Annotated in this window: 107 protein-coding genes, 1 other RNA gene and 2 pseudogenes (1 of these 110 running past the window's edge); 77 read left to right on the forward strand and 33 right to left on the reverse strand. The window is 64.8% G+C overall.

What is annotated here, in order from left to right; translation table 11 throughout:
* Positions 1 to 113: 113 nt before the first annotated feature.
* Positions 114 to 1,430, forward strand: a pseudogene (locus tag GTK01_RS21095) (aminomethyltransferase family protein); the annotation flags it as partial.
* Between the two features lie 472 nt (positions 1,431 to 1,902).
* Positions 1,903 to 2,445, forward strand: a complete 543-nt coding sequence (locus tag GTK01_RS13360) for a hypothetical protein (protein ID WP_252926413.1) — start codon at positions 1,903 to 1,905, stop codon at positions 2,443 to 2,445.
* A 46-nt stretch (positions 2,446 to 2,491) separates the two neighbouring features.
* On the opposite strand, the gene GTK01_RS13365 is transcribed toward GTK01_RS13360, so the two are convergent.
* Entirely contained in the window at positions 2,492 to 3,187 is a 696-nt protein-coding gene (locus GTK01_RS13365) for a fumarylacetoacetate hydrolase family protein (RefSeq protein WP_252926415.1), read from the reverse strand.
* 160 nt (positions 3,188 to 3,347) lie between these two features.
* Between GTK01_RS13365 and GTK01_RS13370 the strand changes: the two genes are divergently transcribed.
* The 5 genes and pseudogenes from GTK01_RS13370 (at position 3,348) to GTK01_RS13390 (ending at position 7,652) form a co-directional block, all read left to right on the forward strand.
* Complete coding sequence (locus tag GTK01_RS13370) at positions 3,348 to 4,712, forward strand: NAD(P)-dependent oxidoreductase (RefSeq protein ID WP_252926416.1); 1,365 nt, start codon at positions 3,348 to 3,350, stop codon at positions 4,710 to 4,712.
* Positions 4,713 to 4,714: 2 nt separating this feature from the next.
* Complete coding sequence (preA, locus tag GTK01_RS13375) at positions 4,715 to 6,028, forward strand: NAD-dependent dihydropyrimidine dehydrogenase subunit PreA (RefSeq protein WP_252926418.1); 1,314 nt, start codon at positions 4,715 to 4,717, stop codon at positions 6,026 to 6,028.
* 79 nt (positions 6,029 to 6,107) lie between these two features.
* Positions 6,108 to 7,028, forward strand: a complete 921-nt coding sequence (locus tag GTK01_RS13380; protein WP_252926420.1) for an EamA family transporter — start codon at positions 6,108 to 6,110, stop codon at positions 7,026 to 7,028.
* 40 nt (positions 7,029 to 7,068) lie between these two features.
* Positions 7,069 to 7,350, forward strand: a complete 282-nt coding sequence (locus GTK01_RS13385) for a type II toxin-antitoxin system RelE/ParE family toxin (RefSeq protein ID WP_252926422.1) — start codon at positions 7,069 to 7,071, stop codon at positions 7,348 to 7,350.
* 11 nt (positions 7,351 to 7,361) lie between these two features.
* A pseudogene (locus GTK01_RS13390) lies at positions 7,362 to 7,652 on the forward strand (HigA family addiction module antitoxin).
* Between the two features lie 9 nt (positions 7,653 to 7,661).
* On the opposite strand, the gene rutR reads toward GTK01_RS13390, so the two are convergent.
* Positions 7,662 to 8,300: an HTH-type transcriptional regulator RutR gene (rutR, locus tag GTK01_RS13395; RefSeq protein WP_252926424.1), complete on the reverse strand. Its 639-nt coding sequence runs from the start codon at positions 8,298 to 8,300 to the stop codon at positions 7,662 to 7,664.
* A 208-nt stretch (positions 8,301 to 8,508) separates the two neighbouring features.
* Between rutR and GTK01_RS13400 the strand changes: the two genes are divergently transcribed.
* From GTK01_RS13400 to hydA, 4 genes are all read left to right on the forward strand, one after another.
* A complete protein-coding gene (locus GTK01_RS13400) occupies positions 8,509 to 9,837 on the forward strand; it encodes an aspartate aminotransferase family protein (protein WP_252926426.1) in 1,329 nt (442 codons plus the stop codon).
* Between the two features lie 2 nt (positions 9,838 to 9,839).
* On the forward strand, positions 9,840 to 10,130 hold the full coding sequence (locus tag GTK01_RS13405) for a cupin domain-containing protein (RefSeq protein ID WP_252926428.1): 291 nt from the start codon (positions 9,840 to 9,842) through the stop codon (positions 10,128 to 10,130).
* Positions 10,131 to 10,139: 9 nt separating this feature from the next.
* Entirely contained in the window at positions 10,140 to 11,390 is a 1,251-nt protein-coding gene (locus GTK01_RS13410; RefSeq protein WP_252926430.1) for a Zn-dependent hydrolase, read from the forward strand.
* A gap of 221 nt (positions 11,391 to 11,611) precedes the next feature.
* Positions 11,612 to 13,063 carry a dihydropyrimidinase gene (hydA, locus tag GTK01_RS13415; RefSeq protein ID WP_252926432.1) on the forward strand — a complete coding sequence of 484 codons (1,452 nt, stop codon included), beginning with the start codon at positions 11,612 to 11,614 and terminating at the stop codon, positions 13,061 to 13,063.
* A gap of 54 nt (positions 13,064 to 13,117) precedes the next feature.
* On the opposite strand, the gene GTK01_RS13420 is transcribed toward hydA, so the two are convergent.
* Positions 13,118 to 13,528: a cupin domain-containing protein gene (locus tag GTK01_RS13420; protein ID WP_252926434.1), complete on the reverse strand. Its 411-nt coding sequence runs from the start codon at positions 13,526 to 13,528 to the stop codon at positions 13,118 to 13,120.
* A gap of 118 nt (positions 13,529 to 13,646) precedes the next feature.
* Here GTK01_RS13420 and GTK01_RS13425 point away from each other — a divergent pair, with 118 nt between their 5' ends.
* Genes GTK01_RS13425 through GTK01_RS13440 form a run of 4 tightly spaced genes read left to right on the forward strand, consistent with a single transcriptional unit; the run spans position 13,647 to position 17,254 of the window.
* Positions 13,647 to 14,435, forward strand: coding sequence for an ABC transporter ATP-binding protein (locus GTK01_RS13425; RefSeq protein ID WP_252926715.1), 789 nt, complete (start codon positions 13,647 to 13,649; stop codon positions 14,433 to 14,435).
* Positions 14,436 to 14,444: 9 nt separating this feature from the next.
* Complete coding sequence (locus GTK01_RS13430; RefSeq protein WP_252926437.1) at positions 14,445 to 15,371, forward strand: ABC transporter permease; 927 nt, start codon at positions 14,445 to 14,447, stop codon at positions 15,369 to 15,371.
* Entirely contained in the window at positions 15,368 to 16,234 is an 867-nt protein-coding gene (locus GTK01_RS13435) for an ABC transporter permease (protein ID WP_252926439.1), read from the forward strand. Before GTK01_RS13430 ends, GTK01_RS13435 begins: the two co-directional genes overlap by 4 nt.
* 24 nt (positions 16,235 to 16,258) lie before the next feature.
* Entirely contained in the window at positions 16,259 to 17,254 is a 996-nt protein-coding gene (locus GTK01_RS13440; RefSeq protein ID WP_252926441.1) for an ABC transporter substrate-binding protein, read from the forward strand.
* 52 nt (positions 17,255 to 17,306) lie between these two features.
* Here the strand turns inward: GTK01_RS13440 and GTK01_RS13445 are convergent, their stop codons facing one another.
* Complete coding sequence (locus GTK01_RS13445; RefSeq protein WP_252926442.1) at positions 17,307 to 18,194, reverse strand: helix-turn-helix domain-containing protein; 888 nt, start codon at positions 18,192 to 18,194, stop codon at positions 17,307 to 17,309.
* 92 nt (positions 18,195 to 18,286) lie between these two features.
* Here GTK01_RS13445 and pobA point away from each other — a divergent pair, with 92 nt between their 5' ends.
* The 6 genes from pobA to GTK01_RS13475 are packed head-to-tail and all read left to right on the forward strand — an operon-like array spanning position 18,287 to position 23,477.
* Positions 18,287 to 19,456: a 4-hydroxybenzoate 3-monooxygenase gene (gene pobA / locus GTK01_RS13450; protein ID WP_252926443.1), complete on the forward strand. Its 1,170-nt coding sequence runs from the start codon at positions 18,287 to 18,289 to the stop codon at positions 19,454 to 19,456.
* A 9-nt stretch (positions 19,457 to 19,465) separates the two neighbouring features.
* Positions 19,466 to 19,861: a 4-carboxymuconolactone decarboxylase gene (gene pcaC / locus GTK01_RS13455; protein ID WP_252926445.1), complete on the forward strand. Its 396-nt coding sequence runs from the start codon at positions 19,466 to 19,468 to the stop codon at positions 19,859 to 19,861.
* Positions 19,858 to 20,613: a protocatechuate 3,4-dioxygenase subunit beta gene (pcaH, locus tag GTK01_RS13460; RefSeq protein ID WP_252926447.1), complete on the forward strand. Its 756-nt coding sequence runs from the start codon at positions 19,858 to 19,860 to the stop codon at positions 20,611 to 20,613. The genes pcaC and pcaH overlap by 4 nt, the downstream gene beginning before the upstream one ends.
* Before the next feature lies 1 nt (position 20,614).
* Positions 20,615 to 21,229 (forward strand): protocatechuate 3,4-dioxygenase subunit alpha, encoded by a 615-nt coding sequence (pcaG, locus tag GTK01_RS13465; protein ID WP_252926449.1) that lies wholly within the window; start codon positions 20,615 to 20,617, stop codon positions 21,227 to 21,229.
* An 8-nt stretch (positions 21,230 to 21,237) separates the two neighbouring features.
* Positions 21,238 to 22,305, forward strand: a complete 1,068-nt coding sequence (locus tag GTK01_RS13470; RefSeq protein WP_252926451.1) for a 3-carboxy-cis,cis-muconate cycloisomerase — start codon at positions 21,238 to 21,240, stop codon at positions 22,303 to 22,305.
* Positions 22,302 to 23,477, forward strand: coding sequence for a Bcr/CflA family efflux MFS transporter (locus GTK01_RS13475; RefSeq protein WP_252926453.1), 1,176 nt, complete (start codon positions 22,302 to 22,304; stop codon positions 23,475 to 23,477). Before GTK01_RS13470 ends, GTK01_RS13475 begins: the two co-directional genes overlap by 4 nt.
* A 6-nt stretch (positions 23,478 to 23,483) precedes the next feature.
* Here GTK01_RS13475 and paaZ read toward each other — a convergent pair whose 3' ends face one another.
* Together paaZ and GTK01_RS13485 are read right to left on the reverse strand one after the other, a co-directional pair.
* Positions 23,484 to 25,511 carry a phenylacetic acid degradation bifunctional protein PaaZ gene (gene paaZ / locus GTK01_RS13480; protein WP_252926455.1) on the reverse strand — a complete coding sequence of 676 codons (2,028 nt, stop codon included), beginning with the start codon at positions 25,509 to 25,511 and terminating at the stop codon, positions 23,484 to 23,486.
* A gap of 11 nt (positions 25,512 to 25,522) precedes the next feature.
* A complete protein-coding gene (locus GTK01_RS13485; protein WP_252926457.1) occupies positions 25,523 to 26,767 on the reverse strand; it encodes a cytochrome P450 in 1,245 nt (414 codons plus the stop codon).
* A 102-nt stretch (positions 26,768 to 26,869) separates the two neighbouring features.
* Here GTK01_RS13485 and paaI point away from each other — a divergent pair, with 102 nt between their 5' ends.
* From paaI to GTK01_RS13520, 7 genes are all read left to right on the forward strand, one after another.
* Positions 26,870 to 27,310: a hydroxyphenylacetyl-CoA thioesterase PaaI gene (gene paaI / locus GTK01_RS13490; RefSeq protein ID WP_252926459.1), complete on the forward strand. Its 441-nt coding sequence runs from the start codon at positions 26,870 to 26,872 to the stop codon at positions 27,308 to 27,310.
* On the forward strand, positions 27,307 to 28,617 hold the full coding sequence (paaK, locus tag GTK01_RS13495; RefSeq protein WP_252926461.1) for a phenylacetate--CoA ligase PaaK: 1,311 nt from the start codon (positions 27,307 to 27,309) through the stop codon (positions 28,615 to 28,617). Before paaI ends, paaK begins: the two co-directional genes overlap by 4 nt.
* Entirely contained in the window at positions 28,617 to 29,210 is a 594-nt protein-coding gene (locus GTK01_RS13500) for a TetR/AcrR family transcriptional regulator (RefSeq protein ID WP_252926463.1), read from the forward strand. Before paaK ends, GTK01_RS13500 begins: the two co-directional genes overlap by 1 nt.
* 40 nt (positions 29,211 to 29,250) lie before the next feature.
* Entirely contained in the window at positions 29,251 to 30,153 is a 903-nt protein-coding gene (locus GTK01_RS13505; RefSeq protein ID WP_252926473.1) for a PaaX family transcriptional regulator C-terminal domain-containing protein, read from the forward strand.
* Positions 30,154 to 30,212: 59 nt separating this feature from the next.
* The gene (locus GTK01_RS13510) at positions 30,213 to 31,484 is read left to right on the forward strand and encodes a S8 family serine peptidase (protein ID WP_252926474.1); all 1,272 of its coding nucleotides are present in this window, start codon (positions 30,213 to 30,215) and stop codon (positions 31,482 to 31,484) included.
* 84 nt (positions 31,485 to 31,568) lie between these two features.
* Positions 31,569 to 31,790: a hypothetical protein gene (locus GTK01_RS13515; RefSeq protein WP_252926476.1), complete on the forward strand. Its 222-nt coding sequence runs from the start codon at positions 31,569 to 31,571 to the stop codon at positions 31,788 to 31,790.
* A 50-nt stretch (positions 31,791 to 31,840) separates the two neighbouring features.
* On the forward strand, positions 31,841 to 33,028 hold the full coding sequence (locus GTK01_RS13520) for a PqqD family protein (RefSeq protein ID WP_252926478.1): 1,188 nt from the start codon (positions 31,841 to 31,843) through the stop codon (positions 33,026 to 33,028).
* Here GTK01_RS13520 and GTK01_RS13525 read toward each other — a convergent pair.
* Complete coding sequence (locus tag GTK01_RS13525) at positions 33,013 to 33,432, reverse strand: PaaI family thioesterase (protein ID WP_252926480.1); 420 nt, start codon at positions 33,430 to 33,432, stop codon at positions 33,013 to 33,015. The genes GTK01_RS13520 and GTK01_RS13525 overlap by 16 nt on opposite strands.
* Positions 33,433 to 33,528: 96 nt before the next feature.
* On the opposite strand from GTK01_RS13525, the gene paaA reads away from it, so the two are divergent.
* The 5 genes from paaA to paaE are packed head-to-tail and all read left to right on the forward strand — an operon-like array spanning position 33,529 to position 37,162.
* A complete protein-coding gene (paaA, locus tag GTK01_RS13530; protein ID WP_252926482.1) occupies positions 33,529 to 34,524 on the forward strand; it encodes a 1,2-phenylacetyl-CoA epoxidase subunit PaaA in 996 nt (331 codons plus the stop codon).
* A gap of 5 nt (positions 34,525 to 34,529) precedes the next feature.
* Positions 34,530 to 34,817, forward strand: a complete 288-nt coding sequence (gene paaB, locus GTK01_RS13535) for a 1,2-phenylacetyl-CoA epoxidase subunit PaaB (RefSeq protein WP_252926492.1) — start codon at positions 34,530 to 34,532, stop codon at positions 34,815 to 34,817.
* Positions 34,817 to 35,572 (forward strand): 1,2-phenylacetyl-CoA epoxidase subunit PaaC, encoded by a 756-nt coding sequence (gene paaC / locus GTK01_RS13540; RefSeq protein ID WP_252926494.1) that lies wholly within the window; start codon positions 34,817 to 34,819, stop codon positions 35,570 to 35,572. Before paaB ends, paaC begins: the two co-directional genes overlap by 1 nt.
* A 5-nt stretch (positions 35,573 to 35,577) precedes the next feature.
* A complete protein-coding gene (gene paaD / locus GTK01_RS13545) occupies positions 35,578 to 36,075 on the forward strand; it encodes a 1,2-phenylacetyl-CoA epoxidase subunit PaaD (protein ID WP_252926496.1) in 498 nt (165 codons plus the stop codon).
* Positions 36,076 to 36,082: 7 nt separating this feature from the next.
* Entirely contained in the window at positions 36,083 to 37,162 is a 1,080-nt protein-coding gene (gene paaE, locus GTK01_RS13550) for a 1,2-phenylacetyl-CoA epoxidase subunit PaaE (protein WP_252926498.1), read from the forward strand.
* Here paaE and GTK01_RS13555 read toward each other — a convergent pair.
* From GTK01_RS13555 to GTK01_RS13565, 3 genes are all read right to left on the reverse strand, one after another.
* Positions 37,159 to 38,808 (reverse strand): thiamine pyrophosphate-binding protein, encoded by a 1,650-nt coding sequence (locus GTK01_RS13555; RefSeq protein WP_252926500.1) that lies wholly within the window; start codon positions 38,806 to 38,808, stop codon positions 37,159 to 37,161. The two genes, paaE and GTK01_RS13555, sit on opposite strands and share 4 nt — an antisense overlap.
* Positions 38,805 to 39,980, reverse strand: a complete 1,176-nt coding sequence (locus GTK01_RS13560; RefSeq protein ID WP_252926502.1) for a CaiB/BaiF CoA-transferase family protein — start codon at positions 39,978 to 39,980, stop codon at positions 38,805 to 38,807. The genes GTK01_RS13555 and GTK01_RS13560 overlap by 4 nt, the downstream gene beginning before the upstream one ends.
* Before the next feature lie 73 nt (positions 39,981 to 40,053).
* The gene (locus GTK01_RS13565) at positions 40,054 to 40,983 is read right to left on the reverse strand and encodes an alpha/beta fold hydrolase (RefSeq protein ID WP_252926504.1); all 930 of its coding nucleotides are present in this window, start codon (positions 40,981 to 40,983) and stop codon (positions 40,054 to 40,056) included.
* A gap of 199 nt (positions 40,984 to 41,182) precedes the next feature.
* Here GTK01_RS13565 and GTK01_RS13570 point away from each other — a divergent pair, with 199 nt between their 5' ends.
* From GTK01_RS13570 to GTK01_RS13580, 3 genes are all read left to right on the forward strand, one after another.
* A complete protein-coding gene (locus GTK01_RS13570; RefSeq protein WP_252926506.1) occupies positions 41,183 to 42,211 on the forward strand; it encodes an ABC transporter substrate-binding protein in 1,029 nt (342 codons plus the stop codon).
* Positions 42,212 to 42,283: 72 nt separating this feature from the next.
* Positions 42,284 to 43,075, forward strand: coding sequence for an ABC transporter ATP-binding protein (locus GTK01_RS13575; protein ID WP_252926508.1), 792 nt, complete (start codon positions 42,284 to 42,286; stop codon positions 43,073 to 43,075).
* A 58-nt stretch (positions 43,076 to 43,133) separates the two neighbouring features.
* Entirely contained in the window at positions 43,134 to 43,910 is a 777-nt protein-coding gene (locus tag GTK01_RS13580; protein ID WP_252926510.1) for an ABC transporter permease, read from the forward strand.
* Positions 43,911 to 43,914: 4 nt separating this feature from the next.
* On the opposite strand, the gene GTK01_RS13585 is transcribed toward GTK01_RS13580, so the two are convergent.
* The 7 genes from GTK01_RS13585 to GTK01_RS13615 all read right to left on the reverse strand — a co-directional run bounded on the left by GTK01_RS13585 (position 43,915) and on the right by GTK01_RS13615 (position 49,567).
* Positions 43,915 to 44,316: a curlin gene (locus GTK01_RS13585; RefSeq protein ID WP_252926512.1), complete on the reverse strand. Its 402-nt coding sequence runs from the start codon at positions 44,314 to 44,316 to the stop codon at positions 43,915 to 43,917.
* Positions 44,317 to 44,487: 171 nt separating this feature from the next.
* Positions 44,488 to 44,883, reverse strand: coding sequence for a curli-like amyloid fiber formation chaperone CsgH (csgH, locus tag GTK01_RS13590; protein WP_252926514.1), 396 nt, complete (start codon positions 44,881 to 44,883; stop codon positions 44,488 to 44,490).
* Between the two features lie 86 nt (positions 44,884 to 44,969).
* Positions 44,970 to 45,404 (reverse strand): curlin, encoded by a 435-nt coding sequence (locus tag GTK01_RS13595; protein ID WP_252926515.1) that lies wholly within the window; start codon positions 45,402 to 45,404, stop codon positions 44,970 to 44,972.
* A gap of 100 nt (positions 45,405 to 45,504) precedes the next feature.
* A complete protein-coding gene (locus GTK01_RS13600; RefSeq protein WP_252926518.1) occupies positions 45,505 to 46,740 on the reverse strand; it encodes an MFS transporter in 1,236 nt (411 codons plus the stop codon).
* Positions 46,741 to 46,866: 126 nt separating this feature from the next.
* Complete coding sequence (locus tag GTK01_RS13605; RefSeq protein ID WP_252926520.1) at positions 46,867 to 47,544, reverse strand: hypothetical protein; 678 nt, start codon at positions 47,542 to 47,544, stop codon at positions 46,867 to 46,869.
* A 60-nt stretch (positions 47,545 to 47,604) separates the two neighbouring features.
* Entirely contained in the window at positions 47,605 to 48,255 is a 651-nt protein-coding gene (locus GTK01_RS13610; protein WP_252926522.1) for an AprI/Inh family metalloprotease inhibitor, read from the reverse strand.
* Between the two features lie 40 nt (positions 48,256 to 48,295).
* Positions 48,296 to 49,567 carry an Hsp70 family protein gene (locus GTK01_RS13615; protein WP_252926524.1) on the reverse strand — a complete coding sequence of 424 codons (1,272 nt, stop codon included), beginning with the start codon at positions 49,565 to 49,567 and terminating at the stop codon, positions 48,296 to 48,298.
* A 191-nt stretch (positions 49,568 to 49,758) separates the two neighbouring features.
* Here GTK01_RS13615 and ettA point away from each other — a divergent pair, with 191 nt between their 5' ends.
* The 5 genes from ettA to GTK01_RS13640 all read left to right on the forward strand — a co-directional run bounded on the left by ettA (position 49,759) and on the right by GTK01_RS13640 (position 55,396).
* Entirely contained in the window at positions 49,759 to 51,408 is a 1,650-nt protein-coding gene (gene ettA / locus GTK01_RS13620; RefSeq protein ID WP_252926526.1) for an energy-dependent translational throttle protein EttA, read from the forward strand.
* Between the two features lie 116 nt (positions 51,409 to 51,524).
* Positions 51,525 to 52,994 carry a sensor histidine kinase gene (locus tag GTK01_RS13625; RefSeq protein WP_252926527.1) on the forward strand — a complete coding sequence of 490 codons (1,470 nt, stop codon included), beginning with the start codon at positions 51,525 to 51,527 and terminating at the stop codon, positions 52,992 to 52,994.
* Entirely contained in the window at positions 52,984 to 53,367 is a 384-nt protein-coding gene (locus GTK01_RS13630; RefSeq protein WP_252926529.1) for a response regulator, read from the forward strand. The genes GTK01_RS13625 and GTK01_RS13630 overlap by 11 nt, the downstream gene beginning before the upstream one ends.
* 198 nt (positions 53,368 to 53,565) lie before the next feature.
* The gene (locus tag GTK01_RS13635) at positions 53,566 to 54,687 is read left to right on the forward strand and encodes a beta-ketoacyl-ACP synthase III (protein WP_252926531.1); all 1,122 of its coding nucleotides are present in this window, start codon (positions 53,566 to 53,568) and stop codon (positions 54,685 to 54,687) included.
* A gap of 94 nt (positions 54,688 to 54,781) precedes the next feature.
* Positions 54,782 to 55,396, forward strand: a complete 615-nt coding sequence (locus tag GTK01_RS13640; RefSeq protein ID WP_252926533.1) for an MOSC domain-containing protein — start codon at positions 54,782 to 54,784, stop codon at positions 55,394 to 55,396.
* 62 nt (positions 55,397 to 55,458) lie between these two features.
* On the opposite strand, the gene GTK01_RS13645 is transcribed toward GTK01_RS13640, so the two are convergent.
* Complete coding sequence (locus GTK01_RS13645) at positions 55,459 to 55,773, reverse strand: DUF2293 domain-containing protein (protein ID WP_252926535.1); 315 nt, start codon at positions 55,771 to 55,773, stop codon at positions 55,459 to 55,461.
* A complete protein-coding gene (gene tsaA / locus GTK01_RS13650) occupies positions 55,770 to 56,276 on the reverse strand; it encodes a tRNA (N6-threonylcarbamoyladenosine(37)-N6)-methyltransferase TrmO (RefSeq protein ID WP_252926537.1) in 507 nt (168 codons plus the stop codon). Before tsaA ends, GTK01_RS13645 begins: the two co-directional genes overlap by 4 nt.
* Positions 56,277 to 56,354: 78 nt before the next feature.
* Between tsaA and GTK01_RS13655 the strand changes: the two genes are divergently transcribed.
* A complete protein-coding gene (locus GTK01_RS13655; RefSeq protein ID WP_252926539.1) occupies positions 56,355 to 57,380 on the forward strand; it encodes a metalloregulator ArsR/SmtB family transcription factor in 1,026 nt (341 codons plus the stop codon).
* Positions 57,380 to 58,291: a methylenetetrahydrofolate reductase [NAD(P)H] gene (gene metF, locus GTK01_RS13660; RefSeq protein WP_252926541.1), complete on the forward strand. Its 912-nt coding sequence runs from the start codon at positions 57,380 to 57,382 to the stop codon at positions 58,289 to 58,291. The genes GTK01_RS13655 and metF overlap by 1 nt, the downstream gene beginning before the upstream one ends.
* A gap of 67 nt (positions 58,292 to 58,358) precedes the next feature.
* Here the strand turns inward: metF and GTK01_RS13665 are convergent, their stop codons facing one another.
* Both GTK01_RS13665 and GTK01_RS13670 read right to left on the reverse strand, forming a co-directional pair.
* The gene (locus GTK01_RS13665; RefSeq protein ID WP_252926543.1) at positions 58,359 to 58,577 is read right to left on the reverse strand and encodes a hypothetical protein; all 219 of its coding nucleotides are present in this window, start codon (positions 58,575 to 58,577) and stop codon (positions 58,359 to 58,361) included.
* Positions 58,578 to 58,651: 74 nt separating this feature from the next.
* The gene (locus tag GTK01_RS13670) at positions 58,652 to 59,569 is read right to left on the reverse strand and encodes a DMT family transporter (protein ID WP_252926551.1); all 918 of its coding nucleotides are present in this window, start codon (positions 59,567 to 59,569) and stop codon (positions 58,652 to 58,654) included.
* A 152-nt stretch (positions 59,570 to 59,721) separates the two neighbouring features.
* Between GTK01_RS13670 and GTK01_RS13675 the strand changes: the two genes are divergently transcribed.
* Entirely contained in the window at positions 59,722 to 60,942 is a 1,221-nt protein-coding gene (locus GTK01_RS13675; protein ID WP_252926552.1) for an alanine racemase, read from the forward strand.
* A 104-nt stretch (positions 60,943 to 61,046) separates the two neighbouring features.
* Entirely contained in the window at positions 61,047 to 61,550 is a 504-nt protein-coding gene (locus GTK01_RS13680; RefSeq protein WP_252926554.1) for a hypothetical protein, read from the forward strand.
* A gap of 3 nt (positions 61,551 to 61,553) precedes the next feature.
* On the opposite strand, the gene GTK01_RS13685 is transcribed toward GTK01_RS13680, so the two are convergent.
* Positions 61,554 to 62,387: a glycoside hydrolase family 25 protein gene (locus tag GTK01_RS13685; RefSeq protein WP_252926556.1), complete on the reverse strand. Its 834-nt coding sequence runs from the start codon at positions 62,385 to 62,387 to the stop codon at positions 61,554 to 61,556.
* 179 nt (positions 62,388 to 62,566) lie between these two features.
* Here GTK01_RS13685 and GTK01_RS13690 point away from each other — a divergent pair, with 179 nt between their 5' ends.
* The gene (locus tag GTK01_RS13690; RefSeq protein WP_252926558.1) at positions 62,567 to 63,925 is read left to right on the forward strand and encodes a serine hydrolase; all 1,359 of its coding nucleotides are present in this window, start codon (positions 62,567 to 62,569) and stop codon (positions 63,923 to 63,925) included.
* Positions 63,926 to 63,928: 3 nt separating this feature from the next.
* On the opposite strand, the gene GTK01_RS13695 is transcribed toward GTK01_RS13690, so the two are convergent.
* Complete coding sequence (locus GTK01_RS13695) at positions 63,929 to 67,579, reverse strand: hydantoinase B/oxoprolinase family protein (protein WP_252926560.1); 3,651 nt, start codon at positions 67,577 to 67,579, stop codon at positions 63,929 to 63,931.
* 186 nt (positions 67,580 to 67,765) lie between these two features.
* Here GTK01_RS13695 and GTK01_RS13700 point away from each other — a divergent pair, with 186 nt between their 5' ends.
* The 5 genes from GTK01_RS13700 (at position 67,766) to rnpB (ending at position 70,816) form a co-directional block, all read left to right on the forward strand.
* Positions 67,766 to 67,957, forward strand: a complete 192-nt coding sequence (locus tag GTK01_RS13700; RefSeq protein WP_252926562.1) for a hypothetical protein — start codon at positions 67,766 to 67,768, stop codon at positions 67,955 to 67,957.
* Between the two features lie 167 nt (positions 67,958 to 68,124).
* Positions 68,125 to 68,835, forward strand: a complete 711-nt coding sequence (locus tag GTK01_RS13705; RefSeq protein ID WP_252926564.1) for a DnaJ family molecular chaperone — start codon at positions 68,125 to 68,127, stop codon at positions 68,833 to 68,835.
* Positions 68,832 to 69,602 (forward strand): N-acetylmuramoyl-L-alanine amidase, encoded by a 771-nt coding sequence (locus GTK01_RS13710; RefSeq protein WP_252926566.1) that lies wholly within the window; start codon positions 68,832 to 68,834, stop codon positions 69,600 to 69,602. Before GTK01_RS13705 ends, GTK01_RS13710 begins: the two co-directional genes overlap by 4 nt.
* A gap of 161 nt (positions 69,603 to 69,763) precedes the next feature.
* On the forward strand, positions 69,764 to 70,357 hold the full coding sequence (locus GTK01_RS13715) for a lytic transglycosylase domain-containing protein (RefSeq protein WP_252926568.1): 594 nt from the start codon (positions 69,764 to 69,766) through the stop codon (positions 70,355 to 70,357).
* A gap of 62 nt (positions 70,358 to 70,419) precedes the next feature.
* Positions 70,420 to 70,816: RNase P RNA component class A (rnpB, locus tag GTK01_RS13720), an RNA gene on the forward strand.
* Positions 70,817 to 70,856: 40 nt separating this feature from the next.
* Here the strand turns inward: rnpB and GTK01_RS13725 are convergent.
* Positions 70,857 to 71,972 carry a cystathionine gamma-lyase gene (locus GTK01_RS13725; protein WP_252926570.1) on the reverse strand — a complete coding sequence of 372 codons (1,116 nt, stop codon included), beginning with the start codon at positions 71,970 to 71,972 and terminating at the stop codon, positions 70,857 to 70,859.
* A gap of 388 nt (positions 71,973 to 72,360) precedes the next feature.
* Here GTK01_RS13725 and mraZ point away from each other — a divergent pair, with 388 nt between their 5' ends.
* From mraZ to GTK01_RS13835, 22 genes are all read left to right on the forward strand, one after another.
* Positions 72,361 to 72,825 (forward strand): division/cell wall cluster transcriptional repressor MraZ, encoded by a 465-nt coding sequence (mraZ, locus tag GTK01_RS13730; protein ID WP_252926572.1) that lies wholly within the window; start codon positions 72,361 to 72,363, stop codon positions 72,823 to 72,825.
* Complete coding sequence (rsmH, locus tag GTK01_RS13735) at positions 72,822 to 73,841, forward strand: 16S rRNA (cytosine(1402)-N(4))-methyltransferase RsmH (protein ID WP_252926574.1); 1,020 nt, start codon at positions 72,822 to 72,824, stop codon at positions 73,839 to 73,841. The genes mraZ and rsmH overlap by 4 nt, the downstream gene beginning before the upstream one ends.
* 1 nt (position 73,842) lies before the next feature.
* Positions 73,843 to 74,199, forward strand: coding sequence for a hypothetical protein (locus GTK01_RS13740; protein ID WP_252926576.1), 357 nt, complete (start codon positions 73,843 to 73,845; stop codon positions 74,197 to 74,199).
* Positions 74,196 to 75,920, forward strand: coding sequence for a penicillin-binding protein 2 (locus tag GTK01_RS13745; protein WP_252926577.1), 1,725 nt, complete (start codon positions 74,196 to 74,198; stop codon positions 75,918 to 75,920). Before GTK01_RS13740 ends, GTK01_RS13745 begins: the two co-directional genes overlap by 4 nt.
* A 47-nt stretch (positions 75,921 to 75,967) precedes the next feature.
* Positions 75,968 to 77,419: a UDP-N-acetylmuramoyl-L-alanyl-D-glutamate--2,6-diaminopimelate ligase gene (locus tag GTK01_RS13750; RefSeq protein ID WP_252926580.1), complete on the forward strand. Its 1,452-nt coding sequence runs from the start codon at positions 75,968 to 75,970 to the stop codon at positions 77,417 to 77,419.
* Complete coding sequence (locus GTK01_RS13755) at positions 77,416 to 78,864, forward strand: UDP-N-acetylmuramoylalanyl-D-glutamyl-2,6-diaminopimelate--D-alanyl-D-alanine ligase (protein ID WP_252926582.1); 1,449 nt, start codon at positions 77,416 to 77,418, stop codon at positions 78,862 to 78,864. Before GTK01_RS13750 ends, GTK01_RS13755 begins: the two co-directional genes overlap by 4 nt.
* A gap of 25 nt (positions 78,865 to 78,889) precedes the next feature.
* Entirely contained in the window at positions 78,890 to 79,972 is a 1,083-nt protein-coding gene (gene mraY / locus GTK01_RS13760; protein WP_252926584.1) for a phospho-N-acetylmuramoyl-pentapeptide-transferase, read from the forward strand.
* Positions 79,973 to 79,976: 4 nt separating this feature from the next.
* Positions 79,977 to 81,380 (forward strand): UDP-N-acetylmuramoyl-L-alanine--D-glutamate ligase, encoded by a 1,404-nt coding sequence (gene murD, locus GTK01_RS13765; RefSeq protein ID WP_252926585.1) that lies wholly within the window; start codon positions 79,977 to 79,979, stop codon positions 81,378 to 81,380.
* Entirely contained in the window at positions 81,377 to 82,537 is a 1,161-nt protein-coding gene (gene ftsW, locus GTK01_RS13770; protein WP_252926587.1) for a putative lipid II flippase FtsW, read from the forward strand. The genes murD and ftsW overlap by 4 nt, the downstream gene beginning before the upstream one ends.
* Position 82,538: 1 nt before the next feature.
* Positions 82,539 to 83,657 carry an undecaprenyldiphospho-muramoylpentapeptide beta-N-acetylglucosaminyltransferase gene (gene murG / locus GTK01_RS13775; protein ID WP_252926589.1) on the forward strand — a complete coding sequence of 373 codons (1,119 nt, stop codon included), beginning with the start codon at positions 82,539 to 82,541 and terminating at the stop codon, positions 83,655 to 83,657.
* Positions 83,654 to 85,066, forward strand: coding sequence for a UDP-N-acetylmuramate--L-alanine ligase (gene murC / locus GTK01_RS13780; RefSeq protein ID WP_252926597.1), 1,413 nt, complete (start codon positions 83,654 to 83,656; stop codon positions 85,064 to 85,066). The genes murG and murC overlap by 4 nt, the downstream gene beginning before the upstream one ends.
* A complete protein-coding gene (murB, locus tag GTK01_RS13785) occupies positions 85,063 to 86,031 on the forward strand; it encodes a UDP-N-acetylmuramate dehydrogenase (RefSeq protein WP_252926599.1) in 969 nt (322 codons plus the stop codon). The genes murC and murB overlap by 4 nt, the downstream gene beginning before the upstream one ends.
* A 219-nt stretch (positions 86,032 to 86,250) precedes the next feature.
* Positions 86,251 to 87,177 (forward strand): D-alanine--D-alanine ligase, encoded by a 927-nt coding sequence (locus GTK01_RS13790; protein WP_252926607.1) that lies wholly within the window; start codon positions 86,251 to 86,253, stop codon positions 87,175 to 87,177.
* 59 nt (positions 87,178 to 87,236) lie between these two features.
* On the forward strand, positions 87,237 to 88,073 hold the full coding sequence (locus tag GTK01_RS13795) for a cell division protein FtsQ/DivIB (protein WP_252926611.1): 837 nt from the start codon (positions 87,237 to 87,239) through the stop codon (positions 88,071 to 88,073).
* Positions 88,070 to 89,380, forward strand: a complete 1,311-nt coding sequence (ftsA, locus tag GTK01_RS13800) for a cell division protein FtsA (RefSeq protein ID WP_252926613.1) — start codon at positions 88,070 to 88,072, stop codon at positions 89,378 to 89,380. The genes GTK01_RS13795 and ftsA overlap by 4 nt, the downstream gene beginning before the upstream one ends.
* A gap of 72 nt (positions 89,381 to 89,452) precedes the next feature.
* Positions 89,453 to 91,147, forward strand: a complete 1,695-nt coding sequence (gene ftsZ, locus GTK01_RS13805) for a cell division protein FtsZ (protein WP_252926615.1) — start codon at positions 89,453 to 89,455, stop codon at positions 91,145 to 91,147.
* Between the two features lie 116 nt (positions 91,148 to 91,263).
* Positions 91,264 to 92,118, forward strand: a complete 855-nt coding sequence (lpxC, locus tag GTK01_RS13810) for a UDP-3-O-acyl-N-acetylglucosamine deacetylase (protein ID WP_252926617.1) — start codon at positions 91,264 to 91,266, stop codon at positions 92,116 to 92,118.
* A gap of 128 nt (positions 92,119 to 92,246) precedes the next feature.
* On the forward strand, positions 92,247 to 93,125 hold the full coding sequence (locus tag GTK01_RS13815) for an outer membrane protein assembly factor BamD (RefSeq protein WP_252926619.1): 879 nt from the start codon (positions 92,247 to 92,249) through the stop codon (positions 93,123 to 93,125).
* Positions 93,126 to 93,138: 13 nt separating this feature from the next.
* Positions 93,139 to 94,812 carry a DNA repair protein RecN gene (gene recN / locus GTK01_RS13820; protein WP_252926621.1) on the forward strand — a complete coding sequence of 558 codons (1,674 nt, stop codon included), beginning with the start codon at positions 93,139 to 93,141 and terminating at the stop codon, positions 94,810 to 94,812.
* Between the two features lie 68 nt (positions 94,813 to 94,880).
* On the forward strand, positions 94,881 to 97,025 hold the full coding sequence (ligA, locus tag GTK01_RS13825; RefSeq protein ID WP_252926623.1) for an NAD-dependent DNA ligase LigA: 2,145 nt from the start codon (positions 94,881 to 94,883) through the stop codon (positions 97,023 to 97,025).
* Positions 97,026 to 97,333: 308 nt separating this feature from the next.
* Positions 97,334 to 98,041, forward strand: coding sequence for an AzlC family ABC transporter permease (locus tag GTK01_RS13830; RefSeq protein WP_252926626.1), 708 nt, complete (start codon positions 97,334 to 97,336; stop codon positions 98,039 to 98,041).
* On the forward strand, positions 98,038 to 98,331 hold the full coding sequence (locus tag GTK01_RS13835; RefSeq protein ID WP_252926628.1) for an AzlD family protein: 294 nt from the start codon (positions 98,038 to 98,040) through the stop codon (positions 98,329 to 98,331). Before GTK01_RS13830 ends, GTK01_RS13835 begins: the two co-directional genes overlap by 4 nt.
* Here GTK01_RS13835 and GTK01_RS13840 read toward each other — a convergent pair.
* Complete coding sequence (locus tag GTK01_RS13840; protein WP_252926633.1) at positions 98,323 to 100,155, reverse strand: aminopeptidase P family protein; 1,833 nt, start codon at positions 100,153 to 100,155, stop codon at positions 98,323 to 98,325. The genes GTK01_RS13835 and GTK01_RS13840 overlap by 9 nt on opposite strands.
* 222 nt (positions 100,156 to 100,377) lie before the next feature.
* Here GTK01_RS13840 and GTK01_RS13845 point away from each other — a divergent pair, with 222 nt between their 5' ends.
* The gene (locus GTK01_RS13845) at positions 100,378 to 100,563 is read left to right on the forward strand and encodes a hypothetical protein (protein ID WP_252926635.1); all 186 of its coding nucleotides are present in this window, start codon (positions 100,378 to 100,380) and stop codon (positions 100,561 to 100,563) included.
* A 73-nt stretch (positions 100,564 to 100,636) separates the two neighbouring features.
* On the opposite strand, the gene GTK01_RS13850 is transcribed toward GTK01_RS13845, so the two are convergent.
* The 3 genes from GTK01_RS13850 to GTK01_RS13860 are packed head-to-tail and all read right to left on the reverse strand — an operon-like array spanning position 100,637 to position 102,321.
* On the reverse strand, positions 100,637 to 101,509 hold the full coding sequence (locus GTK01_RS13850; protein ID WP_252926637.1) for a 50S ribosomal protein L11 methyltransferase: 873 nt from the start codon (positions 101,507 to 101,509) through the stop codon (positions 100,637 to 100,639).
* 20 nt (positions 101,510 to 101,529) lie between these two features.
* Positions 101,530 to 102,102 (reverse strand): SCO family protein, encoded by a 573-nt coding sequence (locus GTK01_RS13855; RefSeq protein ID WP_252926638.1) that lies wholly within the window; start codon positions 102,100 to 102,102, stop codon positions 101,530 to 101,532.
* A 36-nt stretch (positions 102,103 to 102,138) separates the two neighbouring features.
* A complete protein-coding gene (locus GTK01_RS13860; RefSeq protein ID WP_252926640.1) occupies positions 102,139 to 102,321 on the reverse strand; it encodes a hypothetical protein in 183 nt (60 codons plus the stop codon).
* Between the two features lie 51 nt (positions 102,322 to 102,372).
* On the opposite strand from GTK01_RS13860, the gene GTK01_RS13865 reads away from it, so the two are divergent.
* On the forward strand, positions 102,373 to 103,005 hold the full coding sequence (locus tag GTK01_RS13865; protein WP_252926642.1) for a DapH/DapD/GlmU-related protein: 633 nt from the start codon (positions 102,373 to 102,375) through the stop codon (positions 103,003 to 103,005).
* A gap of 161 nt (positions 103,006 to 103,166) precedes the next feature.
* The gene (locus GTK01_RS13870; protein WP_252926644.1) at positions 103,167 to 103,511 is read left to right on the forward strand and encodes a hypothetical protein; all 345 of its coding nucleotides are present in this window, start codon (positions 103,167 to 103,169) and stop codon (positions 103,509 to 103,511) included.
* Between the two features lie 49 nt (positions 103,512 to 103,560).
* Here the strand turns inward: GTK01_RS13870 and GTK01_RS13875 are convergent, their stop codons facing one another.
* The 3 genes from GTK01_RS13875 to GTK01_RS13885 form a co-directional block, all read right to left on the reverse strand.
* Entirely contained in the window at positions 103,561 to 104,718 is a 1,158-nt protein-coding gene (locus GTK01_RS13875; protein WP_252926645.1) for a hypothetical protein, read from the reverse strand.
* 186 nt (positions 104,719 to 104,904) lie between these two features.
* Entirely contained in the window at positions 104,905 to 107,433 is a 2,529-nt protein-coding gene (locus tag GTK01_RS13880) for an ATP-dependent helicase (protein ID WP_252926647.1), read from the reverse strand.
* A gap of 59 nt (positions 107,434 to 107,492) precedes the next feature.
* Positions 107,493 to 108,485 carry a sensor histidine kinase gene (locus GTK01_RS13885; RefSeq protein ID WP_252926648.1) on the reverse strand — a complete coding sequence of 331 codons (993 nt, stop codon included), beginning with the start codon at positions 108,483 to 108,485 and terminating at the stop codon, positions 107,493 to 107,495.
* A 162-nt stretch (positions 108,486 to 108,647) separates the two neighbouring features.
* On the opposite strand from GTK01_RS13885, the gene GTK01_RS13890 reads away from it, so the two are divergent.
* Positions 108,648 to 110,786, forward strand: a complete 2,139-nt coding sequence (locus GTK01_RS13890) for a PBP1A family penicillin-binding protein (protein ID WP_252926650.1) — start codon at positions 108,648 to 108,650, stop codon at positions 110,784 to 110,786.
* A 1-nt stretch (position 110,787) separates the two neighbouring features.
* Here GTK01_RS13890 and GTK01_RS13895 read toward each other — a convergent pair whose 3' ends face one another.
* Both GTK01_RS13895 and GTK01_RS13900 read right to left on the reverse strand, forming a co-directional pair.
* Complete coding sequence (locus tag GTK01_RS13895; RefSeq protein WP_252926652.1) at positions 110,788 to 111,228, reverse strand: response regulator; 441 nt, start codon at positions 111,226 to 111,228, stop codon at positions 110,788 to 110,790.
* Between the two features lie 10 nt (positions 111,229 to 111,238).
* Positions 111,239 to 111,707, reverse strand: partial view of a histidine kinase dimerization/phosphoacceptor domain -containing protein gene (locus tag GTK01_RS13900; RefSeq protein ID WP_252926654.1) — the end only. 626 nt of this gene lie beyond the right edge of the window; 469 of the gene's 1,095 nt are visible here — the last part of the coding sequence; its start codon lies beyond the right edge, outside the window; the stop codon is at positions 111,239 to 111,241.

The following is a 111,707-nucleotide window of genomic DNA, read 5'->3' on the forward strand; positions in this document are numbered from 1 at the left end:
CGCTGCAGCTGTTCTTGCCCAGATCAATGCCAAGGATCACTATGCTCATGGTTCGCTCCTTCCTCTCTTGAACACCGGCATCCTACACAGGCTCCGGCGGGAGGGGCGGGCCATCCATAAAGGGGGCGCAGTGGGGCGCGGCCTATGGGCTCGAAGTGCCGCTCTGGTATGCGCCGGCAGGCGTCAAGGACGATTTCTCGTGGCGCCGCTCAACCGATTTCGAACATGTGGCTCGTGAAGTGGCGACGGTGCGCGAACGCGTCGGGCTGTCGGAGATCTCCAGCTTCGCGAAGTATCGTGTGACGGGGGAGGGAGCCGAGGCATTCTTGGACCGGATGCTCGCCTGTCGGTTGCCGAAGCCGGGGCGGATGACGCTGGCGCCGATGCTGAAGGACGATGGCGGGTTGATCGGGGATTTTACGGTTGCTTGTTTGAAGGGGCGGCGCGAGGCCGTACCCCCACCCCTTACCCCGCCCCACAAGGAGGAGGGGGGCGCCGGCGGGGAGCTAACATCTACCCCGTCTAAGCTGGGCGGAAACGAGGAGGCAAAGGCGACGACGACAACGTCTCTCTCCCCCTTGTGGGGAGCGATGCGGGCTGGGGGTATGCCGGGCTCGGACCCCGCAGAATACCTCATCTTCGGCTCCGGCGTCGCCGAGCAGTTTCATATGCGCTGGTTCGAGCGGCATCTCCCAGTGGACGGCTCGGTACGCGTGGAGGCGCTGGGGCTCGGCAAGGTGGGGCTGTCGATCGCGGGACCGGATGCGCGGCGGGTTCTGGAGAAGGTCACGCGCGCCGATGTCGCGAACGCGGCGCTTCCGTTCATGGCAATCAGGACGATGGATGTCGCGATGGCCCCGTGCCTCGTCGGGCGGGTGAGCTATACGGGCGACCTCGGCTACGAGCTTTGGATGGCACCGGAGCATCAGCGGCACGTGCTCGATGCGCTGCTCGGCGCAGGCGAGGAGTTCGGCATGGGGCTCTTCGGCGCGCGGGCGCTGAATGCGCTGCGCCTCGAAAAGGGCTACGGCTCCTGGGCGCGCGAATATCGACCGATCTACGGGCCGCTGGAAGCCGGGCTCGACCGCTTCGTCGCCTATGACAAGGCTACCGACTTCATCGGAAAGAGCGCGGCGCAGGCCGAGAAGCGGGAGGGTGGCAAGCTTCGGCTGCGTTCCTTCGTGGTCGACGCTGTCGATGCCGACGTCATCGGCGACGAGCCGATCTGGCATCGCGGCGAAGTCAAGGGCTGGGTGACGTCGGGCGGCTATGCGCATCACGCGGGCAAGTCCGTCGCGATGGGCTATGTGCTCAAGGAGATCGCCGGCCAGACGGAGGAGTTCGAGATCGAATTCCTCGGGCGGAGGCACCGCGCGCGGATGCTCGACACGGTTCTGTTCGATCCGGATTTTGCGCGAATGCGGGGCTGACCGACGCTCAGGCGCTGAGCTCGATTCCGGCTCGAAGGGCGAGCGCTTCCACGCGGTGCGACTGTGCGCGGCCGCGGGCTTCGGCATGCTCGTCGCTGAGGCCCCAACGTGCGGCGTCGCTAGCGCGACGGCCCCAGGCCGCTGCTTCCTTCTCCTGCAAATCCGCAAGCGAATTCAATACGTTATGCGCGTATGGCTTCACGACGACCCCGTTCCCCCGAATGGTTAACGAAAGCTATCGAAGGTCTTGGCCGATGTCGCCTGCCAATGCGAATAAAGATGGGGAAAAAGGGCAAAAAAATCGTGATGCCGGGTCGTTCCCCATTCCCGAAGAGACGGGTGTTTACTTGACCGGACAAGCGCCGCCAAATCAGCATGTTAACCAGATTTTAACGTTATGGTTGCGCGTCTGAGCTACTCCATGCAATTTCGATTTGAGAGTTGACAAGTCCTAGTTCAAGTGGAGTTCACCGTGGAACAGAGCACAATCAAGACGCTTGATGCAGGTTTGACCGAAGCACTTCGTGTCGATCCTGCCAAGACTGGCGAAGCGGCGCGTCCGCGTCGCGAGATGAACCTGCCGGGCGCGCTCGGCGACCAGGCGCGCGCACCGCGCCGAATCGCTGGCGGCTTTGCAGGCCTGAGCGAAGACCTTGACCGGCGCATGCGCGACTGGCGCAACATGTTGCGCGTTCTCGACCAGCAGCGTCCGCAGCTTGAAGCGGCGGAACTGCAATATGACGCCGCCTACGAGACACTGGCCAAGATCGTGCCCCAGGCACAGGACACCGGCAAAGCTCTCAAGGCGATGATCGCCACCACCAAGGCGGGCGACATTTCGGAAGACCTCGCCGGCCAGTTCTCCCGGAACCTGAAGGCGCTCGAGGAACTCGAAGCGGTTGCCGAGAACCTGACGACGACGATGCTTCACCTGCGCTCGTCCTGGGAGCAGTATGCCCGCTCGATCATCAAGGCGCAGAAGATGCGCGACGTGGTCGGTGGCGACAACGCCTGAAAGGGTGTGAACGACCTGCGGCGCCTGCTGCAGGTCCCGATCGAGTTCAGGGATAGCCGGTGATCGTCACGCTGATCGCGCCGATTCCGTCGATCCCTGCTTCGATGCTATCGCCGGGAACGAGGGCTCCGACACCTGCCGGAGTGCCGGTCATGATCAGGTCGCCGGCCTTCAGTTCGACGGATCGGCTGGCGATTGAGATGATGTCCGCAACCGGCCAGATCTGCTCGGCAAGGTCGCCCTCCTGTCGGGGAGCGCCATTGACCGACAGCCAGACTTTGCCCGATGCCGGATGGCCTATGCCATCGGCCGGGACAAGCGGCGAGATCGGCGCAGACTGATCGAAGGCCTTGGCCCATTCCCAGGGACGGGCGGCTTTCTTGGCTTCTTCCTGAAGGTCGCGACGGGTCAGATCGATTCCGACACCATAGCCCCAGACATGATCCAGCGCGTCATTCGGTGCGATGTCGCGGCCCACTTTCCCGATGGCGACGACGAGTTCGACCTCGTGATGCAAATTGGTCGTCAGCGGCGGATAGGGGATGTCGCCAGCCGCGTCGAACGCCGCATCCGCCGGCTTCATGAAGAAGAAGGGCGGGTCGCGCTCGTCATTTCCCATCTCGCGCACGTGCGCCGCATAGTTGCGGCCGACGCAGAAGATGCGGCGGATGGGAAAGCGCTGGTGGCTGCCGGCAATGGCGAGCGAGGGCTGGGCGGGGGCTGCGAAGACGAACTCTTTCATGCGTCCTGCTTAGCGCGAGACGGGGCATCCGCCAAGGCGGAATAACTGGACAAAATTACTCATATTAATCAGCGACTTGTTTGATTTGCGCCAATTTTTGACCGATTGATAAAAAAAGAATCCGTGTTAGCCTTCGGGAAAACCAATAATGGGGAACCCGATGGCTGAAGGCCTCTATAAAGAGGGGATTGCCGCGCAGCGGCTGGCCCCCGACCAGTATCCGAAGAACTTCGCGGACCTGCATCCGCCGCTCGACCGGCACGAGGCGCTGGTCGAATCCGACCGGTGCTATTTCTGCTACGACGCGCCCTGCATGCAGGCCTGTCCGACCTCGATCGACATTCCGATGTTCATCCGGCAGATCTCGACGGGCAATCCGCTCGGCGCGGCGAAGACGATTTTCGACCAGAACATTCTTGGTGGCATGTGCGCTCGCGTCTGCCCCACCGAGACCTTATGCGAAGAGGTCTGCGTGCGCGAGGTTGCCGAAGGCAAGCCTGTGCAGATCGGCCGGCTGCAACGCTACGCCACCGACACGGCGATGTCGCGGGGCGTCCAGTTCTACCAGCCGGCGGCGTCGACCGGGCGCAAGGTCGCGGTGGTGGGCGCCGGGCCGGCCGGCCTTGCCTGCGCGCATCGCCTCGCCATGCACGGCCATCACGTCACCATCTACGAAGCGCGGCCCAAGCCGGGCGGGCTCAACGAATACGGCATCGCGGCCTACAAGGCGCCCGAGGGCTTCGCGCAGGCGGAAGTCGACTACGTGCTTGGCATCGGCAATATCGAAGTGAAGAACGGTCAGATGATGGGCCGCGACTTCGCGCTCTCCGAGCTTGCCGCGACCCATGATGCGGTCTTCGTCGGCGCAGGCCTGACGGGCGTCAACGCCTTGCAGGCGGATGGCGAGGAGTTCGAAGGCGTGGAAAACGCGGTCGACTTCATCGCCGCCCTTCGCCAGGCGCCCGACCTGTCGCAATTGCAGGTCGGCCGGCGGGTCGTCGTCATTGGCGGCGGCATGACGGCGGTCGATGCCGCGGTCCAGTCCAAGCTTCTCGGCGCCGAGCAGGTGACCATCGCCTATCGCCGCGGCAAGGCGCATATGAACGCCTCGGAATTCGAGCAGGACCTGGCGGCGTCGAAAGGCGTCACCATCCGCCACTGGCTGAAACCGGTGCGTATCCTGGCCGCGAACGGCAAGGTGACGGGAATCGAACTCGAATACACCGAAATCCGCGACGGCCGCGTTGCCGGCACCGGCGAGATGGTGCGGATCGACGCCGACCAGGTGTTCAAGGCGATCGGCCAGACCTTCGATCCGATGCCGCTCAACGGCTCGGGGTCTGCAATCGCGATGGAGGCCGGTCGCATCAAGGTCGACGACGAAGGCCGCACCTCGGCGCCGAAGATCTGGGCCGGCGGCGACTGCATCTTCGGCGGCGACGATCTGACGGTCTCCGCCGTCGCTCATGGCCGCGACGCGGCGGAGAGCATTCATCGGGCGCTTATCTCCAATGGGAGGGCATGAGCATGGCAGACATTCGTTCGAATTTCGTCGGCATCAAGTCGCCCAATCCGTTCTGGCTGGCGTCGGCCCCGCCGACCGACAAGGCGTACAACGTCGTGCGCGCCTTCAAGGCGGGGTGGGGCGGGGTCGTGTGGAAGACCCTGGGCGAGGAAGGCCCGCCCGTCGTCAACGTCAATGGCCCGCGCTATGGCGCGATCTGGGGAGCGGACCGGCGGCTGCTGGGCCTCAACAATATCGAGCTGATCACCGACCGCGACCTGCAGACGAACCTGCGCGAGATCAAGCAGGTCAAGCGCGACTGGCCCGACCGGGCGATGGTCGTCTCGATCATGGTTCCGTGCGAGGAAAATGCATGGAAGTCGATCCTGCCGCTGGTCGAGGAGACCGGGGCGGACGGCATCGAGCTCAATTTCGGCTGTCCGCACGGTATGAGCGAGCGTGGCATGGGGGCGGCCGTCGGGCAGGTTCCCGAATACATCGAAATGGTCGTGCGCTGGTGCAAGCAGTATACGCGCATGCCGGTCATCACCAAGCTGACGCCCAACATCACCGACATCCGCAAGCCCGCGCGGGCCGCCCATGCCGGCGGGACGGATGCGGTGTCGCTGATCAACACGATCAACTCGATCACTGCGGTCAATCTCGACAGCTTCGCGCCCGAGCCGACCATTGACGGCAAGGGCACGCATGGCGGCTATTGCGGGCCGGCGGTCAAGCCAATCGCCATGAACATGGTGGCGGAAATCGCCCGCGATCCCGAAACGCGCGGCCTGCCGATTTCGGCGATTGGCGGCATCACCACCTGGCGCGATGCGGCCGAGTTCCTGGCGCTTGGCGCCGGCACCGCGCAGGTCTGCACGGCGGCGATGACCTATGGCTTCAAGATCGTCGAGGAAATGATTACCGGCCTTTCGGAATGGATGGACGAGAAGGGTCATCGCACTCTCGACGACATCATCGGCCGCGCGACGCCGAACGTGACCGACTGGCAGTATCTCAACCTCAACTACGTCACCAAGGCGCATATCAACCAGGATCTGTGCATCAAGTGCGGTCGCTGCCACATCGCCTGCGAGGATACTTCGCACCAGGCGATCACCAGCATGGTGGACGGCAAGCGGCACTTCGAGGTGATCGAGGCGGAGTGCGTGGGCTGCAATCTGTGCGTCAATGTCTGCCCGGTCGAAAGCTGCATCACCATGGAGGCGCTGGCGGCCGGCGCGCTCGACCAGCGCACCGACAGGACGGTTTCGCCGGTCTATGCCAACTGGACCACGCATCCGAACAATCCTGCCGCAAAGGTTGCAGCCGAGTAGCCTTGCGCGCGCAAAAGTTCTCATGTGAATTGTATCGGGCGCGGGCAACCGCGCCCGATTTGTTTGGCGAGGAGGCCGCGTGGCGGACATTTCAATCAAGCGTGCGCACGCCGAAGGGCGCGACAAGCTCATCGGCCATCTGGCGATGCTCTGTTTTGCCGCGCTCGTCTCGGGCTCCTATTCGATCGGCGCGATGGCCGCGCCTCATATCGGCCCCGGCGCGATCAACGCGGTGCGCTTCGTCTTCGGCATCTGCGTGATGGCGAGCGCCGTGGCTCTTCTGAACAACGGGCGCATCCCGGCACCGCGCGAGGTCTGGCGCTATGCGGTGCTCGGCTTCCTGATGGCGGTGTTCTTCATCACCATGTTCATCGCGCTGCGCCTGACGACGCCCGTGGCGACGGGCGCGGTGTTCACGCTGATGCCGCTGATGGCAGCGGGGTTCGGGCTGCTCTTCCTTGGCGAAAAGCCCCGTGCCATCGTGCTCATCGGCCTCGTCGTGGCAGCCTGCGGGGCGGTCTGGGTCATCTTTCGCGGCGATGTGAGAGCGTTGCTTGCCTTCGATCTCGGGCTCGGCGAACTGATCTTCCTCATCGGCGTCGCCTGCCACGCGGCCTATGCGCCGCTGGTGCGCCGGCTCAATCGGGGAGAGGCGCTGCCGGTCTTCACGCTGTGGACCTTGTTCGCGACGGGAAGCTGGATCGCGCTTTATTCGGTGCCCGAACTTGTCGAGACCGACTGGTCCGCGCTGCCGCCGATCGTCTGGATCGCGGTCGCCTATCTCGCCGTCTTCACCACGGCGGGCACGACGTTCCTCGTCCAGTTCGGCGCCATGCGCCTGCCGGCGGCCAAGGTGATGGCCTACACGTATCTCACGCCGTCCTTCATCATTCTTTACGAAGGGCTGCTCGGCCATGGCTGGGCGAGCGGGGCGGTGGCGGCCGGTGCGTTGGTGACGACGGCGGCGCTCATCGTGTTGGCGATGGCGCCGGATCGCTGACGTTCAAGATGGCGATTGGAGCTGTTATGCTTGGCGTAACATGATCAGAAGCTTCGCCGGCCGGCATAGGGAAGCCCTGTTTCAGGATGGAATCTGCCACCGGAATTGGCGAATGATCGAGAAGCCCGCCCTTCGCAAACTCGATCAACTCAACAACGTCGCGGGCATCTCTGATCTCGCGGTGCCGCCGGGCTATCGGTTGGAACGCTCGCGAGGTGATCGCGATGGGCAATGGAGCATCAGGATCAACGACCAGTATCGCCTGTGCTTTCGATGGGAAGTTGACGACGCCTACGATGTCTGCGTCGTCGACTATCATTGACGGAGTTTGGTATGGCACGGATCATGACTCATCCAGGTGAAATGCTCAACGAGGAATTCCTGCTGCCCATGCAGCTTTCGGCGCGTGCGCTCGCGCGGCAGATGGGCGTGCCAGCCAATCGGATCACGGGCATCGTCAAGGGGTAGCGGTCAGTCACCGCCGACACGGCTATCCGGCTGGAGAAGGTGCTCGGGATGTCCGCGGTCTTCTGGATGCGGCTGCAGGACAGCTACGATCTTTCGAAAGCAATGGCCGACGCAGACTACTCTGCCATCGAGAGGCTCGACATCCACGCTGCCTGAGGTCGCGGGTCACCCCTTCGGCCGCAACCCCTCCAGAAACAACTGCTCCAGATAGCGCGCGGCATCCTCGAAGCGGCCGTCGCCGCCTCTATCCGGGCCGAGGACCGCACGGACCTGAACGTCGAAATCGGCGTAGTGCTGCGTGGTCGCCCAGATCGAGAAGATGAGGTGCCAGGGGTCGGTCTTGGCGATCTTGCCAGCCTTCATCCAACCCTTGATGAGCGCGGCCTTCTCGTCGACGAGGGGCTTCAGTTCGCCCTCGATCAGGTGCTGGATGCGCGGCGCGCCCTGCAGGATCTCGTTTGCAAAGAGGCGGCTTTCGCGCGGATAGTCGCGGGCCATCTCGAGCTTGCGGCGAATGTAGGAGCGCAACTCTCCGATCGGGTCGCCGATGTCGTCGAGTTCGCGCAGCGGCGCGAGCCATGTCTGCAAAAGGCGCTCGATCAGCGTCGTGAACATGGCTTCCTTGGAGCGGAAGTAATAGAGGAGGTTCGGCTTCGACATGCCGGCCGCCTCGGCGATCTGGTCGATGGTCGCGCCACGAAAGCCGTGCTGCGAAAAGACGTCGAGCGCGGCATCGAGGATCAGTTCGCGTTTCTCGGTCTGGATGCGCGTGCGGCGACGGCGGACGGGCGCTTCAGCGTCCATGAGCACAACTCCGCTGGACCAATTGACTGGACCAGTCGCTCATTGCGTGTGGAGCGCGAGGATGCAGCGCCATTTCCCCTACTATGTCCTTGACCGCCATGGTGGCGGTGCTAACGTTTGTCCAATCGGTCAAAAATGCGTAGCACGACTGCGTCCGGTACACCAAGCGTTGGCCGAAAAGGGAACACGAAAAAGGGGAAGCTTGGTCATGTCGAACCGGCTCAACGTGGCGCCGAACGATCTTTCCGCATTCTGGATGCCGTTTACCGCCAACCGGCAGTTCAAGCAGGCGCCGCGCATGCTGGCCTCTGCCAAGGACATGCACTACCGCACGACCGATGGGCGGGAAATCCTCGACGGCACGGCGGGCCTTTGGTGTGTCAATGCCGGTCACTGCCGGCCGAAGATCACGGAGGCCGTGCAGCGTCAGGTCGCCGAACTCGACTACGCGCCGGCCTTCCAGATGGGCCATCCGATCGTTTTCGAACTGGCGAACCGCCTCGTCGACGTCGCGCCCGAGGGCATGAACCATGTCTTCTTCACCAATTCCGGTTCGGAATCGGTCGAGACCGCGCTCAAGATCGCGCTCGCCTATCAGCGCGTGAAGGGGCAGGGGTCGCGCACGCGCCTCATCGGCCGCGAGCGCGGCTATCACGGCGTCAATTTCGGCGGCATCTCGGTCGGCGGCATCGTGACCAACCGCAAGATGTTCGGCACGCTGCTCACTGGCGTCGACCACATGCCGCACACGCATCTGCCGGCAAAGAACGCGTTCACGCGCGGCGTGCCGGAACATGGCGGGGACCTTGCCGACGAACTGGAGCGCATCGTCACGCTGCACGACGCCTCGACCATTGCGGCGGTCATCGTGGAACCTGTGGCCGGCTCGACGGGCGTCCTGATCCCGCCGCAAGGCTACCTCAAGCGCCTGCGCGACATCTGTACCAAGCATGGAATCCTGCTGATTTTCGATGAGGTCATCACCGGCTTCGGCCGTCTCGGCACGCCGTTTGCGGCCGACTATTTCGGCGTGATGCCCGACATCATCACCACCGCCAAGGGCGTGACCAACGGTGTCATTCCGATGGGCGCAGTGTTCGTGACGTCGGAAATCCACGACGCGTTCATGAGCGGCCCCGAGCACATGATCGAGTTCTTCCACGGATATACGTATTCGGGCAATCCGATCGCGTCGGCCGCGGCCATCGCGACGCTGGACACCTACAAGGAAGAGGGACTGCTCACCCGCGGCGCCGAGCTTGCGCCCTATTGGGAGGATGCTCTCCATTCGCTGAAGGATGCGCCAAACGTCATCGATATCCGCAATATCGGCCTCGTCGGCGCGATCGAACTGCAGCCGATCGCGGGCGAGCCGACCAAACGGGCCTTCTCAGCCTTCGTCAAGGCGTTCGAGAAAGGCGTGCTTATCCGCACGACCGGCGACATCATCGCGCTCTCGCCGCCGCTCATCATCGAGAAGGGGCAGATCGACGAGATCGTCGATTGCGTGCGCACAGTTCTCAACGAGGTCGCCTGAGAATGGCCCGCCCGCAGGCGACTCACGCGGTCCTGGTCGACGACGACCAGGTGCGCGTCACGCGGTGGGACTTTGCGCCCGGCGCCGAGACGGGCTGGCACCGGCACGGCATGGACTATGTGATCACCACGATCACGCCATGCGCGATGCTTCTGGAAGAGCCCGGCGGCACCAGCCGCCGGGTCGAATTCAAGGAGGGGGACGCCTATCGCCGCAGCGAGGGCGTCGAGCATAACGTCATCAATGGCGGCGATGCGGCGATGTCCTTCGTCGAAATCGAATTGAAAGCATAAGGGACAAGCATGGCAGCGCCGGGCGAGAATCTGCGAATCAATCCAGACCGTTTGTGGGATTCGCTGATGGAAATGGCGAAGATCGGACCCGGCATTGCCGGCGGCAACAACCGCCAGACGCTGACGGACGAGGATGGCGAGGGCCGGCATCTGTTCAAGCGCTGGTGCGAGGATGCGGGCTTGAGCGTTGCCGTCGACCAGATGGGCACGATGTTCGCGCGCCGCGAGGGCACTGACCCCGACGCTCTGCCGGTCTATGTCGGCAGCCATCTCGACACGCAGCCGACCGGCGGCAAGTTCGACGGTGTGCTCGGCGTCCTCGGCGGGCTCGAGGTGATCCGTTCGATGAACGATCTGGGCATCAAGACCAAGCATCCGATCGTCGTCACCAACTGGACGAACGAGGAAGGCACGCGCTTCGCGCCGGCGATGATCGCGTCGGGCGTCTTTGCCGGCGAGATCGACCTCGACTGGGCCTATGACCGCACGGACGCCAAGGGCAAGCGGTTCGGCGACGAACTGGAACGCATCGGCTGGAAGGGCGAGGAAGAAGTCGGCCAGCGCAAGATGAAGGCGTTCTTCGAACTCCATATCGAGCAGGGACCGATCCTCGAGGACGAGGGCATCGATATCGGCGTCGTCACCCACGGTCAGGGGCTCTGGTGGCTTCAGTTCACGCTGACGGGCAAGGATGCGCACACCGGCTCCACGCCGATGCCAAAGCGGCGCAATGCCGGCCTCGGCATAGCGCGGATCACCGAACTCGTCCACGAAGTCGCAATGGATTTCCAGCCCGATGCCGTCGGCGCCATCGGCCATGTCGAGGTCTATCCGAACTCGCGCAACGTCATTCCCGGCAAGGTCGTCTTCACGGTCGACATCCGCTCGCCCGACCTCGACACGCTGACGCAGATGCGCGAGCGGATCGAGGACGGGGCTGCGACGATCTGCGAAGCGCTCGACATCGCCTGCGACGTTGAGGCGGTGGGGCATTTCGATCCCGTCACCTTCGACGAGGGCTGCGTGAGCGCCATTCGCGATGCGGCCGAACGTCTGGGCTACAGCCACCGCAACATCGTCTCTGGCGCCGGACATGACGCCTGCTGGATCAACCGCGTTGCGCCCACCGCCATGGTGATGTGCCCCTGCGTCGACGGGCTGAGCCACAACGAGGCGGAAGAGATCACCAAGGATTGGGCACGCGCGGGCGCCGACGTGCTTTTTCACGCCGTCGTCGAGACGGCGGAGATCGTGGAGTGAAGGGCCGGGGCTTCAGTACCCCCACCCTTTATCCCTCCCCACAAGGGGGAGGGAGGACGTCAGCGTTGAGCCATGAATTGAGGCCTCGCGCCAAGCTCGAATATTGAGCGCACGTCGGCGACTCCCTCCCCCTTGTGGGGAGGGATAAAGGGTGGGCGTCCCCGCCTGAGCGTTTTGAAATCAGCCTGCTCGCAGAAGCGGGAAATTCAAGGGGAACGAGAATGACGAAAGTCATCAAGAACGGAACCATCGTCACCGCCGACCGCACCTGGAAGGCCGACATCCTGATCGACGGCGAGACGATCGCCGAGATTGGGCAGAACCTTTCCGGCGACGAGGAATTCGACGCTACGGGCTGTTATGTGATGCCCGGCGGCATCGACCCGCACACGCATCTGGAAATGCCCTTCATGGGCACCTATTCGGCTGACGATTTCGAGAGCGGCACCCGCGCGGCGCTGGCCGGCGGCACCACGATGGTGATCGACTTCTGCCTGCCAAGCCCCGAGCAGTCGCTGATGGAGGCGCTGCAGATGTGGGACAACAAGTCGACCAGGGCGGCGTGCGACTATTCCTTCCACATGGCGATCACCTGGTGGGGCGAGAAGGTGTTCGACGAGATGCCGGCCGTCGTCGAGAAGGGCATCACCTCGTTCAAGCATTTCATGGCCTACAAGGGCGCGCTGATGGTGGACGACGACGAGATGTATTCCTCGTTCCAGCGCTGCGCCGAGCTCGGCGCGCTGCCGATGGTCCACGCTGAGAACGGCGATGTGGTCGCGCAGTTGCAGCAGAAGCTGCTGGCGGCTGGCAACAACGGACCTGAGGCGCACAGCTACTCCCGCCCGCCGGAAGTGGAGGGCGAGGCGGCAAACCGCGCCATCATGATCGCCGACATGGCGGGCGTGCCGCTCTATGTCGTGCATGTCTCGTGCGAGCAGAGCCACGAGGCGATCCGCCGCGCGCGCCAGAAGGGCATGCGCGTTTATGGCGAACCGCTGGTGCAACATCTCGTCCTCGACGAGACCGAGTATTTCGACAAGGACTGGGACCACGCCGCGCGGCGCGTCATGAGCCCGCCCTTCCGCTCCAAGCAGCACCAGGATTCGCTCTGGGCGGGCCTTTCGGCCGGCTCGCTGCAGGTGGTCGCGACCGACCATTGCGCCTTCACGACCGAGCAGAAGCGCACCGGCGTCGGCGACTTCACCAAGATTCCGAACGGAACGGGCGGCCTGGAAGACCGGATGCCGGTTCTGTGGACTTTCGGCGTCAACACCGGCCGCCTGACGATGAACGAGTTCGTCGCAGCGACCTCGACCAACACCGCCAAGATTTTCGGCATGTATCCGAAGAAGGGGGCGATCGTAGAAGGCGCAGATGCGGACATCGTCATCTGGGACCCGGAAAAGACCAAGACGATTTCCGCCTCGAGCCAGCAATCGGTGATCGACTACAATGTCTTCGAGGGCATCGAGGTGAAGGGCCTGCCGCGCACCGTCTTCACGCGCGGCGAGGTCGCCATCGAGAACGGCGAGGTGAAGGCGAAGCCGGGCCACGGCAAGTTCGTAGCGCGCGAGGCGAAAACGTCCGTCAGCCAGGCGCTTTCGACATGGAAGCAGGTCGTCGCGCCGCGCAAGATCGAGCGCTCGGGCATTCCAGCCAGCGGGGTTTGATCCATGGGATCGGCTCGGACCATCTACGGTGCCGGGCGTTCCCGGCATCGGGCCTCAGGGCACGAGTGCGTCGAGTTCGGGAAGGAGCCTGACAGCTTCCTGCTCGTTCGCATCGGTGCGCGCGATCACCGCCGTGCAGGGCTCGGCGCCGATGTTGACCGGCAGATGGGGCAGGCCGGCGGGAATGTAGAGCATGTCGCCGGCGCCCATGTCGACCTGGTGCTCAAGCCGCTCGCCATACCAGGTGCGCGCGGTTCCCGCCGTCACGAAGATCGCCGTCTCGTGGCTCTCGTGCAGATGCGCCTTGGCGCGCGCGCCGGGCGGGATCGTGACGAGGTGCATCGACAGGCCGGTTGCGCCGACGCTCTCGGCCGTGATGCCCTCGGCGTAAGTCAGCCCCTGACGGCCGTCGAAATTCGTTCTTGCGCGCACGAGCCGGCAGGCCTTTGCGGATGATGGGGACATCCTTGCTCCTCACTGTTCTTGGCACGGCGCATGGCCTATGCGAATTTCATATCCTTTCCTTCCAGAGCGCGCGCCGTCAATTGCCGACGGTGGCGCGTCAGAGCGGTCATCCATGCTCATGAAACCCATTTCCGACACGGTCATCTCCGCCAACCGCCTTGGCCTCACCTTCGAGACCAATGACGGACCGGTGCATGCGCTGTCCGAGGTCGATCTCGACATCCGCAAGGGCGAGTTCGTGTCGTTCATCGGGCCGTCGGGCTGTGGCAAGACCACGTTCCTGCGCGTCATCGCCGATCTCGAACAGCCGACCGCAGGCACGATCTCGGTCAATGGCATGACGCCCGAGGAGGCGCGGCGCAGCCGGGCCTATGGCTATGTCTTTCAGGCGGCGGCGCTTTATCCGTGGCGCACCATCGAACGCAATGTCGCGCTGCCGCTCGAAATCATGGGCCATTCGCGCGACGAGCGGAAGGCCCGTGTCGCGCGCACGCTCGATCTGGTCAATCTGACCGGCTTCGAGAAAAAGTATCCATGGCAATTGTCGGGCGGCATGCAGCAGCGGGCCTCGATCGCGCGTGCGCTGGCTTTCGATGCCGATTTGCTCCTGATGGACGAGCCCTTCGGCGCGCTCGACGAGATCGTGCGCGATCACCTGAACGAGCAGTTGCTGCAGCTTTGGGCGCGCACGAACAAGACGATCTGCTTCGTCACCCACTCGATCCCGGAGGCTGTCTATCTGTCGACGAAGATCGTCGTGATGTCTCCGCGGCCAGGGCGCGTGACCGATGTGATCGAAAGCACGCTGCCGGCCGAACGCCCGCTCGACATTCGCGAGACGCCGGAGTTCCTGGCGATTGCGGCGCGGGTGCGCGAGGGGCTGCGGACGGGGCACAGCTATGAGTGAGGGCAGGACATGACTGCCATCGCCGTTCCAGGTGGCGGCGTCGGCCGCAGCGGCTTCTGGGCCCGCATCAGCCAGGGCACGGCGGTGCCCGTGCTGATCGTCGTACTCGCGATTCTTGCCGTGTGGTACCTAGCCGCAGTTTGGCTCAATGCAGCGTGGCAGTTGCAAATCTTCTCGCGGGGCGAGGGCGGCTGGACGTGGATCGACTTCCTCGCCGGCACGATGAGCCAGGACCGGCCGCTTCTGCCCGCACCGCATCAGGTCGCCGTGGAACTCTGGAACTCGGTCGTGGGGCAGAACGTGACCTCGCGGCGAAGCCTCGTCTACCATGCCTGGATTACGCTTTCGGCGACACTGCTCGGCTTCCTCATGGGTACGGCACTGGGCATCCTGCTCGCCGTCCTGATCGTGCATAACCGCGCGATGGACCGCTCGCTGATGCCGTGGATCATCGCCTCGCAGACGATCCCGATCCTCGCCATCGCGCCGATGGTCGTCGTTGTGCTCGCCTCGATCGGCATGACCGGGCTTGTGCCGAAGGCGCTGATCTCCACCTACCTGTCCTTCTTCCCCGTCGTCGTCGGCATGGTGAAGGGCTTTCGCAGCCCCGACACGATCCAGCTCGACCTGATGCGCACCTATAACGCGAGCCAAAACCAGACCTTCTGGAAATTGCGCTTTCCGTCCGCCTTGCCCTATCTGTTCACCTCGATGAAGGTGGGCGTCGCGGCAAGCCTCGTCGGTGCGATCGTGGGCGAACTGCCGACCGGGGCGGCGGGAGGGCTCGGCTCGCGGCTTCTCGCGGGCTCCTATTACGGGCAGACGGTGCAGATCTGGTCGGCGCTCCTGATGGCCGCGGCGCTTTCCGCCACGCTCATCCTCGTCATCGGCATTCTCCAGCGCATTGTCCTCGCACGCACGGGGGTGCGGCCATGAACGCGCCGCTTGTCGTTGGAGCCGTCGCCTTCTGGCTGGTCGCCTGGGCGATCAACGAATGGCTGGTGCGCCTGCGTGCGCGAGGTACGGCCGCGCGGGCGATCAATTTCATCGTGCCGCTGCTCTTTGGCGCCGCGTTGATGGTGCTTTGGGAGGGGCTGGCGCGGGGTTTCAATGTCCCGACGGTGCTCCTGCCGCCGCCGAGCGCGATCTGGGCGCGGATCGTTTCCTCGGTACCGACGCTATGGGCGGACTTTCATCAGACCTTCATCCGCTCGGTCCTGCCAGGCTATGCGATCGGGTGCCTGGCCGGCCTCGTCGTCGCAATTCTCATCGACCGCTCGCCGTTCCTGAAACGCGGGCTGCTGCCGGTCGGCAATTTCGTCTCTGCCCTGCCGCTCGTCGGCATCGCACCGATCATGGTGATGTGGTTCGGCTTCGACTGGCAGTCCAAGGCAGCCGTCGTCGTCGTGATGACTTTCTTCCCCATGCTGGTGAACGCCGTGGCCGGGCTCAACGCGTCCAACCAGATGGAGCGCGACCTGATGCGCACCTATGCGGCCGGCCATTGGGCGACGCTCTTCAAGCTGCGTCTGCCCGCGGCCTGGCCCTTCATCTTCAACGCGCTCAAAATCAACTCGACCCTGGCGCTGATCGGCGCGATCGTCGCGGAGTTCTTCGGCACGCCGGTGGTGGGGATGGGATTCCGCATCTCGTCCGCCATCGGACGCTTGAACGTCGACATGGTCTGGGCTGAAATCGCGGTGGCCGCTCTCGCCGGCTCGGTCTTCTATGGTCTCATCGCGCTCATCGAGCGCGGCGTGACCTTCTGGCATCCGTCGATCCGTGGTGGAAAGACGTGAAACTAAGAAAAAAAGGGGAATGACATGATTAAGCTTGCTGCGGGGGTTCTCGCCTCCACCTTCGCGATGGCCGCGCTGCCGGCCATGGCGCAGGATCTCGACCCGATCACCTTCCAGCTGAAGTGGGTCAATCAGGGCCAGTTCGCCGGTTATCTCGTCGCCAAGGACAAGGGCTTCTACGAGGAGGAAGGGCTCGACGTCACGATCAATCCCGGCGGGCCGGACATTGCGCCCGAGCAGGTGATCGCCGGCGGCGGCGCCGATGTGATCACGACCTGGATGGCGGCCGGCCTTGCCGCGCGCGAACGCGGCGTGCCGCTCGTCAACATCGCGCAGCCTTTTGCAAGCCAGGCGCTGCAACTCGTCTGCTCCGAACAGAGCGGCGTCCAGTCGACCGACGACTTCAAGGGCAAGAAGCTCGGTGTCTGGTTCTTCGGCAATGAATATCCGTTCTATGCCTGGATGGCCAAGCTCGACCTGCCGACCGAAGGCGGCGCGGAAGGCGTGGAAGTGTTGCGCCAGGCCTTCAACGTCGACCCGCTGCTGCAGAACCAGGCCGACTGCATCTCCACGATGAAGTACAACGAGTTCAAGCAGCTTCTCGACGCGGGCGTTCCCGAAGACAGCCTCAAGGTCTTCAACTATGCGGACGAAGGCGTCGGCATGCTGGAGGACGGGCTCTACGTCATGGAAGACAGGCTCGAGGATCCCGAATTCGTCGATCAGATGGTCCGCTTCGTGCGTGCCTCCATGCGTGGCTGGGAATACGCCAAGGAAAATGTCGACGAAGCCGCGGGCATCGTCCTCGACAATGATCTTTCCGGTGCGCTCACTGAGGAAAGCCAGGTCTGGCAGGTGGAAGTCGCCGCCGACCTCGTCGGCGAGAGCCCAGCACTCGACCCGGCTTCCTACGAGCAGACCGTGCAGACGCTGCTTTCGGCGGTCTCGCCCGACAATCCGGCCATCACCAAGGAGCCGGAAGGCGCATTCTCGACGGTCGTCACCGATCAACTCGACTAGGTGATTGCAAGGGTGGATTATTGAAAGGGGCGGGCGACCGCCCCTTTTTCGTTCAATCGGAGAGGCGCCGGCGCTCGCGGTCGCGGAAGGCGCCGGGGGTAAGGCCGGTCTGCTTGCGAAAGAAGCGGTTGAAGTAGGCCGGATCGGAAAAGCCGAGCGAATAGGCGATCTTGCTGATGGGGGTCGGGGTGAAGATCAGGTCGCGCCGGGCGGTTTCGAGGGTGCGCCGGTCGATCAGGTTCTGGATCGACACGCCCGTTGCGCTGCGGGCGATGCGGTTGAGATGCGCGGCGGAGACACCGAGCCGGCCCGCGTAGAAGCCGACGGGGTGGCGCTCGCGGAAATGCGTGTCGACGATCGTCAGCAGTTCCTCGATGCGGGCGAGATCGCGGTCCTTTTCCTGCAGCCCGTCACCGGGGCGCGAGGCCCTGGTCAAGGCGACGAGTGCCTGCGTCATCAAGGGCTCGAGTAAGAGAGAGCGGCCGATCGAGCGGCCCGACAGTTCAGCATCGATCCTTTCAATCGCGCTGGCAGCGTGGGTGCCATCTTCGCCGGCGACGGCGACAATGCGCAGTTTTTCGGCAAAGCGCGCGATTTCGCGATCGGCCGCCGTCAAGCTGCGCAGGCGGTCGGCGAGCGCGGTGACCACGAGGCCGTCGATGTCGCGCGTGAAGCGGAAGCCGTGGCCGGCATCGGGCGGGATGAACAGGATGACCGGCGCCGCGAAGGACAGGATACCGTCCTGCGAGACGATCTCGCCCGAACCCTGCGGCAGAAGGAAGAGCTGGAAGAACTGCTCGTGCCGGTGCAGGGCTATCTCCCAATTGTGCAGGTGCGTGCGCTCCGGAATCGGCTCGCAATGGAGCCAGAAATCGGCCGGATCGTCCTGATGTTCACCAAAGAGGCGGTAGGAAGGAATCTTGGAACGCGTGGTCGTCATGTTCGGATTGTGCAATCAGATGCGGCGAATGTCCATTGAGCGGCCCTTCGCCTTGCGGCATTGCTCGTGCCGAGGACAAGGGAGGATTTCGATTGCGCACGCAGGTTGCCATCATAGGCTCTGGCCCGTCGGGGTTGCTGCTTGGCCAACTTCTGACCAATGCGGGCATCGACAATGTCATTCTTGAGCGGCAGACGCGCGACTATGTGCTGGGACGCATCCGGGCCGGCGTGCTTGAGGAAGGCACGACGCACATGCTCGACGAGGCGGGCGCGGGCGAACGCATGCGCCGCCAGGGGCTGCCACATGACGGTTTCGACCTGACCTTCAACGGACGCCGCCACAACATCCACCTGCACGAACTGACGGCCAAGCGCGTCATGGTCTACGGCCAGACCGAGGTCACGCGCGACCTGATGGACAAGCGGCTGGCGACCGACGGCGTCACGATCTACGAGGCCGATCACGTCCAGCTGCACGATTTTGCCGGCTCCAACCCTTACGTCACCTATGAGAAGGACGGTGCAACGCACCGGCTCGACTGCGATTTCATCGCCGGCTGCGACGGCTTTCACGGTCCATCGCGCAAGGCGGTCGAGGGCAAAGGTCTCGAGACGTTCGAGCGGGTCTATCCGTTCGGCTGGCTGGGCATCGTCGCCGACGTGCCGCCGGTCCATCACGAACTCATCTACGCCAACCATCCGCGCGGCTTCGCGCTCTGCTCGATGCGCTCGCACACGCGCAGCCGCTATTACGTCCAGTGCACGCTCGACGATAAGGTCGAAGAATGGTCGGACGACCGCTTCTGGGACGAGTTGCGCCGACGCCTGCCGCCCGAGACCGCCGAGAAGATGACGACCGGACCGTCGATCGAGAAGTCGATCGCGCCGCTGCGTTCCTTCGTCGCCGAACCGATGCGGTTCGGGCGTCTGTTCCTCGTCGGCGACGCCGCGCATATCGTGCCGCCGACGGGCGCGAAGGGGCTGAACCTTGCCGCGAGCGACGTGCGCTATCTCTTCGGCGGGCTGCGCGAGCACTATGGCGAGAAATCGGATACGGGCATCGATGCCTATTCGCAAATGGCGCTGGCGCGCGTTTGGAAGGCGGAGCGCTTTTCGGCCTGGATGACCTCGACCATGCACCGCTTTGACGATACGGGTCCGTTCGGACAGCGTATCCAGGAGGCCGAACTCGACTATCTGGTGCACTCGCAGGCGGCCTCGGCGTCGCTGGCGGAGAACTATGTCGGCCTGCCATACTGAGGAGGTGAAATGAGCGAGAAATCCGAACGCTACCAGCAGGGCATGGCGACGCGCCGCTCGGTGCTCGGCGCATCCTATGTCGATGCCGCCACGAAGAAGGCGAGCGCCTATGACGATCCGTTTCAGACGCTGATCACCGAAGCGGCGTGGGGGCACGTCTGGTCGCGCGACACGATCACGAAGCGCGAGCGCTCGATGATGACGCTGGCATTGCTCGCGGGGCTTGGCAATTTCGAGGAACTGGCGCTGCACACGCGTGCTACCGCCAATACGGGCGCCTCGCGCGACGACATCATGGAAGCGATGCTGCATGTCGCCATCTATGCCGGCGTGCCGCGCGCCAATCATGCAATCAAGATCGTCAAGCAGGTACTTGACGAGATGGACGGAGGGCAAAAGCCGTGAGCGACAGCCAGATTTCCAACCGCAAGCCGGAAACGGGTGCGTTTTTCCAGCGCGACCGCGAATGGCATCCGCAGGCCTATACGCCCTGGTACAAGACATCCGTCCTGCGTTCGCCGCAAAAGGCGCTGCTTTCGCTCGACAACACGCTATCGGAGATCACCGGCCCGGTCTTCGGTCACAACATCCTCGGTGAGCTCGACAACGATCTCATCACCAATTTCGCCAAGCCGGGCGAAATGGCCATCGGCCCGCGCATCATCGTCTATGGCCGCGTGCTCGACGAGCGCGGCAAGGGCGTGCCGGGTGCGCTGCTCGAGTTCTGGCAGGCCAATGCCGGCGGGCGCTACCGCCACCGCAAGGAAGGTTATGTCGCGCCGCTCGACCCGAATTTCGGCGGCTGCGGACGCACCATCACTGACGAGGAGGGCAACTATTCCTTCCGCACCATCCAGCCGGGCCCCTATCCCTGGCCGAACGGCGTCAATGACTGGCGGCCCGCCCATATCCATTTCTCCCTTTTCGGCCACGGCTTTGCCCAGCGGCTGATCACGCAGATGTATTTCGAGGGCGATTCTTTGATCTGGAAATGCCCGATCGTGAAGACGATCAACGACCGCGCGGCGATCGAGGGGCTGACGGCCGCGCTCGACATGAATGCGACGATCCCCATGGACTCGCGCGCCTACAAGTTCGACATGGTGCTGCGCGGACGCCGCTCGACGCTGTTCGAGAACCGCATGGAGGGAAATTGACATGGTCCAGCCACTGAACCAGCTCAAGGAAAGCGCGTCGCAGACGGCAGGGCCTTACGTCCATATCGGCCTGACGCCGAACTTCGCCGAAATCGGCGGCGTCTATCCGCAGGACCTCGGCACCTCGATGGTCAACGACAAGACGAAGGGCGAGCGCATCACGGTCGTCGGGCGCGTGCTCGACGGCACCGGCACGCCGCTCAAGGATGCGCTGATCGAAATCTGGCAGGCCGATGCCGACGGGCTCTACAATTCGCCGTCCGAGATGCGCGGCTCGGCCGATGCCAATTTCACCGGCTGGGGCCGCTGCCCGACCGACATGGACACGGGCGAGTTCCGCTTCGAGACGATCAAGCCCGGTCGCGTGCCGTTCAAGGACGGGCGCAAACAGGCGCCGCACATCACATTCTGGGTGGTGGCGCGCGGTATCAATATAGGCCTCCATACGCGCATGTATTTCGGCGACGAGGAGAAGGCGAACGGGGAAGATCCGGTACTGGCGCGCGTGGAGCACCGCGTGCGGGTGTCCACGCTGATTGCGCCGCGCGAGGGTTCGACCTACAGGTTCGACATCCATCTCCAAGGGGAGAAGGAAACGATCTTCTTCGACATCTGAGGTCCGTATTGTCCGCTTCGCCCTTCGATCATCCGTTTCTGACCGGCCTCCTGGGCGATGTGGAGATCGCCGCACGTTTCAGCGCGGATGCCGACATCGCCGCGATGGTCCGGTTCGAGATCGCGCTCGCGCGGGCGGAGGCGGCCGAGGGCGTGATCGGTTCCGATTCCGTTGATGCCATCGAGCGGGGGCTTTCCAATTTCGAGCCCGACATGAGCGCCCTGCGCGACGGAGTGGCGCGGGACGGCGTGGTGATCCCGGCGCTCGTCAAGGCGATGCGTCAGACCGTCGAGACGCCGCATGGCGAGAAGGTGCATTTCGGCGCGACCAGCCAGGATGCGATCGACACGAGCCTTGCGCTGCGGTTGGGCGACGTGCTGGCGGTCATGGAAACGCGGCTGCGCGACGTCGTGGCGACGCTCCAAAGCCTCGAAGCCACGCAGGGCAGCGCCGAGGTCATGGCGCACACGCGCATGCAGGCGGCGATCCCTGTGACGGCAGCGCGCAAGATCGCAAGTTGGCGGCTGCCGCTCGAACGGCATCTGGAACGGCTCGAAGGCGTGCGTCACGGCATTCGCGTGCTCTCATTCGCCGGGGCTGCCGGGACGCTGGAAAAGCTGGGCGACAAGGGGCCAGCGGTGCGTGCGCGCCTGGCAGAAGAACTCGGTCTTCGCGATGTCGACCATCCGCGTCACTCGGAGCGCGACGGGCAGGCGGCGCTTGCCAGTTGGCTGTCGCTTGTGACCGGCAGCCTTGGCAAGATCGGGCAGGACATCGCCCTGATGGCGCAGAACGAGGTCGGCGAGGTGAAGCTTGCAGGCGGCGGCGGCTCGTCCGCGATGCCGCACAAGCAGAACCCTGTGGGGGCGGAGGTGCTGGTCACGCTGGCGCGTTTCAACGCGACGCTTCTTGCCGGCATGCACCAGTCGCTGGTCCATGAAAACGAACGGTCTGGCGCGGCGTGGACGCTCGAGTGGATGCTGCTGCCGCAGATGAGCGTGGCGGCGGGAGCATCGCTGCGGACGGCAGCGGCGCTTCTTGATGGCCTCCAGTTCCAAGCGCGCGGGACCCGGTGACGCCGCGCGCGATCGTCGTCTATTGCGGCGTGCTGATGTCGATCTCGTCATTTACGGTCGACATCACGCTGCCGTCCTTTCCCGACATCGTTGCCGAGCTCGACACGCGCTACGCGCTCGTCCAGTGGACCATCGCCATTTACATGCTTGCGGCCGGCATCGCGCAGCTCGTCTGGGGGCCGGCGTCGGATCGCTATGGAAGACGCGTCACCCTTGCCTGCGGCCTCGCGGTCTATCTGGCAGGTTGCCTCCTTGGCGCGCTCGCGCCGACCATCGAACTCCTGCTTGCCGCGCGCGCACTCCAGGGGCTCGGTGCGGCGGCGGCGATCGTGCTGGCGCGCACCATCCTGCGGGACCTTTTCTCCGGCCAGGAACTCGGCCGCAATCTTGCGCTCGCCAGTGCGATTTTTGCCGTCGGGCCTATTCTTGCGCCGCTCGTCGGTGCCGCGATCGCGACGCCGTTCGGTTGGCGCGCCATCTATGGATTTCTGGCAATCTTCGGCATCGGCCTCATCGCCGCGCTGTGGCGGATGCCGGAGACGATCGGCGAGAAGGTTCCCGAGGCGACCCGTCCGGCCGTTCTCGCGCGGCGGTTCAAACGGCTTTTCATCCATCCGCAATCGCGGCGGTTCCTGATCGTCTCGGCGGTCATCATGTCGTCCATGCTGATGATCCTGTCTGCGCTCCCGCGCCTCTACGAGGCCAATTTCGCGGTCACCGGTCCTGCCTTCGCGATGTTCTTCGCGCTGCATGGGATCGGCATCATCATCGGGCAAGTGCTCAACCGCCGGATCATTCCCGTGCTCGGCATCGTGCGGGCGATGCTGCTCGCCAACGCGATCCTGATCGTCGCCGCGCTGCTCGTGCTTGTCGTGACGTTTTCTGGGCTCGTGTCCGCACCGCTGCTGACGGCGATCATGATCCTGTTTGCGACGAGCTATCTCGTCGTCTTTTCCAACGGAGCGGCGATGGTCCTCGAGCCACATGGCGACATTGCCGGCTTCGCCGCCTCGCTCTACGGTTTCGTCAGCCAGATCGGCGGGGCGGCGATCACGCTCGTGACGGTGGTTCTCGTCGGCGACAGCCTCGTCGCATTCGGTCTTGCGCTTCTGGCGATCTGCGGCATTTCGGCGATCATGGTGTTCGACTGGCAGCGCCGCGCCGCCGCCTGAGCCCGCTTACATCGCGTTCATGGTCAGGAGTTCGTACGCGGCCACCTGTTCGCCGTCCTGATTGTGGACGCCGACATCCCAGCGCACTTCGCCGTATTCATCGTTGCGCCGCGCTTTCTGCTTGGCGGTAAGCCGCACCTTTAAGCTGTCGCCGGGTGAAACCGGCTTCATGAAGCGCAGATTGTCGAGGCCGTAATTGGCGAGGACCGGTCCCGGCGCGGGCTCGACGAAGAGGCCGGCGGCGAAGCTGAGGATCAGGTAGCCGTGGGCGACGCGGCCGGGGAAGAACGGGTTCGCCTTTGCCGCTTCCTCGTCCATGTGGGCGTAGAAGGTGTCGCCGGTGAACTCGGCGAAGTGCTCGATGTCGGCCAGCGACACCGTACGCGGCTCGGTCCAGATCGTATGTCCGATCTCCAGATCGCCAAAGGTCATGCGGAAGGGGTGCGTGTCCTTTTCGACCGTCTTCGAGCCGGCCGTCCAGTTCTTCGTGATGGCGGTCATCAGGTCCGGATTGGCCTGGATCGCGGTGCGCTGCATGTAGTGCATGACGCCGCGGATGCCGCCCATCTCCTCGCCGCCGCCGGCGCGGCCAGGTCCTCCGTGGACCATGTGGGGCATCGGCGAGCCGTGTCCGGTCGCTTCCTTGCCGGTGTCGCGATTGGCGAAATAGAGCCGGCCGTGGAACGCGCTCGCCGTTTCGACGACCTTGCGCGCCACGTCGCCGTCATGGGTGAAGACCGAGGCGACGAGCGATCCGGCGCCACGATTGGCAATAGCCAGAGCATGGGGAAGATCGCGATAGCCCATCACGGTCGATACGGGGCCGAAGGCCTCGACCTCGTGGACGGTCCTGGCATGATCGGGGTCGGCGCAGTCGAAGAGAAGCGGCGACAGGAACGCGCCTGCGTCGGCGTCGGCGTTCGAGACCTCGACATGGTCAAGCGCGCCGAAGACGAGCCTCGCATCCCGCGCCAGTTGCCCGGCCTTTTCGCGCACGTCGTCGCGCTGGGAGAGACTGGCGAGAGCGCCCATGCGCGTTGCCTCGTCGCGCGGATTGCCGATCGTCGTCCTGGCGAGGCGGTCTGAGAGCGCCTCGATGACCGCTTGGCGGTGCGCGTCGGGCACGATGATGCGGCGGATGGCGGTGCACTTCTGGCCCGCCTTGGCCGTCATTTCACGGTGCACTTCCTTGACGAAGGCATCGAATTCGGGCGTACCGGGCGCGGCGTCGGGGCCGAGAATGGAGGCGTTGAGCGAATCCTGCTCCGCGACGAAGCGGACGGAGTTCTTCATCAGGTTCGGATTGGCGCGCAGCATGGAAGCCGTCGCGGCCGAGCCGGTGAAGGAGACGACGTCCTGGCAGGTCAGCCGGTCGATGAGGTCGCCGGTCGAGCCGGCGATGAACTGCACCGCGCCCTCCGGCAGGATTCCGCTTTCGACGATCATGCGGAAGGCCGCTTCGGCGAGCCACGCCGTGGACGAGGCGGGCTTGACGATGGCCGGGACGCCGGCGAGCAGTGTGGGCGCCAACTTCTCCAGCATCCCCCAGACGGGGAAGTTGAACGCGTTGATGTGCAGCGCGACGCCCTGCAGCGAGGTCGCGACGTGCTGGCCGACGAAGTTTCCGCCGCGCGAAAGCGGTTCAAGCCCACCGTCGATATAGATGGTGTCGTCAGGCAGTTCGCGCCGGCCTTTCGAGGAATAGACGAACATCGTCGCGATGCCGCCGTCGATGTCGATCATCGAATCGGCCTTGGTCGCGCCGGTCTCATAGGAGAGTTCGTAAAGAGCGTCGCGGCGCTCGTTCAGATATTGCGCGACCGCCTTCAGGAGATGGGCGCGCTGGTGGAAGGTGAGCGCGCGCAGCGCCGGTCCACCAACCGTGCGGGCATGCCCCGCCATGGCGGCGAAGTCCAGATTGCCCGAGCCGATCTCGGCGATGGTCTCGCCGGTGACGGCGCTCTTGAGTTGCGCGACCTTGCCGGAGGGGGCGATCCAATGGCCGGCGGCGAAGGATTTGAGGGAGAGGGTCATGGTCGATCCTTTCAGTTCACTTTCGCCGGCAGCGTCGAGAAGCCGCGGAACCTGACGCGCCCAGTTCGCCGGGCCTCGCCGTCGAGACGGTAGCCGGGGAAGCGCTTCAAAAACCGCGCAATCGCAATGCGCCCTTCCATGCGGGCGAGCGAGAAGCCGGCGCACAGATGCGGGCCCTGGGCGAATGCAAGGTGGCGGTTGGGTTTGCGGGAGAGATCGAGCGTATCGGGCCGATCATACTGGCGCGGGTCGCGGTTGGCGGCGCCGATGCACAGATGGATGCGCGTTCCAGCGGCGATCGCTTCGCCGTCGAATTCGACATCCTCAACGGCCAGGCGGTTGCCGAGCTGATTGGGCGACTGGAAGCGCAGGAATTCGTCGATGGCGGTGTCGATCATCGAAGGATCGGCTTCGAGCCGAGCTTTTTCATCAGGCCATTCAAGGAGTTCGTAGAGCGCGTTGCCAATCAGATTTGTCGTGGTTTCATGGCCGGCATTGAGGATGAAGATGCAGTTCTGCAAAAGCTCCGTGTCCGACAATTGCTCGCCTTCATTGCCCGCGATCAGGCGCGTGAGCACGTCGGTTCCCGGATCGCCGGGATTCGCGCGGCGCCGCGCGGCAAGGTCTGCGAGATAGGCCTTGAACTCGGTGACAGAGCGGTTGCCCCAGTCCTGCTGCTGCGCCGTCAGCGTCGGCTCCAGCGCGCCGAGGATCGCCAGCGACCAATCGCGCAGCGGGCCACGCTCCTCGTGAGGCATGACGAAGAGATTGCCGATCACCTCGACGGGAATGGCCGAGGCGAAATCCTCGATCAGGTCGACATTCCCCTTGGCCTCCATCTTGTCGAGCAGGCCGTCCACGAGGGCGATGAGGCCCGGTTCCATCGCGGCGATGGCGCGGAGCGTCAGCGCGCCCATCATGATCTTGCGCACGCGCGTATGGAGCGGGGGATCGTTGAAGACGAGGCTCGTCGTATGGTGCTCGTAGAGCGGGGTATCGCCGAATTTCGGCTTGAACTCGACTTTCTTGTCCGACGAGAACGCCTTGGTGTCGCGGTAGACGCGGTCGAGATCTGCATAGCGCGACAGCATGACCGAGCCATCGGCGAAGCGCTTGACCGGCGCGTGCTCCAGAAGCGCGCGATAGGTGGGGAAGGGGTCGTCGGCAAATGCCTTCGTCACCGCGCCGATGTCGAAATCGCGCGCGAGCTTAGGGTCGACGTCGCGCGCGAGCGCTTGCGAACTCTCAACTGTCAATCAATCCTCCTCACGATGCCTCCCGCATCGACGATGTATTATTGACCGTCCGGCCGGTTTATGCAAGCTTCCGATCGGCTGCGGGAGAGGCCGGGAGGAAAGATGACGTTGAGCGCAGAAGAGATCGCGCGCAAGAGCGCGGAGGCAATGTGGGCGCGTGATGACGCGTCGAAATGGCTCGGCATGAGCCTCGACGCGGTCGGTCCGGGCACGGCGACGACCTCATTCAGGGTCGAGCAGCATCACACCAACGGCCACGACATCTGCCATGGCGGATACATCTTCACGCTGGCCGACAGTGCCTTCGCCTTCGCCTGCAATTCCTACAATCAGCTCGTCGTGGCGCAGCACAATACGATCAGCTTCCTGCGGCCGGGCAAGCTTGGCGCACGGCTGACGGCGACCGCGCGCGAGGTGACGCGATCGGGCCGCAGCGGCCTCTACGACGTCCGCGTTACCGACGAGGCAGGCAAGGTGATCGCCGAGTTCCGCGGTGCCTCGCGCGCCATCGACGGCCGGCATTTCGAGGAGGACACGCAATGAAGGACCTGACGCCACGCCGCGAGGATCTGGACCCGATCGAGGTCGCTTCGCGCGACGAGATCGCGGCGCTGCAGCTCAACCGGCTGAAATGGTCGCTGAAGCACGCCTATGACAACGTGCCGTTCTACAAGACCAGCTTCGATGCGGCGGGCGTGCATCCCTATGATTTGAACGATCTGTCGGACCTCGCAAGATTTCCTTTCACGGTGAAATCCGATCTGCGCGCGAACTACCCGTTCGGCATGTTCGCCGTACCGCGCGAGAAGGTGGCGCGCATCCATGCCTCGTCCGGCACGACAGGGAAGCCGACCGTCGTCGGCTATACGAAGAACGACATCGAGGTCTGGGCCGAATGCGTGGCGCGGTCGATGCGCGCATCGGGCACGCGGCCCGGCGACATCGTCCACATCGCCTATGGCTACGGGCTCTTCACAGGCGGGCTCGGTGCGCATTACGGCGCGGAACGGCTCGGCTGCACGGTTGTGCCGGTTTCGGGCGGGATGACCGCGCGGCAACTGACGTTGATCGAGGATTTCCGGGCCTCGACCATCATGGTGACGCCCTCCTACATGCTGTCGATCCTCGACGAATACCGTGCACAGGGGCTTGATCCGCGTCAAAGCCCGCTGCAGGTCGGCATCTTCGGCGCCGAGCCCTGGACGAACGCGATGCGCGCGGAGATCGAAGAGGCGTTCGACATGCACGCCGTCGACATCTATGGCCTGTCCGAAGTGATGGGACCGGGCGTCGCCAACGAGTGCGTGGAGACCAAGGACGGGCTGCACATCTGGGAGGATCATTTCTATCCCGAGATCATCAACCCCGAGACCGGCCAGCCGGTCGCCGACGGCGAGAAGGGCGAACTGGTCTTCACCTCGCTGACCAAGGAGGCCTTCCCGATCATCCGCTACCGCACGCGCGACCTGACACGGCTTCTGCCCGGAACGGCGCGCGCGATGCGGCGCATGGAAAAGATCACCGGCCGCTCCGACGACATGATGATCCTGCGCGGGGTCAACGTGTTTCCCACGCAGATCGAGGAGCAGATCCTCAAGGTGCCGGGCCTCAGCCCGCATTTCCAGGTCGAGCTGGTGCGCGAGGGGCGGATGGACGAGATGGTCGTCCATGTCGAGGCGTCAGCGTCGCAGGCCTCAGACGAGGCGCGCAAGACGAATGCCGCGAGCTTGCGCGATCTCATCAAGGACATCGTCGGCGTGACGGTGCGCGTCGACGTCGGCGCGCCGGAGACGATTGCGCGCAGCCAGGGCAAGGCGCAGCGCATTGTCGACAGCCGGCCGAAGAGCTGATGGCCCGCACCCGCGCCAAGGACTATGACGACAAGCGCCAGGCGATGCTGCACCAGGCGGCGATCGTCTTTGCGCGCGATGGCTACGACCGCGCGTCGATGGCGCAGCTTGCCACCGAATGCGGGGTCTCCAAGGCGCTGCTCTACCACTATTATGCTTCGAAGGAGGCGCTGCTCTTCGACATCATCGAGAGCCATCTGCAGGATCTGGTCGCGGCCGTCGGCGAGGCGGACGATGCCAGCCTTGCTCCCGAGGCCCGGCTGGAGGTGCTGGTGGCCGCCCTCCTGGAGGCCTATCGGGACGCGGATGCGGAGCACAAGGTGCAGATTGCCGGCCTGCGGCTGCTGCCCGCCGGCGACCAGGAAAAGCTGAAGGCCCTCGAGCGCGATCTCGTCGCGTTGTTCGCCGAGGCGATCCGCGCGCTTCACCCCACTATCTTTGCGGACCGGCCACTGATCAAGCCGGTGACGATGAGCCTCTTTGGCATGCTGAACTGGTTCTACATGTGGTTCCGGGAGGGCGGGCCGGTCAGCCGCGCGGCCTATGCACGGCTCGCCACGCAAATTCTCGTCGGTGGCGTCAAGTCGCTCTGAAATCCTTGCGGACGGCGCCTTGCCGTGCGAATGCGGAAAAATGGGCGTGCATCACAATCCCGCGCAACGAGCTCTCGAAGGCCTGATCGACCGGCTTCATGCCAAGGGCCGGATCAGGGTCTGGTCGCTCGTCATCACCATGTTCGGCGACGCGGTGGTGCCGCGCGGCGGGCAGGTACCGCTCGGCGTGCTGCAGGACGTGATGGGCCGCCTGCGGATCGAGGCCGGCGCCCTACGCACTGCAATGTCGCGCCTGGCTTCCGACCACTGGGTGATCCGCGCGCGGGTAGGGCGCAATTCGCACTACCGCCTCGCGGAAGAAGGGCGGCACGCCTTCGACCTTGCGACCAGGCGAATCTATTCCGAAGGCCCGCCGGCCTGGAATGGCGCATGGACTGTGGCCATCGCGCCGCCGAACGGCGATACCGACATCCTCGCCGACGCGACCGGGCTCGGCTTCGTGCGGATCAACGGAGGCGTCTATCTGCGGCCCGAAACCGAGGGCGCAATCCGGCTCGACGATGCACTCGCCGGGGCGCTGATCGTCCATGGCGAAAGCGCCGAGCATCCAGAAGCTTTTCATGAGCTTTGGCCCTCGCGCGATGTCGCGGAGGCATACCGCACGCTGATCGCGACGCTCACGCCGCTGCAATCGGCGCTGCAGGCCGGGTCGGGGCTCTCGGGGCTCGACGCAATGGCGGCGCGAATTCTTCTCATCCACGACTGGCGGCGCATCGTCTTGCGCGATCCGGGGCTGCCGATCGAGCTTCTGCCCGTCAACTGGCCGGGCGAAGACGCGCGAGAACTGGTGCGTTTGCTCTACGGTGCACTTTACGACGCGAGCGAAGACTGGCTCGACGATGCCGGTTTGCCGTCACCGCACGCGCCGCAGCGCTTTGCCGGCGAGGCGACGGCGCGGGGAGCTCAAGACCTCGTGTCCTGACGGTGGAATAAAGCTGCGCTATATCCGTTTTCGGGCCGTGAACATCGGGAGCGCAGACCATGTCCGACAATGAATTCGACCCGATCCGCCGCCGCATGCTGATGCGGCTCGGCCTTGCGGCCGGCGCGGTCTACTCGGCGCCGGTGCTGATGTCGCTCGGGACGGCGCGCGCGTCGTCGGCCTCCTTCAGCGGGTCGGTCCGACGGGCTCGGCCCGTCCGCCGTGCAGCGCCACCTCCGCCGCGCCCCGAGATCGTCGTCAGCGCGCCCGATGCCGCCATCGACGCGATCAGCGCGGAGGGCTACGAACTCCTGTCGCGCGCGCGCATCGCGGCCAGCGCATCCGAATTGGCGCGCTTCATCGTGCCGGCAAACCTGACGATCGATGAGGCGAGGGCGCAGATCGCCGGCCTCGTGCCAGCCGCGATCTTCGACATCAACGCGATCTACCGGCCGGAGGAGATGCCGTGTGGAGAGGACACGTGCGCCGCGTTCGACCTGATCGGCTGGAAGAGCGCGGCCCATGGCTGCCCGGCCGACACGGTCATCGGAATGATCGATACGACCGTCAATAGCGACCATGCGGCGCTTGCCGATGTTCCGATCGAGACCTTCCCAGTCATTGCCGAAGGCCGTCAGGCGGCCGGCGCGCTTCACGGCACGGCGGTCGCAATCTTGATGGCGGGGCGGCCCGACACGCGCACGCCGGGGCTTCTCGCGAGCGCACGGATCGTCGCGGCGGAGGCGTTCCACAAGGATGCGAGCGGCAACGACGCAGCCGATACGTTCGACGTCGTGCGCGCGCTCGACGAAATGATCACGCGCGACATTGGGGTCGTCAATCTGAGCTTCACCGGACCGGACAATGCAGTTCTGAAGGCCATCGTCGACGTGGCGCTCGCCAGGGACATGATCCTGGTCGCGGCAGCCGGCAATGCCGGGCCGAATGCCGATCCGCTCTTCCCCGCAGCCTATCCGGGCGTGGTCGCGGTGACGGCCGTCGACAGCCAGAGCCGTGTCTATCGCCGCGCCAATGCCGGCGACCATGTCGATTTTTCCGCGCCGGGTGTCCAGCTCTGGACCGCGGCGTCCGTCAGCGGGGGGCGGTATCGTTCCGGCACGTCCTATGCCGCGCCCTTCGTCTCGGCCGCGCTGGCGGCGGCGCGCGCCTCCGCGCCAGACGCGCCGTCCGGCGAGCTCGTCGAAGCGCTTGCAGAAGGCGCGGTGGACCTCGGTGAACCGGGCCGGGACGCGACCTTCGGCTGGGGTCTGGTGCAGGCACCGGCGGTCTGCAACGCCGATGCGGCGCTCGTCACGCCGGCCGGCCGATAACGCCCGACGAAGTTTTTATGGAATAGGTCTCGACATGGCCCGTTCTCCCCATTTCGAAGGGACATCAGACGCGAGGAGATCGTCATGGACGACACGAAGACCAAGATTTCACGCCGCGCGATGCTGGCCAAGCTCGGATTGGCCGCAGGCGCCATCTACGCCGCTCCGGTCCTGCTGCAGATCGGCGAGGCGAAGGCCTCGAGCTTCAGCGGACGCGGGCGTCGCGATGGCTGGCGCCGACCAATCCGCGGCGAGCGCCGCAGCTTTTCGCGGCGCAGTTTCTCGCGCCGCTCGTTCAGCCGATAGCCCCTTGTGGACGGGACCGGCCCTGCCGGTCCCGTCCACAAGGGGGGATCATGTTTCTGCGTTTCGAAGAGACGAATGTCGTCGTCGACGTTCCCGAGGATGCCGCGTTCGCAAAGGTGCTGCAGGCAGCCGCGTTCGATTGGGCAGTCGTGAAGACGGCGGAGGCCGAGCCTGCCAGCCGCGTGACGCGGCGCGGGGAGCGCTACGTGCTCCAATCGCCCGGCCGCGAGCCGGTGGAAGCGAGCGCGGTGGAAGCGGTGTGCGGCCTTCTCGTCGACGTGGTCGACGCGATGATCGAAGAGACGCCGTCGGTGCTTTGCCTTCACGGCGCGGCAATCGAATTCGCGAACCGGCTCGTCGTCTTTCCAAGCCGCTCGCATGCCGGCAAAAGTACTTTGGCCGCCAGGCTCGCCAGCGGCGGGCACACGGTCCTCGGCGACGACATTCTGCCGCTAACGCCCGATGACCAAAGCGGCGTTGCGCTCGGCATCGCGCCGCGTCTGCGCCTACCGCTGCCGCCTGCTGCCACGGAAGCCTTCCGGCGGTTCGTCGCCGACAATGCGGCGGTCGATGACGGCCGCTACCTCTATCTCGATGCCGATTGCGGCGCGCTCGCACCACGGGGGACAGTGCGCGAGATCGGCGCGATCGTGCTTCTCGAGCGGCATGCAGAGGGGCCGGCGCAGTTGTCGCGCGCGGGCGAGAGCGAGGCACTCCAAACGCTGATTCGCCAGAACTTCACCAGCGGTGCCGACGCTGCGGCGCTGATGGACAGGTTGTATGCGCTCGTCGGCCGACTGCCATGCTTAAAGCTCATCTACAGCGACCTCGAGGATGCGACCGCACTGCTCGAAGAGCGGTTTCGCCGCTGGCCGGTCTCGACGGAGGGACTGGCACGGGCTCCTGATGCGGTGTCCGACATCCCTGCAGCGGCGGGGCAGGATTCAGGGTCTGATGGGCAGCGTTTCCGCCAGATCGCCGGAATCGAATTGCGGCAGGTCGAGGGGGATCTCTTCCTGGCCGATCGCGACGGCGTCGCGATCTATCATCTGAATGCCATCGGTACTGGAATCTGGAAACTGCTTGCCGAGCCCACATCGGCGAACGAGGCCGTCGAAATTCTCGCGGCCGCTTTTCCGGATGCCGATCCCGTGCGTGTCGAGCAGGACGCGCGGGCGCTCTTCGCCGACCTCGATGCAGCGGGCTTCATCGAGCGTGTCGATCAGTCCTCCATATAGGCAAAGGCACCGGAGGCGGTGACGGCGATGCGATTGTCGCCGCTGGCTCTCATCTCGATGCGGACATAGGCCATGCGCTTGCCGTTTGAAATGATATCGACGCGGATGTCGACGTCGCCCGGCTTCAGCGGCCGGACGAAATGCGTGGTCAAGTCCACCGTCGTGCACATCCGAAACCTGCCGTTCAGCGCCGAAAGCGCCATGACCGCCACCGTATCGGCGGCCGAGACTGTCGCCTGACCGCAGATGACTCCGCCGCCATGGACGATGCGCGGGTTGGCGGGGAGCAGAAAAGTGCCGCCCCCTTCGTCGAAGGCGACGGCCTTCAGGTTCAGTTCGCCCACCCATGGCGCGAACATCGTGCGCATCAGATGTTCTGCCTCGTCGGTTCCAAAAGCCCTCATCATCCCTCCGGAAAATGTGTTACGAAAACTTGCCGTCGTGTCGATTTTTTGTTACATATCGAAAATCGGATCGCATCCGATCACGGAGGATTTGCCATGTACAGCCAGGGCCTGATCGGCGCAAAAACCGAGACGACCGAGGACGAAGCCTTCCTCGCCGCCTTCCAGGCGCGCATCGACGCGGAAGAAAAGATCGAACCCAACGATCCGATGCCCGAGGGCTATCGCCGCACGCTGATCCGCCAGATCGGCCAGCATGCGCATTCCGAGATCGTCGGCATGCTTCCCGAAGGCAACTGGATCACCCGCGCGCCCTCCTTGAAGCGCAAGGCGGCGCTTCTCGCCAAGGTGCAGGACGAGGGCGGCCATGGGCTCTATCTCTACTCGGCTGCCGAGACGTTGGGCGTTTCCCGCGAGCAGATGACCGAGGAGCTTTTGTCGGGCAAGGCGAAGTATTCCTCGATCTTCAACTACCCGACGCTGACCTGGGCCGATATCGGCGCGATCGGCTGGCTGGTCGACGGCGCGGCGATCATGAACCAGATTCCGCTTTGTCGCTGCTCTTACGGCCCCTATGCGCGCGCAATGATCCGCGTCTGCAAGGAAGAAAGCTTCCACCAGCGCCAGGGCTACGAAATCATGATGACGCTCGCGCAGGGCACCCCCGAGCAGAAGGACCTGGCGCAGGATGCGCTGAACCGCTGGTGGTGGCCGTCGCTGATGATGTTCGGTCCGCATGATGGCGAAAGCCAGCATGGCGACCAGTCGATGGCCTGGAAGATCAAGCGCTTCACCAATGACGAACTGCGCCAGCAATTCGTCGATTCGACCGTTCCGCAGACGGAGTTTATCGGCCTGACGCTGCCCGACCCGGACCTCAAATGGAACGAGGAGCGGGGGCACTACGATTTCGGCGCGATCGACTGGGACGAGTTCTGGCGCGTGGTCAAGGGCGGCGGACCGATGAACAAGGAGCGCATCGAGGCGCGGCGCAAGGCCTGGGACGAGGGCGCATGGGTGCGCGAAGCCGCGCTTGCTCACGCCGAAAAGCGCAAGGCCCGCCGTGACGCGGCAAAGATCGCAGCGGAGTGAGGGACATGGCGAAAAACGAAATCCCCCTTTGGGAAGTCTTCATCCGGCCGCGCAACGGTCTGTCGCACAAGCATTGCGGCTCGGTCCATGCGGCCGATGAGGTGATGGCGCTGCAGGCGGCGCGCGACGTCTATACGCGGCGCGGCGAGGGCGTTTCCATCTGGGTCGTCCCGTCGGCGGCGATCACCGCCTCCGATCCCGAGCACAAGGACGAAAATTTCGAGCCGGCGGCCTCCAAGGTCTATCGCCACCCGACCTTCTACAAGATCCCCGACGAAGTGGGGCATATGTGATGGCGAACGACGCGCTTCTCGCCTTCGTCGTCCGCCTCGCCGACGATCATCTGATCCTCGGCCATCGGCTCTCGGAATGGTGCGGCCATGCGCCGATGCTCGAAGAGGACCTCGCCATGCCGAACATGGCGCTGGACCTCATCGGGCAGGCGCGGGCGCTCTACCAGTATGCAGCCGAGATCGAGGGCAAGGGCCGCACGGAAGACGACTTCGCGTATCTGCGGCGCGAGCGCGAATACACCAACTGCCTGATGGTGGAGCGGCCCAACGGCGACTTCGCGCACACCATGCTGCGCCAGCTTTATTTCGCCGCCTTCATGGAACCGATGTTGCGCGCGATGGCGGTGTCAAAGGATGAGACGCTGGCCGGCATCGCCGCCAAGGCCGTCAAGGAAGTCGCCTACCACATCCGCCATGCGGGCGAGTGGGTGATCCGGCTCGGCGACGGCACTGAGGAAAGCGCTGCACGGATGAAGCAGGCGGTGCAAGACCTTGCCCCTTATGTCGACGAATTGTTCGATGCCGACGCGGTGACGCGGGCGGTGGTAGCCGCAGGGGTCGCGCCGGACCCGGCTGCGCTACGCCATTCCTTCGACCGGACAATCACGACGATCTTCTCCGAGGCCTTCCTCGACATGCCGGCCGCACCGTTCGTTCAGCGTGGCGGACGTGATGGACGGCATGGCGAGGCGATGGGGTATCTCCTCGCCGACCTGCAGCACATGCAGCGGACGTTTCCCGGGGCGGTGTGGTAGGCGCGATGCTTGCTGTCGACACCACCCTCGACCAGCGCCGCGCTTACGCAGCGGCGGCCGCCGTGCCAGATCCGGAAGTGCCCTGCGTGACGGTGGCCGATCTTGGCATCCTGCGCTCCGTCGAAATCGTCGACGGGGTGGCTGTTGCGAAGGTCACGCCGACCTATTCGGGCTGCCCGGCCGTGCTTGCGATCGAACTTGCGGTTGAGGCCGCGCTTCTCGACGCCGGCTTCGATGCCCGCGTCGAGCGCGTGATCTCGCCGGCCTGGACGACGGACTGGATCACCGACGAAGGCCGCGAAAAGCTCAATGCCTATGGCATCGCGCCGCCCGTCAAAAGCTCCAATTCGATCCGCTCGCTCTTTGGTGAGACGGTCGTCGCTTGCCCGCAATGCGGGTCCTTCGAGACCGAGCGCGTTTCGCAGTTCGGCTCGACGGCCTGCAAGGCGCTTTATCGCTGCACGTCATGCCGCGAACCGTTCGACTATTTCAAATGCATCTGAGGTCCCGATGGCGCCGCGTTTCCACGAACTGAAGGTCTCAGGCATCGAGCGGCAGACGCCCGATTCCGTCGCCGTCGCCTTCGATGTACCCGAGGACCTGCGCGAGACCTTTACCTTCAGGCCGGGCCAGTACCTGACGCTCTCGGCCGAGATCGACGGCAAGGAAGCGCGGCGGTCCTATTCGATCTGTTCGGCTCCCGGGGACCCGCATTTGCGTGTCGGGGTCAAGCGCGTTGCGGACGGGCGGTTTTCTTCGTTCGTCAACGAGACGCTTTCCATCGGCGACGTCATTCGCGTCATGCCACCTGAAGGGCGTTTCACCTCGCTCATCGGCGAGCGGCACGACTATATCCTGATCGCTGCGGGGTCGGGCATCACGCCGATGCTGTCCATCGCGCGCACCGTTCTCGCGCATGAACGCGACAGCACCGTCACGCTGATCTACGGCAACCGGGCCTCCGACCAGATCATGTTCCTGGAGGAACTGGAGGACCTGAAGGACAGGCACATGCGCCGCTTCAGCCTGATCCACGTCCTGTCGCGCGAGACGCAGGATGTCGAACTCTTGAACGGCCGCATCGACGGCGCGCGCATTCGCGAGCTTGCCGCGCGCGGGGCGATCGATCCGCTGGCGGCGGACGGCATCTTCCTTTGTGGGCCGGGCGAGATGATCGACAGCGTCTCGGCGGAACTGACGGCACTCCGCGTCGATGCCGACAAGGTGCGCTTCGAGCGATTCACGCCCTCGGGCGACGCGCCCAAGCCATGCCCGCGCTCGGCCGAGGCCGAAAAGGCCGCGCAGGAAGGCGTCGCCATCGAAGTGGTCGTCGACGGGGTGCGCCGGTCATTCGACATGATCGACCAGGACGCGACCGTGCTCGATGCGGCGCATCGCAAGGGGCTCGAACTTCCCTATTCCTGCGCCAACGGCATGTGCTGCACCTGCCGTTGCCGGGTTGTGGAAGGCGAGGCGGAGATGGCGGTCAACTACTCGTTGCAGCCATGGGAAATCGAGGCCGGCTTCACGCTCGCCTGCCAGACGCGGCCGACCTCGAAGAAGCTGGTGCTGGATTTCGACGCCGCCTAGCGCCCCTCCCTGATCTGGGTCAGCGTCTTCGTTGGCGTGATCGCTTCGGGATCGAGCCGGACCTCGATGATCGCGGCTTTGCCGCTCGTCCGTGCCCGCAGGAAGGCATCGGCGAATTCGTCCGTCTTCGCGACGATCTCGCCGTGGCCGCCATAGGCGCGGGCGAGGGCGGCGAAGTCCGGGTTCTTCATTGTCGTGCCGGAGATGCGGCCCGGATAGTCGCGTTCCTGGTGCATGCGGATCGTGCCGTAGATGCCGTTGTTCAAGATGACGACGATGATCGGCCGGTCGTACTGGATCGCGGTGGCGAATTCCTGTCCGTGCATCTGGAAGTCGCCGTCGCCGGCCCACACGACCACCTCGCGCTCGGGGAACAGCCCCTTGGCGGCGACGCCGGCCGGCACGCCGTAGCCCATCGAGCCCGAAGTCGGCGCGGCCTGGCCGTTGAAGCGGCGATAGCGGTGGAAGCGGTGCATCCACGTGGCGAAATTTCCTGCGCCATTGGCCACGATCACGTCTTCGGGCAGATTTTCTTCCAGCCACGCCATGACTGGACCCATCTTGACGGCGCCCGGCCCGTCGGTTGGCGGGGTCGACCAGTCGAGATAGCTCTGGTGAAGTTCTTCCGTGCGGTTCGCCCAACGGGGCGTGGCTTCGGGTCCCGTGCGCGAGAAAGTTTCGGCGAAGGCGGTGTTCGAGGCGTTGATCGCCAGTTCCGGGCGGAAGACACGGCCGAGTTCTTCCGGGTCGGGGAAGATGTGGACCAGCTTCTGGTCGGGGTAGGGGCTCTTCAGCAGCGTGTAGTCGGCCGAAGGCATTTCGCCGAAGCGGCAGCCGACGAGAACGACGACGTCGGCCTCCTTGATGTAGCTGGCGAGCTTCGGGTTCGCGCCGATGCCGATGTCACCGGCATAGCATTCGTGCAGCTGATCGCAGAGCGTCTGGCGGCGGAAGGAGCAGCCGACTGGCAGCTTCCATTTGGAGATTCCGGCGCAGACCTGTTTGACCGCTTCCTCGGTCCAGCGTGTGCCGCCGAGGACGAGGAATGGCCTTTCCGCGCCGTTGAGAAGTTCGACGAGTCGGTCCATTTCGGGTTGGCCGGGACGCGTCTCGACCGGCGTGAAGGGGAGCGGCATTGGCGCTTCCACCTCGTCGGTCAGCATGTCCTCCGGCAGCGAAACGACGACGGGACCGGGCCGGCCCGAGGTCGCGACCGCGAACGCACGCGTGACGAGTTCGGGAATGCGGCGGGCATCATCGATCTCGACGACCCATTTCGCCATCGAGCCGTAGAACGCCTTGTAGTCGACCTCCTGGAACGCCTCGCGCTCCTTGATGCCGCGGGCGATCTGGCCGACGAACAGGATCATCGGGTTGGAATCCTGCGCGGCGATGTGGACACCGGCCGACGCGTTGGTGGCGCCGGGGCCGCGCGTAACGAAGCAGATGCCCGGCTTGCCGGTCAGCCGGCCTTCGCAATCAGCCATCATCGCCGCGCCGCCTTCCTGGCGGCCAACGATGTTCTCGATGTTCGAATCGTGCAGCGCGTCGAGGACGGCGAGATAGCTTTCGCCCGGAACCGAATAGACGCGTTCGACGCCATTGGCCTCGAGCGCATCCACGATCAATTGTCCACCAGTCCTCATCGCGCGTTCTCCTCGATTTCCTTCAGCACTTCTTCGGTATGCTCGCCAAGGCGCGGTGAGGGACGTTCATAGACGCAAGGCGTGGCCGACATCACCATCGGCGCGCGCACGGAAGGCAGCATGTTGCCGTAGCCGTCGTCGAGGTCCATGCGCATGCCGCGCGCAATCGTCTGCGGATCGGCGAAGCTTTCCGCAATGTTGTTGATGGGGCTGGCCGGCACGGCGGAGGCGTCGAGCTTCGGCAAGAGGTCGGCGCGCATCCACGACGCCAGCGTTTCGATCATGGTGGCGCGCAGGCGGTCGCGATTGACGACGCGCGCCGGATTGGTGGCGAAGTCCGGATCGGTCGCCAGATGCTCCAGCCCGACGACCTTGCAGAAGCGCTGGAACTGGCCGTCATTGCCGGCGGCGAGGATGAAGTGTCCATCCTTGCAGGGCAGCACCTCATAGGGCGCGATGTTCATATGGGCGTTGCCCATCTGCTTTGGCGGATTGCCGGAGACGAGATAGTTCAGGTTCTGGTTGCCGAGCACGGAGACCTGCGTGTCGAGCAGCGCCATGTCGATTTGCTGGCCTTCGCCGGTCGCTTCCGCGTGGCGCAGGGCGGCTTGAATGGCGATGGTGGAATAGAGCCCCGTGAAGATGTCCGAGATCGCGACGCCCGCCTTTTGCGGCTCGCGGCCCGGCTCGCCGGTGATCGACATCATGCCGGACATGCCCTGGATGATGAAGTCGTACCCCGCGCGCGGAGCATAGGGCCCGTCCTGGCCGAAGCCGGTGATCGAGCAGTAGACGAGCCGCGGATTGATCGCCTTCAGACTCTCATAGTCGAGCCCGTATTTTTTCAGGCCCCCGACCTTGAAATTCTCGATCATCACGTCAGCGGTCGCGACCAGCTTGCGCACCTGCTCGGCGCCCTCCGGCGTCGAAAAATCGATGGCGACCGACCGCTTGCCGCGATTGGTGGAGTGATAGTAGGCGGCCGACAGGTTGGTGCCGTCATGGCCCATCACGAAGGGCGGGCCCCATTTGCGTGTGTCGTCGCCGCCGTCGGGGTTCTCGATCTTGATGACGTCGGCGCCGAGATCGGCAAGCACCTGGCCGGCCCACGGTCCGGCGAGAATACGGGCGAGTTCGATGACGCGAACACCCTTGAGCGGCGGCTGGGACATGAATTTTTGCGCTGGGCTCCCTCTTGTCCTGCCTGCCTAGCAGACCGGGCCGCGCCACGGAACCCGGCTTGGATCAGGCCACAGCGCTGCGCGCCCATTCGGCAAGATCGGCCGTGACGATGTCCCGGTTCAACTCGTTCAGGGATTCGTGACGGGTGTCGGCGTAAATCGTTGATCGCAGATTCGAAAAGCCCATCGCGCGCATGCGGCTGGCGAGCTTTTCGACCGCCTTGCCGCCATCGGTCGCCGGGTCCTTTTCGCCGCCGACGAGAAGGACGGGCAGGTCGCGAGGAATGATGGTGAAGTTGCGATCCTCGGCGCCGCGAAAGACGAAGTCGAACACCGTGCGCCACGTTGCGACGGACACGTCGAAACCGCACAGCGGATCGGCGACATATTTCGCGACCTCGACCTCGTCGCGCGACAGCCAGTCGAAGGCGGTCCTCGCATCCGGCACCTGCCTGCCCCAGGCCTGGAAGGTGAGCTTCGGCAGCATGTGCGAAGGCACGTCCGAGCCGAGGCGGAACCGTTCCCAGGCGAGGATCGCCTGCGCCAGGCGGCCAGCCAGACCGGCTGCGAAATTGGCGTTGAAGATCGCTGCGGCAGCGACACGCGAGGAATGTCCCATCAGATAGTTCAGCGCGATCAGCCCTCCCATAGAATGGCCGAAGAGGATGACAGGCAGGCCGGGATGGTTGCGCGCGATCAGGTCGTGCACCGCGTCGACGTCGCCCAGCACCTTGCTATGTGCCGGTTCGGTCCCGAAATGGCCGAGCGGAGCGTCGGGCGCGGTGGTCCGCCCATGACCGCGATGGTCGTGCGCATAGACGTGGAAGCCTTCTGCCGCCATCGCGCTTGCGAAACGCGCATAGCGGGCGGCGCGCTCGGCCATGCCGTGATTGACCTGAATGACGCCACGCTGCTCGCCCTCGGCCTGCCGAAAATGGATATTCAGCGTGGCGCCGGTCGGCGAGGGGTGAGCGTAGATTGCGGTGAAGGCCATGCGGCGTGCTCCGGTTTGCACGATTACGCTAGCGAGCCCTCCTCGACTTGAGAAGCGGAGAGCGGATTGTCATCGATATGCGCAGAGCATGTGCAATGCACAATTTTGGTGAAGTCTTGGGCAAAAGCTGCTTGCAAAGGGTTTGTCCGGGGGCTTTTATGACGTCATCAAAGGCAAGGATGCCAGAGGGGTTCCGACAATGATAACAAGACGTTTGTTCACGCTGATGGCTGCAACGGCGATCAGCGGTTTCGCCACCGCCCTGCCAGCAGCGGCGCAGACCACCGACATCAATTTCACGCTTGACTGGAAATTCGAGGGGCCGGCGGCCGGCTTCTTCCTCGCGCAGGACAATGGCCACTTCGAAGCCGAAGGACTGAACGTGACGATCGATTCGGGCAACGGATCGGTCGAGGCGATCCCGCGCGTTGCGACCGGCACCTACCAGATGGGGTTCGGCGACATCAATTCGCTGATCAAGTTCCTCGACGAGGACCCTGCGCAGAAGGTCAAGGCGGTGATGGTCGTCTATGAGCGCCCGCCCTTCGCCATTATCGGGCGCAAGAGTCAGGGCATCACGGAAGACCCCAAATCGGTCGAGGGCAAGAAGCTCGGCGCGCCGCCTCCGGACGGCGCCTTCGCGCAGTGGCCTGCCTTCGTCGAGGCCGCCGGCATTGACGAGAGCACGGTGACGATCGAGAGCGTCGGCTTCCCGGTGCGCGAGCCGATGCTGGCGCAAGGTCAGGTCGACGGCATCTTCGGCTTCGCTTTCTCCTCGGTGCTCAACCTCAAGGCGCAGGGTGTCGAAGAGGATGACATCTCGATGATCCTGATGGCCGAGCACGGCCTTGACCTTTACGGCAACTCGATCCTCGTCAACACGGATTTCGCCGCTGAGAATCCGGACGCCGTCAAGGGCTTCCTGCGTGCGCTCGCCAAGGGCTTCGCCGATGCCGTCGCCGATCCGGAAGCGGGCGTCGAAGCCGTGATGGAGCGCAACGAGATCCTGACCAAGGAGATCGAGCTGGAACGCCTCGAAATGGCGAACGAGCTCAACATCAACACGGCCTATGTGCAGGAAAACGGGTTCGGTGGAGTCGACGACGACAAGCTCGCGCAGTCGATCGAATACCTCAAGGTCTCGATGGGACTGAAGGGCAATGTGGACGGCGCGGCGGTGTTCGACGCCTCGTTCCTGCCCGCCAAGGAAGAACGGATGCTGCCGTAGCGGCATCCCACCTTTCCATCTGAACCGGCGCCCCCTATCGAGAGGGGGCGCCCCTACTGGCGCGGCGCTCCCATGAACCAACCACTCGTTACCATCAAGGACGTCGACATGCGCTATGGCGGCGCCGGCGGCCTGCTTGCCGTCGAAGGGCTGACGCTCGACATCGCCAAGGGCGAATTCGCAGCCGTCGTCGGGCCCTCCGGCTGCGGCAAGTCCACGCTGATGAAGCTCGTCACCGGCCTCTACATCCCGCAAGCCGGTCAGGTGACGGTCGCCGGCGAGCGGGTGACGAAGCCGGTCTCGATCGTCGGCATGGCGTTCCAGAACCCGACCATGCTGCCCTGGCGCACCACGCTCGACAATATCCTCCTGCCGCTGGAAGTGGTCGACCGCCACCGCAAGCGCCTGCGCCGCAACAAGGCCGAGTATGTCGCCAAGGCGGAAAAGCTGCTCGAGACTGTCGGCCTCAAGGGTTTCGGCGAAAAATTCCCCTGGCAGTTGTCGGGCGGCATGCAGCAGCGCGCAAACCTCTGCCGCGCGCTGATCCACGAGCCGGACCTCTTGATGCTGGACGAGCCGTTCGGCGCGCTCGACAGTTTCACGCGCGAGGAATTGTGGTGCGTCATCCGCGACCTCCACGCCGCCCAAGGCGTAACCATCGTGCTCGTCACCCACGATTTGCGCGAGGCGGTATTCCTTGCCGACCGCATCTTCGTCATGAGTTCGCGGCCCGGGCGGATAACCAAGGAACGGACTGTTCCATTTGCACGTCCGCGTGACCTCGAACTGCTCTACCAGGCGGATTTCAACGACGTCGTTCATGAATTGCGCGGCAATATTGCCGATGCGCGGAAGGCGGCGTGATGGAGAGGCCTGTGCTCTACGAGGGAGCCCCACCAGCATACAAGCCGAGGAGCGCGGCATGACGACGTCCAAGATCAACTGGATCAAGATCGCGCCGTGGCTTTATACCGCCGGGCTGTTCATCGTGTGGGAAATCATCGTCCGCGCCTTCGCGATCCCGCAATTCATCCTGCCAGCTCCCACGCGCATCCTGGAAGCCATCATCCAGTTCTGGCCGGCGATCTGGAAGAATTCGCTGCAGACGCTCTATACGACGACCGTCGGCTTCATCCTCGCCGTGGTCTTCGGCCTCGGGCTCGGCATCGCCATCGGCTGGTCGCGCTTCATCTATGCGGGGCTTTACCCGCTGATGATCGGCTTCAACGCCATCCCGAAAGTCGCGGTGGTGCCGATCCTCGTCATCTGGTTCGGCATTGGCACGATCCCGGCGGTGCTGACCGCGTTCCTGATCGCCTTCTTCCCGATCGTGGTGAACGTTGCGACGGGCCTCGCCACCATCGAACCGGAGATGGAGGACGTGTTGCGCGCGCTCGGCGCCAAGAAGATGGACATCATGCTCAAGGTCGGCATTCCGCGCTCGATGCCCTACTTCTTCGGTTCCTTGAAGATTGCGATCACGCTGGCTTTCGTCGGTTCGGTGATCGCGGAGACGGTGGCGGCGAATTCGGGCCTCGGCCACATGATGCTGGCGGCGCAGTCGCAGTTCAACGTGCCGCTGGTCTGGGCCGGGCTCATCATGCTCGCTGTCGAGGGCATCGCGATGTACGCCGTCATGGCCTGGATCGAGATGCGGATGACCGGATGGGCGCACCGCAGCCAACTCGCGCAGGCCTGAGCGATCACCAGCCCCACTGGAAGGTGGCGCCGGTGCGGCCATTGCCGTTCTGGATGATTTGGCCGCTCGTGCCGCGTCCGAACTGGAACAGTCCGTAGCGGTTGTCGTTGCCGGCCTGGGTGATCGTCCCGTTGTGGCCGCTGCCACGCTGGCTGACGACGCCGAGATTTCCGCGACCGTCCTGCGCGACGCCCGCCGAGTTGTTGCGGCCCTTCTGGATGATCGAGGCGCCGCCGCGGACGTCGCTATACATCTGGTAGAGCGCGAGGCCGGTACGCATCGCCCGGTCTTCCTGGCTGTTGGTCGGAGCGACGTGAATCGAAAGCTGGCCGTTCGCGGCCGCCGGGACCGTCGTGACTGGCAGGGCGATGGCGAGGGCGAGGGCAGCGGCGGCGAGACGGGTCATGCTGGTTTTCCTTCGATCTGCGAAGCAATGTGTGAGGCTGACGCGATCATGGCGCGTCCCGGCTGAACCGACCGCGAATGACCCATTCAGAAGCCGTTCATCGCTGCCGTCCGCCCAAACGCAAGCGCCCCGGACAGACCGGGGCGCAAGAACAGAAAGGCGGCGGACAGATCAGGCGCGGATGTTGCAGGGTATCGTCTTGCCGCCGGCTTCGACCGTGAGGTCGATTGCGTAGGCCCGCGCATTGCCGCCAAGCGATACCTGGCCGAGCATGGTCTTCTCGCCAGCCGCGGCAGCAAAGTCGCCGCCCTGGCGGATGTTGGTCCCGCTGCCGCTGACGCGCAGCGTGTAGGAGCCGGAAAGTGCGCTCGGGCTCGTCACCACGCCTTCGATGATGGTCATGCCGCCCGAGCTTCGAGTGAGAATCTCGCAGACCGGCGACGAGGCTGTCGCGGCTGGCTGGCCGGTGCCCGTCGCGCCCGCTGTGCACGCCATGAGCACGGCGGAGCCGAGGACGGCGAGCGGGGCGGCCATGCGGGAAAGGCCGGATCGTGCATTCAGGGTCATCGCTGTTGCCTTTCGTTTTGAGAATACTGTCACGAGGTGTCGCAGAACAGTCGGGCGGCCTGGGATGGCCGGCCGCCCTTGCTTGATTAGCGGCAGGTCTGGACGAAAGCCGCGATGTTGCCAGAGCCGGTCTGCTGGGTCGAGGCGTCGCAGTTGCGGCCGACCTGAACGCCAGCCGAGATGTTGCCGCGACCGTCCTGGATGACGACGGCGTTGTGGCCGGAGCCGAACTGTCCGACGCCGCCGGAATTGCGGCTGCCGCGCTGCTCGACCACCGAGCGGTTGCGCCAGCCGTTCTGGCCGATCGCGACCGTGTTGCGCCAGCCGTTCTGGTAGCCGGCAGCGTTGTTGCTGCGACCTTCCTGGTAGATGCCGGTCGAGTTGCGGGCACCCTGCTGGGAACCGCCGGCTTCGTTGCGGGCGCCGTACTGGTCGATCCAGATGGAGTTGGCGGAAGCGGGCATCGACGAGGCGCCCATCAGGGCAGCAAGGGCGGCGGCGAGGACGAGCTTGGCGTTCATGGCGAGTGCACTCCTGGTGTTCGGTTCCGGTCCCGGCGGGACTTCGTTTGGACGCTTGGATATTTGTCCACCGGAACCGAACGCAGGCTGAAGCGTGCGTTCACCAGTCGTTCAGCGGCCGGTCAGCGGCACGCCTCGCATCGCGCCAGGCGTAAAGCCAGATCGCAAGGCCGAGCAGCGCCAGCACCGTGCCGACGAAACCGGCGGACGGGAACCCGTAACCCATCGTGATGACGATGCCGGCGAGGAAGGGCCCGAGCGCATTGGCGGCGTTGAACGCACTGTGATTGAGCGCGGCGGCCAGCGTCTGCGCGTCCTGCGCGACATCCATCAAACGGGTCTGCAGGACGGCGCCAAGGCTGCCGAAGAAACCGATCAGCAGGATCACGGCGCTGATGGTCCAGACATTGCCGGCGGCAAGAGGGAACAGCGTCAAAGATGCGGCGCTTGCCAGCATGAACCAGACCGGCGTCGCCATCAGATTGCGGTCGGCGGCCCGCCCGGCGGCGATCGTTCCGAGCGTCATGCCGACGCCGTAGATGGCGATGACGACCGGTACCACCCAAGCGTCGACGCGGGTGACTTCGAGCAGCGTGGAGGCGGTGAAGGAGTAGACCGCGAAGAAACCTCCGAAGCCGACCGCGCCCGTGGCAAGCGTCAGCCAGACCTGCTTGTTCTGCAGGGCTGAAAGTTCGCGCATCGGGCTCGCCGCAGCATCAGGCCGGTCGAAGGGCGCGAATGCGGCGATCATCGCCATCGTTGCCAGCGCCAGAAGGCCAGGCAGGGCGAAGCCCCAGCGCCAGCCAGCGTGCTGGCCGATGAAGGTTGCAAGCGCGACGCCGAAGATCATCGCGATCGTCAGTCCGAGCATGATCGAGGAGACGGCCTGCGCGCGCTTGTTGGGGGGCACCAGCGAGGCGGCGAGAAGGGCAGCGATGCCGAAATAGGCGCCATGCGGCAGACCGCTCAGGAAGCGGAAGCCGATCAGCCAGCCATAGGAGGGCGAAATCGCGCTCAGGCAGTTGGCGATGCCGAACACCGCCATCAGCGCGATCAGCAGGAACTTGCGCGACAGACGCGCCGACAAGACCGCGATGATCGGCGCGCCGACGACGACACCGAGCGCGTAGGCGCTGATCGCGTGCGCGGCCATTGGCTCGGAGACGTGAAGCCCGGCGGCGAAGTAGGGCAGGAGGCTCATCGCGGCGAATTCGGTCGTGCCGATCGCGAAGCCGCCCATGGCGAGCGCGAGGATCGTCAGCGGCACGTTGGTCACGGCCAGTTCGCTGGCCGGGATATCGGCGGGCGCGGCGATGGTCGCAGAGGCGTCTTGCATGGGAGGGGTCCATCTGAAGCATGAAAGCGGGGTGCGGCTCCTCCCGACGCACGCCGCCGAAGCTAGTGCCGCTGGCTCGCAGCGACAATGCGTGCGGGCGCAGGCGCACCATGCACAAATGGAGGGTCAGGTCGCCTTCTTCGCTAGCCAGATGACGTGGCGGGCGCCGCGCTTCGAGCGGCTGGCGCGTACGCGCATTTCCTCGATCGCGAAGCCGGATTGGCGCAGCCGCGCCGCAAAGCGCGCGTCCGGCCCCTGCGACCAGACGGCAAGCATGCCTCCCGGCTTGAGTGCTGCGCGGGCGGCGGCGAGACCGCGATGGGCGTAGAGCGCGTCATTGGCCTCGATCGTCAGGCCTTCCGGGCCGTTGTCGACGTCGAGCAGAACCGCATCGTAGACGGCGTTCGCCTTGCCGACGACCTTGGCGACGTCGCTCTCGATGATCGTCACGCGCGGATCTTCGAGGCTACCGGCATGGAGTTCTGCCATCTGGCCGCGCGCCCAGCGCACGACCGCAGGCACCAGTTCCACCACTTCGATCCGAGCTTCAGCCGGGAAGGCGGCAAGCGCGGCGCGCAAGGTGAAGCCCATGCCGAGCCCGCCGATCAGGATCGACGGCTTCAATGTGTCGGCGAGACGTTCCTGCGTCAGGGTCGCCAGCGCCTCTTCCGAGCCGGAAAGGCGGCTGTTCATCAGTTCGTTCGCGCCGAGCATGATCGAGAATTCGGTGCCGCGCTGCTTGAGGCGCAGGCGCTCCCTGCCGCCGGGCGCTTGCGCGGAATCGAGTTCAACCCAAGGGATCATGTCAGGCCTCGCATCTGGTCGTCCCGCCTGTAGGGCCTGACGGCGGTGGGGTCCAGAGCGTTATCGCTGACGCCAGAGAGTGACCGGAGTGCCGTTGGCGAGCTGGCCGGAATAGTAGTCGGGCCCGTCGCGCTTCAGCACCGCGATGCGGTTGCCGTTCGAGGCATAGAGCAGGAACTCCGCCTCGAGCCCGGTCATCGTCTCGTCGAGCCGCCAATCATTGGCATTGGCAAGTTGCGAGTTTCGGCAGCCGGAGGGTTGCGCGGTGCCGCGCGGCGGGTTTGTCCCGCTCCAGCTCGATTGTGATTGAATGGCAATGGTGCAGCCGCAATTCGGGGCGCCGTCGGTCGCCTGCCATGTGCCGCGAATATCGAATTCGGAAGGCAAAGCGCGCGCCGCCACCGTGCCCGCGACCGCGCCGCCGACAGGGCCTGCGACCATGGTTCCCGCGCTGGTGATCGCGCCACGACCGACATTCTTGCCGACATTCCAGGCCGTCGCGGTGCCGAAGGCGGTCATCCGGTCCGGCTTGGCCGGCGGTCCGGACGGCAGACGCGTCGTGCATTGCATCGGGCCGATGAAGCCCGGCGTAGCCGCCGTCTCGGTGCCGGCACCCGCGACATCGCCCGACTGGCAGGCGGCGACCAGCATGGCTGTTGCGACCAGCGCGCAAAGAGTGATGGATCGGTGATTCAATGTGTGTCCCCGCATCCACATCTCCTGCGGAAGGACCATGGCGAGAGTTTGATCGTCAGCTGAAACGGCGCGCGGCGTCGATGGCGAGCCCGAGACCGACCGCGCCGAACTGGTCGGCGGCGGTGAAGCGCGCGCCGGGCAGGCGGGTTTCCGCCGCCGCGCGAACGGCCGGCACCAGCGCGCCGCCGCCAGTCAGGATGACCGTGGACATGTCGCCGGCGCGGACGCCGGCCTTCGCCAGCGCATCCTCGATCGACGCGCCGATGCGCGAGACCAGGTCGGCCGTCGCCTCGTCGAACTCGGCGCGACTTACGGCGACGTCGAGGCTGAGGCCGGGCTCGGTGAGCGCGATGCGCGTCGTGTCCTCGTCGGTCAGCGCGATCTTCGCTTTCTCCACCTCGGCGGCCAGTCGATGGCCGGAGCGATACTTCAGGAGATGGGCGTAGCGGTCGAGTTTTTCGGGTTCGGCCGCCTCGCGCGTCAGCGCCTGGATGTCGCGCGCGTTCTTGGGCGTATAAAGCGTGTTGATGCGGTGCCAGGTCGCCATGTCGTTGAAATACCAGACCGGCAGTTGCCGCTTGCCGTCCTTCGTGCCCGAGCCGAGCCCGAAATGCGGCATCGCCTTGGCGATGTTCAGCTGGCGGTCGAAATCCGTTCCGCCGACATGGACGCCGGCCGTGCTCAATATGTCGCTCGACCGGTCGAGATCGCGGGCGCGGTCAGGGGACAAACGAAGCACGGAAAAGTCCGACGTGCCGCCGCCGATGTCGACCACCAGCGCGAGTTCCTCGCCATTGATCAAACGCTCGTAGTGGAGCGCTGCGGCGACCGGCTCGAACTGGAATTCGATATGGGAAAAGCCTTCCGCCCGGGCCGCCGCCTCGAGTTGGCCCTGCGCCTGCGCGTCCGCCGCATCGTCCTCATCGATGAAGCGGACGGGACGACCGAGCACAACCGCCTCCGGCACGCCACCTTCCTGCCCCTCGATCTGCTCGCGCAGATGGCGCAAATAGCGCCCGATCAGTCCCTCGAAGGTCATGCGGTCGCGCCCGACCTGCGTCGTCTCCTTCATCAGCGAGGTGCCGAGGATGGACTTCAGTGCCCGCATGAAGCGCCCTTCCGCGCCGTCCATGTATTCGAAGACGGCGGCGCGGCCGAAATAGGTGCCGCCATCCTCGAGGCTGAAGAACAGCGCGGACGGGATCGTCAGATGATGGCCTTCGAGCGGGATCAGCCGTGGCTCGGCGCCGCGCACGCACAGCCCCACGGTCGAGTTGGTGGTGCCGAAATCGATGCCGCAGGCGGTGGTGGACATGGGTCTGCTCATGAAATGCGCCGCACCGGCGCGTAGGGCGCAATCCGGGGCGGTTAAGGGAAGGGCGCTCCCTCTAGCCGATCACGGAGCAGATGGAAAGGGCGGTCGAAGGCCATCCCCCGCATTGCTCCCGGCGCTCGTTTCACCTACATACGGCGCGACGAAATTCCCCCGACCCAGAAGAACGGAGTTCGACGCGCGCCATGGCACGCCAGTTCATCTATCACATGTCCGGCCTGACGAAGGCCTACGGCGCCAAGAAGGTGCTCGAAAATCTTCACCTGTCCTTCTACCCCGATGCCAAGATCGGCATTCTCGGACCGAACGGCGCCGGCAAGTCGACCGTGCTCAAGATCATGGCCGGGCTCGACAAGGACTGGTCGGGCGAAGCCTGGCTCGCCGAAGGCGCGACGGTCGGCTATCTGGCGCAGGAGCCGGAACTCGACAATTCCAAGACGGTGTTCGAGAACGTCATGGACGGCGTTGCCAAGAAGACGGCCATCATCGATCGCTACAACGAACTGATGATGGAATATTCCGACGAGACGGCGGACGAGGCGGCCAAGCTTCAGGACGACATGGATCGGCTCAATCTGTGGGACCTGGAACAGCAGGTCGAGATGGCGATGGAGGCTCTGGGTTGCCCGCCCAAGGATGCCAATGTCGTCAATCTGTCGGGCGGTGAACGCCGCCGCGTCGCGCTGTGCAAGCTGCTCCTGTCCGAGCCGGACCTCCTGCTGCTCGACGAGCCGACCAACCATCTCGACGCCGAGACGACCGCCTGGCTCGAAAAGCATCTGCGCGCCTACAAGGGCGCCGTGATGCTGATCACCCACGATCGCTACTTCCTCGACAACGTCACCGGCTGGATTCTCGAGCTCGACCGCGGCAAGGGCATTCCCTACGAGGGCAACTACACCGCTTATCTCGACGCCAAGGCCAAGCGCATGAAGCAGGAGGGCCGCGAGGACGATGCGCGCCAGCGTGCGATCAGCCGCGAGCGCGAATGGATTCAATCGAGCCCCAAGGCCCGGCAGACGAAGTCCAAGGCGCGCATCCAGGCGTTCCAGGACCTGCTCGAGGCAGCGGACAATCGCCGTCCGTCGGACACGCAGATCGTCATTCCGCATGGCGAGCGGCTGGGCAATGTCGTCATCGAGGTCGAAAACCTCAGCAAGGGGTTCGGCGACCAGCTCCTGATCGAGGGTCTCCAGTTCCGCCTCCCGCCGGGCGGCATTGTCGGCATCATCGGCCCGAACGGCGCCGGCAAGACGACCCTGTTCAAGATGATCACCGGCCAGGAAAAGCCCGACGAAGGCACGATCCGGGTCGGCGAGACGGTCAAGCTCGGCTATGTCGACCAGAGCCGCGACGCGCTTGATCCCTCCAAGACCGTTTGGGAGGAGATTTCGGGCGGGGCGGAGGTCGTCAAGCTTGGCAAGCACGAAGCCAACACGCGCGCCTATTGCTCGTCGTTCAACTTCCGCGGCGGCGATCAGCAGCAGAAAGTCGGCAACCTGTCGGGCGGCCAGCGCAATCGCGTCCATCTGGCCAAGATGCTGAAGACCGGCGGCAACGTCCTGCTCCTCGACGAGCCGACCAACGACCTCGACACCGAGACGCTGGCCGCGCTCGAAGACGCGCTCGAAAACTTTGCCGGATGCGCCGTGGTCATCAGCCACGACCGCATGTTCCTCGATCGCCTCGCCACGCATATTTTGGCATTCGAAGGCGACAGCCACGTCGAATGGTTCGAAGGCAATTTCGAGGAATACGAAAAGGACAAGGTACGCCGCCTCGGTCCGGATGCCCTCAATCCGCACCGGATGACCTACAAGCGCCTGACGCGCTGATGCACGCAATCGCGTTCCGGCCGCAAACAATTGTTATGGCGGCCGGAACCAATTGTCGGCAGAAGTGTTTCCGGGCTTAATGAGGGGCTGGTGGCGCAGGGCGCCGTTCAGGGAACATGCCGAATATCGATTTCAAGCAACTCTTTCATCGGCTTACCAGCCCCTACATGATCGTCGACAGGCAGTATCGCTATGTCGCGGTCAATCCCGCCTATGAGAAGGCGGTGATGCGATCTCAAGGCGAGGTCGAAGGCCGGTCGCTGTTCGAGATATTTCCGAATGACGGCGAGAGTGGTCGTGCGCTGCGCGCGTCGTTTGAACGCGTGTTCGTCACCGGCGAGACCGACACCATCGCGTATATTCCATACGACATCCCGCGTCCGGCCTCCCAGGGCGGTGGCATGGAGAAGCGCTACTGGACGGCGGTTCACGTGCCGCTGACCGACAATGAGGGCAACGTGGCCTACCTCCTGCAGAACACGGTCGACGTCACCGACATCGTGCGCTTGCGCGAGGCCGCTTCGCTGCCCTACCGGAGCTACTCGCCCGAGACGCAGCTCGTGGAGCGCGCGCGCGAGGCGGAGAACGCCCATCGCAGCCTCCTTGCGGAAAGCGCCGAATTCCGCCGCATGTTCGAGCAGGCACCGGGCTTCATTGCGGTGCTGACAGGCAGGGAACACGTCTTTACCTTTGCCAACGAGGCCTATACGCGCCTGGTCGGCGGACGGCAGGTGATCGGCAAGCCCGTCTCCGATGCGTTGCCGGAGGTGGCGGGGCAGGGCTTTATCGAGATGCTCGACCATGTCTACACGACAGGCGAGACGCGGGGCGGGGAGGGCATGCGTATCCTGCTGCAATCCCCCAGCGGCGAATTGCAGGAGCGCTATCTCGACTTTTCCTACGATGCGGTGCGCAATCTGGAAGGCGAGATCACCGGCGTCTTCGTGCAGGGCATGGACCGCACCGAAGCGGTGAAGACGCTGAAGCACCAGCGCCTGCTGCTTGACGAGCTCAACCACCGCGTCAAGAACACGCTGGCGACGGTGCAGTCCATCGCTGCCCAGACCCTGCGTGCTGCACCTGACCTGGCGACCGCGCGAAAGGATTTTGAGGGGCGCATCGTGGCGCTTTCCAAGGCGCACAATCTTTTGTCGCAGACCGCGTGGGACTCGACCACGATGGCGGCCCTTATCGCGCACGAGCTCGGGCATTATGATCGCGACCGGATATCGAGCCAGGGCCCGGACGTTACACTCAATCCGAAGGCATCGATTGCGGTCGCGATGGTGTTGCACGAGCTTTCCACCAACGCCGCCAAATACGGCGCGTTGAGCGGCGAGGCGGGCCGTCTCGATCTTGCCTGGTGGGTCGACGATGCCAATGGCGAGTTGCGGATCGACTGGAACGAGACCGGCGGCCCCCCGGTTTCGGCGCCGTCACGCACCGGCTTCGGCTCGCGGATGATGAACCTCGTCATGCGAGGCGAGTTGAACGGCGCCGTCGATGCACGCTATGAACCGCAGGGTTTCGCCTGTGCCTTGCAGATACCTTATTCATCCTATGGCAGGACCACGCATGTCGACTGACGCTGCGAGCAAACTGGAAGGGCTGAGCGTGTTCGTCGTCGAGGACGAAGCGCTCGTCGCGCTCAACCTCGAAGACATGCTGGCCGATTTGGGCTGCACCATCGTCGGGCCGGCGATGCGGGTTGCCAAGGCGCAGGAGATGCTGGCGCAGGCGCTTCAGGCCGACGTCGCCATCCTCGATGTCAACGTCGCCGGCGAACTGGTCTTCCCCGTCGCGGAGGAACTGGCCTCCAAGGGCATTCCGATCATATTCGCCACCGGTTACGGGCAGGCTGGCCTTCCCGAAGCCTGGCACGGGAATACGATCCTGCAGAAGCCCTATACGATGGAAGACGTCTCGGGCAGCCTGTCAAAGGCGGTTCGGCGGAGCTGACTTCGCCGATCTGTGGAGAACGTCGCGTTTCGCAGTCGCATCTGCGATTGTTCGATACGCTTTGACCAAAATGCTGTTTGCCTTAATCGGGCATAAAGGTTGCTTGCGCGACCTTGCATGATCGGCCGGCGGGGAAAAGAGGCGTGCGGCTTTGTCTTGGCCATGTGCTGTGGCCCTCGTACCGGCGAATGAGCGAGAATGAAACGCGTCATCATCAGTGGCATCGGAGCCGAGATTCCGACCGAGTCCATCACCAACGACGAACTGGTCCAAAGCTTCAATGACTGGGTCGATCTGGAGAACCCGCGGCGGGCCGAGCGGGGCGAGGCGCCGCTGGCAAAGTCCGACAGCGAGTTCATCGTCTACGCGTCGGGCGTGAAGAACCGGCACGTCCATACCCGCGACGGCATTCTCGACCCCCACCGGATGACGCCGCGAATCCCCGAGCGCAACGACGACGCGCTCTCGGTGATGGCAGAGTTCGGGGTCAAATCGGCCCGCAAGGCGATCGCCGATGCCGGCATCGATCCGGCCGATATCGACATGGTCATCTGCGCCGCCTCGCACCAGCAGCGGCCTTATCCGGCGCAGGCGATCGAGATCCAGAAGGAACTCGGAACGTCGGGCGCGGCCTTCGACATGAGCCTGGGCTGTTCCTCGGCGGCCGCGGGTCTTCATGTGGCATTCAACCTCGTCAGGACCGGGGCGCAGCGCCGGGTCCTGGTCGTCACGCCTGAGATCATCACGGGTCACCTGAATTTCCGCGACCGGCAGACGCACTTCATCTTTGGCGACGCCTCGACGGCGATAATCCTGGAAGGCGTGGACGGGCCGGAGGAGCGCCGCGGCCGCTTCGAGATCGTCGACACGCGAAGCTGGACGCAGTTCTCCAACAACATCCGTACCAATTTCGGCTTCCTCAACCGGGCCGGCCTCGAAGATCCGTCCGCCGTTCCGATGGAAGGCAACATGATCAAGCAGGTCGGCAACAAGGTCTTCAAGGAAGTGACCGTGGCCGGCCATCGCTTCATCGTCGATTTCCTGAAGGAGCATGGTCACACGCCGCAGGATATCCGCCGCTTCTGGCTGCATCAGGCCAATGCCCGGATGAACGCGATGATCCTGAAACTTTCATTCGGCCACGAGGTCGGTCACGACCGCGCGCCGATGGTGCTGGAAGAACTCGGCAACACGGCCGCGGCTGGCGCCATCATTGCACTGGAGCAGAACCATCGCGACATGCAGCCGGGCGATATCGGCCTGCTGTGCGCGTTCGGTGCCGGTTACTCGATCGGCGGCGTCCTTCTGCGGATGATGTGACGCATCGCTGACGTGAATGCGAACATCGCTCCAATTCACTGGATTTGGCGGATGAACTGCGTCACCTAGCCGTTTCCAGACGGAGACAGACAGCATGGCCGAATTGTTCGAGCGTCGCGACGACGAACCCGAGATACAACCCTCGCGCAAGCTCGCCGCCACGGCCTCCATAGTCTTGAAAGCGACGGGGCGAGATTTCGTGACGCAGCAGGTCGACAGTCTCGCGCTCGACTTTCGCGGGGTTGTCGGCGATTTCCACTATGGCGAGACGCGGCGGTCCGGCGGACGCGAGCCCTGGTATGCGCGCGGCACCGAAATGTGCAACGAGCGCCAATTGTCCATCGTCGCCACCGACGAATTGGTGGCCATCGCAAAGGCCATGGAAATCGAACGCATCGCGCCCGAATGGATCGGCGCCAATCTCGTCCTCGACGGTGTCCCGCGTCTTTCGATGCTGCCGCCCGGAACGATGCTGTTCTTCAAGGGCGGCGTTACGCTGAAGATCGACGGACAGAACGTGCCCTGCCGGCTCGCTGGCCGTTCCGTGGCCGAGCATGCCCAGATGGCGGACGCACAAGCTGGCGAACTGGCCTTCCCGAAGTACGGCCGACGCCTGCGGGGCCTTGTCGCCTGGGTCGAGAAGCCGGGCGTCATCGAGACGGGCGAGGCGGTCTCGGTGCGGGTGCCCGAGCAGTGGTTATACAGGTGAGGGGCGTGAGGCAGCAGGTCAGGGAAATCCCGGTGATCTTCGCCGACCGGCGGTAATCTCGCCTAATCCCCTTCCTCATCCGCCTCCACCAGCCTCGTCGCCCGCCACGTCGTCAGCACTGCGTTCATCTGGTCGATGACGAAATGCCGGGCGGAGTCGCGGTCGTAGCCTTCGTCGAGAAGCGCGTCGTAGTCGCTGTGTTCGTGGCGGACATGTGCGACTGTCGCGATCCAGACCGCGATCGAGGGCGGCAGTTCGCGCATCTTTCGTTGGCCAGCGGCGTCGCGGATCGCCTCGGCGTCGGAGAACGGCGCCAGCGGGATCAGAGCGGTCAGCGCCTTGGCCAGCGCCTTCTGGCGTCCGGTAGAGGGCTTCACGCGCCGTCCCTCCTGGCGACGACGGCATCCGGCACCGCATCGGTCGAGGCGATGTAGGGCTTGATGTCGAGTAGCGGCGTGCCGTCGAGGACGTCGATCGCTTCGAGATCGAGAATGCCATTCGCCTCGTCGACACCCAGAAGCCGCACCACATGAACGCCGATCGGATTCGGCCGCACCGGCGAGCGGAGCGCAAAGGTTCCCGTCGCATCGGGCCGGTGGCGCGGGCGCTGAAGGATGAGATTGCGTCCTGCATCGGCGAGCCAGGTCAGGAAGATGACATGGCTCGCGCCGTCCAGCCCCTTGAGGCCACGGCGGTATCGCTCATCGACCACCGCGCGCGCAGGCCGGCCGGTCTCGCGCGCAGCCGCCATGTTCCTGGGGCACTCGGCCCGGTTCGACCAAGGCGAAACGATGTGCCCGATGAAGACGATATGGCCGTCCGCTTCCATCTCGGCCGGGTCGAAGGGCAGGGCTTCCTCGCCTTCGCGTATGCCACTCATGCAAAAAGCCTCGTTCGCACTCTTGCCAAATCAACCAAAATACATAAACATATCTTTATGTCTTTTTCGGAGCCGTCGATGATTGCCTCCCCGTCCGCGCCTGCCATCAATCTGGCCTCGCTCGTTGATAGCTTGAAGGCTGCGGCCGAATCCAGCCGCATGCGCATTCTCGTCCTGCTTTCGCGGGGCGACCTGACCGTTTCGGACCTCACCGAGATCCTTGGCCAGTCGCAGCCGCGCGTCTCTCGCCATCTCAAGCTCCTGCTCGAATCCGACCTCATCGTGCGCTACCAGGAGGGCTCCTGGGCCTATTTCGGCCTGTCGGACAGCGACTGGGTGCGCGATTTCCTCTCGGCGATGATCGCGCGACTCGACGCCGCCGACCCGACCATCGAGCGTGACCAGGAACGGCTCGACGCCGTCAAGCAGCGCCGGCAGGCGCGCGCCAGCGACTATTTCAGCGCCAACGCGGCCGAATGGGATCGCCTGCGCTCGCTGCACGCGCCGGACAAGGCGGTCGAGGCTTCGCTTGCGCGCCTGATCGGCAAGAAGCCGTTCCAGTCGATGCTCGACCTTGGAACCGGCACCGCCCGCATGCTGGAGCTCTTTGCGCCGCTCTATCGCCGGGCCACCGGCATCGATCTTTCGCGCGAGATGCTGTCGGTCGCGCGCGCCAATCTCGACAAGGCCGGCATTACCCAGGCGCAGGTGCGCCTTGGCGACCTTTACGCTCCACCCGTCGAGCGTGACAGTTTCGACCTGATCGCCATGCATCAGGTGCTGCATTATCTCGAGGAGCCGGCGCTGGCGGTGCGCGAGGCAGCGCGTCTCCTGCGTCCGGGCGGCCGGCTCGCGATCGTTGATTTCGCACCGCATGCGCTGGATTTCCTGCGCGAGGAACATGCCCATGTCCGCCTCGGCGTCTCGGATGCGCAGATAAGCGACTGGCTCGGCGAGGCCGGCCTCGACCTGGAGGCGAGCGAAACCGTCCCGCATGGCGAGGCCGGCGACCAGCGCCTGACAGTCAGGATCTGGATCGCGCGCGATCCGCGCATAGAAATCGCCTCTCCCTTTCAATCCCCATCGCAAAAGGCGCTCGTCTGATGAAGGATATCCAGTTTTCCCGCCGCTCCGACCTCGGCAGCCGCATCAACGTTTCGTTCGAATTCTTCCCGCCGAAGAACGACGTGATGGAAGCGCGCCTGTGGGAGACGATCCAGCGCCTCGAGCCCCTTGCGCCCGATTTCGTCTCGGTGACCTATGGCGCCGGCGGCTCGACAAAGGAGCGGACCACGCGGGCCCTGGCGCGGCTTTCGAAGGAAAGTGCATTGGCGCCCGCCGCGCACCTGACCTGCGTCGATGCGAGCCGCGACGAGGTCGACGTCGTGATCCGTGAATTCGCCGAGCTTGGGGTCCGCCGATTCGTGGCGCTGCGCGGTGATCCGGCCGAAGGTGTCGGCGCGGCCTACCGCCCGCATCCCGACGGCTACCAGACCACAGCGGAGCTCGTGGCGGCGCTGCGCCGCATCGGAGAGTTCGACGTCTCCGTCTCCGCCTATCCTGAAAAGCATCCCGAAAGCGCCGATTTCGCCACCGATATCGACGTGTTGAAGCGCAAGGTCGATGCCGGGGCCACCCGCGCCATCACCCAGTTCTTCTTCGACAACGACGTCTATGAACGCTATGTCGAACGCGTGCGCCGGGCGGGCATCTACATCCCGATCGTGCCGGGCATCCTGCCGATCCACAATTTCGCACAGGTCGCTGGCTTTGCCGGCCGCTGCGGCGCGCATGTGCCGGCCTGGCTGGCCGACCGTTTCGCCGGTCTCGACAACGACCCGCAGACCCATGCGCTGATCGCCTCTGCGGTGGCTGCCGAGCAGGTGTTGGACCTGATCGAACGCGGCGTCGACGATTTCCATTTCTACACGATGAACCGCGCCGACCTCGTTTTCGCGATCTGCCATCTGATCGGTATCCGCCCGCGGGTCGAGCAGGCAAGCATCGCTGCCTGAAAATGCAGAAAGGCCGGGCGAACCCGGCCTTTCCTCTTCGTCTGATCGGTCTTTACAGGCTTCGTCGTCAGACGACGATGCCCATGACCAAGGCGCCGATGAACGCAAACGCAGCACAAATCATCAATGCATTGATAGGCCGGGCCAGTCCCATATGCGGTGCCTCCTCTACAGACTTCGCAATGACGGAATCTAGGCGAGTTCCTTTTTCAAGCAAGAAGAAATATTGCTGCAATGCGACACGTTTGTAGAAAATGCGACCCAACGGACCTTCCATCCCTTTCATTTTGCTGGACAATCCGAACTTAACGTCCTGTTCATAAATGAGACGGGCATGCGTCGAGATTGTGCCGTTTCGACCTATGCCCGCGGCCGGAGCAGGCGCCCGTCGATGACGACGAGGCCCGAACCGATGAGCGCCATGCCCGCCAGTTCGAAAAGGGCGAGCCGTTCGGACAGGAAGAGCGCGCCGAGCAGGATTGCGAAGACGGGCACGATCAGCGTCACCAGCGAGGCGTTGGTCGCGCCGGCGGAGGCGATCAGGGAGAAGAAGAGGATGTAGGCAATCGCGGTCGATACGAGCGCCAGGGCGATCACGGACGCCCATGCGTCGATCGATACGTCGCCAAGCATGCCGAGGCCTCCCGTCACGAGCACGACCGGAACCATGATGATCGTCGACGCGGTCAACTGGCCGGTCGCGACGACCGGCGGGGGGAGGGCCCGGAATCGGCGCGCAAAGATAGCCGCGCATCCGTATGACATCGCGGTCCCGACGAGCGCGAATTTTGCCCAGACCGGTCCGCCGAGCCCTGCGAGGAGGCCAGGACCGATCATCACCGCCGTTCCCGCGATGCCAAGGCCGATCCCGGCGAGTTTGCGGCTCGTCAGCTTCTCGTCATCGGTGAAGGCATTGGCCAGAATAACGGTCCAGAACGGTGTCGTCGCGTTCAGAACCGAGGCAAGGCCGGCTCCCAGTTCCGTCTGGCCGAGGAACATCAGCGAGAAGGGGATGACGTTGTTGAGCATGGCGAGCCCGAAGAAGGCGCCCGCCATCGGCAATGCGGCTGCGAAGGAGGGGCCGCGCGCCGCCAGATAGACATGCAGCGCCGCTGCCGCGATCGCAACGCGCAGCAGCACCAGGACGAGCGGGGAAATCTCCTGCACGGCGATGCGGGCGAAAAAAAACGAGCCGCCCCACAACAGGCCAAGCAGGACCAGCATTACCCAGTCTCGCATGGACATGTAGGTCGGGGCGGGAATCGCGGCGGTGGTCATTGCGGAAATCCTTTCGCTCCGCTCCCTACGCCCCGCCGCGAAGGCTCGCCACCCGAAAACGGTGGGCCAGCTTATCAACCGCTTTGCCTCGGCTTTCGGTACTATCTGTCATTCTCGTGCGTTAGTGTCGCGCCCAGTCCGCAGGAGATTCCATGCAGAAGTTCGACAATGCGCGTGAAGCCGCGCTCTCCCTTCGTCCTGACGATCCGGTCTATTGCTTCCGCCCCGAGGTGCTGAAGGCCGATGCGCGCGAGTTCATGGGCATGTTTCCCGGCAAGACCGCCTATGCCGTCAAGACCAATGGCGAGCCGATGGTGCTGAAGGCGCTCTCGGAAATCGGCGTCGACGCCTTCGACGTGGCCTCTCCGGCCGAATTCGCCGCCGTGCGCGGCGTCGCGCCGAATGCGGAGATGCTCTACATGCACCCGGTCAAGGCGCAGTCCGATATCCGGCTGGCGCTCGAGACGTACGGCATCCGCGTCATCTCGCTCGATCATGAGGACGAGATCACCAAGGTGACGCGCGTCGTGCGGGCGCTCGACATTGATCCCGGCCAGATCACCGTCTTCGTGCGCATCCAGACCAAGGGCAGCGCGGCCTATGAACTGTCGAAAAAGTTCGGCGCCTGGCCGGCCGCGGCGGTGGAGCTGATGCAGCGCCTGCACCGGCAGGGCTACAAGGTCGGCATCTGCTTCCATGTAGGCAGCCAGATCGAGGACCCCGATACCTACGAGCGCGCGCTCGCCTCGGCCGACTGGGTGCGCAATCGATGCGGCGTGCCGATCGCCGGTCTCGACGTCGGCGGTGGGTTTCCCGCCGAATACGGCCACGACCCCAACCGCAAGAAGCCGGTCATGCCCTCGCTGGGGCAATTGATGTCGCGGCTTCGCGGCGACCTGAACGAATGGGGCTTTTCCGATGTGCCGCTCGTCGCCGAGCCCGGCCGCGTGATCGTCGCGCGCGCCTTTTCGCTGATCGTCCGCGTTCTGCTTCGCAAGGGTCGCCGGCTCTACATCAACGATGGCATCTGGGCCTCGCTGTCGGATTCGTGGACCGGCAAGATCACGCTTCCGGCCCGGTTCATCCCCGATCCCGCCATTCGCTCGCGGAATGGCAAGGCGGAGAACATCGTCCCGTTCAAGGTGTGCGGCGCGACCTGCGATTCGGTCGACATCCTGTCACGGCCCTTCTGGCTACCCGAAACGGTCGATACCGGCGACTGGATCGAGATCGGCCATATCGGCGCCTATTCGCTGTCGCTGCGAACGCGTTTCAACGGCTTTTATCCCGACACGTTCGTGGAGGTGAAGACGCCGTTCGACGAGGGCAGCGAGCCGGAAGGCTTTGCCAGCCTCGAGACGATGGCGGACTGACGATCACATTTCGTTCAACTAGATAAAAGTTAATTGGAGAAATCCGCTCTCCATGTCGTGATGGTGCCGTAGGGACATGTGCTTGACCAATTGCGGGGTCTTTCATGCAGCTATCACTGGCGATTGCGGCCGCCATCGTCGCTCTCTTGGCGACGAGTTCCATATCTCACGCGCAATCGCGCGGTTCAGCCTATGAGTCCGTCTTCGGCAAGTGCCGGGGCGAAACCTGCATCATCCGCGACAATCCGGGCGGCGACGTGCGCAAGTTCCTTGCGGCCGCCAAGGAAATCCGCCGCAGCGGCAAGCGCGTCGTGATCGATGGACAATGCGCTTCGGCCTGCGCCATCTTCGCGGACGTGGCGCGCGAGCGGGTCTGCATCACCAAGCGCGCCACGTTCGGCTTTCACAAGGCGAGCGTCTTTCGGGCCCAGGTCACCGGCAATGTGCGCAAATGGGAGCGAATCCGTCGCCACGATCCCGAACATTCGAGCGACATCGCCAACTGGGTCTACCGGAATGGCGGGTTCCCTGTGAAAGGGCTCAACGTCATGCCAGCGAGCGAGGGCGCGAAGTTCTGGCGCCGATGCGAATTGCGCACGCGCCGCTGATCGTCAGCTCGTCGACGTGTTCTTCGCGACCCAGTCGCGCCACTGGCGCACCGAGCCGTTGAAGACGTTGATGTCGGCGTCGCCATTCTTTCCGGGCACGATGCCGGTGCCCGTATACTGCCAGAACAGGAAATTCTCGCCCTCGTAGCGGTCGTGGGGGTGCGCGGCGACCGAGCGCAGCCACCAGTGGTAGCCCTTGAACGTGTCGAGCCTGTTGTCCTCGTAGAAATCGACCGAGGTGTAGATGATCGGCCGCTGGCCGTAATGGCGCTCGATCGCGTCTAGGAACACCTTCATCTCGCGATGGACGATCTGCCAGTTCGGCCGCAGCTTGCAAGAGGGGGAGAGATGGTTCCACTCCATGTCGAGCACGTGGGGCAGGGTGCCCGCTTCCTTAGGCACGTTGCGGATGAACCATTGTGCCTGCTCGATCGCGGGCCGGCAGAAATAGAAGAAGTGGTAAGCCGAGCGCGGAATGCCGTTCGCGCGCGTGGCGGCCCAGTTCTGGTGGAACCGGTCGTCGACCCTGTCGCCGCCTTCCGTCGCCTTGATGAAGGCGAAGGAAATGCCTGCCGATTTCGCCTTCGGCCAGTCGATCTCGCTTTGGTATTTCGAAACGTCCGTGCCGTGAACCGCATAGGCCCAGGGCGCCTTGCCCTTCCAGTCGGTGGGCTTGCGGTCGCCGAAGCGCGGATGGGTGACCATCACCGGCGCATCGACCGCCATCGCCGCGGGGGAGGCGTTGGCAGCGGTCGGCGCGATCGCGGCAAGGTCCAGTCCTGTCGAGGAGCAGCCGGCGAGCGTTGCGGCGAGAAGGGCTGCGATGAGTGCGCGCATGGGAAATCCGGGTGCTGGCCGGTCTGTGCCGGTGATTCGTTCACGTCGAAGATCGGGTTCACATGGTTGAGGGCACGTTAACAACGGGCCGATCCGCGCGCGATGACCTTGCGGCAACACTTGCTTTCCAATCGCTAACGCGATGAATTCACCGCGCAATGCCTGCGGGGAGGTTTCGAATGCGGCTATTGGTCAAGCTTCTGAAGGGCGCGCTCGTCGTTCTTCTCGTGGCGGTCGCGGCATTGGCCGGCTGGCTCTATTTGGCGCCGCCGGACCTGATCCGCGTCGGCACCGGCTATACGGCGAAGATTGTCTGCTCGAACGTGTTCATCGCCGGACGTGACCCGCAGGAAGTTCTGGCTGTCGACGTGCAGGCGCCGGGGCATCCGCTGCTCGGGTTCATCGACATCGATGTCGACCGCGAACGCGAGGTCGTCTCCGCTGCGCTTCTCGGCCTTTTCGGGCGCAACCAGGCCGTCCATCGCGAGGGTCTTGGCTGCGCCAGCGTCCCCGTAGGCGAAATCGAGCGCGTTCCCGCGGTCGGGGCTGCGGCGCACGTGGAGCCGGTCGAGCGGGACGCCGCCGCGCCGTGGCCGGAAGGCGAAGGGGTTGCCGATGCGGACCCGGCCGTCGCAGCGATCCTCGACGACGCCGAAATGGTCGGTCCCGGCATGCGCGCCGTCGTCGTCGTGCGCGACGGGCGCATCGTCGGCGAGCGCTATGGCGAGGGTTTTTCGGCGAACACGCCGCTTCTGGGCTGGTCGATGACCAAGACCGTCACCGCCGCCATTCTGGGCACGCTCGATGATCGGCTGCCGCGCGATGCCGCCTCGCTGCGTCCCGGCTGGTCAGACGCGCGCAGCATGATTACGGTTGCCGATCTGATGGCGATGTCGAGCGGGCTCGAATTCAACGAAGATTACGGCGCGGTCGCGGACGTCACCCGCATGCTCTATCTTGAGTCCGACATGGCGGGCTTTGCGGCCGACAATCCGCTCCTTTACCCGCATGGCACCGAGTTCAGCTATTCGAGCGGCACGAGCGTGATCCTGTCGCGTCTTTGGCAGGACAGGTTCGACGATCAGCAGCAGGCGCTGAGCTGGCCGCGCCGCGCGCTCTTTGCGCCGCTGGGTATGGAAAGCGCCGTTCTGGAAACCGACGCGGCCGGCACCTTCGTCGGCTCGTCCTATCTCTACGCCACCGCGCGCGACTGGGCGCGCTTCGGCCAGTTCCTGCTTCAGGGCGGAGAATGGGACGGCACCCGGATCCTGCCCGCCGGCTACGTCGACTGGATGCGCGAGCCGGCCCCGGCGTCCGGCGGAACCTATGGTCGTGGGCAGCTTTGGCTCGCCGGCCCCGAACGCGGGCGCCAGGCCGAATTGCCCGACGACACCTACTGGCTACGCGGCCATGACGGCCAGTCCATGGCCATCGTGCCGTCGAGCAGGCTGATCGTGCTCAGGCTCGGCCTCACGCCTTCCAGCCTCGACTATTCGCCAGCGCCGATGATTGCGGCGCTGGTTGCGGCCGGGGAGTAGGGCCTACCGCCCAAATCCGCCTGGCGTGGGCGTCGTGACGATCACCGCCTCGCCGGCTTCGAGCACGGTCTGGTCGCAGGCCTTGAGGGTTTCGACCTCGCCCGAGAGCCGGCGCACCTCGGTCTTTCCGACCTTGCCGTCGCCGCCGCCTTCGACGCCGCGAGGCGGGTGGGAGCGGTGGGACGACAGGATTGCGCAGTCCATCTGTTCCAGGAACCGGATGGTGCGCCGCGTGCCATTGCCGGCGTTCCACTTGCCCGTGCCGCCGGACCCGTCGCGGATGTGGAAATCCTCGAGCAGGACCGGGAAGCGCAGTTCCAGCACTTCGGGATCCGTGAGACGCGAGTTCGTCATGTGGGTGTGGACGCCCGACGTTCCGGCGAAGCCCCGCCCGTCATTCATGCGCCCGGCCGGCGAGCCAGAGCAGATCGTCTCGTAGTACTGGTACTGTGCGTTGCCGAAGGTCAGGTTGTTCATCGTGCCCTGCGCATTGGCGAGCGCGCCCATTGCGCCGAACATCGCGTTTGTCACGTGCTGCGAGGTCTCGACATTGCCGGCGACGACCGCGGCCGGATAGCTTGGCCGCAGCATGCAGCCATCGGGGATGATGATGTTGATCGGCCGCAGGCAGCCCGCATTCATCGGGATGTTGTTCTCGACCATGACCCGGAATGCATAGAGCACGGCCGCGCGCGCGACCGGTTCGGGCGCGTTGAAATTGTTCTTCATCACGGGCGAGGTGCCGGTGAAGTCGACCGTCGCCTCGCGCATGTCGCGGTCGATGGTGATTTTCACCTTGATCACCTGGCCCGTGTCGGTCGGATACTCATATTCCGACACGTCGGGCAGACGTTCGAGGACGCGGGCGACGCTTTCGGCCGCATTGTCCTGCACATGGCCCATATAGGCCTCGACCACGTCGAGCCCGAAATGGGTCACCATCTTGCGCAGTTCCGCGACGCCCTTCTCGTTGGCGGCGATCTGCGCCTTGAGGTCGGCGACGTTCTGGTGGGGATTGCGGGCCGGGTAGGGGTGGTCGGTCAGGAGATCGTGCAGTTCGGTCTCACGGAACCGCCCCCGTTCGACGATGCGGAAATTGTCGAACAACACGCCTTCCTCATCGACCGTGGTCGCCAGCGGGGTCATCGAGCCGGGCGCCGTGCCGCCGACATCGGCATGGTGGCCGCGCGAGGCCGAGTAGAACAGGATTTCCTCGCCTGCATCGTCGAACACCGGCGTCACCACCGTGATGTCCGGCAGGTGCGTCCCGCCATTATAGGGGGCGTTCAGCGCGAACACGTCGCCCGGGTGGATGTCGCCCTCGTTCAGGCGAATGATCGTTTCGACAGAGCGGTCCATCGAGCCCAGATGAACGGGCATGTGCGGTGCGTTGGCGACGAGCGCGCCGGTACGGTCGAAGACGGCGCAGGAGAAATCAAGTCGCTCCTTGATGTTGACCGAGTAGGCCGTGTTCTGGAGCGTCACGCCCATCTGCTCCGCGATCGACATGAAGAGGTTGTTGAAGACCTCCAGCATGACCGGATCAGCCTCCGTGCCGAGCGCGGCCTGCCGCCGCTTCTTTTCCACACGGCGCATCAGTACATGGTCCTTGGCGGTGATCTGCGCCTCCCAGCCCGGCTCGACGACGATGGTCTGGTGGCTCTCGATGATCAGCGCCGGCCCGGCGACCCGGTTGCCGGGCGCAAGCCCCTCGCGGCGATAGACGCCCGCCTCGTGCCAGGCGCCCTCGCAGAACATGCGCCGGCGCTCGTCGGTCGAGGCATCGGCATCATGCGTCGCCACGTCCGCCTCGTCGCGGCCAGCCGCGCGGGCATCCTGCCCCTCGACGCTGATCGCCTCGACCACCATCGGCTTGTTGTCGTAGACGAAGCCGAACTGCGCCTTGTGCGCGGCCTCGAAATCCTTGCGCGCCGTCTCGAGCGATCCGTCGAAGGGAACGGGAAGCGCGGTGTCTGTCCCGTCATAGCGGATCTGGAGGATCGGACGCCAGGACAGGTCGGCCTCGCCTATGCCCTGTTCGGAAAGCTCGGCGAAGACGGCCTTGAGCAGATCCTCGATCGTGGCATCGATGTCACCGCGCGAGGCGTCATCGAGCGGCTTGACCAGCGCCTGCTGGCGCGAAGCGAAGACGGACGAGAGGCCAATGCCATAGGCCGAGAGCAGGCCGGAGAAGGGATGGACGAGGACCGCCTCCATCCCGAGCGCGTCGGCGACGAGGCAGGCGTGCTGGCCGCCAGCGCCGCCGAAGCAGTTGAGCAGGTATTCCGTAACGTCGTAGCCGCGCTGCACGGAAATCTTCTTGATCGCGTTCGCCATGTTCTCGACGGCGATGGTCACGAAACCTTCTGCAACAGCCTCGGGCGTGCGACCGTCGCCAGCCTGCGCGGCCATCTCTGCGAAGCGGTTCCGCACGACCTTCGTGTCGAGCGGCTCATCTTGTCCGGGGCCGAAGATCGCCGGGAAATAGTCCGGCACCAGCTTGCCCAGCATCACGTTCGCGTCGGTGACGGCGAGCGGGCCGCCGCGCCGGTAGCAGGCCGGGCCAGGATTGGCGCCAGCCGAATCCGGGCCGACCTGGAAGCGTCCGGCCTCGAAATGCAGGATCGAGCCTCCGCCGGCAGCAACCGTGTGAATGCGCATCATCGGTGCGCGCACGCGCACGCCTGCGACCTCCGTATCGAAGGCGCGTTCATATTCCCCGTCATAATGTGCGACGTCGGTGGAGGTGCCACCCATGTCGAAGCCGATGACCTTGTCGAAACCTGCGAGCTTCGCCGTCTCGACCATGCCGACGACGCCGCCGGCGGGGCCGGACAAGAGCGCGTCCTTGCCCTGGAACTTGTCGGCGGCGGTCAGTCCACCCGACGACATCATGAACATCAATCTGGGACTTGCGGCTGCGGCGTGGTTCTGCGCCGACTGTCCCGCTCCAAGTTCTGCTGCCACTTGCGCCACGTAGCGCGCCAGAATCGGCGAGAGATATGCGTCGACGACGGTCGTGTCACCGCGACCGACGAGCTTCATCAACGGCGAGACGCGGTTCGAGACCGAGATCTGCCCGAAGCCGGCCTTTTCGCAGAGGCCCGCGACGGCTTCCTCGTGCGCGGGGAACTTCCACGAATGCATGAAGACGACGGCGACAGCGTCGAAGCCGTCCGCGCGAGCCTTCGTCAGTTCCGCTTCGACCGCGCCGAGATCGGGTTTTGCCTCCACCGTTCCGTCCGCGCGAACGCGTTCTTCCACTTCCACCACCCGCTCATAAAGCTGTTCGGGAAGGATGATCTCCTTGGCGAAGATTTCCGGCCGCGCCTGGTAGGCGATGCGCAGCGCGTCGCGGAAGCCCTTCGTGATGAGAAGCAGCACCCGGTCGCCCTTGCGCTCGAGAAGAGCATTGGTCGCGACGGTGGTTCCCATCTTTATGTCGCCGATGCGCCCGGCCGGGATCGGCGCGCCTTTCTCGATGCCGATCAGGTCGCGGATGCCCTGGATGGCAGCATCGCGGTAGGCTTCCGGGTTTTCGGAGAGGAGCTTGCGCGGGTGCAGATTGCCGTCGGGGTCGCGGCCGATGACGTCTGTGAACGTGCCGCCACGATCGATCCAGAAATCCCAGCGTCCCGACTTCTCACCCTGCATGGCCGTCTCCTCTTGGTTCCGTGTCCGGTGGTAGTCGGCTTTCGGCTTTGGAGCAACGGCGAGCGGCGTGGATCAACAGTGCTGTAATATGGAGTCACCCAACGTTACGAAACGAACTCAATGGCCGAGCATTTCTATTCCGAACGCCTGCTACGGCGGGCGCCACTGAGAGAAGGAGAAATCCAAATGAAGAAGATCATTCTTGCTTCCGTTTCCGGTCTTGCCCTGATGGGTCTTGCTGCCTGCACCGACGCCGAGGATCCGGCGGCCGTTGACACGGGCGCACCGGTGACCACCGAGAATCCGGCTGCGGCTCCGGCCGACACGACCACGCCGCCCGCTTCCACGGACGGCATGGCTCCGGCACCGGCTGAATAAGTAGCCCGCTCGGAAGATTCCAAAGGGGGTCGGCATTAGCCGGCCCCTTTTTCGTCGGGGAAACCGGGAGGGTGATGCCCGCTTCTTTCTCCCCGTTTCCGCTCAGCCGAATATCCCTTCCAATCTGGGGTCGCCAAGTCGCGCCAATCTTCGTAGAACCGGAATCAATGTCGATCTGGTTCCGCCTCGGAGATTTCGTTTCACGCGTGTCGTCGAACGCGCTGGTGTCGCTTGCCGACGCCATCCGTTCCCTTGTCACGACCGACCCGGAACTGCGCCGACGCGTCTCGTTCTCGATCGCGATGATCGCGCTTTCGGCAAAGATGGCCAAGGCCGACGGCGTCGTCAGTGCGCGCGAAGTCAACGCCTTTCAGGAAATCTTCGAAATTCCCGAAGAGGAAGCGCGAAACGTCGCGCGGCTTTATGATCTTGCAAAGCAGGACGTTGCAGGGTTCGACGCCTATGCCCGCCAGATGGCGGGGCTTTGCGGTTCGGGCCAGCCGAACTGCGCCATGCTGGAAGACATCCTCGACGGGCTGTTCCACATCGCAAAGGCCGATGGATACATCCATGAGCGCGAACTCGCCTTCCTCGCCGCCGTGGCCGAAATCTTTGAAATCGATGAGCCTCATTTCGAACGAATCCTGGCGCGGCACACATTCGGGGCGGACAGCGATCCATACCTGGTGCTCGGATTGGCGCCGGACCTGCCCTTCGAGGAGGTTCGCAGGGCCTATCGCAAACTCGTTGCCGAAAACCATCCCGACCGGCTGATTGGGCGCGGCGTGCCGGAAGAGTTTGTGGCGATCGCGACGGCGCGGCTTGCAGCCATCAATGCCGCATTCGAGATGATCGAGCGGCAGCGGATGCACGCATGACGGGCTTCGTGGTGGATTACGCCCTGGCCGAGCCGCGGGTCTCCCCCAATTTCGGACCACGCCGCGAAAACCTGACGATCGACAGCCTGATCCTTCACTATACCGGCATGCCCACAGGCGAGGGCGCCGAGGCGTGGTTGTGCGACACGGCGAGTTCCGTCTCCTCGCACTACATCGTCCATGAGGATGGCCGCGTGGTGCAGATGGTGCGCGAGGCGGACCGCGCATGGCATGCGGGCCAGTCCTTCTGGCGCGGTTGTCGCGACATGAACTCCTGCTCGATCGGCATCGAGATCGTCAATCCGGGCCATGACGGCGGCCTGCCGCCCTTCGCCGATGACCAGATCGAGGCCGTGATCGCACTTTCGAGGGACATCATCGCGCGCAACGAGATCGCGCCCGAGCGCGTGCTCGGCCATTCCGACATCGCGCCGGGGCGCAAGGTCGATCCGGGCGAACGTTTTCCCTGGGGGCCGCTCGCCGAAGCCGGGGTTGGTCATTTCGTCGCGCCGGCACCCGTCCAGGGCGGGCGGTTTCTGTCCGCAGGCGACCTGGGTGAGCCGGTCGAAGCATTGCAGTCAATGCTCGCTCTGTACGGCTATGAGGTCGAGATCAATGCGGTCTTCGACGACCGGACGAAGCAGGTTGTCGAGGCGTTTCAGCGCCATTTTCGGCAGGACCGCGTCGACGGCGTCGCGGACCGTTCGACGATCGAAACGCTGCACCGGTTGCTCTCGGCCCTGCCGGCAGGGCTTGCCACGCGCTGAACTCTTTCATGACGTCCTGAAATCCTTTGTGATTGGTCGGGTCATCTTTGCGACCGGTTCGGCCCGCAAGTCGCGGGTGCAGACGCCGGGGCAGCATTCGCCGGCCCCACCCCGACCACCAGTCGTGCAACCGGCACGGCGCTGACCATCGACAGGAACTTATGACGAAGCTGACCCTTGCGGCGGCGGCCTTTGCCGCCGGAATGATTTCCTTTGCCAATTTTTCGCATGCGGATACTGACCTCCACGCCATGAAGGCCCACGCCGGCCTCAGCCAGAACGACCAGACTGCCGAGAACGGCCTGCCGGGCGTCGATCCCCAGACCACCGGGTCGATCGCGGCCAGCGAAGCCGGCAAGGCAAAGGCCGAGGCGATCACCGACGCCAGGTTCGCCAGCATCGTCGCCAAATATGCCGCCGAGACCGGCGTGCCGCCGGCGCTCGCCCATGCGGTCATTCGAGTGGAAAGCAACTATCGGCCCAACGTGACCGGCCGCGCAGGCGAGGTCGGGCTGATGCAGATCAAGCCGGCCACCGCGCGCATGATGGGCTATTCGGGAAGCGCCAAGGGGCTCTACGACCCGGAGACCAACATACGCTTCGGCATGAAGTATCTCGCTAAGGCACAGTCGGTCGGCGATGGCACGACCTGCGGCACGATCCTCAAATACAATGCCGGCCACGGCGCCAAGCGCATGAACCCGATCTCGGCGAACTACTGCGCCAAGGTCCAGCGGATCATGGCGGGCGCCTGAAGAATGCGCGGCGGCGCCGAATTCGGTTGAATTTCGAGCGCCGCCATCCTTTATACGCCCGGTCAGTCGGCCGGGCGGCCGCTTCGCAGGGCCTTGCCTTGCGGGGAGGAAAGTCCGGGCTCCACGGAAAAACGGTGCCGGCTAACTGCCGGCGGGGGCGACCCCAGGGAAAGTGCAACAGAGAGCAGACCGCCGGACCCTTCGGGGTTCGGCAAGGGTGAAAGGGTGGGGTAAGAGCCCACCGCGCTGCCGGCAACGGGAGCGGCATGGCAAACCCCACCGGGAGCAAAACCGAATAGGGACGGCGCGAGGGGCAACCCTCAGGGCATTCCGGCCCGGCCGTCCGGGTTGGTTGCTTGAGGCGCGTCGCAAGACGCGTCCCAGAAGAATGGCCGCCACGTTTCGGCGCCCTCGGGCGTCGGGGCCATACAGAACCCGGCTTACAGGCCGACTGACGCTTTTCCATCAATGAGTTGCGGGCATTGCCTGCGAAAGCGAGTCAGTTTCTCCGGGCGTCGAGCGACACTTCGATCGCGCGCCAGAGTTCGCTCGCGGGCTCGCAGCCGACCGACAGGCGGATGAAGCCCGGATCGACCGCGTCGCCCCAGCGCGCACGCCGTTCGGCCGACGAATGTACGCCGCCGAACGACGTCGCCGGCTGAAGCAGAGCGCAACCGTCGATGAAGTCCTCTGCCTTTGTTTCGCTTTCGAGGATCAGCCCGATCAGGAAGCCGAAGCGCAGCATTTGCGCGCGGGCAAGATTGTGCGACGGGTCGCCGGCCAGGCCCGGATAGCGCAGCGCCTTGACGTCATCTCGGTCCTTGAGCTTTTCCGCCAGGAACTCGGCCGTGTCGCACATGCGCTGAAAACGCACATCGAGCGTCTCCAGCCCGCGATGGACCTGCCAGGCCTCGAACGGGCCGGGAATGCCGCCGGCAAGCTTGCGCCAGTCGGAGACGGCCTGCATGATTTCGGCATCGCGGCTCGACACATGTCCGAACAGCGCGTCCGAATGCCCGTTCGGCGCCTTGGTGTCGGAGGCGACGACGATGTCGACCCCGAGGTCGAGCGGGCGCTGGCCGAGCGGCGTCATGGTCGTGTTGTCGGCGACCACGATCGCGCCGGCCGCATGGGCGGCGTCGGCCACCGCCTTGATGTCGCAAAGGTCGAGGCCGGGATTTGCCGGCGTCTCGAGAAAGACCAGCCGGAACCCATCGAACCCTCCATCGAGGAACGTCGCCGTCGGCCGCGTCTCATAGGTTACGCCGAGGCGTGTCAGGAAGCGTTCGGTCAGGATCCGCGTGGTGTAATAGCCGTCGGACGGTAGCAGAATCCTGTCGCCGGCCTTCAGCGTCGCGAACAAGGCCGCTGCGATGGCCGCCATGCCGGATGGAAAGCCGAGCGCCGGCGCATCCTCCAGGTGGCCGAGCATCTCCTCGACCGCTTCCCAGGTGTCGTTCGAGAACCGCCCATATTGCGCGAACCCCGCAGGCGCGCCGGGCAGGTGGAACATGGACGCCATCGTCAGCGGCAGCGCGACCGGATCGCCTTTTTCCAGCTTCGCGCGGCGAAGATGCGAGAGTGCGGCTGCGCGGTGGGAATTTTCGTCGGTCATCATCGGTCCTTGGCTGCGGGCGTGGGCGGGACGCTAGAGCCGACAGAGGGGATTCGCAAGGCTCGCCAAGGTTGCGCGTCTCTTAGCGGTAAACGTTTCATTAGGCTTAATGGAGCATAAACGACGGTGGCCCGAATCCCTTCGAAACAGGGGCGGCGGGTACTCGTGAAGACCTCATCCCGTTGACGCCCATAACAGCCCATGATATCCCTGAAAGCCAATCCTGCGGTCGTTTCAGTTCCAGTTCGAGCGTTCTCCAAGTCCGTCGCATCCGCTCGGACTTGCGCTCGTTTCCTGGCATGCGACGCGCGGACGGGGGCGACAGGGGAGACTGCGAATTGGGCCATCGAGCGCGATATGAGCGCGCCTCTTTTCGGCGAGCCGGCTGATGGACCGCTTTCTTTCCAGTGCGATCAACCGAATCGATTCGAAGGGTCGGGTTTCCGTGCCGGCGCATTTCCGGGCGGTCGTGCAGAAGCGTGGCTATGCCGATCTCTATGCCTTGCGGGCGCTCGACGTGCCTGCGCTCGACGTGGGCGGGCTCGATCTCCTCGACCGCTACGAGGAACGCATCGCGCTGGAGGACCCGTTTCTCCAGACGGCGGACGACATGTCATTCTTCTGCCATGGCGATGGCGCGTTCCTGAAGCTCGACCAGGACGGGCGGATCACGGTCACGGATTTCCTGCGCGAACATACCGGCATCGAGGCGGAAGTTGCCTTTGTCGGCCGGGGAACCTTTTTCCAGATGTGGGAGCCGTCGCGGCTGAAGGCGCATGGCGAAGCCGTCCGTGCGCGGCTCTCGAAGCTCAGGCAGGCGGCTGCGGCCAGCAGGCACGGAGAATCGGAATGATGGCGGGCGCCGGCGACGAGGGTGCCGGTGGCGGACCGGCCCGCCACATTCCGGTCCTCCTGGCCGAGGTGCTGGGCGCGTTGGCGCCGCAAGCCGGGCAGACGATCATCGACGGCACGTTCGGCGCAGGCGGCTATACGCGTGCGATCCTTGAGGCCGGCGCCAATGTCGTCGCCATCGACCGCGATCCGACGGCCATCGCGGCGGGCCGCGCGATGGAGGAAGAATTTTCCGGCCGCCTGCGGCTCGTCGAGGGTCCGTTCTCGCGGCTCGACGAATATGCCGATGGAACGGTCGACGGCGTCGTGCTCGATATCGGCGTTTCCTCCATGCAGATCGATGAGGCGGAACGCGGCTTTTCCTTCCGCCATGACGGCCCGCTGGACATGCGCATGTCCAGCAAGGGCCCGAGCGCGGCGGACGTCGTCAACACCTACAAGCTCGGCGATCTTGCCCGCCTCTTCGGTTTCCTCGGCGAGGAACGCCAGGCTGGCCGCATCGCCCGCATGATCGAGGACAAGCGCGCGCGCAGGCCCTTTTCCCGCACAGCCGAACTCGCCGATGCGATCCAGACGCTTGTCGGGCGCGGACCGAAGGACAAGATCCATCCGGCGACGCGCGTCTTCCAGGCGCTGCGCATCCACGTCAACGACGAGCTGGGCGAGCTCGCCCGCGCGCTGTTCGCCGCCGAACGCGCGCTGAAACCGGGCGGGCGTCTCGTCGTCGTCACCTTCCATTCCCTCGAAGACCGCATCGTCAAGCGCTTCATCGCCGACCGCGCCGGCAAGGCATCCGGCTCGCGGCACCTGCCCGAAGCGCACTTCATCACGCCGACCTTCACCGACGCCAGCAAGGCCATCGCCACCAGCGAAGCGGAGGCCGAGGCCAATCCGCGTGCGCGCTCGGCCAAGCTGCGCGCCGCGACGCGTACCGAAGCCGCCCCGCGCGCTGCGGATTTCTCGATTTTCGGATTGCCCAAATTGCCAGCCATCGGCGACGCCGAGGAGACGAACTGACATGTTCCGTACCACCGACATCGTTCTCATCGTGGTCATGGTTTCGGCGGCAGCCTTTACCTACAAGACCAAGCACGACGCGGAAAACCAGCTTGCCGAAGTGCGTCGGCTGCAAAGCCAGATCGCCTTCGAGAAGGACTCCATCGACGTGCTCCACGCCGACTGGAGCCTGCTGAATCAGCCCTCGCGCCTGCAGCGGCTGAAGGAAAACTTCAAGGACGAACTACAGCTCAACCCCGTCCAGCCCTACCAGTTCGCCACCATTTCCGAACTGCCCCGCCGCCCGCTCGCGATCGAGGACCTGATCGCCGGCGACGGGCTGATCGACGAAACCTCCACCGGGAGCATCATGCAATGAGGATCGTCAGCCGGATCACCTCGCTCCTGAAGCGTTCGACGCGGCGCGCGGACGACGCGGCCATCGTCGTAGACGGGGCGCGCAAGCGTTCGGGCGGTTCCACGCGCTCGCGCATGGCCATCACCTTCGCGCTGTTCATGGGCGTCTATGCGGTCATCGGCGGGCGCATCGTCTATCTGGGCATCGAGGACCTGCCGGCGGGCGGGCCGCCACCCTCGCGCGTGACCGCCAACCGCCCAGACATCGTCGACCGCAACGGGCTGGTGCTGGCGACGGACATCAAGTCGGCCTCGCTTTTCGCCGAGCCGCGTCGCATCGTCGATCCAAACGAGGCGATCGAGAAGCTGCGCACGGTGTTGCCGGACCTCGACTATAACCAGACCTACCAGCGGCTTTCGACCGATGCTGGCTTCGTTTGGCTGCGCCGGCAATTGTCGCCGCGCCAGCAGGCCGACATCATGGCGCTCGGCATTCCGGGCGTCGGCTTCCGCACGGAGAAGAAGCGGTTCTATCCTGGCGGTGCCACCGCCTCGCATGTCCTCGGCCTCGTCAATGTCGACAATCGCGGCACGGCGGGCATGGAGAAATACATCGACGACCAGGGCCTGGCCGACCTTCAGGCTTCGGGTCTGGCGATCGCGGGCGACCTTGCGCCGGTCAAGCTTTCGATCGACCTGCGCGTTCAGCACATCGTTCATGACGAACTCGTGCAGGCGATGGAGAAATATCAGGCGATCGCCGCCGGCGCCGTCGTTCTCAATGCCAAGACCGGCGAAGTCGTCGCCATGGCCTCGCTGCCGGATTACGACCCCAACAACCCGTTCAACGCGCTCGAGAAGGACCGGCTCAACCGCATGTCGGCGGGCGTCTTCGAGATGGGCTCGACGTTCAAGGGCTTCACCACCGCGATGGCGCTCGATTCGGGCCTCGTGAAGCTCTCCGACCGGTTCGACGCCACCGCGCCGATCCGCATCGGTGGCCACACGATCCGCGACTTCCACGGCAAGGGCCGCGTTCTGACCGTGCCCGAGGTCTTCATCTACTCGTCGAACATCGGCACCGCCCGCATGGTCGACGTGCTCGGCATCGAAGGCCACCGCAACTATCTGAAGCGGCTCGGTCTTCTCGACCGCATGACGACCGAACTGCCCGAGGTCGCGCGGCCGACGGAGCCGGCAGTGTGGAAGAAGATCAACTCGATCACGATCTCCTTCGGCCATGGTGTCGCAACGACGCCGTTGCAGACCGCGGTCGCCGCCGCCGCCGTCCTGAACGGCGGCCGGCTGATCAACCCGACCTTCCTGCCGCGCACGGAGGAACAGGCGATGGGCTCGGCGCTCCAGGTGCTCAACCCGTCGACCAGCGACGCCATGCGCTATCTCTTCCGCTACAATGCCGAGGCCGGATCGGGACGCCGCGCTGACGTTCCCGGCTATTTTGTCGGGGGCAAGACCGGCACGGCCGAAAAGGTCGTCAACGGACGCTATGTCAGCGGCATTCGTTTCAACGCCTTCATCGCCGGTTTTCCGCTCAACGACCCCGAATACATCGTCCTGACGATCGTTGACGAGCCGAAGCCGGAAAAGCCGGGCGTCGGCGCGACGGCTGGCCTCAACGCGGCTCCCATGGCGGGCAACATTGTGCGTCGTTCAGCCTCGCTTCTTGGCGTGAAGCCAGATTTCAGCCATGAAAGTGAGGCTCTGCTCGCCGCCTATCAGTGATTCCCGTCTGCGGCGCGTGCCGCCGGCGCCCATCCGAATGGAAACGCATGAAACTTGCCGACCTCGCTACCGCCCAAACCATCGTTCCCCCGGAAGCCGGCGCGATCGAGGTGAAGGGCTTTGCGCTCGATTCGCGCAAGGTCGAGCCCGGCTACGTCTTCGCCGCCTTTGACGGCGCCAAGACCAGTGGCGCGAAATTCGTCTCCGATGCGGTGGCGCGGGGCGCGACGGCAATCCTCGCAGCGCGCGGCACGGACGTTCCCGCCGGCGTACCGCTGATCGAAACCGGCGATCCGCGCCGCAGCCTGTCGCTCGCGCTCGCCGCATTCTACGGCGCACAACCACAGACCATGGTTGCCGTTACGGGCACGGCCGGCAAGACCTCGGTCGCCAGCTTCGCGCGCCAGATCTGGGTACATGAGGGCCATGCGGCCGCCAGCATAGGCACGACCGGCGTCATCTCGCCGAAATTCACCGAATATGGCTCGCTGACGACGCCCGATCCGGTCGCACTCCACCAGCTTTTGAAGAAACTCACCGGCGAGGGTGTGACCCATGCGGCGATGGAGGCATCCAGCCACGGCCTCGACCAGCGCCGCCTCGACGGCGTGCGACTTGCCGCAGCCGGCTTCACCAATCTTGGCCGCGATCACATGGACTACCACGCGACGCTGGACGAGTATTTCGACGCCAAGATGCGGCTCTTCGATACGCTGATGCCGAAATCCGCCCCGGCAGTGATCTTCGCCGACGATCCCTGGTCGCAGAAGGCAATCGATGCCTGCAAGGCGGCAGGCCTTGACGTCCTGACCGTCGGCCGCGCCGGCAACTTCCTCGAGCTCAAGCGCGTCGAGCATGGCCGACACCGCCAGCGCACCGAAATCTGCCACGAAGGTACGATCTACGAGGTCGACCTGCCGCTCGCTGGCGAGTTCCAGGTGTCGAACGCGCTCGTCGCGGCCGGCCTTTGCATCGCCACCGGCACGCCGACGGCAACCGCGATGGCCGCACTGCGCAAGCTTGAGGGTGCATCCGGCAGGCTCGAACTCGTTGGCACGACCAAGGCCGGCGCGCCGGTCTATGTCGATTACGCGCACAAGCCCGAGGCGCTGGAAAACGTGCTTTCGGCCGTCCGCCCGTTCACGACCGGCAAGGTCGTCGTGGTGTTCGGCTGCGGCGGCGACCGGGACAAGGGCAAGCGGCCGATCATGGGCGAGATCGCGGCGCGGCTTGCCGATCGCGTGATCGTTACCGACGACAATCCGCGCTCGGAGGAGCCCGCATCAATCCGCGCCGCGATCATGGAAGCGGCGCCCGGCGCCACCGAAATCGGCGACCGGCGCAAGGCGATCCGCGACGCGGTTGCTTCGCTCGGGCAGGGCGACACGCTGATCGTTGCAGGCAAGGGACATGAGGAAGGGCAGACGGTCGGCGACGTCACGCTGCCCTTTTCCGATCATGAAGAGGTGCGGGCGGCGTTGAGGGAGAGCGCAGCATGAACCTGCTTTGGACCACATCCGATCTCGTCGCCGCGATGGCGGGCCGTCCCGTCGGCACCATGCCGGACGGCATTACAGGGATTTCGATCGACAGCCGGACGCTGCAGCCCGGCGACGCCTTCTTCGCCATCAAGGGCGATCAGTTCGACGGTCATGATTTCGCCACCGCCGCCATCAAGGCCGGCGCGGGCCTGCTCGTGGTTTCGGAAAGCAAGCTGCCGGCGCTCGGGCGCCTGCACGGGCCGATGATCGTCGTTCCGGACGTGCTCGAAGCTCTGTCGAAGACGGGCGTGGCGGCACGGGCGCGCACCAAGGCGCGCATCATCGCCGTCACCGGCTCGGCCGGCAAGACCAGCACCAAGGAAGCGCTCCGCAAGGCGCTCTTGGCGGTCGGGAACGTCCACGCTTCCGACAAGTCGTTCAACAATCACTGGGGCGTCCCGCTGACGCTCGCGCGCATGCCGGCCGAGACGGACTATGCCGTCTTCGAGATCGGCATGAACCATCCGGGCGAAATCCGCCCGCTGGTCAAGCTCGTGCGCCCGCACATCGCCATCGTCACCATGATCGCCGCTGCGCATCTCGGTTTCTTCCGCGACCTGGAGGAGATTGCGACGGCCAAGGCAGAGATATTCGAGGGCGTCGAATCCGGTGGGCATGCGCTCATCAACCGCGACGACGCCCGCTTCAAGCAACTCGAAAAGGCGGCGCGTGAAGCCGGCATCGAGAATGTCTGGGGCTTTGGCGAACATTCGCGTGCCACCTTCAAACTGGTCAAGACCAAGCTTCTGCCGGAAGGCTCCACCTTCACCGCGCAGATGGCTGGCGAGGAACTCGTCGCCAAGATCGGAGCGCCCGGACGTCACATGGTGCAGAACGCCGTCGCCGTTCTCGCTTCCTCCTATCTTGCCGGCGCCGACATGGCGAAGGTGGCACATGCGCTGGCCGATCTTTCGGCGGAGGAGGGGCGCGGCGCGCGCCATCGCCTGTGCCACGGCCGAGGCGAGTTCCTGCTGATCGACGAGAGTTACAACGCCAACCCGGCTTCCGTGCGCGCGGCGATGGACGTGTTGCAGGCCGCGCCGGTCAACGGCCACGGCCGGCGCATCGCCGTTCTCGGCGACATGCTGGAACTTGGCGACCACTCACGCGAGCTGCATGCCGGCCTTGCCGAGACGATCGACCCGCAGGCGACCGGCGTCGTCCTTCTGGCCGGCCCCGAGATGAAGGCGCTTGCCGAAGCATTGCCCGACAGCCTGCGCGTCGAACATCGCGACAGCGTCGCCGACCTGCAGCCGGTCCTGATGGGCCTCGTGCGCGCCGGCGACGTCGTCATGATCAAATCGTCGAAGAGCGTCGGCTCCTCAAGGCTCGTGACAGCCTTGCGCGATAGTTTCCCCGCTGCCGAGACGGGCGCGGCGGAAGACATTCACCAGGACGCCTAGGCGCCACGCGGAGACAAGAACAAAAATGCTCATGCTTCTCGTAGCGCTGGCGGATCAGGTTTCGGCCTTCAACGTCTTCCGCTACATCACCTTCCGCACCGGTGGCGCGCTGATCACCTCGGCGCTGATCGTGTTCATCTTCGGGCCGATGATCATCGATTCGCTGCGCATCCGTCAGGGCCGCGGCCAGCCGATCCGCGCCGACGGGCCGCAGACCCATTTCAAGAAGGCGGGCACGCCCACGATGGGCGGGCTGATGATGCTGACCGGCATCGTCGGCGCCTCGCTCCTGTGGGGTAACCTCTCCAGCATCTATGTGTGGACGGTTCTCCTCGTCACGCTCGGCTTCGGCGCGATCGGCTTTTACGACGACTATCTGAAGGTCACCAAACAATCCCATATGGGCTTTTCGGGCAAGGCGCGTCTTGCGGTCGAATTCCTCATCGCCGGCACCGCGACCTTCGTCATCATGACTGCAGGCGAGGAGCCGTTCTCCTCCTCGCTGACCTTTCCCTTCGTGAAGGACCTCCTCCTCAATCTCGGCTGGTTCTTCGTCCCCTTCGCGGCCTTCGTCATCGTCGGTGCGGGCAACGCGGTTAACCTGACCGACGGCCTCGACGGCCTTGCCATCGTCCCGGTGATGGTGGCCGCCGGCGCCTTCGGCGTCATCGCCTATCTTTCGGGCAACGCCGTCTTCGCCGACTACCTTCAGATACACTTCGTCGTGGGGACCGGTGAATTGTCCGTCATCCTCGGCGCGGTGATCGGGGCAGGGCTCGGCTTCCTCTGGTTCAACGCGCCGCCTGCCGCCATCTTCATGGGCGACACCGGTTCGCTCGCGCTGGGTGGCCTCATCGGCACCGTCGCTGTCGCTACCAAGCACGAGATCGTCCTCGCCATCATCGGCGGCCTCTTCGTCATCGAGGCGCTTTCGGTCATCATCCAGGTCGGCTGGTTCAAGCTCACCGGCAAGCGCGTCTTCCTGATGGCGCCGATCCATCACCATTTCGAAAAGCTCGGCTGGACGGAAAGCCAGGTCGTGATCCGTTTCTGGATCATTGCCGTCATCCTCGCCCTTGTCGGCCTTTCCTCGCTGAAGCTGCGGTGACGCCATGATCGCGGCCGGCTCCTTCGCCAATCGCAGGGTCGCCCTCTTCGGGCTCGGCGGCTCGGGTATTGCTACCGCGCGCGCGCTGATCCAGGGTGGCGCGGATGTCACGGCCTTCGACGACAATCCGCAGAGCGTCGAATCCGCGCGCACCGCAGGCATTCCCGTCAGTGATCTGCGGCAGGCGGACTGGAACGGCTTTGCCAGCTTCGTGCTGGCGCCCGGCGTCCCGCTGACCCATCCCAAGCCCCACTGGAGCGTGGACCTCGCGCGTGGCAGCGGGGTCGAGATCATCGGCGACATCGAACTTTTCGCGCGCGAGCGCCGGCGCGCCTCGCCAGATGCGCCGTTCGTCGCAATCACCGGCACCAACGGCAAGTCGACGACCACGGCGCTCATTGCACACATCCTCGCCCACGCCGGGCGCGACACGCAGATGGGCGGCAATATCGGCAAGGCAGTCATGACACTCGAGCCGATCACACCTCAGCGCAACTATGTCGTCGAATGCTCGTCCTACCAGATCGATCTGGCGCCCTCGCTCGATCCGACGGTCGGCATCCTCCTCAACCTGACGCCCGATCATCTCGACCGTCACGGCACGATGCAGCACTACGCGGCGATCAAGGAGCGGCTCGTCGCCGGCAGCAGGACGGCGATCGTCGGCGTCGATGACGTTCATTGCGAGCAGATCGCCGCTCGACTCGAGGCGGCTGGGCAGAATGTCATCCGCATTTCCAAGCGGCTCGAACTCGAAGACGGCTATTTCGCAACTGGCACCGACCTCGTTCGCGCTGTGGGCGGCAAACGCGAAACGGTCGCCTCGCTCGAAGGCATCGGGACGCTGCGCGGCCAGCACAATGCGCAGAACGCGCTTGCCGCGGTCGCTGCCTGCGTGGCGCTCGAGCTTTCAGGCGAGGAAATCCGGGCCGGCCTTTCGACGTTCCCCGGCCTTGCGCACCGCATGGAAATCATCGGCACGCGCAGGGGCGTTCTCTTCGTCAACGATTCCAAGGCGACCAATGCCGAAGCCGCCGCGCCCGCTCTGTCGAGCTTTGGGCGCATCTACTGGATCGCCGGCGGACTACCCAAGGACGGCGGCATCGAGACGCTTCGCGCCTTCTTCCCGCGCATCGCTCGCGCCTATCTGATCGGCGAGGCAGCGCCCGCTTTCGCCGCCACTTTGGGCGCCGAGGCGCCGTTCGAGATCGCCGGCACGCTCGATGCAGCCGTCGCCCATGCCGCGCGCGACGCCGCCGATGACGCTTCGGGCGAGCCGGTCGTGCTGCTTTCGCCGGCCTGCGCCAGTTTCGACCAGTTCAAGAATTTCGAGGTTCGTGGCGAGGCCTTTCGCAGCGCGGTCCATGCGCTCGACGGGCTCGTTTCTTTCGGAGGGACTTCCCAATGATCAGTCGCGTCGACCGCAGTCCTGTCGCGCAGTGGTGGTGGACGATCGACCGCTGGTTCCTGGCGGCGTTCATGGCGCTGATGCTGCTCGGCGTCGTGCTCTCCTTCGCCGCGAGCCCGGCTGTCGCCGAGCGCATCGGCCTCGACAGCTTCCACTTCGTCACGCGCCAGATCATCTTCATGATCCCGGCGCTCATCGTGATGCTCGCGGTATCCTTTCTGGATGCACGGCTCGTGCGGCGGCTCGCGCTCCTGATGCTCGTCGGCTCGCTGGTCATGATGGTGGCGGTGCTTTTCGTCGGCGCCGAGATCAAGGGATCGCGGCGCTGGCTGCATCTGGCCGGCATCTCCATCCAGCCCTCGGAATACATGAAGCCGGCATTCGTGGTCATCTGCGCCTGGCTGTTTGCCGAGCGCGCGCGCTCAGACGCCGTTCCCGGCAATTTGTTCGCGATGATGCTGCTTGGCGTCGTGCTGGCGCTTCTGGTGGCGCAGCCCGATCTCGGCCAGTCCCTGCTCGTCGTCGCGACCTGGGGCGTGATGTTCTTCATGGCGGGGTTGCCCTGGCTGTGGATCATCATCCTCGGCGGCGTCGCGGTCGCCTTTGCCAGCGGCGCCTATTTTTCCTTCGATCACGTCCAGGGGCGCATCGACCGCTTCCTGACCGGCGAAGGCGACAACTACCAGACCGACATGGGCCATGAGGCGATGGTGCGCGGCGGCTGGCTCGGCCAGGGGCCAGGCGAGGGGTCGGTCAAGCGCATTCTCCCCGACAGCCATACCGACTTTGTCTTTGCCGTCGCCGCCGAGGAATTCGGTCTGATTCTCTGCCTGATCATCGCCGGGCTCTTCGCCTTCGTCGTCCTGCGCGGCATTTCGCGGGCCTCGAAGGAGACCGACGATTTCTCGCGCTTCGCCATCAGCGGCCTTGTCGTGCTCTTCGGCTTCCAGTCGATCATCAACATGGGCGTCAATCTCCAGTTGCTACCGGCGAAAGGGATGACGCTTCCCTTCATCTCCTATGGCGGCTCGTCGCTGATCGCGATGGCCATTTCCATGGGTATGGTGCTCGCACTGTCGCGCAAGAAGCCGCAGCGGCACAGCGTCCTTTCGGGCCGCGGATTCGGCGGCGCGCAGCCCCTGCCGGCGGCGGAATGAGATGACCAAGGGCCTGATGCTCCTGTCTGCGGGCGGCACGGGGGGACATCTCTTCCCCGCCGAAGCGCTCGCCCACGAACTGATCGCACGTGGCTGGCTCGTCCATCTTGCGACCGACGACCGGGCAGGGCGGTTTGCGGGCGACTTTCCCGCGGCCAAGGTCCATCCGGTCCATTCGGCCACGATCGGATCGAAGAACCCGCTCGCGCTCGCACGCACCTTTTGGGCGCTCTGGACGGGCGTACGGCAGGCCTCCAAGATCATCGAGACGATCCGGCCAAAGGCGGTGATCGGTTTTGGCGGCTATCCCACGCTGCCGCCGCTCTACGCAGCGACCCGGCGCGGCGTGCCGACGATGATTCACGAGCAGAACGCCGTCATGGGCCGCGCCAACAAGGCGCTGGCGACCCGCGCCAAGGCGATTGCCGGCGGGTTCCTCGAAACGTGCAAGGACAGCCGCATCGTCGTCACCGGCAACCCCGTGCGCCCTTCGGTCATCGAAGCGTCCGCCACGCCCTATGAAGTGTCGCGTGGCAGCGATCCCTTCCACCTTCTCGTCTTTGGCGGCAGCCAGGGCGCGCAATTCTTCTCCAGCTCCCTGCCCGACGCGATCCGCGCGCTGCCGGCCGAACTTTATTCGCGGCTCAAGGTCACCCAGCAGGCGCGCCCCGACGACGAGGCTGCGGTCAAGGCCGCCTATGCCGAGCTCGGCATCGAGGCTGAGGTCTCGCCTTTCTTCAAGGACATGGCCAAGCGCATCGCGTCGGCGCAACTCGTCGTCTCGCGCTCGGGCGCGTCGACCGTTTCGGAACTCGCGGTGATCGGCCGGCCATCGATCCTCGTTCCCTATCCCCACGCGCTCGATCATGACCAGGCGGCGAACGCGGCCGCGCTTGCCGCGGCCGGTGGCGCGCTGGTTGAGCCGCAGTCGGGGCTTTCGCCCGAACGACTCGCCGAGCTCATCGAAGGCTTCATGACGGACCCGGACCGCGCCGCCACGATGGCGCAATCGGCCCGTTCCGTCGGCAAACCCAACGCGGCGACATTGCTTGCCGACCTCGCGGAGGCTATTGCCGGGGGCCAGACAGTCACGCAATTCATCGAAGGAGGCACCCCATGAAAATGCCGCAGACAATCGGCGTGGTGCATTTCATCGGCATCGGCGGCATCGGCATGAGCGGCATCGCGGAAGTGCTGCACAATCTTGGCTACAAGGTTCAGGGCTCCGATCAGTCGGACAGCGCGAACGTCCAGCGCCTGCGCGAGAAGGGCATCGAGTGCTTCGTCGGGCACCGGGCCGAAAATCTCGGCCAGGCTGAGGTCGTCGTCGTGTCGACCGCGATCAAGAAGTCCAACCCCGAACTCGCCGCCGCGCGCGAGAGGCTCCTGCCGATCGTGCGCCGGGCCGAGATGCTCGCCGAACTGATGCGGTTCCGCCAGGCCGTCGCCATCGGCGGTACGCATGGCAAGACGACGACGACGTCGATGGTGGCGACGCTGCTCGACGCCGGCGGGCTCGACCCCACCGTGATCAATGGCGGAATCATCAACGCCTACGGCACCAATGCCCGCATGGGCGAAGGCGAGTGGATGGTCGTCGAGGCCGACGAGAGCGACGGCACCTTCCTGAAGCTGCCGGCCGAGATCGCGGTCGTCACAAATATCGATCCCGAACATCTCGACCACTACGGCTCGTTCGAGAAAGTCCGCGAGGCGTTCCGCCAGTTCGTCGAGAACGTGCCGTTCTACGGCTTCGGCGTGATGTGCATCGACCATCCCGAGGTGCAGCAGCTCGTCGCGCGCATCGAGGATCGCCGCGTCATCACCTATGGCGAGAATCCGCAGGCCGACGTGCGCTATTTCAACCACCGAATGGACGGCGCATCGTCGATCTTCGATGTGATGATCCGCAATCGCAAGCGCGACGCGACGCTGACCATCGAAGGGCTTCGCCTGCCGATGCCCGGCCGTCACAACGTCTCGAACGCCACGGCCGCCATCGCCGTCGCGCACGAGCTTGGCCTCGGCGCGGATGCGATCCGCAAGGGCCTGTCCGCCTTCGGCGGCGTCAAGCGCCGGTTCACGCTGACGGGCGAATGGAACGGCGCCTCGGTCTTCGACGATTACGGCCACCATCCGGTCGAGATCAAGGCCGTGCTGCGGGCCGCGCGCGAGGCGTGCCAGGGCCGCATCGTGGCGATCGCCCAGCCGCACCGCTACACGCGCCTGCGCGATCTCTTCGACGATTTCGCCTCCTGCTTCAACGATGCCGACACGGTCTTCATCGCTCCCGTCTATGCGGCTGGCGAGGAGCCGATCGAGGGCGTCAGCGCCGAGTCGCTGGTCGAGCGCATCAAGGCGGGCGGCCACCGCGACGCCCGGCTACTGGAGGGCCCCGAGGCCATCGCGCCGGCCGTTCAGGCGCTGGTGCAACCCGGCGATTTCGTCGTCTTCCTCGGAGCGGGCAACATCACGCAATGGGCCTACGCCCTGCCGAAGGATCTCGGCTCGCTCGAGGCGGCAGCATGATCGACGGCAGCGCGCTCCTCGCGCGGCTCGGCGACCTTTCCGCAATCCGCGGGCGACTGACGCCAAACGCGCCGATGGAAGCGATCACCTGGTTTCGCGTCGGCGGGCCGGCCGAGCTCTTGTTCCAGCCTGCCGACGAGGACGATCTCGCCGCGTTCTTGAGGCTGCTGCCGGCTGACGTGCCCGTTCTGGTCGTCGGCATCGGCTCCAACCTCCTCGTGCGCGACGGCGGCATCCCCGGCGTCGTCATCCGCCTCTCGGCCAAGGGCTTCGGCCAGGTCGAGGTGCTGGATGAGACGCGCATCCGCGCTGGTGCGGCCGCGCCGGACAAGCGCGTTGCGGCGGCCGCGCTCGACGCAACCATCGGCGGATTTGCCTTCTACCACGGCATACCCGGCGCCGTCGGTGGCGCGCTGCGCATGAATGCCGGCGCCAACGGCACCGAGACGCGCGAACGCGTCGTCGACGTCTATGCGATCGACCGCACCGGCAGTCGCCACGTCCTGTCCAATGCCGAGATGGGCTATGCCTATCGCCATTCCGCCGCTTCACCCGACCTGATCTTCACAGGCGCGCTCCTCGAAGGCCATCGCGAGGACGCGGCCGTGATCCAGGCGGCGATGGACGAGGTCCAGCACCATCGCGAGACGGTCCAGCCGGTCAAGGAAAAGACCGGTGGGTCGACCTTCAAGAACCCCGAAGGCTCCTCGGCGTGGAAGGAAATCGACAAGGCCGGCTGCCGCGGGCTGATGATCGGCGGCGCGCAGATGTCGCCGCTCCACTGCAATTTCATGATCAACACCGGCAATGCGTCGGCGCACGATCTGGAACTTCTCGGCGAGACCGTACGCGCCCGTGTCGCGGCGAATTCGGGCATCGTCCTCGAATGGGAAATCAAGCGTCTCGGCGTGGCCAAACCTGGCCATGAAGTCGAGCCGTTCGCAGGTTCCGCACCTGTTTCCTGAATGCGCGATCACAACGCTTCATAAAAAATAATCTTCCCTGAATCCGAAGCCCTTGCCACCGAATCTCCGATCTGATTCTTTGGCCTTGCGGCGTTATCTGATTTGAGTCGGCCACGCATGAGGCGTGAGGGGACGGCAGGCAATTTGTGCCTGCCGATTGCGGACTCGTGGGGCTTGGTCGACGCAGGTTCGGCCCGATGAATGAGGGGATTTCCGGGTATGGTACAAAAGCACGTAGCCGTCTTGATGGGGGGATTCTCCTCCGAGCGGCCTGTGTCTCTGGCCTCCGGAAATCCGTGTGCCGATGCGCTGGAGGCCGAGGGCTATCGCGTCACGCGCGTCGACGTCGATCGCAACGTTGCATCGGTACTCGCCGAACTTCGGCCTGACGTCGCGTTCAACGCGCTGCATGGTCCCTTCGGCGAGGATGGAACGATCCAGGGCATCCTCGAATATCTCGAAATTCCCTACACCCATTCCGGCGTGCTGGCCTCGGCTCTCGCCATGAACAAGGAGCAGGCCAAGCGCGTCGCCAAGGTGGCTGGCATCCCTGTGGCCGAATCCCGCGTGATGAACCGGCATTCGATCGGCCGCGAGCATCCGATGAAGCCGCCCTACGTGGTCAAGCCTGTCAATGAGGGGTCGAGCTTCGGCGTCGTCATCGTCAAGGAAGATCAGGCGCATCCGCCGCAGGTCATCGGATCGGCCGACTGGCGCTACGGCGACACGGTCATGGTCGAGCGATTCGTGCATGGCCGCGAATTGACCTGCGCCGTCATGGGCGATGTCGCGCTCGGCGTCACCGAGATCATCCCGGTTGGCCATTCCTTCTACGATTACGACTCGAAATACGTTGCCGGCGGCTCAAAACACGAATGCCCGGCAAATCTTTCACCGAATATTTACCAAAAAATACAGACACTCGCGCTCAAGGCACATCAGGCAATCGGCTGCCGGGGCGTCTCCCGATCTGACTTCCGCTACGACGACCGCCATTCCGAAAACGGCGAGATCATCTGGCTGGAGGTGAACACGCAGCCAGGCATGACGCCGACGTCTCTTGTGCCCGAACTGGCCGAACATGCCGGCCACAGCTTCGGCGAGTTGTTGAGTTGGATGGTGGAGGACGCATCGTGCCTGCGTTAGGAAATCGAGCCGGACGGTCGACCTGGTCGGCGCGTGACGCGTTCGTTTTGCCGCGCCTCTTGCGTCGACCTGCGCGTCATCTCCATCGCTGGACGTCCGGCGAGGTCGAGCCGCCGCGCTTCGCCGCTCTGATGGCGAGCGCGCTCCTGATCGGATCGTCCGTCGTCTACGGCACCGTGCTCGGCGGTCACATGCCGGGCGTCGTCCAGTCGATCACCGCGCGCACCGGCTTTGCCATCGAAGACATCGAGATCGTCGGCAACCGATTCACGTCCGAGATCGACATCTTTCAATCGGTCGGCCTCGACGGCTTCACCTCGCTGATCGGCTTCAGCGCCGCAGAAGCGCGCGAGCGCATCGCCCAGCTTCCCTGGGTGGAAAGCGTCGACGTCCAGAAGGTCTATCCCGCCACGCTCGCCGTGACGCTCGTTGAGCGCCAGCCCTTCGCCGTCTGGCAGAACGGCAACCGGCTTTGGGTGATCGAGCAGGACGGCCGCGTCATCACACCCCTGGCGCGTAGCCAGCATGCCGAGCTCCCGGTCATCGTCGGCCGTGGCGCCGAGGAGCATGCGGCGCATTTCCTCAAGACGATGGCCGCCTATCCCGAACTCGCCTCGAAGACGCGGGCCTATATCCGCGTCGCCGACCGGCGCTGGGATCTGCGGCTGCGCAACGGCACGACGGTCAAGCTGCCGGCGAGCGAATACGAAGCGGCGCTCGCTGCCGTCATCAAGGCGGATCGCGAGCAGGAGCTCTTCTCGCGCGACGTGACCGTGGTCGACATGCGCCTTGCCGGCCGCATGGTGCTCAAGCTGACGGAATCGGCAATGGAACAGCGCGAAGCCATGCTCAAGGAGCGGCTCGGCAAGAAATACGTCCCGGAGAAGCGCACATGAGCTGGTTGTCCACCGGCAAGCCCACGCAGGCCAAGCGTTCCGGCATCGTCACCGTTCTCGACGTCGGTTCGAGCAAGGTGTGCTGCATCATCGCCAAGCTGCAACCGCGCGAGCAGAGCGACATGCTGCCCGGCCGAACGCATCAGGCGCGCGTCCTCGGCATCGGCCACCAGAAGTCGCTCGGCATCAAGTCCGGCGTCATCGTTGATCTCGACCGCGCCGAGCAGGCCATCCGCCTCGCGGTGGATGCCGCCGAGCGCATGGCGGGGCTGACGGTCGATTCGCTCATCGTCAATACGTCCGCGGGACGGCTGAAGAGCCGCGTTTTCAACGCCACCGTCAATCTCGGCGGCCACGAGGCCGACGAGAGCGACATCACCCGCGTTCTGGCCGCCGGCGCCAAGCAGGTGCAGCGCGCCGAGCGCGAGGTCGTCCATTCGATGCCCATCGGCTTCTCGCTTGATGCGGAGCGCGGCGTGCGCGATCCGCGCGGCATGGTGGGCGATACGCTCGGCGTGGACATGCACGTCCTGACAGCCGATGCCGCCCCCTTGCGCAATCTCGAGCTTTGCATCAACCGCTCTCATCTGTCGGTCGAGCGCTTCGTCGCGACGCCTTTCGCCTCCGGCCTCGCCTCTCTTGTCGAGGACGAGATGGAGATGGGCGCGGCCTGCATCGACATGGGCGGCGGGACGACGACGCTCGCCATCTTCGCCGACGGCAAACTGGTCCATGTCGACGCGATGCCGATCGGCGGAACGCATGTCACGATGGACCTTGCCAAGGGCCTTTCGACGCGACTTTCGCATTCGGAGCGGCTGAAGGTCATGCACGGTTCCGCGCTCGCCGTCGGCGGCGACGACCGGGACATCGTCACCATCAACCCGATGGGCGAGGATGGCGAGGTTCCGCTGCAGGTGCCGCGCTCGGTCATGAACCGAATCATCCGCGCCCGCGTCGAGGAGACGCTGGAAATCGTTCGCGATCGCCTCAACAAGTCGGGCTACGGCAATGTGGTCGGCAAGAGGGTCGTGATGACGGGCGGCGCGAGCCAGTTGACCGGCATGGCCGAGGCGGCACGTCGGGTTCTGGGCCGCAATGTGCGGCTCGGGCGCCCGCTCGGCGTCAGCGGGCTGCCGGAAGCGGCCAAGGGCCCGGCATTTTCAACTTCTGCGGGCCTGTTGATCTACCCGCAAGTTTCGGAACTGGAAAGTCAGCTAAGACGGGGTGGCGGACTGCGCTGGCAGGCCACCGGGACGGGCGGACGATTCCAACGAGTAAGCCAGTGGTTACGAGATAGTTTTTGAGTTTGACGGGGTTTTGACCCACGGCGGCCGCAGCGGCGACGCGGCAGGACAGGCGAAAAAAGGACGACGGAAATGACAATCAATCTGCAAAAGCCGGACATCACCGAATTGAAGCCGCGAATCACCGTGTTCGGTGTCGGCGGCGGCGGCGGCAATGCGGTCAACAACATGATCACGGCCGGACTGCGCGGCGTCGAGTTCGTCGTTGCGAACACCGATGCGCAGGCGCTGACCATGACCAAGGCCGAGCGCCTCATCCAGCTCGGCGCGAACGTGACCGAGGGCCTGGGTGCCGGTTCGCAGCCCGAAGTCGGCCGCGCGGCCGCCGAGGAATGCATCGACGAAATCCTCGACCACCTGTCCAATACGCATATGTGCTTCGTCACCGCCGGCATGGGCGGCGGCACGGGCACGGGTGCAGCTCCCGTCGTCGCCCGCGCGGCGCGTGAAAAGGGCATCCTGACGGTCGGCGTCGTCACCAAGCCCTTCCACTTCGAAGGCCAGCGCCGCATGCGCACGGCCGATCTCGGTATCGAAGAGCTGCAGAAATGCGTCGACACGTTGATCGTCATTCCGAACCAGAACCTGTTCCGGATCGCCAATGACAAGACCACCTTCGCCGACGCGTTCGCGATGGCCGACCAGGTGCTTTACTCGGGCGTTGCCTGCATCACCGACCTGATGGTCAAGGAAGGCCTGATCAATCTCGACTTCGCCGACGTGCGTTCGGTCATGCGCGAGATGGGCAAGGCGATGATGGGCACCGGCGAAGCTTCGGGCGAGGGCCGTGCGCAGGCCGCCGCGGAAGCGGCGATCGCCAACCCGCTCCTCGACGAAACCTCGATGAAGGGTGCCAAGGGCCTCCTGATCTCGATCACCGGCGGCCGCGACCTGACCCTGTTCGAAGTCGATGAAGCTGCGACCCGCATCCGCGAGGAAGTGGATTCGGACGCCAACATCATCCTCGGCGCGACCTTCGACGAGGAACTGGAAGGCGTCATCCGCGTGTCGGTCGTCGCCACGGGCATCGACAAGGCGTCCGCCGATATCTCGGCCCCGCCGATCATGAACCGCCCGATGGCCAAGCCCGTCGATCGTGCGCCGCAGCCGCAGGCCGCGCCTGCCGCCGAGTTGCGCCCGGCCGCACCGCGCTCCGTGGAAATGCAGCCCGTCGCTGGCGCGCCAGTCGACCCGGTGGCAGAAGCGATCCGCCAGGCCGACGCCGAAGCCGCCCAGCTTCGCCCGGCTGCCCCGCAGGACGAATTCCGTCCGCAGAGCCGACTCTTCTCGGAGCCAGTGCGCCAGGTCGAAGCTCCGGTCCAGCATGCCGCGCCAGCCCCGGCGCAGCAGGTCGCGCCGCAGCCCGTTGCCCAGCAGCCGGTTGCGCAGGCGCCCGTCCAGCCGCGGATGCCGCGCGTCGAGGACTTTCCGCCGATCGTCCAGGCCGAACTGACCCGCGCCGCGCCGCAGGAAGCGCACGAAGATCGCGGTCCGATGGGCTTGCTCAAGCGTCTGACCAATGGTCTGTCGCGCCGCGAGGAAGAGCCGGCGCGTCTCCAGCCGGCCCAGCCTCGCGAGCCCAAGCTGCGTCAGCAGCCGGCAGCGCCTGCTCCCGAACAGCGCCGCGCGCCGAGCGCGGAAGCGCAGCAGTACGCACCGCGCCGCGGTCAGCTCGATGACCATGGTCGCCTTGCTGTCCAGCCGCGCCAGGTCCAGGAAGACGACCAGCTCGAGATTCCGGCCTTCCTGCGCCGCCAGGCGAACTGATCTCTTTCGATCCTGAAATGCTTCGAGCGGGCCCCTTGTGGGCCCGCTTTTGCATTCGCCTTCTTGTTCATGCCGGCGATCCGGCTATGTTCCGCCGCAAATTTGCGGATGGTGACATGGAACTTCGACGACAGACGACGCTCGCCCGCGAACTTGCGATCGAGGGTATCGGCGTTCATTCCGGGAAGGCGGCGCGGCTCGAACTGCGCCCTGTCGAGGCCGGAGCCGGGATCTGCTTCGTTTCCGCGTCGGGAGAGGGCGGTGTTCGCGTGCGGCCCGAAACGGTAGCCTCGACCGATCTGTCGACGCTCATCGGCGACCCGAAGGGCTTTCACGTCTCGACCGTCGAACACCTGATGAGCGCGCTTGCCGGCAGCGCCATCGACAATGTCGAAATCGCGATCTCGGGCACCGAGGTCCCGATCCTCGACGGCAGCGCAATCGAGTTCGTCACCGCTTTCCAGAAAGCGGGCATCGTGCAGCAGGACCGGACTGTCGATGCGATCCGCGTCATCGCGCCCGTTCGCATCGAGAATGGTGCCGCTTGGGCGGAATTCGTTCCGCATGAGCGCGCGCGCTTCGAGGTCGAGATCGAGTTCCCGTCACCAGCCATCGGCCGGCAGAAGATCGCTTTCGACCTCGAACCCGAGACTTATGCCCGAGAGGTCGCGCCGGCGCGCACTTTCGGCTTCATGCGCGACGTCGAGCGGTTGTGGGCGGCGGGGCTCGCGCTTGGCTCCTCGCTGGAAAATTCCGTCGTGATCGGCGAGGACGATCGCGTCGTCAATCCCGGAGGCCTGCGCTTCGCCGACGAATTCGTGCGCCACAAGGCGCTCGATGCGGTGGGCGACATAGCCGTCGGCGGCCTGGCCGTTATCGGCTGCTATCGCTCGTTCCGCGGCGGGCACAAGCTGAACGCGGGGGCGCTCTCGGCGCTCCTTGCCACGCCCGAAGCCTTCGAGCGGCTTTGACGCAAGCCTTGTGGATTGCGGCGGCTCTGCCACAAAATTGCGCGATTGCGTTCCCATAGCGTTGCTGCCGGCGGGTCCTTATGCTCTAACGCTGGCCTGTTGCCATAAAGATTTTTGCCGGAGGGGCAATGCCCATCGTTACGCTTGAACGCTCGCAGCGCCCGTCCCGGCGTGCCACGTCGCTGGCCCTGCTCGCACCCGTAATCGCGCTGCCTCTCTTGCTGTCGGCCTGCGCGTCGACCGATGACGACATGAATCTCGCCAGCTATGTCGAGAGCGTGGAGCCTGCCGATGCGCTCTACAATCAGGGCCTCGCCAACCTGGAAGCCGGGCGTCTCTCGGAGGCCTCGAAGAAGTTCGAGGCGGTCGACCGCCAGCATCCCTATTCGGAATATGCCCGCCGTTCGATGGTGATGGGTGCGTTCACGCAGTACCGCCAGGGCAACTACCAGGAGGCGATCAACGCCGCGCAACGCTATGTCCAGCTCTATCCGAGCGACCCCGAGGCGGCATATGCGCAGTATATCGTCGGCCTGTCCTACTGGCGCCAGATCAAGGACGTCACGCAGGACCAGAGCGATGCCCGCCGCACGGTCGAGGCGATGGAAGCCGTCGTCCAGCGTTGGCCCGAATCCGAATATGTCGAGGACGCCAACGCCAAGATCCGCTACGCCCGCGATCAGCTCGCCGGCAAGGAGATGCAGGTCGGCCGCTACTATCTCGAGCGCCGCGAGTATGTTGCCGCCGTCAAGCGGTTCCGCACCGTGGTCGAGCAATATGGCAATACGCGCCATGTCGAGGAAGCGCTCGCGCGCCTGACCGAAGCCTATTACGCGATGGGCCTCGCATCCGAGGCGCAGACGGCCGCGGCCGTCCTCGGCCATAACTACCCGGACAGCCAATGGTACGCTGACTCCTACGCCCTCTTGCAGTCGGGTGGCCTGGAGCCGCGCGAGAATGCGGGCTCGTGGATTTCGCGTGCCGGTGCGGCCATCCTCGGAAGCTGACGGCATCGCCTGAATGCTCGCACATCTGTCGATCCGCGATATCGTTCTGATCGAACGGCTCGACATCGACTTCCGCACCGGCCTTTCCGTCCTGACGGGCGAGACCGGCGCGGGCAAATCCATCCTTCTCGATTCGCTCTCGCTGGCGCTCGGCGCACGCGGCGATGCCTCGCTGGTGCGTCATGGTGCGGCGCAGGGCAACGTCACCGCCGTCTTCGACGTGCCTGCCGGCCATTCCGCCCGTGATCTCCTGCGCGACAACGGCGTCGAGGACGAGGGCGACATCATCCTGCGCCGCATCCAGACCGGCGACGGGCGCAGCCGCGTCTTCATCAACGACCAGCCCGCCTCTGTCACGCTCCTGCGCGAAGTCGGCCGCGCGCTGGTCGAGATCCATGGCCAGCACGACGACCGAGCGCTGGTCGACGTCTCCGCCCATCGCGACCTGCTCGACGCCTTTGGCGGTCATGTCGGCGAGGCGCTGAGCGTCGCGCGCGCACACAGGCACTGGCGCGAAAGCGAAAACCTCCTCAATCGCCACCGCGCCAAGGTGGAAGCCGCCGCGCGCGAGGCCGATTACCTGCGCGCCTCGGTGGACGAGCTCGGCAAGCTCGACCCACAGCCGGGCGAGGAAACGCAGCTCGCCGAGCAGCGCGCCGACATGATGCGTTCCGAAAAGATCGCAACCGAGATCAACGACGCGCTCGACGTCCTGTCGGGGCAGGGCTCCGCCGTGCCGCAACTGGCGAGCTTGCTTCGCCGCCTCCAGCGCAAGGCAGAGGAAGCGTCCGCGCTCCTTGATCCGATCATCAAGCCGCTCGACGAGGCGCTGATCTCTCTGGACGCCGCGCAGACCGCTGTCGATGAGGCGTTGCGCGCCATCGAGTTCGATCCGCAGGTGCTCGAACGCGCCGAGGAGCGGCTCTTCGCGCTGCGCGCGCTCGCCCGCAAGCATTCCGTCAGCGTCGACGATCTCGCCGAACTGCGCGACACGATGCTGGCCGACCTTGCCGACCTCGACGCCGGCGAGGAACGTCTGAAGGGGTTGGAAAAGGAGGCGCGCGATGCCCGCGACGCCTACGACCAGAAGGCGCTGCACTTGTCCGAGTTGCGCGCCGGCACCGCCGATCTCCTCACCAGCGCGGTGATGCGGGAACTGCCCGCACTGAAACTGGAACGTGCCGAGTTCATCGTCGAGATCAAGGCCGATCCGGCTGATCGCCGCGAGCAAGGCATCGACCTGATCGAGTTCTGGGTACGCACCAATCCCGGCACCCGCGCAGGCCCGATCATGAAGGTCGCGTCCGGCGGCGAGCTGTCGCGCTTCCTTCTGGCGCTGAAGGTCGCGCTTGCCGATCGCGGCTCGGCCCCGACGCTCGTCTTCGACGAGATCGATACCGGTGTCGGCGGTGCGGTGGCGGATGCCATCGGCGCTCGGCTTGCGCGCCTGTCGCAACGTGTTCAGGTTCTGTCCGTCACCCACGCGCCGCAGGTCGCCGCCCGCGCCTCGACGCACTATCTCATCTCCAAATCCGGCAATGCCGACGGCGTCGCGACGCGCGTCGCCGCCATGGATCACGGCGCACGGCAGGAAGAAATCGCCCGAATGCTTTCCGGCGCGACCATCACCGACGAGGCTCGTGCGGCAGCCAAGCGGCTCCTTTCCGAAACGCCACTCGTCTCCTGACGTTTGTCGGCTTGAGCGGCCGCGCGATCCGGCTATGTTCGCGCCATGCGTCCACCGGAATCTGTTCAATGGCGAAGTCCCCGAAATCCGTCGATGATCTGACAGCACAGGAGGCGTCGGACGAACTGGCGGAGCTCGCTGTCGAGATCGCCCGCCACGATGCGCTCTATCACGGCAAGGACGCGCCCGAGATTTCCGATGCGGAGTACGATGCGCTGCGTCAGCGCAATGCCGCGATCGAGGCGCGTTTTCCCGAACTGGTGCGCGCGGATTCGCCTTCGCTCGCGGTCGGCGCGGAACCCGCCGGCGCATTCACGCCCGTTCGCCACTCGCGGCCGATGCTTTCGCTCGACAACGTCTTTTCCGATGAGGACGTGATCGATTTCGTCCAGTCCGTGCGCCGGTTCCTGTCACTGAAACCCGACGACGAACTCACCTTCACCGCCGAGCCCAAGATCGACGGCCTGTCCATGTCGCTGCGCTACGAAAGCGGCCGCCTCGTCACCGCCGCGACGCGCGGCGACGGCACGACGGGCGAGAACGTCACCGCCAACATTCGCACCATCGGCGACATTCCGAACGAGTTGAAGGATGCGCCTGAGGTGCTGGAAGTGCGCGGCGAGGTCTACATGGCCCGCGAGGACTTCATGGCGCTCAACGAGCGCATGGCCGACAGCGGCCGTGTCTTCGCCAATCCTCGCAACGCCGCCGCCGGCTCGTTGCGCCAGATCGACCCGAACGTGACAAAGACGCGGCCCCTGCGTTTCTTCGCCTATGCCTGGGGCGAGACGTCGGAGGATCTGGCCGCGACTCAATTCGACGCGGTGGCGCGGCTCGGCAAATGGGGTTTCCCGGTCAATCCGCTGATGCAGCGTTGCGCGACCCTCGACGAGATGATCGCCCATTATCGGTCGATCGAAACCAACCGCGCGGACCTGCCCTATGACATTGACGGCGTGGTCTACAAGGTCGACGACCTCGCGCTTCAGGAGCGGCTCGGCTTCCGCTCGCGCAGCCCGCGCTGGGCGACAGCGCACAAGTTTCCTGCCGAAAAGGCGATGACGCGCCTCGAAGCGATTGACATTCAGGTCGGCCGCACCGGCGCGCTGACGCCGGTCGCGCGGCTCGAGCCGGTCACGGTCGGCGGCGTCGTCGTAACCAATGCGACGCTGCATAACGAGGACTACATCAAGGGTATCGGCAACAACGGCCAGCCGATCCGCGAGGGTCGCGACATCCGCGTCGGTGACACCGTCATCGTCCAGCGCGCGGGCGACGTCATCCCGCAGATACTCGACATCCTGCCCGAAAAGCGGCCGGCCGACGCCAAGCCCTACATCTTCCCTGACCGATGCCCCGCCTGCGGCAGCCATGCCGTGCGCGAGGAGGGGGAAGCGGTTCGGCGCTGCACTGGCGGGCTCGTCTGCCCGGCGCAGGCGGTCGAGCGCATCCGCCACTTCGTCTCGCGCAATGCGCTCGACATCGAGGGGCTGGGCGAAAAGCAGATCGAGTTCTTCTACAACCACCCCGACCCCGCATTCCAGATCAAGGCGCCGGCGGAAATCTTCACGCTTAAGGCGCGGCAGGAAAAGTCGCTCGCCAAGTTGGAGAATGTCGACGGTTTCGGCGCAGTCTCGGTGAAGAAGCTCTTTGCGGCGATCGATGAGCGCCGCCGCATCGAACATTCGCGCTTCCTTTTCGGCCTTGGCATCCGCCATATCGGCGAGACCAACGCCAAGCGCCTTGCGCGCCATTTCCTGAGTTTCAAAGCGATGCGTGAGGCAGCGGAAGCTGCAAAAATGCCAGAAGGCAAAGGCGACCTGGGCAATGCCGAATGGCAGGAAATCGTCGGCGTCAACGGCATTGGTGCGGTCGTTGCCGAAGCGCTGGTCGAGTTCTTCGCAGAAGCGCACAACCGCGAGGCGGTCGACGCGCTTCTGACCGAGGTGACGCCGCTCGACGAGGAAGCACCCCAGGCGGTGTCTTCGCCGGTGACGGGCAAGACGGTCGTCTTCACCGGCTCGCTCGAAAAGATGTCGCGCGACGAGGCCAAGGCGATGGCTGAACGGTTGGGCGCCAAGGTAGCAGGATCTGTATCGAAGAAGACCGACCTCGTCGTCGCCGGGCCGGGCGCCGGTTCCAAATTGAAGCAGGCGACGGACTTGGGTATCGAGGTGATCGACGAGGATGAGTGGTTCGCGCGGGTGCGGTAGAAGCGGAGTTGCTGCGCAACCGGTCTTTTCTGAATTGACCCCCACCCTTTGTCCCTCCCCACAAGGGGGAGGGAGGGCATTGGCGTTGCGCTTCATCCTTCAATCCGGGTGGTTCATTGGAAGGCGGGCACGAAGCTGACGAACTCCCTCCCCCTTATGGGGAGGGATAAAGGGTGGGGGTCCCAACCAGGACTCGTTGCGAAGCAACTCCTGAACAAAACCCCACCACCCCATGGTCCTACGACCCAGCCCTCATGGTTCAAGCATTTTCATGTGACAGGGCAGCGATGCCGACCTATGAGGGCGGCATGTCTTTTGCCCAAGAATTCGCGCGCGGCATGCGCAAGAGCCCTCCTGTCGTCCTGTCTTCCGCGCCCTTCGGGCTGCTGTTCGGCGCGCTTGCGGTCGACAACGGTTTTTCGGTCGGCGAGGCGGTGCTGATGAGCGCGACCGTCTATGCGGGCGCGAGCCAGATGGTGGGGCTGGACCTTTTCGGCCAGCATGTCGCACCGTGGCTGATCGCGCTGTCGATCTTCGCGGTCAATTTCCGCCATGTGCTCTATTCGGCCGCGGTTGGCCGGCGCGTGCCGCATTGGGCGCCGGCGCAGCGCGCCTTCGGCTTCTTCTTCCTGGTCGATCCGCAATATGCCGAGGCCGAGCGCAAGGCGGAGAATGGCGAGCGGGTCACCTTCGCCTGGTTCATGGGCATGGCAACGCCGATTTACGTCTGCTGGGTCACAGAGGCATGGATCGGTGCGAGTTTCGGCAGCCTGATCCCGAATACGTATGCGCTCGGGCTCGATTTTCTTTTGCCGATCTACTTCCTGGGCCTCGTCCTGTCCTTCCGTACGCGTCCACTCTGGCTGCCGATCGTCGTCACGAGCGCGGTGGCGTCCATCGCTGCATATGAGGCGATCGGCTCGCCCTGGCACGTAACTGTCGGCGCGGCCGCCGGCATGGCGCTCGCCGCCTTCATGCCGGTAACCGGAAATGGCGATGGCGAGGACGTAGCATGACCACCACCGTCTGGATCATCCTCGCCGGCGCGGTGCTGACGTATTTGTCGCGCATCGGCGGGCACCTCGTCCTGTCCCGGTTCGAGCGCGTCCATCCACGCGTGGAGGCAAGTCTCAACGCCGTGCCTGCGGCCGTTCTGACGACGCTCATTGCGCCCGCCGCCTATCACGGCGGGGCGGCCGAGATCGCGGCCCTTGTCGTCGCCGGCATCGTCGGCTGGCGCAGCGGGATGATGACCATGTTCGTCATCGGCGCCGCCGTCCTTGTCGCAGGCCGCAACCTACTTTGACAGCGGCGCAGTTGATGCCTCCAGCCACGCCCTGACGTCGTCTTCAAGTTGATCGGACAGTTCGGCCGCCACGCGCGCGTGATAGGCGTCGAGCCAGTCGATCTCGGCCTTTTCCAATAGCGCGACGTCGATCAGCCGGCGGTCGAACGGGGCCAGCGTCAGCGTCTCGAAGCCATGCATCGGGATGTCGCCTCCCTCGACCTGCGCAGCATCTTCGACGACGATCAGGTTCTCCAGCCGGATGCCATATTCGCCAGGCCGGTAATAGCCGGGTTCGTTCGACAGGATCATGCCGGGCAGAAGCGCCTGCGTGCCCGTTCGCGCAATGCGCTGCGGGCCTTCGTGGACGGCCAGGAACGAGCCGACGCCGTGGCCCGTGCCATGTGCGAAGTCGAGCCCGGCCTGCCAAAGCGCGCGGCGCGCAAAGGGATCGACGTCCTGCCCGCGCGTGCCTGCCGGAAATCGCAGCGCCGAGATGGCGATCAGCCCTTTCAGGACCAGCGTATAGTGCCGGCGCATCGCTTCCGTCGGCCTGCCGATGGCAACGGTTCGGGTGATGTCGGTCGTGCCGTCCTGATACTGGCCACCGGAATCGACCAGATAAAGTTCGCCCGCTCCTAGCTTGCGGTTGGTCTTGGTCGTCACGCGATAGTGGATCACCGCGCCGTTGGGGCCAGAGCCGGAAATCGTGTCGAAGGAGATGTCGCGCAGTGGCATCTGCACGTCTTCGCCGGCCTTCACGCGGGCCGATTCCAGGCGGCTTGCGACCGATATTTCATCCACCGTGCCCGGATCCTGCGCGTCGAGCCAGGCGAGAAAGCGCACGACCGCAACACCGTCGCGCTTGTGGGCGGCGCGGGAACCGTTCAGTTCCGCTTCGTTCTTGCAGGCGCGGGGCAGCCGCGCGGGGTCGGGCAGCTCGATCGTCGCGCCGCCGGCCGTCTCGATCGCCCCGCGCAGCCATTCGGCGGCAAGCTGCGGGTCAAGACCGACTTTTGCACCGTCACCGGCCAGCGTGCGCAGGGCAGCTTGCAGCGCCGCAGGGGCGTGGAGTTCGGCAAGCTGCGTCAGATAGGCCCTGGCCTCGATGCCGAGCTTTGCTTGTTCGATGAAAAGCGACGGGCGGCCTTCCGCCGGGACGATGGCGAATGCAAGCGCCAGCGGCGTATGCTCGACATCGGCCCCACGGATGTTGAAGAGCCAGGCGATCGAGGACGGATCGGTCAAAACGGTATGCGTCGCGCCGCCCTCGCGGATCGCCTTGCCGATGCGCACGATCTTGTCCTTGGCCAGTTCGCCGGCAAAGCCGACCGGCTGAATCGCGACCGCGCCCGTCGGCGCTTGCGGCTGATCGGTCCAGATCGCGTCGATGGGATTGCTATCGAGCGCGACGAGTTCGCCGCCGGCCTTCTCGCAGGCCTTGCGCAGCGCTTTCGTCTCAGCGATCGTGTGCAGCCACGGGTCGAAACCGAGCCGTGTGCCTGGCTTCAGATTGGCCTCGATCCACTTGGCGGGCGGCGTATCGATGAGGCTCTCATAGCCGAAGATTTCTGCGTCCGTCTGGTCGCGGACCTGCAGCGTGTAGCGGCCGTCGACGAAGATCGTCGCTCTGTCGCTCAGAACGATTGCCGCGCCGGCCGAACCGGTGAAGCCCGTCAGCCATTTCAGCCGGTCGGAGCGTGCGGCGACATACTCGCCCTGATGCTCGTCCGCGCGTGGCACGAGAAAGCCGTCGATCCCCCGCCTTGCCAATTCAGCGCGCAGCAGCGGCACACGCTCGGTGCCTTGGGAGGAATCGGCATGGCTATCGAATGTCTGGAACATGGTTGCTCGCATCGGGTGTGTCGGCGATCCATAGCGCGCCCCATGGAACCGCGAAACCCTTATACGAGGCCGCCTGGATTGACGCACCGCAGCATTACAGCTTCGCATATGCAAAAAGAGATGGAAGCCATGCAGCATCGGTACTGGTGAGAAAGGTCAGCAATGCTTACCTTCTTGCTCGTGGAGGACACATTCTTCCAACCGGATCAAGGAGAAGACGATATGGCAAATGCAGCAAAGCGCGGGTTCTTCCGCGGCGCAATGGACGCCCTCGTCGAAGCACGTTCGAAGCAGGCGACCCGTTACGTGAACAGCGCGCTCCTCATGCTCGACGACGAGACGCTTCGTTCGCACGGCTACACGCGTGCCGAACTGAGGAAGAGCGCAGGCGGCTCCTACCTCTACTAGACGACACAATTTCGCCCCAGGGGCGACATCGGGGGAAAGGGCGGTCCGGGGGCGGGCCGCCCTTTTTCTTTGGTCAGCGCTTCAGATGCAGCGCCACCCATCCCTCGCGGCGAATGGTGCGCACATGGCGGAAGGACTGGCCGACATAGGCCGCGATCACCGCTTCGCGCTGACGCTCGAGAATCCCCGACAGGATCAGCGAGCCGTTCGGCGCGATGTTGCGCGCCATTTGCGGTGCGAGCGTCATCAAGGGCCGCGCGAGAATGTTCGCGACGATCAGGTCGAAAGGCCGCCATCTCGCGAAGACATGGTGGTGAAAGCCCGCTGCCGTCACCGTGTCGACATAGGCATGGGCGTGGTTCAACCTCACATTCTGGCGCGCGACATCGACCGCGATGGGGTCGATGTCCGTCGCCAGCACCGGGATGCGGCAGAGCTTCGCGAGCGCGATCGCCAGCACGGCGCTTCCTGTTCCAAGGTCGAGCGCTGTGCGCGGGCGTTCGCGGCGCGTGACTTGCGTAATCAGTTCCAGGCAGCTGGCCGTCGTGCCGTGATGGCCGGTGCCGAAGGCGAGGCCCGCTTCGATCTCGATCGCCAAGTCGCCGATGCGACGCTTGTCGCGGTCATGCGCGCCATGAACGAGAAACCGGCCCACCCGAACGGGCTTCAGCCCTTCAAGCGACTTCGCGACCCAGTCGATGTCGTCGAGGTTTTCGCGTTCGAGCGTCGCGCCGGGCGCGTGGGCCTTCACCACATCCGCGATGCGGGCCTCCAGCCCATCCGGCTCGCCGTCGACATAGACCGACACCTCGTCGATGCCGGCATCCTCGTCGAGCTCGAAGATCGAGATCGGGAAGCCGTCATCCTCGAGAAGCGTTTCGAGCTGCCTGTAGGCGGCTTCGGCGTCCTTCTTCGCGGCGCTGAAGTAAAGTCGGGTCTGGGGCACCGCGTCGTCCTTTGGTGGTGTCAGCTCGCTGCCAGGCGCTTCAGCTTGGCGACGGCGTTTTCGGGATTCTCCCCATAGGCGATAGTGCCCATGAAGTCACCCGAACTGTCGAGGAGCAGGATCGAGGCAGTGTGGTCCATCGTGTAGTCGCCGCCCTCCAGTTCCACCTTGCGCATGAAGATGCCGAAGGATTTCGCCATCGCCTCGATCTTTGCCGGCTCGCCCGTTATGCCGGTGATGCGGTCGGAGACGTTGCCGACATAGGTATTGAGGATTTCGGGCGTGTCGCGCTCAGGGTCGACCGAGACGAAATAGGCGCGGATGTTCTCACCTTCCTCGCCGAGCTGGTCGAGCCACCCATCCATCTCGTAGAGCGTCGTCGGGCAGATTTCGGGGCAGTGCGTGAAGCCGAAGAAAACCGCGGATGGGTGCCCGCGGAAGGCGGCTTCGGTGATCTCCTCGCCGCGCTGGTCGACCAGCGTGAACGGCTCGCCGAAGGAACGCGCGACCGTCCGGTTCGCATACCAGTCGAAGCTGATCCAGCCGACGGCAGCAGCCACGATGATTACGCTTGCAACGAGAAGGGTCCGCATGTCGGCAGTCGTCCGTTAGGATTCGTGAAATCGAGGTCAGAAGCACCAGGCGAGGCCGGTCTCGGTCATGGCCATGAAGATGCGCGCGCCGCTGTCGAGCCAGCCGGCGAAGGCAAGCCCGGTCGCCGCCGAAAGCGCGAGCGCGCCGGCGGCGAGGAAAAGCGGTGTCGCGATCCGGTTTCTGGTCATCAGATGGATATAGCGGCAGCGCGGCGGCACTGAAAGATGTCATCTTGCCGCCGTCCGGCGGTCCACGTACACGCTTTTGCGATGACCGCCTTCCTGCCGCACGATTCCGAACCGAAGATCCACACGACGGCCGAGCTCAAGGGCTGTCGTCTCGGGCGCTTCGTTTCTGTCGGCTCTCGGGTCCTGCTGCGCGACGTCGAGGTCGGTGACTTTTCCTATTTCGAGCGCCATGGCGAGGCGATCTACACGACCATCGGCAAGTTCTGCTCAATCGCTGCAAACGTGCGCATCAATGCGCTCGAACACCCGATGGAACGCATAACCACGCACAAGATCACCTACCGGCCGAACGAGTATTTCCGCTTCCACGGCGTCGATGCCGGTTATCGGGCGCATCGGCAGGGCGCACGCGTCACCATTGGCAATGATGTCTGGATCGGTCATGGCGCCGTCGTCATGCCCGGCGTTTCGATCGGCGATGGCGCGGTCGTCGGTGCCAATGCCGTCGTCACGCGCGACGTACCTGCCTATGCCGTCGTCGCCGGAGGGCCGGCACGCATTCTGCGCCAGCGATTCCCGGCCGATGTCTCCACGGCACTGGCAAAGATGGCGTGGTGGGACTGGCCGTACGAGAAACTGGCCGAAGCGCTGCCGGACATGCAGCAGCTTTCGATCGAAGCGTTCGTTGCCAAGTATCGATCCGATAAGGTTTGATTCAAATGGCGCACATTAAGGTCAAGGCGAAAGGTTAATCGGCTGTTTATCGGTTGTATTAATGAATTGCTGCAATTCAAGATTGTATAGCCGGCATTGTTGTGGCCTCCTCATCTTCGGAAGCGAACCGAACCGATGCGAACCAGAGAGGAGAAGTCCACATGAAGTCTTTCATCATCGCCACGACCGCAGCTCTTGCCATGGCTCTTTCAGGTGTGTCGGCACATGCCGGCGGATGGGGCGGCGGCGGCAACAAAAACTCGCACAACTATTCGAGCGGGCTCGTCAACGTCTCGCCGTCGGTCCGCACCGGCAACCTCAACCTGCTCAACGGCACGTCGGTGCTCAACAACTCGCCGATCGCGTCGGGCAATGTCGTCTCGGGCATTCTGAGCGGCAACAAGACCGGCAACGGCATTGCCAACGGCAACGGCATTTTGGGCGGCACGCTCGGCATTCTTGGCGGAAACTCCAGCAAGTACTCCGTCCGCAAGGGCCGCCGCTAAGGCAAATCCCGATTGAAGAAACGGGCGGCTTCGGTCGCCCGTTTTCGCATTAAAGGCGGGTTCGAACCGCGACGGACGCGTCCAGCCGGTCCTTGGCGAAATCGATGACCGGCGCGCGGGTCTCGAGATAGTCGAGACGAAGGACGAGCGTCACCTTTTCGGAAGCCCGCCAACCAACTTCGCCATAGATGCCGCGGCGGTCCTCGCTGTAGTCGAGAACGAGATTGTCGCGTACCTCGAAGAAGACGCCGGTCGACAAGGCGAGGTGTTCGGCGAGCGGCCATGCGATCTGCGCTTCTGCCCGACGCACCCAGGAAGCCAGAAGGTCGTCGGTGTCGGCGCTGTCGAAACCGGTACGCAGCGCGCCGCGCAGTTCCAGGCCCGCAACCGGCGCGACGGCCGTCGCCTCGATGGAGGGGCGCACGACGTCGATCAGGTCGAAGGAAGCGCGCAGCCATTCACTGCCGACCGCGAGGGCCAAGGCATGGCCAGCCTCGTTTTGCCAGCCGATCTCGCCGCGAAGCCGCAGACGGTCGAGGTCGACCGGCTCGTCGAAAACTGCCGAGAAAATCGTCCGCTCGACCGTTGCCCTCACGCCGGTCTGCAGCGGGCCATCCGTCCGCGTCAGCGCCTGGCTCGCGAAGAAGCGATCGCGATCCGGCTCGAACCGCAAGGCTGGCAAAAGATCGTCCTCGAAGACCGTATCGCGTGCGCGCTCGCGAAACCCCTTCACCTCGGTGGTCGAGACCAGCGAAGGCGTCAGCCGCAGGCCGATCACCGCACTGGCGCCGCCGCTCGTCTTTGCTGTTTGCGTCCCGATCGCCAGATCCTCGATCACCAGCGCGTCGCCCTCGCGGATGTGCCGCAGGAAGAGTGTGCCGCGCAGTTCGAGGTCCTGCGACGGGCGAAGCGTCGTCTGCGTCTCGATGCCGCCGGCGGCGTCGTTCTCGATGGTAAAGCTGTCGTGGCGGCGCAACTCGCCATCGAGCGTGATCCGCGTCTGGCCAAGCGCGTGGTCGATGTCTCCGCCGACGGTCCCGCGCATCAGCGTGTACCAGTCGGATACCCCGAGCGGCTCATCCAGCGCATTGTCGGTGAAGTGGCGCGAAAGGGAGAGTTCTGTCCGGATGGGCGAAGCAGCATCTGCCTCGGACTCTGCCGCAATGCCGGACAGGAACAGAAGGGGAGAGAGTAGCGCAAGACGCATGTGGCCTCGGACGATCTGTCCGGGGGACCCGAAATCCCTTCCGCCGCGGGGGTGGTGAGCGGAAGGGATCCCGGAGTCGAACCGCCCGGAAGCGGAATGTGCAAGGCACCATTGCCGTGCAGGCCAACGATGTCACCTGCAACTTAAAAGTGTATTAAAATTGGAAAATGCAACCTTCGGACGCGATCACGCTGCCGTGACAAATCCGTCAAGCACGCGCTTCTGGCCTGCCTTGTCGAAGTCGATCGTCAGCTTGTTGCCCTCGATCGCGGCGATGTTGCCGTTGCCGAACTTCTGATGGAATACCCTGTCACCGACGGAAAATGCCGAGGGCGTGTCAGCGACCGACTTCGCGACCAGTTCGCCTTCGATCGTGCGAGCCTTGACTGATCCCCGCCCGGCGCCGAAGCCCGAATCCGGCTCGCCATAGCCGATCCGTTCCACCTGATGGCCGGAGCGGGAGCCCCAGTTGCGGTCGGTCGCCTCGGTCCTGTTCTTTTGCGCGCGCTGCCAACCGGGCGTCGCATAGGTGTTGGAGAACGACCCCTGATCGTCGAAGCGCGAGGCGCCGTAAGGGTTGCGCCGGCCGCCAAAGCTGTCGCCATGGCCGATGCCGTAACCGCCGTAATTGCTGTTGCCGCTCTCGGCCACCTCGACATGCGCGTCGGGTAGTTCGTCGAGGAAGCGCGACGGGATCGTCGATTGCCAGAGCCCGTGGATGCGCCGGTTCGAGGTGAACCAGAGATGCAAATTCTTTTTTGCCCGCGTGAGGCCGACATAGGCGAGGCGGCGTTCTTCTTCGAGACCGGAGCGCCCGCCCTCGTCGAGTGCGCGCTGGTGCGGAAAAAGCCCTTCTTCCCAGCCGGGCAGGAAGACGGTGTCGAATTCGAGACCCTTGGCCGAATGCAGCGTCATGATGGAGACGGCGTCCATCTCTTCCTGCTGCTCGGCATCCATGACCAACGCGACGTGCTCGAGGAACGAACGCAGCGACTCGTAATCCTCCATGGAGCGGATCAGCTCCTTGAGGTTGTCGAGCCGGCCCGGCGCCTCGGCCGAACGGTCGTTCTTCCACATCTCGGTGTAGCCGCTCTCCTCGAGGATCGTCTCGGCGAGTTCGGTGTGCGACATGGTTTCGAGCGAGGTCTGCCAGCGCGCGAAATTGGCCGCGACCTCGCGCAAGCTGGCCCGTGGCTTCGGCTTCAGTTCGTCGCTTTCTGCGAGCTTGGAGGCCGCCTCCAGCATCGGAATGCGAAGCGCGCGCGCCGTGTCGTGGATCTGGCGGATCGTCGCCTCGCCGAGCCCGCGTTTCGGGACATTGACGATGCGCTCGAAGGCAAGGTCGTCGGCGGGCTGCGCGACTACCCGGAAATAGGCCATCGCATCGCGGATTTCGGCCCGCTCGTAAAAGCGCGGGCCGCCAATGACGCGGTAGTTCAGGCCGAGCGTAACGAAGCGGTCCTCGAATTCGCGCATCTGGAACGACGCACGAACAAGGATGGCCATGTCGTTCAGATTGTTGCCCTTGCGCTGCAGGGACTCGATCTCGTCGCCGAGCGCGCGCGCTTCCTCTTCCGAATCCCACGCGGCGTGGACCATGACGCGCGGATCGTCCGGATCGGCCTTTTCGGTGAAGAGCGTCTTGCCGAAGCGGCCCTCATTGTGCGCGATCAGGTGCGAGGCGGTGCCGAGGATGTGCGAGGTCGAGCGGTAGTTGCGCTCGAGCCGGATGACGGTCGCGCCGGGAAAGTCCTTGTCGAAGCGCAGGATGTTGTCGACCTCGGCCCCGCGCCAGCCATAGATCGACTGGTCGTCGTCGCCGACACAGCAGATATTGGGTGCGACGCGCGAGCCGTCCGGCGCCTGCGGCCGCTGCGCCAGAAGCCGCAGCCACATATATTGCGCGGTGTTCGTGTCCTGATACTCGTCGACGAGGATGTAGCGGAACTTCTCGTTATATTCGCGCAAAACATCGGGGTGTGCCCGGAAGATCCGGATGGGGTGGCACAAAAGGTCGCCGAAATCGCAGGCGTTGAGCGTCTGAAGACGGTCCTGATAGGCTTTGTAGAGTTCCCGGCCCTTGCCGTTGGCGAAAGCGCGCGCATCGCCTTCGGGGATGTCTGCCGGTCCCAGCCCCTTGTTCTTCCAGCCGTCGATCATCTGCGCGAACTGGCGCGCAGGCCAGCGCTTGTCGTCGAGGCCTTCTGCCTGGATCAACTGCTTGATCAGCCGCACGACGTCGTCGGTGTCGAGAATGGTGAAGCCCGATTTCAGGCCCGCGAGTTCGGCATGGCGGCGCAATATCTTGACGCCGATGGAGTGGAACGTGCCGAGCCATGGCATGCCCTCGACCGCTTCGCCGACAAGGACGCCGATACGCGTCTTCATCTCGCGCGCGGCCTTGTTGGTGAAGGTCACGGCGAGGATCTGGCTGGGATAGGCGCGGCCGGTCGACAGGATATGCGCGATGCGCGTCGTCAGAACCCGCGTCTTGCCGGTGCCGGCGCCGGCGAGGACGAGCACCGGGCCTTCCGTGGTTTCAACTGCCAGGCGCTGCTCGGGGTTGAGGCCGGAGAGGTAGTCGGGCGCGTTGGGGCGGCGCGCGGCCATGGCACGCGCGGCGAGCCCTCCGCCCTGAGGCTGGGGCGCTGGGGCAGGGCGTCGGGGACGGTCGTCCTCGTCGAAGAAGGGAATATCGTCGGGAAATCCGGACATGGTCCCTGCAATGTAGTGATTCGGCCCCGAAAGACCAGAACGCGAGCGGATCGCTTGCGTCAGGCGTGCGGGAAGACGAGCCGCGTCACGGACCCGCCGTCGTTCTCATACGCGATCTCGCCGTGGAGACTGCGCGCGAAGCCGGCCATGATGCGATGCCCGAGCCGGTCGCTCGTCGCCGGGTCGAAACCGTCGGGAAGGCCCGGGCCGTCGTCGGAGACGATCAGTGCCAGGCGGTTGTCGCCGATGCCAACCAGGCGCACGTCGATCCGCCCGTCCTCGCGCCCCTCGAAAGCATGCTTCAACGAATTGCTCACGGCCTCGATCAGCACCAGCGACAGCGTCATGACGCGCTCCACCGGCAGCGCGATGTCATCGGCGGCGACGTTGCATGTGACGTGCCTGCGCCCGGATGCGTCGACGAGGTCCTGGCAGATAGCGCCGAGCGATTCCGACAGGCGCTGCGTCTTCGTTTCCGGGTCGTAGAGCCGGCGGTGGACGCGCGACAGCGTTTCGAGCCTGAGGCGCGCATCCTCTAGCGCCTCGGCCGCTTCGGGGTTGTTGCTGAGGCGTCGCTTGTGGATGCCCAGCAGACTGGAGACAAAAGAAAGATTGTTGGCGATGCGGTGCTGCAGTTCCTGGAACAGGGTCCGCCGCTCCTCTGCCAGCATGGAAGCCTCGGCCTCCTGGCGCTTCGACCGTTCCACCGCCACGTTCATGAGATGGATGATGGCGATGTCCACCGCCACCACCACTATGAAGAAGCCGAGCGCGACCAGCGCGGGACCGCTTAGCTGGAAACTCGAAAAGGGCGGGATGAACCAGTACCAGGCGGCAAGCGTCGACAAGGCGGCGCAGGCGATGCCCTGCCGCGTGCCGCCGAGAAACGCGGTCAACATCACCGCCGGGAAGAAGGTCAGGAACGGGAACCCGCTCGGCAGGTAGGAATCGACGGCAAAGCGCACACCGAGCCCTGCAGCAAAGCTGGCGAGCGCAAAAATCCAGCCGAAATAGGGGGTGCCGCGCAGTCGGGACGCGTATTGGAAAATCATTGAATGCCGGAAAGGGATGAATGAAGACTTTCAACTTCAGGTATGTTGGAAGCTGGTCTTCGCGTCAATCGCTCCTGCCGCCAAATGATCGGCGAGGCCGGTGGCTTTCGCGCGCGTTCTGGCATAATCGAAGGCCAGGGACGGTGCGAACCGAGAGCAGCAATGGACGACAGCCACAGGTCGGGCGAAACCGACAGGCCCGCAGAGGCGCACCAGGGGCAGCGTGACGCGGAGGGCCGGCCTGGCTTCAGCCGCAGCGCGCGCGCCGCTTCGGCGCTGGGCGCGGCGCTGCGTGCCGAGCTTGGTGCGTCCATCCGTGCCGCATCGTCGCGCTGGCGCGGGAGACGGGCGCGGACTGCCAACACCGACGCGCCCGCGGCTCCCTCGAAAGGCTTTGGACGCCACCGCAACCGCATTCTTGGCGCGCTCGCCGTCGTCGCGGTGGCCGGTCTGGTCCTGGTCGCCGGCATCTTGTGGTGGGCGCTCCGCGACGTTCCGTGGGAGGAGATCGCGGACGGCTCGATCGCGCCGGTCGTGGTGCTCGAGAGTGCTGACGGCTCGCCGCTGGTTCAGGAAGGGCCTTACCAGGGCGCCTACACCCGTCTCGATGCCTACCCGCAGCACCTCCTCGACGCCGTCCTCAGCATCGAGGATCGCCGCTTTTACGATCATTGGGGTGTGGACTTCCGCGGCATCGCGCGCGCATTCATGCGCAATCTGAATGCGGGCGAGGTGGTGCAGGGCGGCTCGACCATTACCCAGCAGCTCATCAAGATCTCCTATCTGGAGCGCGACCGCACTTATCGCCGCAAGATTCAGGAACTTGTCATCGCCTTCTGGCTAGAACGCCGGCTGGGCAAGGACGAGATCCTGACGCGGTACCTGAACAACATTTATCTGGGCGCCGGCGCGACCGGCGTGCCGGCCGCCGCGCGCATCTATTTCGACAAGGAGCCAGCCGAACTCGACCTCAGCGAATCGGCCATGATTGCCGGGCTGATCATCGCCCCTTCGGTCCTCAACCCGATTGCCAATGCCGAGCGCGCCGAGCAGCGCGCGCGCGTGGTGCTCGACGCCATGGTCGCCAACGGCAAGATTTCCGCCGAAGAAGCGGCGGCCGCGAAAGCAGCCTACGCCCAATTACAGCCGACGCGCCCGGCGACGCGCTCGGGAAGCTGGTTCGCCGACTGGGCGATGCGCGACGCGCGCGAGATTGCCGCCGATTATCGCGGCACGATCAGCGTCACGACGACGCTCGAGCCGCAATTGCAGTCGGTCGCTGACCGCGTCTTGCGCGAGGCGCTGGACGGCGCCGGAGAGGGCGGGCCGGGGCAGGGCGCGCTCGTCGCGATGGGACCGGACGGCGCGGTGCTTGCCATGGTCGGCGGCCGGAACTACCAGGAAAGCGCCTTCAACCGCGCCGTCGATGCCCTTCGCCAGCCCGGTTCCACCTTCAAGACGTTCGTCCTTCTCTCGGCACTTCAGGCCGGCATCGACGTGCGGGTGCTTGTCCCCGACGAGCCGATCACGATCGACGGCTGGACGCCTGAGAATTTCGGCGGTCGCTACTACGGGCTGGTGCCGATCTATGAAGCCTTCGTGCGTTCGCTCAACGCCGCGATGGTGGTGTTGGCGCAGGAGGTCGGCATTTCCCATGTGGCGGCTGCGGCGCGCGATCTGGGCATCGATGCGGAACTGACGGAAACGCCCGCCCTCGCGCTCGGCGCCTCCGAAGTCACGCTCATCGATCTGACCGGCGCCTATGCCTCGATCCTCGCCGGGGTGGCGCCTGTCGAGCCGTGGGGGATCGTATCCTTCCGCACCGACGAGACGGGCGAAGCGTTCCGCGTCGGTCCGACGCGCCGGCCGGACATCGACATATCGCCTTTCCAGAACGACCTGATCAGCCTGTTGAGCATGGTGGTCGAGCAGGGCACGGGACAGGGCGCGCGCGTCGACGGATTTGCCGCCGGCAAGACAGGTACCAGCCAGAACTACCGCGACGCCTGGTTCGTCGGTTTCACCGAGAACCTCGTCGTCGGCGTATGGGTCGGCAATGACGATGACACGCCGATGAAGGGAGTGACTGGCGGCGCGCTGCCAGCGGGCATTTTCAAGGCTTTCGTCGATGGCACCTCGATCGAGGCGCTCGCCGCGCAGGAAGAGCGCGAGGCGGGCGACGGCGCACTCGCCGCGCAAGCCTGCAACGTGCAGGCCTGTTCGCGCGCCTATCGCTCGTTCCGCGCGTCGGATTGCAGCTACCAGCCCTACAACGGACCGCGCCAGCTGTGCGAGCGTTGAACTACCGCGTTGCCCATTGCGACGCGTAGTGCGGCGAGAGCACGAAGCCGACCGGCAGCGAGCTTGCAGGCGGCGGTTCGCGCACACCCTCCTTCAGGTAGACGAGTGCCGCCATCAGGCCGTTCATCGTGTAGGGCTTTTCAATCACGCCGATCGCTCCGGCATAATTTTCGGGCAAGCTGCGCGGATTGGCGGTCATGAAAACGGCCAAAGAGCGTCCGGCGTCGCGGATATATTCAGCGATCCGTAACCCCGTTGGGCCATCCGCCAGGTTGAGGTCGACGAAGGCCAGGTCGGCCGAGCTTTCGTCGACGAGTGCCTTGGCTTCAGCGAAATTCGTTGCCCAGCCGACGACGATGTTGCCGCTGTCTTCGAGCAGGCTTTCCAGCTCCATTGCAAGAAGCGCCTCGTCCTCGACGATGATCACTTTCAGCGGCTCCATTTGCATTCTCCTATGGCGACGGCTGCTTGGGCGCGTCGTCCTGTGGCAGTTCGATGACCGCACGCGTGCCCGGTGCAATGTCGTTCCACGAAATCTGGGCCTTCAACTGGCGGCTCAGCGATTGGATCAGCCGCGTGCCGAACGAACCCGAGGTATCCGGTTCGCCCATGCCGGACCCGTTGTCCTCGATTTCGATACGAAGCCACCCATCTGTCTTGGCGATGCGCGTCGTCAGGATCGGATAATCCTGCCCGTCAAAGGCATGCTTCAGAGCGTTGGTGACGAGTTCGTTGACGATGAGTGCCAGTGGCGCGGCCCTTGATGCGGTGATCTCGACCGAGTCGAGTTCGAAACGGGTTTCCATCTTCGCGTATTTGGAGGCTGCGACGACGTCGCCCACGAGATCCTTTAAGAAATCACTGACCTCGAACCGCGCGACGTCATCGGATTGGTAGAGCCGACGATGAACGGTTGCGAGG

It is taken from the genome of Aliihoeflea sp. 40Bstr573 (assembly GCF_024105655.1).
Lineage (GTDB): Bacteria > Pseudomonadota > Alphaproteobacteria > Rhizobiales > Rhizobiaceae > Aliihoeflea.

Excerpts from the sequence above, each read along its gene's own strand:
- GTK01_RS13365 (WP_252926415.1), bottom strand. The coding sequence starts at position 3,187 with ATGAAAGAGTTCGTCTTCGCAGCCCCCGCCCAGCCCTCGCTCGCCATT.
- GTK01_RS13370 (WP_252926416.1), top strand. The coding sequence starts at position 3,348 with ATGGCTGAAGGCCTCTATAAAGAGGGGATTGCCGCGCAGCGGCTGGCC.
- preA (WP_252926418.1), top strand. The coding sequence starts at position 4,715 with ATGGCAGACATTCGTTCGAATTTCGTCGGCATCAAGTCGCCCAATCCG.
- GTK01_RS13385 (WP_252926422.1), top strand. The coding sequence starts at position 7,069 with ATGATCAGAAGCTTCGCCGGCCGGCATAGGGAAGCCCTGTTTCAGGAT.
- rutR (WP_252926424.1), bottom strand. The coding sequence starts at position 8,300 with ATGGACGCTGAAGCGCCCGTCCGCCGTCGCCGCACGCGCATCCAGACC.
- GTK01_RS13400 (WP_252926426.1), top strand. The coding sequence starts at position 8,509 with ATGTCGAACCGGCTCAACGTGGCGCCGAACGATCTTTCCGCATTCTGG.
- GTK01_RS13405 (WP_252926428.1), top strand. The coding sequence starts at position 9,840 with ATGGCCCGCCCGCAGGCGACTCACGCGGTCCTGGTCGACGACGACCAG.
- GTK01_RS13410 (WP_252926430.1), top strand. The coding sequence starts at position 10,140 with ATGGCAGCGCCGGGCGAGAATCTGCGAATCAATCCAGACCGTTTGTGG.
- hydA (WP_252926432.1), top strand. The coding sequence starts at position 11,612 with ATGACGAAAGTCATCAAGAACGGAACCATCGTCACCGCCGACCGCACC.
- GTK01_RS13420 (WP_252926434.1), bottom strand. The coding sequence starts at position 13,528 with ATGTCCCCATCATCCGCAAAGGCCTGCCGGCTCGTGCGCGCAAGAACG.
- GTK01_RS13425 (WP_252926715.1), top strand. The coding sequence starts at position 13,647 with ATGAAACCCATTTCCGACACGGTCATCTCCGCCAACCGCCTTGGCCTC.
- GTK01_RS13430 (WP_252926437.1), top strand. The coding sequence starts at position 14,445 with ATGACTGCCATCGCCGTTCCAGGTGGCGGCGTCGGCCGCAGCGGCTTC.
- GTK01_RS13435 (WP_252926439.1), top strand. The coding sequence starts at position 15,368 with ATGAACGCGCCGCTTGTCGTTGGAGCCGTCGCCTTCTGGCTGGTCGCC.
- GTK01_RS13440 (WP_252926441.1), top strand. The coding sequence starts at position 16,259 with ATGATTAAGCTTGCTGCGGGGGTTCTCGCCTCCACCTTCGCGATGGCC.
- GTK01_RS13445 (WP_252926442.1), bottom strand. The coding sequence starts at position 18,194 with ATGACGACCACGCGTTCCAAGATTCCTTCCTACCGCCTCTTTGGTGAA.
- pcaC (WP_252926445.1), top strand. The coding sequence starts at position 19,466 with ATGAGCGAGAAATCCGAACGCTACCAGCAGGGCATGGCGACGCGCCGC.
- pcaG (WP_252926449.1), top strand. The coding sequence starts at position 20,615 with ATGGTCCAGCCACTGAACCAGCTCAAGGAAAGCGCGTCGCAGACGGCA.
- paaZ (WP_252926455.1), bottom strand. The coding sequence starts at position 25,511 with ATGACCCTCTCCCTCAAATCCTTCGCCGCCGGCCATTGGATCGCCCCC.
- paaI (WP_252926459.1), top strand. The coding sequence starts at position 26,870 with ATGACGTTGAGCGCAGAAGAGATCGCGCGCAAGAGCGCGGAGGCAATG.
- paaK (WP_252926461.1), top strand. The coding sequence starts at position 27,307 with ATGAAGGACCTGACGCCACGCCGCGAGGATCTGGACCCGATCGAGGTC.
- GTK01_RS13500 (WP_252926463.1), top strand. The coding sequence starts at position 28,617 with ATGGCCCGCACCCGCGCCAAGGACTATGACGACAAGCGCCAGGCGATG.
- GTK01_RS13505 (WP_252926473.1), top strand. The coding sequence starts at position 29,251 with ATGGGCGTGCATCACAATCCCGCGCAACGAGCTCTCGAAGGCCTGATC.
- GTK01_RS13510 (WP_252926474.1), top strand. The coding sequence starts at position 30,213 with ATGTCCGACAATGAATTCGACCCGATCCGCCGCCGCATGCTGATGCGG.
- GTK01_RS13515 (WP_252926476.1), top strand. The coding sequence starts at position 31,569 with ATGGACGACACGAAGACCAAGATTTCACGCCGCGCGATGCTGGCCAAG.
- GTK01_RS13520 (WP_252926478.1), top strand. The coding sequence starts at position 31,841 with ATGTTTCTGCGTTTCGAAGAGACGAATGTCGTCGTCGACGTTCCCGAG.
- GTK01_RS13525 (WP_252926480.1), bottom strand. The coding sequence starts at position 33,432 with ATGAGGGCTTTTGGAACCGACGAGGCAGAACATCTGATGCGCACGATG.
- paaA (WP_252926482.1), top strand. The coding sequence starts at position 33,529 with ATGTACAGCCAGGGCCTGATCGGCGCAAAAACCGAGACGACCGAGGAC.
- paaB (WP_252926492.1), top strand. The coding sequence starts at position 34,530 with ATGGCGAAAAACGAAATCCCCCTTTGGGAAGTCTTCATCCGGCCGCGC.
- paaC (WP_252926494.1), top strand. The coding sequence starts at position 34,817 with ATGGCGAACGACGCGCTTCTCGCCTTCGTCGTCCGCCTCGCCGACGAT.
- paaD (WP_252926496.1), top strand. The coding sequence starts at position 35,578 with ATGCTTGCTGTCGACACCACCCTCGACCAGCGCCGCGCTTACGCAGCG.
- paaE (WP_252926498.1), top strand. The coding sequence starts at position 36,083 with ATGGCGCCGCGTTTCCACGAACTGAAGGTCTCAGGCATCGAGCGGCAG.
- GTK01_RS13555 (WP_252926500.1), bottom strand. The coding sequence starts at position 38,808 with ATGAGGACTGGTGGACAATTGATCGTGGATGCGCTCGAGGCCAATGGC.
- GTK01_RS13560 (WP_252926502.1), bottom strand. The coding sequence starts at position 39,980 with ATGTCCCAGCCGCCGCTCAAGGGTGTTCGCGTCATCGAACTCGCCCGT.
- GTK01_RS13565 (WP_252926504.1), bottom strand. The coding sequence starts at position 40,983 with ATGGCCTTCACCGCAATCTACGCTCACCCCTCGCCGACCGGCGCCACG.
- GTK01_RS13570 (WP_252926506.1), top strand. The coding sequence starts at position 41,183 with ATGATAACAAGACGTTTGTTCACGCTGATGGCTGCAACGGCGATCAGC.
- GTK01_RS13575 (WP_252926508.1), top strand. The coding sequence starts at position 42,284 with ATGAACCAACCACTCGTTACCATCAAGGACGTCGACATGCGCTATGGC.
- GTK01_RS13580 (WP_252926510.1), top strand. The coding sequence starts at position 43,134 with ATGACGACGTCCAAGATCAACTGGATCAAGATCGCGCCGTGGCTTTAT.
- GTK01_RS13585 (WP_252926512.1), bottom strand. The coding sequence starts at position 44,316 with ATGACCCGTCTCGCCGCCGCTGCCCTCGCCCTCGCCATCGCCCTGCCA.
- csgH (WP_252926514.1), bottom strand. The coding sequence starts at position 44,883 with ATGACCCTGAATGCACGATCCGGCCTTTCCCGCATGGCCGCCCCGCTC.
- GTK01_RS13595 (WP_252926515.1), bottom strand. The coding sequence starts at position 45,404 with ATGAACGCCAAGCTCGTCCTCGCCGCCGCCCTTGCTGCCCTGATGGGC.
- GTK01_RS13600 (WP_252926518.1), bottom strand. The coding sequence starts at position 46,740 with ATGCAAGACGCCTCTGCGACCATCGCCGCGCCCGCCGATATCCCGGCC.
- GTK01_RS13605 (WP_252926520.1), bottom strand. The coding sequence starts at position 47,544 with ATGATCCCTTGGGTTGAACTCGATTCCGCGCAAGCGCCCGGCGGCAGG.
- GTK01_RS13610 (WP_252926522.1), bottom strand. The coding sequence starts at position 48,255 with ATGCGGGGACACACATTGAATCACCGATCCATCACTCTTTGCGCGCTG.
- GTK01_RS13615 (WP_252926524.1), bottom strand. The coding sequence starts at position 49,567 with ATGAGCAGACCCATGTCCACCACCGCCTGCGGCATCGATTTCGGCACC.
- ettA (WP_252926526.1), top strand. The coding sequence starts at position 49,759 with ATGGCACGCCAGTTCATCTATCACATGTCCGGCCTGACGAAGGCCTAC.
- GTK01_RS13625 (WP_252926527.1), top strand. The coding sequence starts at position 51,525 with ATGCCGAATATCGATTTCAAGCAACTCTTTCATCGGCTTACCAGCCCC.
- GTK01_RS13630 (WP_252926529.1), top strand. The coding sequence starts at position 52,984 with ATGTCGACTGACGCTGCGAGCAAACTGGAAGGGCTGAGCGTGTTCGTC.
- GTK01_RS13635 (WP_252926531.1), top strand. The coding sequence starts at position 53,566 with ATGAAACGCGTCATCATCAGTGGCATCGGAGCCGAGATTCCGACCGAG.
- GTK01_RS13640 (WP_252926533.1), top strand. The coding sequence starts at position 54,782 with ATGGCCGAATTGTTCGAGCGTCGCGACGACGAACCCGAGATACAACCC.
- tsaA (WP_252926537.1), bottom strand. The coding sequence starts at position 56,276 with ATGAGTGGCATACGCGAAGGCGAGGAAGCCCTGCCCTTCGACCCGGCC.
- GTK01_RS13655 (WP_252926539.1), top strand. The coding sequence starts at position 56,355 with ATGATTGCCTCCCCGTCCGCGCCTGCCATCAATCTGGCCTCGCTCGTT.
- metF (WP_252926541.1), top strand. The coding sequence starts at position 57,380 with ATGAAGGATATCCAGTTTTCCCGCCGCTCCGACCTCGGCAGCCGCATC.
- GTK01_RS13665 (WP_252926543.1), bottom strand. The coding sequence starts at position 58,577 with ATGAAAGGGATGGAAGGTCCGTTGGGTCGCATTTTCTACAAACGTGTC.
- GTK01_RS13670 (WP_252926551.1), bottom strand. The coding sequence starts at position 59,569 with ATGACCACCGCCGCGATTCCCGCCCCGACCTACATGTCCATGCGAGAC.
- GTK01_RS13675 (WP_252926552.1), top strand. The coding sequence starts at position 59,722 with ATGCAGAAGTTCGACAATGCGCGTGAAGCCGCGCTCTCCCTTCGTCCT.
- GTK01_RS13680 (WP_252926554.1), top strand. The coding sequence starts at position 61,047 with ATGCAGCTATCACTGGCGATTGCGGCCGCCATCGTCGCTCTCTTGGCG.
- GTK01_RS13685 (WP_252926556.1), bottom strand. The coding sequence starts at position 62,387 with ATGCGCGCACTCATCGCAGCCCTTCTCGCCGCAACGCTCGCCGGCTGC.
- GTK01_RS13690 (WP_252926558.1), top strand. The coding sequence starts at position 62,567 with ATGCGGCTATTGGTCAAGCTTCTGAAGGGCGCGCTCGTCGTTCTTCTC.
- GTK01_RS13695 (WP_252926560.1), bottom strand. The coding sequence starts at position 67,579 with ATGCAGGGTGAGAAGTCGGGACGCTGGGATTTCTGGATCGATCGTGGC.
- GTK01_RS13700 (WP_252926562.1), top strand. The coding sequence starts at position 67,766 with ATGAAGAAGATCATTCTTGCTTCCGTTTCCGGTCTTGCCCTGATGGGT.
- GTK01_RS13705 (WP_252926564.1), top strand. The coding sequence starts at position 68,125 with ATGTCGATCTGGTTCCGCCTCGGAGATTTCGTTTCACGCGTGTCGTCG.
- GTK01_RS13710 (WP_252926566.1), top strand. The coding sequence starts at position 68,832 with ATGACGGGCTTCGTGGTGGATTACGCCCTGGCCGAGCCGCGGGTCTCC.
- GTK01_RS13715 (WP_252926568.1), top strand. The coding sequence starts at position 69,764 with ATGACGAAGCTGACCCTTGCGGCGGCGGCCTTTGCCGCCGGAATGATT.
- GTK01_RS13725 (WP_252926570.1), bottom strand. The coding sequence starts at position 71,972 with ATGACCGACGAAAATTCCCACCGCGCAGCCGCACTCTCGCATCTTCGC.
- mraZ (WP_252926572.1), top strand. The coding sequence starts at position 72,361 with ATGGACCGCTTTCTTTCCAGTGCGATCAACCGAATCGATTCGAAGGGT.
- rsmH (WP_252926574.1), top strand. The coding sequence starts at position 72,822 with ATGATGGCGGGCGCCGGCGACGAGGGTGCCGGTGGCGGACCGGCCCGC.
- GTK01_RS13740 (WP_252926576.1), top strand. The coding sequence starts at position 73,843 with ATGTTCCGTACCACCGACATCGTTCTCATCGTGGTCATGGTTTCGGCG.
- GTK01_RS13745 (WP_252926577.1), top strand. The coding sequence starts at position 74,196 with ATGAGGATCGTCAGCCGGATCACCTCGCTCCTGAAGCGTTCGACGCGG.
- GTK01_RS13750 (WP_252926580.1), top strand. The coding sequence starts at position 75,968 with ATGAAACTTGCCGACCTCGCTACCGCCCAAACCATCGTTCCCCCGGAA.
- GTK01_RS13755 (WP_252926582.1), top strand. The coding sequence starts at position 77,416 with ATGAACCTGCTTTGGACCACATCCGATCTCGTCGCCGCGATGGCGGGC.
- mraY (WP_252926584.1), top strand. The coding sequence starts at position 78,890 with ATGCTCATGCTTCTCGTAGCGCTGGCGGATCAGGTTTCGGCCTTCAAC.
- murD (WP_252926585.1), top strand. The coding sequence starts at position 79,977 with ATGATCGCGGCCGGCTCCTTCGCCAATCGCAGGGTCGCCCTCTTCGGG.
- ftsW (WP_252926587.1), top strand. The coding sequence starts at position 81,377 with ATGATCAGTCGCGTCGACCGCAGTCCTGTCGCGCAGTGGTGGTGGACG.
- murG (WP_252926589.1), top strand. The coding sequence starts at position 82,539 with ATGACCAAGGGCCTGATGCTCCTGTCTGCGGGCGGCACGGGGGGACAT.
- murC (WP_252926597.1), top strand. The coding sequence starts at position 83,654 with ATGAAAATGCCGCAGACAATCGGCGTGGTGCATTTCATCGGCATCGGC.
- murB (WP_252926599.1), top strand. The coding sequence starts at position 85,063 with ATGATCGACGGCAGCGCGCTCCTCGCGCGGCTCGGCGACCTTTCCGCA.
- GTK01_RS13790 (WP_252926607.1), top strand. The coding sequence starts at position 86,251 with ATGGTACAAAAGCACGTAGCCGTCTTGATGGGGGGATTCTCCTCCGAG.
- ftsA (WP_252926613.1), top strand. The coding sequence starts at position 88,070 with ATGAGCTGGTTGTCCACCGGCAAGCCCACGCAGGCCAAGCGTTCCGGC.
- ftsZ (WP_252926615.1), top strand. The coding sequence starts at position 89,453 with ATGACAATCAATCTGCAAAAGCCGGACATCACCGAATTGAAGCCGCGA.
- lpxC (WP_252926617.1), top strand. The coding sequence starts at position 91,264 with ATGGAACTTCGACGACAGACGACGCTCGCCCGCGAACTTGCGATCGAG.
- GTK01_RS13815 (WP_252926619.1), top strand. The coding sequence starts at position 92,247 with ATGCCCATCGTTACGCTTGAACGCTCGCAGCGCCCGTCCCGGCGTGCC.
- recN (WP_252926621.1), top strand. The coding sequence starts at position 93,139 with ATGCTCGCACATCTGTCGATCCGCGATATCGTTCTGATCGAACGGCTC.
- ligA (WP_252926623.1), top strand. The coding sequence starts at position 94,881 with ATGGCGAAGTCCCCGAAATCCGTCGATGATCTGACAGCACAGGAGGCG.
- GTK01_RS13830 (WP_252926626.1), top strand. The coding sequence starts at position 97,334 with ATGTCTTTTGCCCAAGAATTCGCGCGCGGCATGCGCAAGAGCCCTCCT.
- GTK01_RS13835 (WP_252926628.1), top strand. The coding sequence starts at position 98,038 with ATGACCACCACCGTCTGGATCATCCTCGCCGGCGCGGTGCTGACGTAT.
- GTK01_RS13840 (WP_252926633.1), bottom strand. The coding sequence starts at position 100,155 with ATGTTCCAGACATTCGATAGCCATGCCGATTCCTCCCAAGGCACCGAG.
- GTK01_RS13845 (WP_252926635.1), top strand. The coding sequence starts at position 100,378 with ATGGCAAATGCAGCAAAGCGCGGGTTCTTCCGCGGCGCAATGGACGCC.
- GTK01_RS13855 (WP_252926638.1), bottom strand. The coding sequence starts at position 102,102 with ATGCGGACCCTTCTCGTTGCAAGCGTAATCATCGTGGCTGCTGCCGTC.
- GTK01_RS13865 (WP_252926642.1), top strand. The coding sequence starts at position 102,373 with ATGACCGCCTTCCTGCCGCACGATTCCGAACCGAAGATCCACACGACG.
- GTK01_RS13870 (WP_252926644.1), top strand. The coding sequence starts at position 103,167 with ATGAAGTCTTTCATCATCGCCACGACCGCAGCTCTTGCCATGGCTCTT.
- GTK01_RS13875 (WP_252926645.1), bottom strand. The coding sequence starts at position 104,718 with ATGCGTCTTGCGCTACTCTCTCCCCTTCTGTTCCTGTCCGGCATTGCG.
- GTK01_RS13880 (WP_252926647.1), bottom strand. The coding sequence starts at position 107,433 with ATGTCCGGATTTCCCGACGATATTCCCTTCTTCGACGAGGACGACCGT.
- GTK01_RS13885 (WP_252926648.1), bottom strand. The coding sequence starts at position 108,485 with ATGATTTTCCAATACGCGTCCCGACTGCGCGGCACCCCCTATTTCGGC.
- GTK01_RS13890 (WP_252926650.1), top strand. The coding sequence starts at position 108,648 with ATGGACGACAGCCACAGGTCGGGCGAAACCGACAGGCCCGCAGAGGCG.
- GTK01_RS13895 (WP_252926652.1), bottom strand. The coding sequence starts at position 111,228 with ATGGAGCCGCTGAAAGTGATCATCGTCGAGGACGAGGCGCTTCTTGCA.